Raw genomic sequence first — 115,343 nt, forward strand, 5'->3', positions numbered from 1 at the left:
TTTTCACATACTCGCTAACAAAGCGAGTATGTCGATTAACTATCGTAAATTCCTTGCTCATGTAATCTGGTATATTTAGCGAGTGTCTACGAGCGTAGTAGTGCAATCTGATGACAGTTTAGTCTACCCTGATTACTGCTTTTATTAATTTTTATAAAGAAATATTTATTGAAAAATATAAAAAAATGATTATTCTATTTATGTTATATCTAGCTAATATAACTGCAAATCATATAACTTGTATAATAGCTTAATTTTAAAAATTGCTTTTTAGATAAAGTATATGATTTGCCCTTTACACAATTTTAACTCTCAACGGTAGCCAAGTGCATTAGACACTGAATAAACAAGTATAGGCAGTGTGAATGGTGTAAAATGGAGTAAGTATGAATTATTTGGGTATTGATGTTTCAAAAACAAAAATTGATTGTTGTTTATTTATTAATGAAATTTCAGGTAAAAAGAAAACTAAAGTTTTTTCGAATAATGAGATTGGATTTAATAATTTAATAAATTGGTTTACTTTATTGAAAATATCGCATAATGATTTATTAATTACTCTTGAAGCAACTGGTATATATCATGAAAATTTGTGTTATTTTTTACATGATGCAGGTTGTACTTTAGCATTATCTAACCCTTTTAGGGCACGTCGTTTTGCTCAAAGTATGTCAATTTTAAATAAAACAGATAAAGCTGATAGTGAGGTATTAGCCAAATATGGTGCATTTGCTCATTTAAAAATATGGAAGCCTGATAGCGAGAATATTAAATTTTTAAAGCATCTTATTGCTCGACGTGATGCTGTTTATTCTGATTTATTACGTGAAAATAATCGTCTTGAAAAATCTACTTTTAATCATACTAGTATACAAGTTATTAATATGATTAAAAATAGTATAGATTCTTTACAATCTAGCTTGCTATCTATTGATGAGATGATTTCTGATTTAATAGAGCAAGATCGAGATTTAAAGTCTGATTTAGATTTGTTGCAAAGTATTCCAGCGATTGGAAAGCGTACTGGTTTGTTAATGCTGAATTTATTTCATAGTCATCAATTTGATACGGCAAGCCAAGCTGCTGCTTATGTTGGTCTTGTTCCTTTACAAAGACAATCTGGTACATCTGTTAGAGGTGCATCAAGATTATCTAAAACAGGGTCTACAAAAATTCGTTCGAGCTTATACATGGCGGCTGTTGTAGCAATTAGACATAATCCTCATGTTAAGGTTATGTATGATCGATTATTAAAAAATGGTAAAGCTAAAATGGCTGCATTATGTGCTGCTATGCGAAAATTGATACATATTTGTTATGGTGTATTAAAAAATAAGACACCATATCATGCAGATTTTTTGCAAGAAAACTCTTAAAAACTCTTTTTTTTATTTACAAGTAAGACGGTATCTAAAAAGCTGCAAGACCACTAGGGTATTTGCAGCTTTTTGTAGATTATTTCTAGTTTGGCTGTTTGAGGCGTTCTAGTAGATCGTCCGGTGTCATATAACCGCCAAGATATTGACCGTCCTGATTATAAATAGCAGGCGTACCATTCACACCCATATCTAGGCCTAGTTGATATTGAGCCATGACTGGATTAGTACATTGCGTAGCTTGTAATGGTTGACCTTTTACAGAGGCATCAAATGCAGCTTTACGGTCAGCACTACACCAAATGTTTTGCATGGTTGCAAAAAATTGCTCACCACGTGGCCATGCAATATAACGTACCTCGATACCTTTACTGGTCATGTCATTTAAATGCTCATGAAGTTTATGGCAGTACGGGCAACTGGAATCAGTAAACACATAAACAATATGTTTGGTTTTGCCTTGAGCCGGATAAACGATCAAATCTTCAAGTTTGAGTGCAGCAAGTTTGGTCTTGTTATCCAAAGCTTTTAGGCCTTCAGTAATCTGCTGCACTTTTTTATCACCTAAACGGATCACATCCCCCTGAAATATATATTTTGCATCGCTACTGGCCAAGACGGAAGGAAAGCCTTCTAGTGTTACCCAGTACATATTGGGAATTTCGGTTGTTCTAATGGTCTGAATTTTTGCTTTAATGCCTGACTGTTCAAAATTAGCTTGCAACGTTTGTTTTAAACGTTGAAGTGCGTTATTTTCTGTGAGTGTTGATGCTTCACCTGAAACGGGTGTCGTTGCGGTAATGGCTTGATCATCTTTATTGTTGGAATCATTTTTTGAGCATGCGGAAAGGAAGATGGTGCTGGCGATCATGAAGATGCTTGCAGCAAATTTTAAAAAGTGCATAACGAGCCTGTTTATCTAAAAGAGTCGAATGAAAGTGCAAGCATAACAAAAAAAATACAGCGCAATGATATAAAAAGTATCTGATCCGATGGATTGGTGGTTTATCTAGATCAAAAGCATTTTCTTGCAAGCAATGATTTGAAAAATTATAAAATATAAAACTGAAGATTAGCCTCGAGGATGAAATTGTTCATGAATTTGTTGCATACGTGCTTGTGCAACATGGGTATAGATTTGTGTTGTTGATAAATCTGCATGACCTAACAGCATTTGTACGACACGCAAATCAGCACCGTGATTCAGTAAATGTGTAGCAAAGGCATGACGTAATACATGTGGTGACAGCTCTTGTTCGATATTGGCGATTAAAGCGTAGCGTTTAATGGCATACCAGAAATTTTGTCGGGTCATGATGCCGCCATTTTGTGTTAAAAATAGTGCGTCAGTTGAGATTTTATAGAGTTCTGGTCGAGCTTCCAGTAGATATCGTTGGAGCCAGTCGATAGCTACTTCACCCAGTGGAACTAGTCGCTCTTTGTTGCCTTTTCCTTTGATTCTAACAAAGCCTTGTTCTAAGTTAAGCATTTGTGTTTGTAGACCGATAAGCTCACTCACCCGTAGTCCGCAGGCATATAGAACTTCTAACATGGCACGATCTCTTAAACCCAGTGCAGTAGAGGGATCTGGTGCATTGATTAATGCTTCAACATTTTGAGCAGATAAATCTTTGGGTAATGCCCGACCTTGTTTTGGAGTTTTGATTTCGGTTAGAGGATCGTCCTGTCTTAAATCAGTTTCTCTAAGGAATCTAAAAAATTGTCGTAATGCGGATAAATAGCGAGCGATTGATCGAGGGCTTTTTCCTTGTTCGGTAAGTTTCAATAAAGTGTCTTGAATGTGATGTTTTTGCCACTCTGTTAATGGAGTATTTGAACAGTGTGCACATTGTAACAAATCGGATAAATACGCATTGCGGGTATGAATGCTACTACTGTGACTAATTAAATAGTCACGAAAACCCTGTAAGTAAGTATATTGTTCAGGAATAGTAACAGGTGTGGGCTGACGTAGTTTTTTAGCAGCAAGCATAATTCAAAATAGCAATTCAACAAGTTATTCCACAATACAAATAAATGACAAAACCAGCAAAGGAAAAATGCAAATTGAATCGTTGCTGATTAGTAAATATTCTCATTTAAGGTTATAATGTTTCATAAATAAATTCATGAAATGTAGCCAGGGCAAAGATCGTGCGTCTATCGGATTTAAAAACTAAACAGCAAGCCACAATTTCACACGTTCATCAACTGCTAGATGGCTCTTCATCTACAGACAATATTGCCAAACGTTTAAGAAGTCTAGGTTTTGTTACAGGTGAACATGTTGAAGTCATTACAAAGGGTTTGTTTGGTGGAGAGCCCATTCTGGTTAAAGTTGGCTTGTCACGGTTCGCCTTGCGCCGTAATGAAGCTGAACGTATCGAAGTTGACATTTAAGGAATATTCACATGAGTAACGAAGTTTTGCGTATTGCACTTGTGGGTAATCCAAACTGTGGTAAAACCTCTTTATTTAACCATTTAACGGGAACCAAACAAAAAGTTGCCAACTATGCCGGTGTAACGGTTGAACGCAAAGAAGGTTTATTTAATTTACCTTCCGGCCAAACTGTTCGTGTACTGGATTTACCAGGGACATACAGTCTAGATGCGGCAAGTCCTGATGAAGCCATTACCCGTGATGTTTGTCAGGGCGTTGTTAAGGGCGAGGAATATCAGGATGCTTTCTTATGTATTGTGGATGCAACCAACCTAAAATTGCACTTAAATTTATTATTGGAAGTTGCAGCATTAAAACGCCCGATGCTGATTGTGTTGAACATGATGGATGAAGCACGTCGACGTGGTATTCAGCTTAATCCTGAGGCATTGTCACAGGCGTTAGGTGTACCTGTGGTTGAAACAGTTGCAGTAAAACAGGGAGGAGTAACCCATCTGTTAAAATCCCTTGAACAGCAACAATTCCGAATTTCAAGCTTCGAACCTAGTGCAGATTTACGTGAGGATATTAACCATATCTTTACTCAAACAGTGACTTCAGCTGTTAATGATGACAAACGCACCACTTTTCTGGACAGTATTTTCTTACATCCGGTTTTTGGTCTACTGACACTGGCAATTTTGATGTTTATTGTGTTTCAGGCTGTATTTGCTTGGGCTGCGCCCTTTATGGATGGTATTGAAACGTTTTTTAGCTGGCTTGGAGAGAGTGTTGGAGAGTACATTTCTCAGCCTTTATTACAAAGCTTAGTGGTTGATGGGATTATCGCTGGTGCTGGTGGTGTGGTAGTGTTTTTACCACAAATTCTGATTTTATTCTTTTTTATTCTGGTTCTGGAAGAGTCAGGATATTTACCACGTGCCGCATTCTTACTGGATAAATTGATGTTTAAAGCCGGATTGAGTGGTCGGGCATTTATTCCACTATTATCCAGTTTTGCTTGTGCGATCCCTGGGATTATGGCAACTCGAACCATTAGTGATCCACGTGATCGATTTACCACAATTCTAGTTGCGCCTTTAATGACTTGTTCGGCTAGGTTACCGGTGTATGCATTGTTAATTTCTGCTTTTATTCCTCAAAAAATGATTGCAGGTGTATTCAATTTACAAGGTTTGGTGTTATTTGCCCTTTATATGGCTGGGATTGTTAGTGCATTAATTATTTCCTATATCATCAAGCTATTTCGTAAAGACAAGTCAGAACATAGCTTATTGATGGAATTACCAAGTTATCGAATTCCTGATGCCAGAAATATTCTGCTTGGTGTGTATGAACGTGGCAAAATCTTTATGAAACGTGTTGGTGGAATTATTTTTGCACTATCAGTGTTATTATGGTTCCTATGCACATTCCCACAACCACCGGAAAATGCCACCTTACCTGATATTGATTACAGTTTTGCGGGAATGTTGGGACATTTGATGCAGCCTTTATTTGCACCTATTGGTTTTCCATGGCAAATCTGTGTGGCACTTATTCCTGCTATGGCCGCGCGTGAGGTTGTGGTGGCTGCATTGGGTACAGTATATGCGCTCTCTGGTGATGAAGATGCACAGGCCCAAAGTCTTGCAAGTCTGATTAGTTCGCCAGATTCTGGATGGTCGCTGGCAACGGGTCTGGCTTTGCTGGTCTGGTTTATTTACGCACCACACTGTTTGGCAACCTTGGCAACTGTTAGGCGTGAAACTGGCTCATGGAAAAGTGTCATCATCATGACCCTCTATTTATTCGGTTTGGCATACATTATGGCATTCTTTACTTATCAAATTGCATCACGCATGTTTGCTTAAGCTTTAGGAGATAAAGGCAATGATTCAATATCTAATTATTACGGCAATCGTGTTATGGAGTTGTGTGATTGTCTTCAATAAACTTTTGCCAAAAACTGCAAATAAAACTTATACAGCACTTGCTGACTCACTACACAAAATGGGTTGGGTGAGCTTGGCCGATAAACTTAGACCAAAAAAATCCACAGCAGGCGGGTGTGGGGCTGGTTGTGGCTGTGATTCAAATGATACGGCATCCATTAAACAGCATGCACAGGAAGTGAAAACAATTAAATGGAAATAGTGATTTTGAAGAATTAATAATTCTTCTCATCATGTAATTTTGGGCTCAAGATTGGTTGATCATCTTAATGAATTTGATATTGGGATGATTAACGCCTCAATTAATCCTCTATATTTTTTTAAAAAATATTATATGCTACAGTGATAACTGCTATTTATATTTTAACGGTATCAGCATTCTATATGATATGATGTTGCCAGAAGCCTAGGCAATAAACCAGGATGGAATATAACAAATCTATGAATATACTTATTGTTGATGATCATCCGCTATTTCGCCATGCCTTAATTCAGGCAGTACGTTATAGCCTACCCCAAGCTCAAATTAGTGAAACCGCTTCGGTAGCCGAGTTTTATCAACGTCTTGAATCTGGCCCTGAACCTGATTTGGTACTTTTGGATCTACATTTACCCGGTGCATCTGGTTTTTCGGCATTAGTACACGTTCGTGCCCAATATCCGGCAATTCCAATTATTGTAGTTTCAGCACATGAGGAAGCCAGTATTATTCATCGGGCGATTGCACATGGTGCTATGGGATATATCCCGAAATCAGCACCACCTATTCATATCGGTGAAGCCATAAAAACGGTACTGGAAGGGGATATATGGTTACCTCCAAGCTTACCACAAACTTTTCATGATCCTCGTGCCAGTATTGAAACAGAATTGGCAGAAAGAATTCAATCTTTAACACCACAGCAATTTAGAGTGCTGATGATGGTGGCAGAAGGTCTGTTAAATAAACAGATTGCTTATGAGTTGGATGTTTCTGAAGCAACAATTAAAGCGCACGTTACTGCAATTTTTAGAAAGTTAGGGGTGCAAAATCGTACACAAGCAGTCTTGGCCATCAATGCTTTAAATATTGAAGATCAAAAAATCTAAGATTTACTGCTGAAAATCTCTGGGTAATCTATTGCCCAGAGATTTTTCATGTAAATTATGACACTTTAATGCTGGATAAAAATGCCCGTAATGCAGCCGGTTTGAGCGGTTTTTTAAGTAATACGATTCCGAGTTCTTTTAAGCGTTCAGGTAGTTCAGGATCAGTATCTGCAGTAATCAGTGCTGTAGGTAAACTGTGTTGCTGATACTTTTGAATAAAATCCAGACCATATTGATCATTATTTAGATGTTGGTCAATTAGCCACACATGAATATCGTGTTCTTTCAATAATTGTAGTGCCTGTTCTGGTTCTGAAGCAAGGATTGCCTGATGCCCCCATTTTTGTAATAAGGTTTGCATTGCCTCCAGAATCGCAGAATCATTGTCCAAGCATAAAATATTCAGCGATTTTTGCTGTAATTTAATCGTGGTTGGTGCAATGACTTGTTGTGCAGGTTCTGCAACAATAGGGACTTCCAGCATAAAACATGAGCCTGAACCAAGTTGCGAGTAGACATTGACTTTATATTGTAGCTGATGAGTCATACGTTCTACGATTGCTAAGCCCAATCCTAGGCCTTGTTCACCCCATGGTGAAGTATGTCCACCACGCTCAAATTCATGAAAAAGTTTATTCTTTTGTGCTTCAGCAATACCCGGACCTGTATCCCATACACCAATCCGAATATGCTGTGCCTGTGTTGCACTGCGTAATACCCCTACGATAACCCGACCACTGGCAGTATAACGTAATGCATTACTGACAAAATTCTGAATGATGCGGCGCATCCATTGTGGATCAGTATCAACCCAGAATGTTGTATCATGCACTTTTAATATGATATTGCGTTGCTCAGCAATAGAACTAAATTGTAGGCGTAAATCACTTAAAAGATCCTGTAATTTATATGGTTTACGATTGGGTTTTAGTGAACCACCTTCCAGACGGGCAATATCCAATAGTGCAGACATCATACTTTCTGCACCAAATAAAGCACGATCCAGTTGCTCAAGTGTCCGTTGATCATCCATCGTCAGATGACTTTGTTCCAGTGCAGCACTAAATAAACGTGCGGCATGCATGGGTTGTAATAAGTCATGGCTTGCAGCGGCCAGAAATCGACTTTTTGACATATTGGCTTGATCGGCTTGTTGGCGTGCCAGTTGCTGCTCTACCAGTGCTTCTTCCAATTGATATGTTCGCTCACTAACTCGAGCTTCCAGTAAGGCTTCGTTTTGTCGGAAAGCCGTGATATCGGCAAAAGTAGTAACGAAACCACCACCAGCAATCGGTTTACCACGCATTTGAATGACACGCCCATCGGCACGAATACGTTCAAATTCATGTGCACTGCCTTTACGCATCCAATTGACCCGTTTACGGACATGCTCTTCTACAGAGCCAGGACCACATTCACCACGTTCTGCGTTATAACGAATTAAATCACCAATTGGGCAACCGACATAAACCAAATCTTTGGGGTAATCAAATAAATTCAGATATTGATTATTCCATGCCACTAGACACATATTTTCATCTACAACACTAACACCCTGTGTCATGTGATCAATCATGGTCATGATTAAATTTTGATTAAAACGCTGCCACTGCGAAGCCTGATCCAGAATATTGGCCACTTGTCCCAATGCTAATCCATTATTAATCAGGGCTGTAGTTAATAGGGTGCGTGCTGATGCCGTGCCAATGGCACCCGCAAGATATTGCTCGGTAAACCGCCACCACATGCCATTGGCCAGTACGTTAGGCGTTAAAATAAAATAGTTGTTATGTGCAAACTGTTGAAAGGCTTCCAAAGTATTTTGTTCACCGGTGATCCTTGAGCATAATGCCATCAGATCAGCAACTTTCAGACGAGAAATTTGTTCGGTTGGAATATGGTCATTGTGTACAGAATTTTGAGTAGGTAAAGGTTTTGTATCGTAGAAAAAGAAACTTTCCGCCTGAATTTGTTCTGCAACACTGGGACGATAGTGACGGGAAAAAAAATAAAAACATAAAATATTTAATCCCAGTGACCACATTACGCCATGTGTGAGTGGAGAAAGTGATGAGAAACCAAACAAAGCTTCAGGACGACACCAGTGCAAATAAAATGGACCATCAATTAGGATGTGCTGTGCCCAAGCATTGTATTGTTCCGGTAGACTGCGCAAAATCGTTGGAAATAACAGGGTGTAGATCCATAACCAGAACCCAACCACTAAACCAATATAAACGCCTTGTTTGCTACCACCACGCCAATACAATCCACCAATTAGTGCAGGTGCAAACTGTGCCACAGCACTAAATGCCAATAATCCAAAAATTGATAGCTGATCAATATCAGCAAAAAAATGATAAAACAGAAACCCCAGTAACATCACCACCAAGATTGAAATACGTCTGACCAGTTTTAATACTTGAGGCAATCGGTCATCGTGTCTGGACAGTAACTGTGTTCGCCACAATGCAGGCATGATCAAATCATTACTTAGCATAATGGAAAGTGCGACAGAAGAAACCAATAGCATTCCAGTTGAAGCAGAAAATCCACCTACAAATGCCAGTAATGTGAGCCATTCATTATTAAAGCTCATTGGTAGCTTTAATACAGCAATATCGGCAATTGGTAAAATATCTGCCGATGTATGTAATGCCCAGCTTGCTAAGGGAATAATCGCCAGAATCGTGAGAATCAAATAGCCCCCAAACCAGCGCTTGGCACCTTTGATGTGTGTTTCGTCATGTAACTCGACCACAGCAACATGAAACTGGCGAGGTAGACAAATCATGGCCAATCCGGCAAGTAAGGTTTGTGTCCAGAAAGTATCAGGAAAGCCTGTGTGTTGGACATTATGCATGGTATCCACTACATCAGTTTTAATCTGATCCAAATGTTCTGGAGCAGAAAAAATAAAAAATAGGGCAACAGTGATCAGGGCAAATAGCTTAACAAAAGATTCAAAGGCAACCGCTAGCATTAAGCCGCCATGTTGTTCAGTATTGGCAATCTGTCGAGTACCAAATAGCATTGCCAGAACAGCCATTAATCCAGTGAGTAGTAATACCGTATTGGTAACAGCATATTGATAATTGGCTTGATGCAGAATAACACTAGTACTCAGTGCAATCGCCCGTAACTGTAATGCCAGGTAAGGTAAAATGGCAATCACTGCCAAAATAGTGACCAGGGCGGCAAGTGACCCCGATTTTCCATAACGCGCAGAAATAAAGTCTGCAATCGAGGATACCGAGTGATGTTGTCTTACCCGACCCAACCTGCGCCAGATATCATAACCAAACCAGACAAATAATAGTGGCCCCAGATAAATGGGTAAAAAAATAATCCCGTCACGAACCGCTGCGCCAGTTGCGCCATAAAATGTCCACGATGAGCAGTAAACACCTAAAGTTAAACTGAATAGAATTAAACGACCCTTGGCGCTTAAACGATTCGCATGTTTTTCACCAAAAAATGCACAGGCAAAAAGAATAAAAATATAAATCGCCAGTGTACCAATGATTAAGCCAGCATTCATTTTGTGTGACTGTCCAGTTTCGTTTGAATTCTAAAATGCAACAATATGCCCAAAACGTTTGTCTGCCAAGTTTTAGCAAGAAATTGACTATTTTTCGATACCAAAGTCTAAGTTACCAAAACTCAACAACTTGTTAAGTTTATCACAACCATAAGATTGGCTGTGATGGCCTGACAAATACGACAAGGTTAGTCGTGGGTTATTTTAGGAGAATTGAGAATGGATGATGCTCAAGTCAAACGAATTTTAGAAAATCCAAAATTCAAACAAATGGTCAGCAAGAAGAGTACCCTAAGCTGGACGCTCACGGCTATCATGTTATTTGTGTACGTTGGATTTATGTTGTTGGTTGGATATAACAAAGAATTTTTAATGAGTTCTTTTAGTGGTGGTGTCACAACATGGGGCATTCCACTTGGATTGGGAATCATTGTTTTGTCATTTGTATTGTGTGCTGTGTATTCATATATTGCCAATAATACGCTGGATCAACTGAGTAAAGAGGCTTTACAGGAAGTTGAAGCGATTACACATGACAAAGGAACAAATTAAGATGATGAAATGGAATTCATTAAAAGCTAAGGCTTTACTCGCTGTAACAGCAGCATATTCAACCTCCACATTCGCAGGTCCGGATCTGGGGGCAGCAGAGCAACAGGCAACAAACTGGCATGCAATTATCATGTTTGTGATTTTTGTTGGTGCGACACTTTTCATCACGAAGTGGGCTGCAAAGCAAACCACCAATACCAAGGATTTTTATACGGCTGGTGGTGGGATCTCAGGATTTCAGAATGGTCTGGCAATTGCTGGGGATTACATGTCTGCGGCATCATTCCTGGGTATTTCTGCAATGGTGTTTAGCTCTGGGTTTGATGGTTTACTTTACTCTTTGGGCTTCATGGTGGGTTGGCCGATTGTATTATTTCTGATTGCAGAGCGTTTGCGTAATCTTGGAAAATATAATCTTTCTGATGTGGTATCTTTCCGCTTGGAAGAAAAACCAGTACGTACTTTGGCAGCGGTGAGTTCTCTTGTTGTGGTCGCCTTTTATTTGATTGCACAAATGGTAGGTGCAGGCCAGTTAATCAAATTATTGTTTGGCTTAAATTATAACATTGCAGTGGTAATCGTCGGATTACTTATGATGGCATACGTAATGTTTGGTGGCATGTTAGCAACCACATGGGTACAAATTATTAAAGCTGTACTTTTGCTTTCAGGTGCAACATTTATGGCATTTATGGTCATGAAAGCAGTTGGCTTCAGCTTTAGCACCATGTTTACCGATGCGATTACTGTATATGGTCAAGTACGTGACATCAGTTTTGAAGATGCTGCAAAAATCATGGGACCGGGTAGTCTTGCAGCCAATCCAATTGACGCAATTTCCCTTGGTTTAGCCCTGATGTTTGGTACAGCAGGATTGCCTCACATTTTGATGCGTTTCTTTACTGTAAAAGATGCCAAAGAAGCACGTAAATCGGTTGTTGTGGCAACAGGCTTTATTGGTTATTTCTATTTATTAACTTTTATTATTGGTTTCGGTGCAATTCTATTCGTTTCCAACAATCCACAATTCCTTGATGTTGCTAAGGCGGCAATGACTGGAAAACTGGAGTTGATTGGTGGTAATAACATGGCCGCAGTACATTTGTCTGATGCTGTAGGCGGTGACATGTTCATGGGCTTTATTTCAGCAGTTGCTTTTGCCACAATTCTTGCTGTAGTTGCAGGTTTAACATTATCTGGTGCATCTGCAATTTCACATGATTTATATGCAAATGTATTCAAAAAAGGACAAACAACACCTGAATCAGAATTGCGTATGTCTAAAATTGCAACACTGGGTTTAGCTATTTTTGCAATGATCTTAGGTATTTTATTTGAAAAGCAAAATGTTGCATTTATGGTTGGTTTGGCATTCTCTGTTGCCTGCTGTGCAAACTTCCCAGTTCTCGTGTTATCCATGTTCTGGAAAGGGTTGACTACACGTGGTGCAGTGATTGGCGGGGTAGTTGGGCTTGTAACAGCAGTTATTCTGATTATTTTATCCAAAGCAGTCTGGGTAGATACTTTAGGAATTTCGGACAAGGCGCCAAATCCATTTAATGGGCCAGCTATTTTTGCAATGCCACTATCATTTATCTGCTGCTGGTTATTCTCTATTACGGATCGTTCAGCTCGTGCACAAGCTGAACGTAAAGCCTTTGATGCACAATATGTTCGCTCAATGACAGGTATTGGTGCTTCAGGTGCGTCTGATCACTGATATGTAATGAGAATCAAAAACTCCTGTCATCTTTTGATGACGGGAGTTTTCTTATTCAAGATTTCAAAATAAAGATATAGTTCACTACGATTTTTAAAAGTTTATCTCGCAAATTTTTCTGATTACTGAATGAACAAATAAAGATATTTATTTTTCTAGTTATTGACCTTTAAATAAAATAAGTTAATATTGGCGCACTTCAAAATGCCGACATAGCTCAGTTGGTAGAGCAACTGACTTGTAATCAGTAGGTCCTCAGTTCGAATCCGAGTGTCGGCACCATTTTTCTGTCTAGTGTTTAAATTTAGGCACGAATCCAGTGTGCTGGAAATTCCTGATTTGCCATACGATTAATATGGCTAATCACAACATGCTCAAGTTGCTCCAGACGTTCATTTTCTGTCGTTTCAATCTTAGCCAATAGGTAATCTTGATGTGGGCTTAGAAAAACCCGGCTTTGTTCTGAAAATGGAATTGTAGTTATTTCATGTTGCTCAGTAATTTCAAATTTATGTTTCCAATGATTACTCAATCGCTTGATAATACGTGCAGCTTCCAAAGTATCAATGCGTAGTTCGCTTATATTTGTATCAGTCATCTGTTGTGCTTCCTGTTTCCAAGTTTAATTATTTATGTATAACAAATTTTGATGATGAACTGTAGCACTAAACCGTTTTAAATTGGCTGTACTAAAAATCCAGCGGCATTTTAAGTTCGCTGGATTTTTAGGTGAAAGACAGAAATGTTAATGGGTAAGCCTTAAATGTCCCACGCCACAAAGTTTTTAAGCAGTTGTAAACCAGCGATATGACTTTTCTCTGGATGGAACTGCGTGGCAAATAAATTATCCTTTAATAATGCCGTACAAAAATTTAGCCCGTAATCGCAGGTTGCTGTGGTAATTGTGGGATCTTGAGGCTCAACATAATAGCTATGTACAAAATAAAAACGGCTATCTTGGGTGATATTGTTCCATAAAGGGTGATCTGGTTGGACTTGATGAACCTGATTCCAACCCATATGTGGTACTTTTAAATGTTCAATATTGGGGAACCGTTTGACTACCCCGGCAAAAATACCTAATGCATCTGAACCATCATTTTCCTCAGAATGTTGCATTAATGCCTGCATGCCTACACAAATTGCCATTACGGGTTTATTAAATACAGCTTTGCGTATAACATCATCAATACCTGCTTGCTGCATACCATTGATGCAATCACGCATTGCACCTACGCCAGGGAAAACAATTTTATCTGCTTTTTTAACCAGTTTTGGATCATTGGTGACGTCAACTGTTGCACCTACATATTCCAGTGCCTTGGCTGCGGAATGTAGATTTCCCATTCCATAATCAAGTAATGCAATACGTGTCATTATAAGCTTCCTTTGGTTGAAGCAATGGTACCTGCTGCACGTGGATCATGTTCACAAGCCATTCTTAATGCCCGTGCAAAAGCTTTAAATACACTTTCAATCTGGTGATGGCTATTTTTGCCTTTAAGATTATCGATGTGTAAAGTCATTAGTGCATGGTTGACAAAACCTTGAAAAAATTCAGAGAATAAATCTACATCAAAGTTGCCAATACGGGCACGGGTAAAGGGAATATCCATAAATAAACCAGGACGTCCAGATAAATCAACCACAACACGACTCAAAGACTCATCCAATGGTGCATAAAAATGTCCATAGCGGCGAATACCTTTTTTATCCCCTAAGGCTTGTGCAAATGCTTGCCCAAGTGTAATACCACAATCTTCTACTGTATGGTGATCATCAATTTCCAGATCACCATCACAGTGAATATCAATATCAAACAAGCCATGGCGCTTGATTTGATCAATCATATGATCTAAAAAGGGAACTCCAGTATTAAGCGTGCCTTGACCAGTACCATCTAAGTTAATACGAACTGTGATTTTGGTCTCGTTGGTATTTCTGACCACTTCGCTGATACGTTGCGTCATAGACACATTCCTTTAAACTCTGAATGAAAAACGTTGGCTAGAGCCATATTATGCCTAAACTTTTATAAGTTTACTGCATCTATTTTGAGATATTTGGGAGCGCATAAAGATGCCAATACAAGTTCAAGCGGTAACTGATGTCAAGAATGCAGTGATTCGAAATCAGATTGAGCGATTATATGAAAATAGCCCTGAATTTGCAGATGGACAGCAAGCCATTGTACAACTTGAACAAGCACTAAAAGAAGATACTGTGCTATACGTTGCTATTTTTAATGATAAAATCATTGGTGCAGTCTGGTGTCAAAGGACGGACCAAAGCAGCTTGCTGGATTATGTGGTAGTCCATCCGGCTAATCGGGATCGTGGAGTGGCAGAACGCTTGGTAACTGAGCTATGTCATTTCGAAGAAATACAAGGCGTGACACAATTTCAGCCGGGTTGTGGGGTGATTCACCGTTGTTTACAGAATATTGGTAAATTATCGAATGAAAATCATTAAATTTCATTTTTAGTCAAAATAATGCTTGACCTTTGTTTGATAAATCTGTTTAATACGCACTCATTGGCGCGATAGCTCAGTCGGTAGAGCAACGGATTGAAAATCCGTGTGTCGGCAGTTCGATCCTGCCTCACGCCACCATATTACACTTTTGTGATTTTCAAGCCCTGATCCCATCAGGGCTCTTTTTTTACCTAAAAATTGTTTTTTAATGCTATTTGATTGATTATTAAGCATATTGTGTTGCTTTTTATTATGAAAAAAGGTTTAATACATGCATCGGCGCGATAGCTCAGTCGGTAGAGCAACGGATTGAAAATCCGTGTGTCGGCAGTTCGATCCTGCCTCACGCCACCATATATAAACCCCCAAATAAACAGTTATTTGGGGGTTTTTTAATATCGATGATCATCTTTTAAATATTAAAAAGATCATTTGGCTTAACTGTTGAGTGTTATTGAATTAAGGTAAATAATGTGGCTGTTGCTAGCAAGCGTTCACCATCATTACCAAACTTTTGTACGGGTAGTTTGCGTAAAAAACTTAATCGTGAACAGGCAATCTTTAAAGCATATTGGGTAGATTCGCTTTCTTGATTAAATGCCTGTTTAAGATAGTCTGCTGTGGCTTGCAATAAATCGTGTTTTTGCATGCGAATGGCAACAGAATACATGAAGTAAATCCAGTCACGTGCATAGCAGTGATCTTTATTTAGATAATCGTGCGGATCGGTTTCAAAATCAATAAATCCAATTTCATTGTGTTGATCAATGAGAATATTACGGATAAAAACTTCGCTGAGCCACATATTTTTTTTGTGGGTATCTAGAATAGCATCAACGGTTTTTTTGAAATAATACAGGGTTTCTTCATTGGTGCTATGGCGTAATAGTGTGCTGTCAAGTTGTCGAGCTGATTTCTCTCGATTACCCATATCAGAAATCATTAACCCATAATCATTATAGGCAAGAAGTTTGGGAACATTAATGCCATGTTCCGCAAGGGCTTTTAGTCGCTTAACTTCTGTCTGAATGGCTTCTTTTCCACCTGTGCTTGGGACTGGAGCAAGTGCGTCTACCCCCAATATTTTGGTTCCAAGACCGACGAGTCGATATAACCAGATTGAATTATGTTTTCCAGCTTTTTTTATCCAGACTTTTTCACCATTAAACATGTATTTTGCAATGGAAGCTTTTTGTTGTTGCAAAGTTTCTTGCAAAAAATGTTGAGCTGATGAGTCAGGCATTCGATATCTCAGGAGCGAAAATGAAAGCACAATAATAGCTGATTTATGAAGAAAGAATGAATGCAAAATCATAAAAAAACGATCTTAATTTTTTGAATTAAGATCGTTTTTGTCAGATTTTGTAATTTTTCAAATTAAGGTAACATTTTACCTGTTTCTTCAAAATTGGTATGCCATTGTACTGCTTCTTTAAGAAGGTGAGGAGTATGTCCTCCTTTGGCACAAGCGCGATCAAAATAATCGTTAAGTGCATTACGATAATCTGGATGTACACAGTTATCAATAATGACACGGGCACGTTCACGCGGCGCTAGACCACGAAGATCTGCCAGACCTTGTTCTGTAACCAGAATATCTGTGTCATGTTCAGTATGATCAACATGACTAACCATTGGTACAACAGAAGAGATTGTACCGCCTTTAGCAATTGATTTGGTCACAAAAATTGCAAGGTGAGCATTACGTGCAAAGTCACCAGAACCACCAATACCGTTCATCATTTTAGTGCCACTGACATGAGTGGAGTTGACATTCCCATAAATATCAAACTCTAATGCAGTATTAATGCCGATAATACCTAAACGACGAACCAATTCAGGATGATTGGAAATTTCTTGTGGGCGTAGAATAAATTTATCTTTGTAATGTGTAAGGTTGCCAAATACGCGCTCACCACATTTTTCGGAAAGCGTCATGGAGCAACCGGATGCAAATTTCATTTTGCCAGCATCAATTAATTCAAATGTACAGTCTTGTAAGACTTCAGAGTACATAACCAAATCTTCAAAACTGGAGTTCTTAAATCCGGTTAATACTGCATTGGCAATCGAACCAATACCTGCCTGTAATGGTGCAAGATTTTTGGGTAAATTACCTTGTTCAACTTCTTTTTCAAAAAAAGCAATGATGTGATCTGCAATGGCTTGTGTTTCATCATCTGGATCGGTCACTGTAGATGGTGAGTCAGGAATATCACTAAATACAATACCGACAACTTTTTCAGGATCAAATTTAATTCCTTTCGTGCCAATGCGATCATCAACATTAATTAATGGTACTGGGCCACGATTAGGGCGAGATTCGGGAATATAAATGTCGTGAACACCTTCGAATTCTGTGCTGACAGATGTATTAATTTCGATAATAATTTGATTTGCGAATTCAATAAAGCTTGCTGAATTACCTACTGAAGTAGTTGGAATAATATATCCATCTTCACTAACGGCAACAGCTTCTACAATTGCGATATCAGGACGTTTTAATGTGTTGTTACGCATCTGCTCAACAGTTTCGGATAAATGCTGGTCAATGAACATGACTTCGCCATTGTTGATTGCTTTGCGTAAGGTATTGTCTACCTGAAATGGCATACGACGTGCCAGTGCACCGACTTCAGTGAGCTGTTTATCCAGATCATTACCTAGACTTGCGCCAGTAATCAGTGAAATTTTTACTGGATTTGTTTTTGCACTGGCAATAAGCGCTAATGGTACAGCTTTTGCTTCACCTGCCCGGGTAAAACCGCTCATCCCTACGGTCATCCCATCTTTGATAAATTGTGCTGCTTGTTCAGCAGAAATAACTTTGTTATGAAGGTTTTGTAGACGAATACGTTCTAATGACATGGAATACTCTCAATCCTGACTGAATCCTTGTGATGGTCGATTTTAGCGTGAGAGTTTTATGAAAGGCAATTGCTTAATGCTAAGGTCTAATAACATTTAATTGCTTTGTCAGAATAACATAAAATGTGTTGAATGAAAATTAATGGGATTTAATTTAAATTTATGATTTTACTATTTATATTTTTTTAAAATAGAAAGCATTTATTTGTAAAATGGCACTGGGTTGACTATTGGATAATTTTGCATTGTTGTTTTTATGGTTAAGTGAGCGATTTTAGTTTTCTTCTGCTATTATTTTCCCTGAAATAGGTAGATAAATTTTGACTTCTAAACCACCTGCCTGATGATTGCAGATTTCAATTCTGCCTTGATGAATATCTACAATACGTTTAACGATAGCAAGTCCTAGACCACTGCCTTGAATGGTTCTTGCAGCTTCACCGCGTACAAAAGGTTGCATTAATGCGTCAACCTGACTTTCAGGAATACCTTCGCCATGATCTGCTACTCTGATGACAATTTCATGGTCATTTAATTGATGTGCAGAGAGTTCGATTGGTTCTGCGCCATAGCGTTTAGCATTATTGACCAAATTACCAACAAGACGTTTTAATGATAGGGTGCGAGCTTGGATTTTGGGTAATTCTTGTCGTTCAAATTGGATATCTAGGGGTTTAAACTGGATAATCACTTCCTGTAACAGGCTATTTAAGTCGGTATCCTGAAGTTCTTCATCTGATCCATCACGCATAAATGAGATAAATTGGTTCAGAATGGCATCCATATCATCAACGTCATAGATCAACCCTTCTTTTAAGAATTCATCTGGTAACATTTCTGCAGTTAGGCGGATACGAGTCAATGGTGTACGCAAATCGTGGGAAATGCCAGCCAGCATAATTCGGCGTTCCTGTTCGATTTGTTGCAAAGTGTGGATCATGTGATTAAAGGATAGATTAACTTGACGAATTTCCAATGGTCCATGTTTGGTTTCCAGAAAAGGCGCTTTACCAGTTTTGCTATAAGTATTGGCTGCATCTTGTAAGCGTTTTAATGGACGATTGAGTTGGCGTACTAAAGTGAGAATGCTGATCATGGTGAGTAAAGGAATGCCCAGAAGCCAGCCTAAAATTAATTCTGGGCTGTAATTGGCATAGGCATGTAAAGACTCTCTTAACCATGCATTTGGAAATTGTGGAATTTTAATCCATAATCGAGGTGAAGGTTTGAATTGAAAATAAACATGAACATCGTTTGGATCAATTTTAAGCTCAGTTGCTAAAGTTTGTTCAATACGATCCGTAAATAATTCGGCAATAAACTTGTCTCGAACAGTTGGAAACTCATCTGGATCAGTGACAACTTGTAATCCCAGACGATCATCTAGCCAAGAGTGTAAATTCAATGATTGGTTATTATAAAGAATATGTACATCTTTATAGCTAAGCATTTCAATTTCGACAGCCAGATAACGGGCATGTTGTTTCATTTCTGGCAGATAAAGTGTTCGCCAGAAAAACCATAACGACATCCAAAGGCTAAATAAAACAACTATAGAAACCAGTAACGTGGTTCGTAACGCGGCAGAACGTGGCTTGATTTTATCTAAAAACTTTTCCCAAGATGTGCGTTTTACTTCCTGATAAGCAAGTTGCTCATCAAGAAGATTTTGTGGTGAGATCGGGGGGAGATGGTCTTTAGGCATGATAGATGGCTGACTTATTCAGCGCCATCTGGAACGAATACATAACCTACGCCCCAGACAGTCTGGATATATCGGGCACGTGCCGGATTGTCTTCAATCAAACGGCGCAAGCGGGAAACTTGAACATCAATCGAACGCTCCATTGCACCCCATTCACGACCACGAGCCAAGTTCATAAGTTTGTCTCTGGTAAGTGGCTCACGTGGATGTTGTACCAATGCCTTAAGCACTGCAAACTCCCCAGTGGTGAGAGTAACAACTTGCCCCTCACGGGTTAATGTTCGAGTAGATAAATCTAGTGACCATGGGCCAAAGCTAACCACTTCCAGATTTTGACTTGGCGCTCCGGGTACTTCGCGTACCTGTCGGCGTAATACAGCACGAATACGTGCTAATAATTCATTTGGGTTAAATGGTTTTGGTAGATAGTCATCTGCGCCTGCTTCCAGTCCGGCAATTCGATCAGAGTCACTTCCACGAGCAGTTAACATAATAATCGGTATGTCAAGATTCGCAGCCCGTAAACGGCGACAAATACTCAAACCATCTTCTACAGGTAACATAAAATCCAGAACAATCAGGGAAAATAATTCACGCTGTAACAGGCGATCCATTTGTGTGGCATCGTGTGCAGTTTTGACTACAAAGCCTTTATCTTCAAGGAAGCGTTGTAATAATGTTCTTAAACGCACATCATCATCGACCACCAAAATCCGATCCACTCGATCTGAATCTGGACGAGGTGCTTCGGTTTCTGCTGGTACAACTAAGCTCATGATGAACTCCTTCTATTGTTATCCATTCTATATTGTGCTTAATGTGTTGAGTATAAAGCTAAAATCACAAAATATACTATGCTCGAATATATCAAAATTTACAAATTAATTTTTAACTTTGATACCAAATTGCAACAGCGTGTAAAGAAGACAGGGAATTCTTTAGCATACCTAGACAAAGCCATTAAAAATTTAGTGCATAATCAGTTCACGATTGGCCTGAGCAACATCTGTATAGTCGTGTAAGAGCTGCTCCACCTGTGTTTGGGAAAGTTGCTTGCCTTGTGATTCAAAAGCATATGGAACGGTAATGCGTACAGTTGGTTGCTTTTGATGACTAACCAAAATAATTGCACCAGCCAAATTGGCAGTCTTACTTTGTAATGCCAGATCCGACATGCTTTGATCCAGTGTCAGAATTAAAGCATCCTGATCATCATGAATATATTGAAAAGCAACAATGCTGCTTAAAGGAATTGAGCGATTCAGATTTTTTATGTTGACTTGTTGATGTGTAAACTCAATTAATTGAATATTGCCATCATTCCAGCGTTTTACAGTCAAAAATAGAAAAAATACTGCAATAATTGCAAAAATAATTGCTGTGGCTAAACTGGATTGCTGTTGTGCATAGCGATAGAAGAAAAATATACTGGCTACACATCCAAAAATGCCTAATCCCAGCATTTTAAAACGCGCTTTATGAGATCCGGTTAAGATTGTAGATTGGGGAATCTGGTCTATAAATTGGATGAGCTGTTGTTGGCGTTCTAAGTTTGTCATGTGATTGAGTCAAGAAATGGAATCTATGCTTGAAAACGTATAAAAAACTGTACGATTTTTCCAGTACTTCATGATAAAAAATAACAGTTTTGATACAGCTACACTCAAAAAATATCCTGAAAATAGGTTGGTGATGATGTATATCCCCCTCATTTTCTGACTACACTCATCGGATATCGTGACTTTTCGTAATGAAAAACCGCAATCAAGGCTTTATTTTCATGTTGTGGCACGTATAATCGTGAGCTGACAATTCAACTGCCGGAATAATGCTGAATGACCGAATTAGTGCAGCAAATCGCAACGGAACTCGCCGTACGTCCTAACCAAGTAGAAGCAGCAATTCGCTTGCTTGATGAAGGTTCAAGTGTGCCATTTATTGCACGCTACCGTAAAGAAGCCACACAAGGTTTGGATGATACGCAACTTCGCCAATTAGAAACGCGACTGCATTATTTAAGGGATTTATTTGAACGTCGTGAAAAAGTCATTGCGTCATTACAAGAACAAAATAGACTTACTGATGATCTTTTGGCACGTGTACAACAAGCTGAAACTAAAAATGCTTTGGAAGAAATTTACGCACCCTATCGTCCGAAACGTACCAGCAAGTCATTTAAAGCCAAAGAAGCTGGCTTAGGTGAATATGCAGAAAAAATTCTGAGCATTGAAGGTGAACCAAAACAGATATTGGAAGGCTTTAGTCATGATGATTATGCAGATGTCGATAGCCAATTAGATGCCATTCAACATATTATTATTGACGAATGGGCACAAAATATTGCGTTGACTTCAGAGTTAAAGCAGATTTTTTCCAAAACTGCGATTTTGAAAAGTACAGTTGCTTCTGATGAGAAAAAAGAAGTTGGTAAGAAATTCCGTGATTATTTTGAATTTTCTGAAAATTTAAATAAAGTACCCTCACATCGTTTATTGGCGATGTTACGTGGTCGTCAGGAAAATGTACTGGGTTTGAAAGTGGATGGAGAAGATCAGACACCTTTAACTCGTATTGAATCCGAGTATCAACTTGATCAAATTCAACCACAGGCGCGTCAGGACTTTTTGAAGCAGACAGCAAAATTATTTTGGTTAGGTAAAATTCGCCCTTCCATTGAACATTCATTATTGACTGAAAAACGTCTAGCTGCTGAAGCAGAAGCGATGCAGGTTTTTGCTGAAAATCTTCGTCATTTATTACTTTCTGCACCTGCAGGGGCTCGCACAACATTGGGCGTTGACCCTGGTATTCGTACTGGTGTTAAACTTGCCGTGGTGAGTAATGCGGGGGATGTATTGGCACATAGTACAATTTATCCGTTTGCTCCAAAAGAAGACAAGGAAGGTTCTATTGCGGAGCTGGCACGTTTATGTCGTGAGTATCAGGTTGATCTGATTGCAATTGGCAATGGTACAGCAAGTCGTGAAACCGAAGCCGTCATTTCAGAAATGATGACACAAAATACTGATCTAAAATTGACTCGTGTAACCGTCAGTGAAGCTGGTGCATCAGTATATTCTGCTAGTGAATTGGCCGCCACCGAATTGCCTGAACTGGATGTTTCTATCCGTGGTGCCGTATCTATTGCACGTCGTTTGCAAGATCCATTGGCTGAGTTAGTAAAAATAGATCCAAAATCAATTGGTGTGGGGCAATATCAGCATGATGTAAATCAGGTTGGTTTGGCACAAACGCTGGATGCAGTCGTAGAAGACTGTGTGAATGCGGTAGGTGTGGATGTGAATACCGCTTCACCAGCAATTTTGGGCTATATCGCTGGTTTAAACAAAGCAATTGCTCAACAGATTGTTGAATATCGTAAAGAGCATGGTCATTTCAGCAATCGTGATCAATTGAAAAAAGTACCACGTTTGGGTGAACGTACTTTTGAACAGGCAGCTGGTTTCCTGCGTATTCAAAATGGTGAGCAGCCATTGGATGCATCTGCAGTTCATCCGGAAAGTTATGCGTTGGTTGAAAATATTGTTAATAGTAAAGATGTAACTATTCAGGATATTATTGCCAATAGTGAGATTATTCGCTCAATTGATGCAGATGCCTTTGTGACTGAACAATATGGTTTACCAACGGTCAAAGATGTTCTGGCAGAACTTGAAAAACCAGGTCGTGATCCTCGTCCAGAATTCCGTACTGCCAAGTTCCGTGAAGACATTACCGAAGTTGCACATTTAAATGAGGGTATGCAACTTGAAGGTGTAATTACTAATGTTACTAACTTTGGTGCATTTGTAGATGTAGGTGTACATCAGGATGGTTTGGTTCACATTTCTGAACTATCCAATGGTTTTGTCAGTGATCCACATAAAGTTGTTAAACCGGGACAGATTGTTCAGGTTCGAGTTATTCAAGTTGATGCTGAACGTGGTCGTGTGAATTTAAGTATGAAAGCGGAAGGTGCTGCACCAGTAAAAGCTGCTCGTCCTGCCCGTTCACAACAAGAACGTCCTGAACGTAAGCCACAAGGACAACGTCCACCTCGTAAGGATACTGATACAAAACGCCATCAGCATCAAAAGCCTAAGGCAGATAAACCACAAGAACAAAAAATTGGTGGTTTTGGTGCCTTATTAATTCAGGCAGGTATTAAAGGTTCCAAATAACAGTGATTTTTTAAAGAAAAAACCTCCTTGATGCAAATCAATGGAGGTTTTTTAGTTTAAGTGTTTTTATCAATTTATAGACTCAGGATAAAAAAATTGGGTTTTGAATCGCAAAGCCCGATTTTTGAAGGGTACATGAATATGTTTTTACCAATGCTCACCTGGAAACAATTTGGCGTATAGGCGTTGAATTAGATTTAATTTTTCCTGTTTACCAATCGAAGCACTGGAGCTTGGAAAAAGATTAAACCCAATTGACATAAAAATATTATTAATATCCGGAGCGATTGCATAAGTGATTGAGGCAATACGACCCAAATGTGTTGCTACACGTTTTGGACGTTTAATAATGGCTTCAGCAACCAGTTCAGCCGCTTGTTCCGGCGATAATGTTGGTACGTAATTATAAATTTTGGTTGGAGCAATCATGGGGGTGCGTACTAATGGCATGTAAATTGAAGTAATGGCAATTTTATGTTTGCGTACTTCAGCAGACAGGCAACGACTAAAAGCATCCAAAGCAGCTTTTGATGCAACATAGGCTGAAAATCGAGTTGCATTCGCGAGTACACCAATTGAGCTAATATTGATAATTTGCCCATCTTTACGATTAATCATGTGTGGTAATAAATTTAATACCAATCGTACAGCACCAAAATAATTTAGTTGCATGGTTCGTTCAAAATCATGGAAACGATCAATTGATTCATGTACTGCACGACGAATTGAACGGCCAGCATTATTAATCAGAATATCGATATGTTCGAACTTTGCTAAAATTTTTTGTGATACCTGGTCGATATCATCCATTTCATTGAGGTCACAAGTGAAATAGCTGGCTTGTCCACCGGCTTGCTGAATCTCGTGTTGAACTTCCTGTAATTTGTCCTCGGTTCTGGCGACCAGAATAATATGCGCACCTTGTTCTGCCAACATCTTGGCAGTCGTTAAGCCGATACCACTGGATGCACCGGTGATTAAGATATTTTTTCCATGTACTTTTTTCTTTAAAAGCGATTGTAATTTTGCTTTCATAAAAAATTCCTGTTTACCTGAAATTATCGCCATGACTAAAAAATAGACATGTGATTGGGTGAAATAAAGTATGTCATATCCTTTGTTTTTTATCATCCTGAATTTGTTTGATAAAATCCTATTTATTGGTTTATGGTTCGCTATATTTCATCTGCTTGGAATGGATGATTTGCGCAGATCTTCAAATAATTTTATGGTAATTCGCTTTCAGGCTTTGTAAAGCTTTGCAAAAGAGTTTTTTAACTTATTGCGTATTTTTGCGTATAATGGTTGGCATTTATGTGTGTTGCCAATTTTGGCATTGAGCGATTTAATTTAGGAGTCCTACGTGGCCCAATATATTTACACGATGAACCGAGTGTCCAAGATGGTGCCGCCTAAGCGCAACATCTTAAAAGACATTTCTTTATCATTTTTTCCGGGTGCAAAAATAGGTGTGCTTGGTTTAAACGGTGCTGGTAAATCTACCTTATTACGCATCATGGCGGGTGTGGACAAAGATTTTTCGGGTGAAGCACGTGCGCAGCCGGGCATTAAAATTGGTTATTTAGAACAAGAACCACCATTAGATCCAAATAAAGATGTACGTGGTAATGTTGAAGATGGTTTGCGTGAGCCACTGGATGCATTGGCACGCCTGGATGAAGTATTTGCTGAATATGCTGCCGAAGATGCTGATTTTGATGCGTTGGCCAAAGAGCAGGAAAAACTGGAATCGATCATTCATGCATGGGATGCACATAACCTGAATAACCAGATGGAACAGGCAGCAGGTGCATTAAATCTTCCGGCTTGGGATGCAGATGTTACTTTGCTTTCCGGTGGTGAGCGTCGTCGTGTGGCATTATGTCGTTTGTTGTTGTCCAAGCCAGACATGCTGTTGCTGGACGAACCAACCAACCATCTGGATGCAGAATCAGTTTCATGGCTGGAACGTTTTCTAAAAGATTTCTCTGGGACGATTGTGGCGATTACCCACGACCGTTATTTCCTTGATAATGTCGCCGAGTGGATTTTGGAGCTTGACCGTGGGCATGGTATTCCTTATCAAGGTAATTATTCTTCTTGGCTGGAACAGAAAAATGCCCGCTTAGAGCAGGAAAACAAACAGGAAGAATCTTTTGCCAAGGCATTGAAAAAAGAACTGGAATGGGTTCGTTCCAATGCCAAAGGTCAGCAGAAGAAAAACAAAGCCCGTATGGAGCGTTTTGAAGAGCTGAACTCAAAAGAATTCCAGCAACGTAATGAAACTTCAGAAATCTATATTCCACCGGGTCCTCGTTTAGGAAATAAAGTCGTAGAAGTTGAAGGCATCAGTAAATCCTTTGATGGTCGTTTGTTATACGAAAATCTGACTTTTACCGTACCACCGACTGCGATCGTGGGTATTGTGGGACCTAATGGTGCGGGTAAAACGACATTATTCCGCATGATGACAGGTGAGCAACAACCTGATACCGGTACTGTGACTTTAGGTGATTCGGTTAAGGTCGCCTATGTTGGTCAGATTCGTGACACGCTGGATGATAACAAAACAGTCTGGGAAGAAGTTTCTGGTGGTCTGGATATCCTGAAAATTGGTGACTACGAGATTGCATCTCGTGCTTATATCGGTCGCTTTAATTTTAAAGGACAAGATCAACAAAAACGTGTTGGTGAGTTGTCCGGTGGTGAACGTAACCGTTTGCAACTGGCCAAAATTCTGCAAATGGGTGCAAACGTTATCTTACTCGATGAACCATCAAACGATTTGGACATTGAAACATTGCGTGCATTGGAAGATGCGATTTTGGTGTTCCCGGGTACAGTGATGGTGGTGTCGCATGACCGTTGGTTCCTTGACCGTATTGCAACGCATATCCTGTCTTTTGAAAATGAAACACCGGAATTCTACACAGGTAACTATGCAGAATATGAAGCTTATCGTACTTCTCGTTTAGGTGATGATGCGGTGACTAAACGAACAAAATATAAGAAAATTAGTGGTTAAGATTTAACTTTATAAATCGATAGGGTGTAGGGTTATTAGTATTATAACCGTACCCCCATTTTTTATTTGAGGCATTTATTTATCTGACTTTTCGTGCATGAAAAAGTCAGATATTGAATTAAAATTTAAAATTAAAGCCTGCAAAAATACTTCTACTCATTAAAATATGATCAATGGAGCGAGCAATATCATCACGCTTGGTATTTGTAAGATTCTTAATTCCAGCTTGAAGATTGATATCAGGAGTGAATTGATAATTACCACTTAGGTTAACCGTGTGATACGCTCCTGATTTTTGACTTTGTGAAAGTGCAGGTACATACAGCATTTGACTACCAGTATATTGATAAGCAAGCTCAAATCGAAGTGCAGAATTCGCTTTCCAGTCAAGAGCAATATTTCCGGTATGTCGAGGGCTATAATCTAGTTCCTGTCCTGTGGTTTTATTTTCACTATCAGAGAAAGTATAGTTTAACTTTATTCCCCATGCATTATTTAGTGTATAACGACCATCAAATTCGATTCCTTTAATCTTGGCAGAATGAATGTTGGTATAAGTCATAACAGTTGGTCGATAACCTGCACGCCAACTGTCACTGACAATCATGTTTTTAATATCATTTTGAAATAGCATTAAACTGGCAAAAATTTGCTCATTGTCATATACACCACCAAATTCATAACTGGTTGCAGTTTCAGGTTCTAGATCCGGATTACCGATTACACTACATAAACCACGACAGGCAAGTACGGCATAATCCGGGTCTGACTGGGAAATACTGGGTGCTTTAAAGGCCTTGCCAATGCCACCTTTTAAATTAAATTGATCGCTAACATTGAATACGGCATATATACGGGGGCTAAATTGGCCACCAAAAGATTCATAATGATCATAACGACCACCAAAAGTTAATTTCAGGCGGTTAAGTGACCATTCATCCTGTAGATATAATGCACTTTGATCAAGGGAAGTTGTGGAATTTAAATTTTGATTATGACTTAATTTTGTTTTACGGAATTCTGAGCCAGCTGTGAGTAAGTGATTGTCACCTAGATGATAGCTAAATTGACCATCCAGTGTATGATTGGTTTGCTCAATATCTCCGGTTTTTTGATACAAAGTACTGATGATTTCAGAATCATCCATTAATTCAACATTCTCATAATAATAGCGAAGGCGACTCTCTACACCAAACCAGTTACCGGTATAGCTTAAGCCAACACTGGTACGATCCATTTCCTGAATATTGGTTGGGAATGAAAGACCGTAATTACTCCATGTGGCTTTTCTGTCATCTGAACGATAAGTCACGTCTAGGTCAAGTGTTTGATCATTATTAATTAACCAACTGAAATTGGATAAAGCTGTAAACGCCTTGCGCTTTTCTGAAGCATCAGTATTTTTATAAATACTTTGATCGGATTGCCATGCTTTTTGATTTACGCCTTCAATCATCAAATTAGCTAATAATTTATTTTCAATCAATGAACCACTCAGATATGCACTGGTTTTATGAACGGCACCATGGTCACCTTCTGTTGGCACTTCATAACTGTAACCAATTTCGCCTTCAGTTTTATCGCTTGGTTTTTTTAGAATAATGTTGACAACACCACCTAGCGCATCTGCACCATATAATGATGACATTGGGCCTCGTACTACTTCGATTCGATCTATTGCTGCAATAGGAATTGCAGATAAATCAAAATCATTGGAATAGTTTGAGGTAAGAGCATCACGGGAATTAATACGCCGCCCATTGACTAATAATAGTGTGTAATCTGAATCCAGACCACGTATTTTAATTTCCTTACGTCCATAAGCAGAGGATGTATTAATATGAATTCCTGCACTATTTGCCAGAATATCTGCCAAATCATAGTTTGGTGACTTGGCTAAATCTTCTTGCGTGATGACGCTGATACTTGCTGGTGCATCTTTTTGACTGTGAGCTGTTTGTGATGCGGTAACAACTAAAGCAGGTAATGTTTGTAATTCAGAAGATGATTCTGCTGCGATCCCCAAAGTTGGTGATAAAAGCATAATACTAAAAGATAAATAATTAAATCGGGAAATAAAAGTTGATTTGCTATGATGTTTCATAAAATGCCATCGGTTATGTAAATGATATTTATTCTTAATACTATAGTGTTTGCTATAGTGTTGCAATATGTTACCTAAAGAAACAAAAAGTTTTATTAAATTAACAAAATATGACTTTTCTGTGAAAGTATAAGCGCTCATACAAAGAATGTTACATGAATATGAACATATATAAATATCATGATTTTACTAATTTATTTCTTATAGAGTTTTCATTCATAATCTGTGGATCATACAAAATGTATAATTGGGTATTGTTACTGATTTTAAGCTTTAGTGTCACGTCCGTTTCAGCCAAACAACTGGCTTTAAGCTTTGATGATGGTCTTAATCCAGAAGTCGAACCACAAGCGGCACAAATTAATCATGACATTTTAACAACCCTGCATCAAAATCAGATTAAAGCAATTTTATTCCCATCACTCAGTAAAATTGGTGATCAGCAAGGCTTAACTTTAGTGAGCGAGTGGGGAAAGCAAGGACATCGAATTGGTAATCATAGCGATCTACACCAGAATTTAAATCATGATGATGTCACCTTGGCGGCTTATTTAGCCAGTATGCAGCGTGGAGATAGTCAGTTTAAGTCGTTGCAGGGTTTTGTGCAGCGTTATCGCTTTCCTTTTTTAAAGGAAGGCAATACACAACAAAAACGGGATGGGGTAAGACAATGGCTAGACCAGCATCATTATCAATCAGGTGCAGTCAGTATTGATGCCAGTGACTGGTATTACAATCAACTTTTTGTTAAATATCAGAAAGAGCAGGATCAAGCTCGTTTAGAAAAATTAAAACAGGCTTATATTAACCATTTACTGGATCGTGCGAGTTATTATGATGATTTGGCATTAAAAACTTTGCAACGTTCACCCAAACATGTTTTGCTTCTGCATGTTCGTGCGATTAACGCTGCATGGTTAGGTGATGTCATCACAGCATTTCGGCAACACGGCTGGCAATTTATTGATAGTGATACGGCCTATCAGGATCCAATCTATAAAATTCAACTCAATATTTTACCTGCTGGTGAAAGTATTCTCTGGCAGATTGCCAAAGTGTATGGTATTGAAAATTTACGCTATCCGGCCGAAGATGTCCCTTATGAACAGGAAAACTTGCGTAGATTTAGCTTATCATCAACCAAATTGTAGGAGGATATATGTATCAATTTGATCATCAATCAGGAAAATTCATTCAAACAGAGTCTGCAAATTTCTATGTCGAGCAACATAGTTCATCTGATAAACGAACTATCGTGTTTTTACATGGTGGGCTAGGCAATATCGTAGATTTAAACCCGATTGTAAACAGTCTAAGTGCGGATTTTCATATTGTTGGAATTGATTTTGCAGGTCATGGGCGTTCAACATATCAAGATGATTACTCGTTTAGTTATGCACAACATCAGGCCGATGTTGAGTATATTTTGGCGAAACTCAATATTCATCAATATACGATTATTGGTTTTAGTGATGGTGGCATTGTTGCATATCGCCTTGCTGCACAACATTCTGATCAGGTTCAGCAAATCATTACGATTGGCGCCCAATGGCAATTAGAAGCACAATCTTTGAATATCTTGAAAAGCTTGACAGCCAAGCAATGGCTGACGATGTTTCCCGAATCTGTCACTTATTATCAACAGATCAATGCTGAACCAAATTTTGATAAGTTAGTTTACCGTGTTGTGAATCATCTTTGGACAGATCAGTCAGAAACAGGCTATCCCAATCGTATGCTAAACCTGATCAAATGCCCTGTATTGGCAATGCGGGGAGATCAGGATCACTTATTATCATTGGAAGAATTGACAGCGTTAAGTAAAGTTTTACCGAAAGCCGATATTGCCAATATTCCTTATGCAGGACATGCGTTATACGAAGATGATTTACAAACATGCATTACGCTAATTCAAAAGGCTTTATCACGAATATAAAATACTCAATAGACCAAGTAACATAACAATAGCTCTATTGAGTATGTGCTTGGTCATATAGGTGATGCAGATTTCTTGTATAAATAAGTTTGAAGATAAACCAGCACTAGCCCTAATCCGGCCAGTACTGCACCTGCAAAGGAAACTGCTATATAATTCCAGCCCAGACTTAATACGGCTGCTCCGGCTGCTGCACCAATGGCATTACCCAGATTAAATGCACCAATGTTGACGGAAGATGCTAATCCCGGTGCTTCATGAGCAACCGACATCACCCGCATCTGTAATGGCGGGACTACTGCAAAGGCAGCGGCACCCCAAATCACCAATGCAATGCCTGCACCGATCGCTGTTTTGGCCAAAAATGGGAAAAGTACCATCATCAATATCAGTAAGACTAAAAAGCCGATCAGGGTTTTATCAATTGAGCGGTCGGCAAATTTACCACCCAGATGATTACCGATGGAAAAGCCAATACCAATTAAAATCAGCATGACAGTGACCAGTTGTGGCGTGGCATTGCTGAAATACTTCAAACTTGGTGCAATATAGGTATATAGGGTAAACATTGCACCGGCACTCATTACGGTAGTGAGTAATGCCAAAATAACCGGTCCACGTGTCAAAACTTTAAGTTCTTGCTTAACATTGGGCGGATGACCAGCCTGACCTTGTGGTAAGGCTTTCCATAAGGACAAAATGGTCAGCATACCGAGAATGGCAATGGTTGCAAATGCCTCACGCCAGCCAATATTTTGTCCAAACCACGTTGCCAGTGGCACACCGCCAATATTGGCAATGGTTAAACCCATAAACATGGCAGCGACGGCACTGGCTTGTTTGTCCTTGGGAACAAGACTGGCAGCCACGACCGAACCAATACCAAAAAAAGCACCGTGATTTAAACTGGTGATCACTCGTGCAGCCATCAAACTCAGGTAATTGGGCGCAATGGCAGCCAATAAATTGCCAACAGTAAAGAGTACCATTAATAACATTAAGGCTTTACGTTGTGGAAAACGACTAAACCATAAGGTCATGAGTGGCGCACCAATCATCACGCCCAGCGCATAGGCAGTGATAAGCATACCGGCTTGCGGAATGGAAATCTGCATACCTTGTGCAATTTGTGGGAGGAAACCCATCGGTGAAAATTCGGTAGTCCCGATAGCAAATGCACCAATTGCCAGTGCAAGTAAGGGAAAATTAAGTTTCATGGCTAAAACCTTAATCCCATAGCGGTGCTAATTGTGCCGGATAGACTTCTCGACCATTACGTTCAAGTGCAGTAATGCGTTGTATGTCATCTGCACTTAATTGGATGTCCTGTGACTGTAAATTACTGATCAGATGTTGCCGTTTGGTTGAAGATGGAATGACCGCATAACCTTTTTGTAGAGCCCATGCCAAAGCAATTTGTGCTGTATTGGCTTGATGTTGGTGGGCAATCTCTTGTAATACAGGATCATTCAGGACTTTGCCATAAGCCAATGTCATATAGGACGTGACATCAATATTTTGACTGATGAGGAAGTTTGCCACTTTTTCATTTTGCAGATAGGGACTAAGCTCAATCTGATTGGTGATAATATTGTCTTTGCCGACAGCATCAATTGCTAGTTGTACTTCGGCAATATTAAAGTTTGACACACCAATATATTGTGTTAAACCTTGTTGTTGGGCTTCATAAAGATTTGTCACAATCTCGGCAATGTCAAAACCTTGTGCCGGTGCGGGCCAGTGAATTAAGGTAAGATTGACGGCATCTGTTCTTAATTTTTGCAGACTTTCTTTTAAGCTGGGAATTAATTTTTCACGGGAATAATTGTCTGTCCAGATTTTTGTGGTGATAAACAAATCTTGTCGTGCGACACCACTTTCGGCAATCGCCTGTCCAACTTCTGCTTCATTTTCATAAATCTGTGCAGTATCAATGGCACGATAACCGACCTCAAGTGCGGTTTTGACTGAGTCAATCACCACTTGGTCTTTTAATCGAAAGGTACCAACACCAAATTTTGGAATGCTCATCTTACTTGACCTCGGTTTAATCTCTGATATTAGACTGAATAACATATTCAGTCTGATTTTGATGGATATTTTGCTTGGATTTTTGTTGCAAAAAAACAGTATGTTTAGCAAAATATTATTGACTAAAAATCAACAATAGAATGTGGTGATCAAATGAAATCCTCAATTGAAGAATTACTTGCCTTTGTCACTATTGTTGATGCAGGTTCTATTGTCTATGCTGCACAACAATTGAATCAGACTACATCTGGATTAAGTCGGGCATTGCAGCGTCTGGAATCAAAACTTAATGTAACTTTACTTGAACGTACCACAAGAAAATTAAAATTGACGCAGGAAGGGCAGTTGTTTCTGGATAAGGCACGAAAAATTCTGAATGACCTTGGCGAAGCAGAAGATGCTTTATTGCGCTTTGATCATGAAATTTCGGGGTTGATCCGGATTGATTCGGCTACACCTTTTGTATTGCATGTTATTGCACCGTTGATACAGGAGTTTATGCAGCGTTATCCCTGTATCGAAATTGAATTAAATAGTAATGATCAGATCATTGATTTACTCGAACAAAAAACCGATGTGGCAATTCGTTTCGGACAGTTGAATGATTCAAGCCTACATGCAAAATTATTGTGTCAAAGTCGATTATATATTGTGGCCAGTCCGGAATATCTGGCACGGGCTGGTTATCCGGAAACAGTACAGGATTTAGTGCAACATCAATTAATTGGTTTAAGTAAAATGCCGAATACTAATAATATTTGGCCGTTAAAAATGGACGATCAATTCCTCACGGTTCAACCTAAAATTAAAGCATCCAATGGTGAAACTATTCGGCAACTGGCATTATTAGGAAATGGAATTGCCTGTTTATCACAGTTTTTAGTAGAAAAAGACATTCAGGAAGGTAAATTGGTCGAAATACTTAAAGATCAAAATATATCATATTATCAGCAAATTCATGCAGTTTATTATCAACAAGAACATTTGCCAAAACGGGTTCGTCTATTTATTGAGTTTTTGGCAGAGCGGTTAAAAAAGCATTGTATAGTAGATCGGCAATTCCCGCCAAAAATCAGTTAATGCAAAACAACTATCATGATTTTAAGCCTTTATTCAGCGTATAATATATTTTGACGAAAAGTATAGATTTAAAATTATATACAAAAAGTCGCTTGGTCATTGGGGCTAATCATTGAATAATGATCAGCTTAATCTTGAGTTATTTAACCATATTGTTGATTTTAGATGTCGCATATTTCTGTTCTATTAAATGAAACTGTAAATGCTGTACTGGCTGAGCGTCAAACAGGAATTTTTATCGATGCTACCTTTGGACGGGGTGGGCACACACGTGAATTACTTTCCCGTCTAGATGAACAGGCTCGGGTGATTGCGTTTGATAAGGATCCACAGGCACTTGCGACTGCGCAACAATTAGCACAGGAAGATGCACGTTTTCAGATTATTCATGCCAGTTTTGCTGAATTAAAGCAACAATTACAACAGCATGATATTCCAGTTGTGGATGGCATTATGGCGGATTTGGGCGTTTCATCTCCACAACTGGATCAGGCCGAGCGTGGTTTTAGCTTTATGCATGATGGTCCGCTTGACATGCGTATGGACAATTCACAGGGGCAGACGGCAGCACAATGGTTGTTGTCGATGGATGAAACTGATCTGGCCAATGTGATTTTTAAATATGGGGAAGAACGCTATAGTCGCAGAATTGCCAGAGCGATTAAACAGGCTGGGTTGATCGAGACAACAGCGCAGCTTGCGGAAATTGTAAAAGTTGCTCATCCAAAATGGGAAAAACATAAACATCCAGCAACTCGCACGTTTCAGGCCATTCGTATTGCGATTAATAAAGAACTTGATGATGTGGAAAACTTCTTGCCTCAGGCCGTAGAAATGCTGAAACCAAATGGACGTCTGGCAGTAATTAGCTTTCATTCACTTGAAGACCGTTTAATTAAGCAATTTATTCAAAAATCTTCAACCCTACCGGAACAGGACTGGGGAATGCCACAGCATATCGATAATCGTACACTGAAAAAAATTGCCCGTATTGCGCCTTCTGATGTAGAAGTCAAACAAAACCCACGATCACGTAGTGCATGGTTGCGTGTGGCAGAACGTTTGGGAGCATGATGTCATGGTGAAAAAAACAATGCTGCGTGAAAAATACTGGTTAAAACAGGTTGCAGTCATTGTCGTGATGATTCTTGTGATTATGGGGAGTGCTTTTATGGTGGTTAATCAGGTGTTTAATTATCGCCATGATTACCGAATCTATAACCAACTCGCCAAGGAGCGAGATGACCTAAATGCTGAATGGGGACGTTTATTGATTGAACAGCAAACGTTTGGCGCCACTGCACAGATTGGTACACGTGCAGTCACTCAACTGCGAATGTATTCTCCACCGGCATCACAAACAGTTGTGGTTTCTATTAAATAATTGGTAAGGTTTAAGGCACAGCAATGGTTGCGCAGAAAAAAGAAACGAAACAACGTAAAAAAGCCGTTAGTGCAAAACCCACGCTTGCTCAGGATTTATGGCGTTATCGGGTATTATGGACATTGGTTGCATTGGCTTTCTTATTGCTTGTTGGCCGTGCTTTTTATATTCAGATACTGGACAGTGATTTTTTACAGCAACGTGCTGACCGAAATATGACGGTGTTAGAAGATGTGCCTGCCATGCGTGGTGTGATTAGCGATCGTAACGGCATACCTTTGGCGATTAGCACGCCAATGATGACAGTGGTGATTGATCCTACAGATTATCTGGAAGCCAAGGCACGACATGAAAGCGCACTTGCCAAACTTAAAACTGATCCAGACAACCTCAAGCTCAAACGTGATTTAACCACAAAAAATCTGGATTTGAATGCACTGGCGAAAGAAGTTGGTCTTAGTCCGGCTTATCTCCAGCAAGAAGTGCAAAAACGTGCCAATTCGCGTTACTTTCCTTTGAAAAAACAAGTACCACCGCCAATTGCTGATGACATTATGGCGAAAAATTTTCAGGGGGTATATACCGAAAAAACTTACAAACGGTTTTATCCACAACCTCAGCCAAATGCCCAAATTATTGGGATTACCAATAGCAATGGTGATGGTGTCGAAGGTCTGGAAATGCAGCTAAACAAGCGTTTGGCTGGGGAAGCGGGTCAGCAAAAAATTCTGCGTGATCGTCGTGGTAATCGTTTAAAGGTTGAAGAAGTATTAAAACAGGGCAAACCGGGTGAAAATGTTACACTGAGTATCGATTCCCGACTACAGTATATTATGTATCGCGAATTAACTGCTGCGGGTGTTGCTAATAATGCTCGTTCGGCAACTGCAATAGCCGTAGATGTTAAAACCGGTGAAATTCTCGCCATGAATAGCTGGCCATCTTATAATCCGAATGATCCAAATGGTTTAAAAAATAAGGATGCCATGCGTAATCGTGGTGCAATTGATTCCTTTGAACCCGGCTCAACCATGAAACCGTTTACCATACTTATGGGATTAGAAAGCGGTAAATTTACTCCGGAAACATTAATCAATACCAGCCCGGGTAGTATGCGTCTTGGTAATCATACTATTCGAGATACCCATAATTATGGGACACTGACAGTTGGTGGCGTACTTATTAAATCTTCGAATATTGGTGCGTCTAAAATTGCATTGTCCATGCCATACGCTACTTTACCAACATTTTATAAAAAAATCGGTTTTGGTAAACGTTCGGCTGTAGGTTTTCCGGGTGAAAGTGCAGGTTTAATTCTGTCACAAAAACGCTGGAATATTTCGGAAGTTGCTACCATGTCGTATGGTTATGGTTTAAATGCCACAGTGCTGCAATTGGCACAAGGCTATGCCATGATTGCCAATCATGGTGTTGAAATTCCTTTAACTTTATTTAAACGTACAGAACCTGAGAAAGGGCAGCAAATGGTGCCGGTACAGATTGCAGATAGCGTGTTACACATGCTTGAAGCTGTGACACAACCGGGTGGTACCGCAAAAGAAGCTGTTATTCCGGGTTATCGGGTCGGCGGTAAAACCGGTACGGCGCATAAATTACGTCCTGATGGTAAGGGATATTCTCAAAGTGAATATCGGGCTTTATTTGCTGGTGTTGCACCCATCAGCAATCCGAGAATAGCCATGATTGTCGTGGTAGAAAATCCACAGGGTAAATATTATGGTGGTCTGGTTGCAGCACCTGTATTTGCAAGAATTATGCAAGAATCTTTACGCTTATTGAACGTACCATTGGATCGTCCATTAGAAACACCAAAAGGGGCATCATAACGAATGACGACACTCGCTCAAATATGGCCTGATCAATCGCTGGTTGTTGGTTGGAAGAATACAGAATTTAAAGGGTTTTGTCTGGATAGTCGAAAAGTGCAGCCTGGACAAATTTTTATAGCCTTACAAGGCATTAATAACGATTTAGAAAAAACACAAGTTTATATGCAACAGGCTTTGCAACTTGGAGCAATTGGTGTATTGACTGAAATAGAAGATGCACTGAATACCAAGGATAATATTTTATATGTGGCAAATTTACGACCTATTTTAGGCGCGCTTCAGCAACGGTTTTTACAGGCTCAGTCACCACAAATCTTAGCACGTACAGTTGCGGTCACAGGTACGAATGGTAAAACTACGGTTTCCCGTTTAATTGCAGAAATATTGACTTTGCTACAACAGCCGACGGCAGTGATGGGCACAACAGGAAATGGTATTTTGCCAAATCTTGAGGCATCTACACACACCACATTGGATGCCTTACAGTTTCAACAAATGCATTATCAATTTAGCCAACAAGGGGCAAAATTTTTATCGTTAGAAGCCAGCTCACATGGCATTGATCAAGGACGTATTGCCGGAACTGATATTGAAGTCGCAGCATATACAAATTTAAGCCGTGATCATCTGGATTATCATAAAACCCTCGATAATTATGCCAAAGCCAAAGCCAGATTATTTGATTTTACCAGTTTAAAACATGTCGTGATTAATGTTGATGATGCACATGCCGCATTAATGATTGAACATGCACAGCATAATCCTTCACAGCCGAAAATATGGCGTTATAGTATAGAAAATATGCATGCGGAATATGTAATTTCTGCATTGAATTTTAGTTTGCAGGGTGCACAATTCAGATTACATACACCTACAGGTGAATATTCAATTCATAGTCCACTATTGGGACGCTTTAACGTTGAAAATTTATTGGCAGCCATAATTAGCGTGGAAAAACTCGGCTTTGCCTTAAATGCTATTGCGCCATTGATTCCTCAATTACATGGCGCACCTGGACGCATGCAAACCATTACCGATCAAAATCGTTTATTTATTGTGGATTATGCCCATACGCCAGATGCCTTACAGCAAGTATTACAAGGTTTACGGCATCATGTTGAAGCAGAGCTTTGGGCTGTATTTGGTTGTGGTGGTGATCGTGATCGGGGTAAACGGCCACAAATGACACAAGCAGCACTCACTACGGCAGATCACATTATTTTAACTTCCGATAATCCTCGTAGCGAAAATCCTGAACAAATTTTTGCCGACATGAAAACCGGGCTAGATTTTGCTGGGCATCAGGTTCAGGAAATTCATGATCGGAGGGAAGCCATAAAAGCTGCTGTGACACAGGCAAAAGCAGGTGATATTGTGGTCATTGCTGGTAAAGGACATGAAAATTATCAGGAAATTGATGGTGTCCGACATTGGTTTGATGATGTGATTGAAGTTCAGGCTGCATTGAACGGACAACATCACCAACCTGATCAAGCCTATCTTGCCTAATTACCGCCAAAAAAAGGATAATCATGCATACTTCCACCACCAGTACAGGGCGTTTAGACCCTTGGTCCAGCACACAATTACAGCAAGCAACACAGGGTTATTGGTTGATGCCTGATAATGCTGCTTTAACTGGGGGAAAATCCTCCGTTGCTCATGAAGCGTTACAAATTCAACGTATATTGACAGATTCCAGACAGGCAAAAGTAGGTGATGCATTTTTAGCACTCAAAGGTGAACGCTTTGATGCGCATGATTTTGTTCGTCAAGTGGCTGAACAAGGTGCCAGTTGTGTTATTGTGCAACGTGCAATTGATGGATTAGATTTGCCGCAACTTATTGTTGCTGATACTCGTCTTGCATTAGGACATTTAGGTACCTATCGTAGGCAGCAATGTTCATCGCTTCAAGTGATTGCATTAACTGGCAGCAGTGGTAAAACTACGACCAAAGAGATGTTGGGGAGTATTTTTTCTCGTTTGGGGGAAACACTGGTTACCCGTGGTAATTTGAATAATGATCTGGGTGTACCAATGATGCTGCTGGAATTGAGGCAGGATCATCGTTATGCTGTGATGGAACTGGGTGCCAGTCATCAGGGAGAGATTGATTATACCTCTGGATTGGTTCAGCCTGATGTTGCTGGAATTATTAATATTGGCACAGCTCATCTGGGAGAGTTTGGTGGTCGTCAGGGGATCTGTAACGCAAAATCAGAAATCTATGCCCATATTAAATTAGGTGGTACGGCAATTATTCCCGTTGAAGATGATTTTGTGACTCAAATTCGTCAAGCGGCACAGCATGTTTCTCAGCTTGGTTTTGGAGAGCTGGGTGATGTATATGCAAAAAATGTTGAATTGTATGCTCAATCCTCAGAATTTGACCTGGTTACACCACAAGGTGTAATTCATATTCACTTACCCTTTGCCGGCGAACATAATGTGCATAATGCTGAAGCTGCAGCAAGTTTTGCGCTGGCACTTCATGTGACATTAACAGACATTGCTGAAGGTTTGGCACAGGCGAAAGGTGCTCAGGGTCGTTTAAATTTCTTGAATAAACATCAATATCTATTGATTGATGACACTTACAATGCCAATCCTAATTCCATGCGTGCAGCGGCAGATGTGTTATGTCAGCAGGTTGGAATTAAAGTCATGGTAATGGGCGATATTGGCGAACTAGGTGATGCCGTTGGAGCCGAACATTATGCCCTTGGTCATGATCTACTACAAAAACCGCTTGATTATCTGATTGCAGTAGGTGAATATGCGCCTGCTGTTGCGCATGGCGCAAATTCTAATAAATGTACCGCTTATGCAAATCAACAAGACGCACTGGACGCCTTGCTTGCCCTTGTTAATAAGCATCAACCCCAGCCAATAACATTTTTGTTCAAAGGGTCTCGTTATACCCATACCGAAAATTTATTGGCGGCATTGATGGAGAAACTTTAAATGCTGTTATGGCTGTTTGAACACCTTGCTGGCTATCATAGTTCATTTCAGGTGGTTCGTTATCTAAGCCTGCGTGCCTTACTCAGTGTTTTGACTGCTTTGGGAATTGGATTGCTGCTCGGGCCAGTCATGATTCGCAAGTTACGCGCGTTGAAATATGGTCAGGCTGTCAGTAGCTATGCGCCAGAAAATCATGCGGCAAAAATGGGAACACCGACAATGGGCGGTGTTTTGGTACTAATGTCAATTGGGATCAGTACCTTACTTTGGGCCGATTTAAGTAACCCTTATGTCTGGATTGTTCTGGGTGTAATGGTGATCTTTGGTGCAGTTGGCTGGGCAGATGATTGGATCAAAATCCGTTATAAAGATAATGCTGGATTACCTGCACGTAAAAAGTTCTTCTGGACATCAATTGCTTCATTAGGTGCCGGGATTGCATTATATATCATTGCCATACAGCAGAATAATCCTGTGTATACTGCCAATATGCTGGATCTACTGATTCCATTCTTTAAAAACCTTAGCATTCCATTTTCTGCGATTCCATTGGGTATTGCCTTTATTGTATTCACTTATTTGGTGATTAATGGCGCATCTAATGCAGTTAACTTAACCGATGGTCTGGATGGACTGGCGATTATGCCGATTGTGCTGGTTGCTGCCGGTTTGGGTGTGTTTGCCTATTTGTCAGGTGATATTCGTTTTGCCAATTATTTACATATTCCTTATGTGCGTTATACCTCAGAATTGGTGGTGATTTGTTCTGCCATGATTGGCGCAGGGCTGGCATTTCTATGGTTTAATGCTCACCCGGCACAAGTGTTTATGGGCGATGTTGGCGCATTAGCATTAGGTGCAATGCTGGGAACAATTGCAGTTATGGTTCGTCAGGAAATCGTTTTTGCAATTATGGGTGGCGTATTTGTGATGGAAGCTATTTCAGTATTTCTACAAATCGGCTCATTGCGTATGCGTAATAAACGAGTATTCTTAATGGCACCTTTGCATCATCATTATGAAAAACAAGGCTGGAAAGAAACTCAGGTGGTGATCCGTTTTTGGATTATTACCATCATGTTGGTTGTTTTAGGTTTGATGACGCTAAAATTACGTTAATGGTTTATGTCCTTGAAAGCCAGCGATCATGCTGGCTTTTATATTTTGCGGGAGATTAAGATGTCAAAAATTGATGGTTCTGATGCACTTGCCATGATTAACAGCAAAATTGTACAAGATGATCAAACTTTACCTCAGGTTAAACTTAAGGATGGAAGTCAGGTTCAAACGGGTACAGTTGCGACAATGTTGTATAACATACAACGATATAATAAGGGTGAACGTGGAGCCGTAGAAACTGAGCTTAGCACTGCAATTCCAACATTAGTTAAGGTTGGTTTATTTGATTTATTCACTGCTGAAGAATGGATTCAGGGTAATAATCCGGGACGGCGTTTCGTTGGTTTGAAGGCACAAGCATTTCTGCAAAAAAATGGATAATCCTTATGAATTTAATGTGTCCTGTCTGTAGAGAGCAATTGATTTTACAAGAGAAAACATGGCGTTGTATTCATCAGCATAGCTATGATCAAGCCAAACAGGGTTATGTTAATCTGCATGTAGTACAACATAAACATAGTAAAACACCAGGGGATACGCCTGAAGCAGTTGCTGCACGCCGCCGTTTCTTGAGTGCAGGCTTTTATCAAAAACTTCAGCAAAAAATTGTAGATGTGATTCAACCATTAGATCTTTTGTCCGCTATTGACATCGGTTGTGGCGAAGGTTATTACACACAAGCAATCGCACAGCAAATTCCACATTTGATCGCAGTTGATATTGCCAAAAGTGCAGTACAAATTGCTGCAAAACAAGATCGGCAGCGACAAGTTACATGGGTCGTTGGCACAGGTGCTATCTTGCCAGTACAAGATCAGAGTTTACAGTTGTGTAGTAGCTTTTTTAGTCCACTACCCAAAGCAGAAATGTTAAGAGTGTTACAACCTCAAGGATATCTATTGGTGGCAACCCCTGCACCACAGCATTTGCTTGCAATGCGTCACGCATTGTTTGATGAGGTTAAACCACATGAACCTGAAAAATTTGTGCAACAACTTGCCCCTGAATTTCAGCTTCTTGAACAATTTCTGATTTGTGATCAGTTACAACTCAATCAGCAGCAACTTCAGGACTTGATTGCCATGACTCCTTATGCATGGAAAGCCAAAGCTGAGCTGCGTACAGTACTGGAACAGCAGGCACAATTTAGCGTCGAAGCGCAATTCTGCTTATATCTTTTCCAAAAATCATCAGGCCCGATACGATAGAATGACAAATTATCTTGTCATTCAGCATTTTTGCAAAAAGCCATATATGCATATTCCAAATCGCTTAGATAATCTAACTTTTCTTGGTTATACTGCAAATATTGAAAATAAATGAGTTAAAAATCATGCGTGTATTAGTAGTCATGGATCCGATTGAAAATGTGAATCTAAAAAAAGACACGACAATGGCCATGTTATGGGCAGCCAGTCGTCGGGGACACGAGCTAGGTTATGTTCAGCAACAGGATTTATATATCGATCAAGGTAAAGCATTTGGATTAATTGCGTCATTACAGGTGTTTGAAAATAATAAAAATTACTATCAGTTAGGCGAAAAGAACAAAGAATCCATTGCCGCTTATGATGTGGTATTGATGCGCAAAGATCCACCATTTGACATGAATTTTGTTTACACGACTTATATTTTGGAACAGGCTGAACGAGAAGGTGCATGGATTATCAACAATCCTCGATCATTACGTGATTGCAATGAAAAATTGTTTGCAACACAATTTCCTGAATTACAAGTACCAACATTGGTCAGTTCACAGGACAGTTTAATTCGTGAATTTATCACCCAGCATCAGGATGTGATTGTGAAACCGTTGGATGGTATGGGGGGAATGGGGATTTTTCGTTTGAGCGCAAATGGCGTCAATATTGGATCAACGCTCGAGATTTTAACTCAAAATGGTCAGCAACCGATCATGGCACAACGCTATATTCCGGAAATTGTAGATGGAGATAAACGAATCCTGATGGTTAATGGTGAACCAATTCCTTATTGTCTGGCACGTATTCCTCAAAATGGAGAAACTCGGGGTAATCTGGCTGCGGGTGGTCGTGGAGAAGCAAGACCACTCACAGAAAATGATTTAAAAATTGCTAGAAGAATTGCACCATTTCTGCGAGAAAAAGGACTGATTTTTGTTGGCTTGGATGTGATTGGTGATTATGTCACAGAAATTAATGTGACTAGTCCAACTTGCGTACGTGAAATTGATGCACAATTTGGTACATCTATTGCTGATACTTTATTTGATGTGTTGGAAGCTGGACGCTAAAATCTTCCTATATTATGACCAAAGCTGATCGCTTTGGTCAATTTTTAAATCTCACCACCAATAAACCGGATATGTTCTCTTACTGATAAAGCAATGAGAAATCCATGCAATTAAAACAATACAAATGCTTCCTGCCAAAACTGGCTGAATTAAGAATGACCAAGGTGTATTCGTCATTAATATGACCAATGGATTTGCACCAGCAGGAGGATGAGTAACACGTAATATTTGCATGGCAATAATTCCGGTAGCAACAGCAAATGCAATTTGCCATAAACCATTGCCAAAAAATTGCAAGACCATTAAGGCAATAAATGCAGTGATGAAATGTCCGCCAATAATGTGACGTGGTTGTGCCAAAGGCGACTCAGGTAATGCAAATGCCAATACACAGGTTGCTCCAAAAGGGGCCATAATCCATAACTGATGTTGCATTAGCGTTAACCATTCCAAGCAGGAAATACATAAAAAACTTCCAATAAATGTTGTCATGATAAACTGCCATTTTGGCCGGGCAGGGGCAGCACTTGAACGAAATTGCATGAGATTCATGCTCAATAATTGGTGTAACTTTGAGTATACCGATCGGTATACTTTGGTCAAGTGCTGATTGGAATTTTGACCAAAGTTGCTGAATTTCTTCTCTCAATCTAAACATGATGAGATGGGCATTCTTGTACGGGGTTTATTTTTTAAGCGAGAAATTTATGGATAAAAAAAGGCAATATCTTCCACAAGCTTGGCAACTTTTTAATCAAAATGGTTTTCATGCGACAGGTGTGGAAGAAATACGTCAGCAACTCAACATCACTAAAAAAACTTTATATCGTTATTTTTCGAGTAAAGAACAATTAATCATTGAAGTATTGCAATATCGGAATCAAGTTTTCTTGCAAAAATTAAGTGAATTTATGCAAAATCATAACGGTCATGCAGCAATGTTACGGTATTTGGATTTTTTACAAGACTGGGTTCAACAAGCAGATTTTTATGGCTGTAATTTTATTAATGCTTGTGCTGAATATAGTCATGTGAACAGCGCACCACATCAAATTGCACAGCAGCATAAAAAGAATATCGAACAAATTTTGGCATCTCATCAAATTGAGCAACCTTATCTTGATCAAATATTTACCGTAGGAGAAGGGTTAATTGTCAGCAGTCAGGTCATGGGCTATAACGAGCAAGTCTTTCTCAACTTAAAAAAATTATTTCTATAAAATTGGGGGGTGTAGATTGCTAATAAACTTTACATAATACAGGGAAGGATGATGATAATCTTGCGCTGCTTTAAAAGGAGATATACATGAAATATATGATGATCTTGGGGATTTTAGGCAGCTTAGTATTTTCAGGGTGTCAAAGTTCTTTATCCAGCCAACAATCTGTTGTTACCCAACAACAGACTCAGACAATTTTGGCTGATTTTCAACAAGCAAAAGTGCAAGGTGTTGTGACGATTTATGATGGTCACCATTATCAAAATTATGGTAGTGATCTTGAGCGAGCCAAACAATATTTTATTCCTGCATCAACCTTTAAAATGCTAAATGCTTTGATTGCACTACAGCATGGTAAGGTAACCAGCACAGAAACTTTTAAATGGGATGGTAAAAAACAGCCGTTTCCTGCATGGGAAAAAGATATGACACTAGCGCAGGCGATGCAGGCATCTGCTGTACCGGTATATCAGCAACTTGCCAGACGTATTGGTTTAGAGTTAATGCAAAGTGAAATCAAACGGGTGGGTTATGGCAATCAGAATATTGGTTCAACCGTAGATAATTTTTGGTTAGTTGGACCATTAAAAATTACGCCTGAACAGGAGGCAAAGTTTGCTTATCAATTGGCAAATGAGCAACTGGCATTTTCCAAAACTGTACAGCAACAGGTTAAAAATATGGTGCTGATTGAGGAAAAACAGGGGTATAAATTGTATGCCAAGAGTGGCTGGGGAATGGATGTTACACCGATGGTTGGCTGGTTTACAGGTTGGGTACAACAACCAGATGGTCAGATTAAAGCATTTTCATTGAATATTTTAATGCAAAAAGATACAGCACCAGCAATTCGTCAACAACTTCTGGTAAGAACCTTGCAAAATTTACAACTTTATCCCTAGTACTGTTGTATAAAATATAAAAATAATTTTTAGTGAGGTGATGATGCGATTTTTTCAGGAATTCTGGCATCATTTTAAATTATTGCCTTCAGCATGGTTGCTGCTGATTCAGTTATTAATGTTGGTCATTGTGCCATTTATTAATCATAATCAAGCCAGTAGTGCTGTTGCCTGGATTTTTAGTGCCATCGCCTTACTACTTGTGGCAAATATTATTCGAATTACAGTTGCCTCAACTATTGTCGGACTCATGTGTGTCTTGCCTGCATTATGTTTGTCTATTATTGTCTTTCTGGGATATGGCAATTCTACTTTGGTGATTGCTGCAAATTTATTTGAGGCCACAGCGTATTTTGTGGCAGCTTATCGTTTAACTCTATATATGTTTGCAGATCGCTATCTTACTCGGGATGAGTTATTTGCCGCTGCAAGTGTATTTACCCTGATCGTCTGGGGTTTTGCTTTCTTATATAGTGCCTGTCAGGCTTGGGATATCCATAGTTTCACTTTACAAGATGAAAATTCACGTTCCTGGCTCAGTCTAATTTTTCTAAGTTTTAGTGTGCAATCCGGTACAGGATTGAGTGAAATCTATCCGGAAAACGATATCGCACGAGTATTGGTAGCATTGCAGATGTTTTGTGGTGTTATGTACCTAGCATTAATTGTGTCACGTTTAGTCGCACTTCAATATATTAAACACCAGCCCAAAAAGCCATCAGATGATGAAAAATCGTAATATCTATTGATTTTGTTGGGTGGCCAAAATGATTTCAATTTCTTCACGTGCAGCAGCCTGTAATTTCTCCCGTAAGTGTAGTAATGTCTGCTCGATGTAATATTCTGCTTCAAGTTCAAGGCGGATTTTCAGGTCGTCATTTAGGCTACTTGTGGATGGTGATAGATCTGTTGCTGCAATTGCTGTTGCAATCTGACTATTGTTACAATCATGGATTGTTGTAGCTAAATATTTTCCAGTACTTTGTTCTGATACAACATTAAATTGTTTGACCTGATTGACATCAAATTTTGCAATAGGTTGTTGATTGATGGCTAAAGACTGCTGTTGTAATTCCTGTGCCAGTTGCTTGAGATAAGCATCCTGTTCTTTGAGCTTAAGTTGTTCTTGTTGTTCAAGTTTGAGTAACTCAGCTTGCTGTTCGGCACGTTTTTCTGCCAGTATTTGTTCAAGTTCTGCCTGACGTTGCCGTTTACGTTCTTCTGCAAGACGCGCCTGTTCAGCCAGAATTTGTTTTTTCAGTTGTTGATAGGCTTGTTCGGTAATTTGCCGTTGACGTTGTTGCAATACCGCTTCTTGATATTGCCATTTTTGTAATTGGGTTTCCGGTTCCAATAAGGCGCAAATATGACGTAATTCATCACAATAGCTATGACGAATGGCTTCCGGCGTTGCTAACCAACGCTGTTTAAAATTGTCGCCAATGTTAAGCGCCACAATTGAACTCCTTGATGTTGCCCCAAATTACAGTTTATGCACGGTAGGTGTATAGCCTAACTCACGATAATATTTATAATTTTCTCGTGCAGATTGTTTGTCTTGCTCATTATCACCGATGATCTCGATAATATGAAGCGCTGTATGCGACAATTCTGTTACATTTAATGGCGAACCTGAAAAATTCATACATACATCAAAGGCTGGATTGGGTAATTGGGTTGATATGCAAATGGGTGCAAATTGCTGATCAATTCCATGCGGAATAAATTGCTCAGGTGCAGAATTCCAGAGTTGTAAATCGAATTTTTCGCTGTTTTGCTGATCAGCACACAAAATCCAGATTCGATGTTTCTGATAAATTTGCTGACACAAACGGCAAGCGAGATCTGCTTGCCGTAGTGGTTTTTTTTCAATGAGATAAAAACTGATTTTGAACATGAAGTAGGATTAATCTTGCACACGGTTTGCAAGGAATTGCATTAATAATGGTACAGGGCGACCAGTTGCACCTTTTTGTGCACCTTGTAACCATGCAGTACCTGCAATATCAAGATGTGCCCAACGATACTCCTGAGTAAATCGGTGTAGGAAACAAGCTGCTGTAATCGCACCGCCAAAACGTCCACCAATATTGCCCATATCTGCCACTGGAGAATCCAGTAATTCCTGATAATCTTCCATGACAGGTAAACGCCATACCCGATCAAAACTTTGCTCACCGGCTTCAATAAGGTCATTGGCCAGTGTATTGTCTGCCGAAAACAAACCACTCACTACCTGTCCCAATGCCACGACACAAGCACCGGTCAATGTTGCAATATCAATTACCAATTCAGGATCATAACGTTGAATGTAAGTCAGCGTATCACACAGTACCAGACGACCTTCGGCATCAGTATTCAGAATTTCTACGGTCTGACCACTCAAGGTAGTAACAATATCGCCTGGGCGGGTGGCTTTTCCTGAAGGCATATTTTCGGCACAAGCCAAGGCACCCACGACTTTAATGGCTAAGCGACTTTCACATAAGGCACGGATTACCCCTAAAACTGTTGCTGCACCACACATATCAAATTTCATTTCATCCATGCCAGCAGCAGGTTTGATGGAAATACCCCCTGTATCAAAAGTAACACCCTTGCCCACAAGTACTACAGGTTTTTGTTCGAGCTGAGCAGAATATTCCAGAATGACGACCCGGCCCGGACGCTCTGATCCTTGACTGACCGCAAGAAACGCATTCATGCCCAATTCAGCCATATCTTTTTCATCAAGAATGGTTACTTTAAGTAAATCTGGAAATTCTTGTGCCAAAACCAGCGCTTGTTCCGCTAAATATTCAGGGAAGCAAATGTTGCCGGGTTGATTGCCTAAATCACGTGTAAAGTTTTGCCCTTTATGAATAGCAGCAATAAATGCCAGTTGTGTTGTGCTCAAATGACTGGCAAAGAAACTGATTTCTTGTAGTATTGTTTCAGTTTTTTTGGATTTGTATTGGTTAAAACTGTAGCTGGCCTGAGTGAGTGCCAAAGCGAAATGATAATGAAATTGCTGTGGAAGTGCAGACAGATCCAGAATAATTTTTTCTGCTTTATTTTGTAATGATTTGATAATGCTGTGTGCAAGTTTAATCAGTTTGTGACCTGCAATGGCACGAGCTTTACCCAAGCCAACCAGAAATAGTGCAGGAGCATGATTGCTTTGTTGAATTAATAGCTGTGTTTCATCAAATTTTGCCTTGTACTGACTGAGTTCAAGCCATTGATCAGGCTGTGTGATCGCCAAAGTTTGCAGTTGTTGTTGTAATTGTTCTTCATCTACAAGTGAAACATGAAAAGTACCGTTTTGCTTTTCAAAAGCATGTGAAGTGATGTTAAGTTTCATAAATGATCTCGATATCTGGTATATAAGTGTAAATGCTTTTAGATAAATATAACGCTTTATTGGTATTCTGCAAAATAACCCTGGTTTTATATTTTTAACAATCAGGTAAACTATCGCAATTCGTATCTGGCTTTTGAGGACATTATCCTTGATTATTACCCGTTATCTCGTCAAGCAAGTGGTTACAACGTCGACAGTGGTGGTTGCATTGCTCACATTAATCATGATGGGAGGACGGCTAATCAAATATTTTGGTGTTGCAGCGCAAGGACGTCTGGATGTCGGTATTCTGTTTAGTATTATGGGCTATCGTTTGCCTGAGTTTTTGACTCTAATTTTGCCACTTGGATTTTTTATTGGTCTGATGCTGGTGTTTGGTCGATTATATGTTGATCATGAAATGGCAGTATTAAACGGCAGTGGCATTAGTCGGGCGCAACTTGCCGGAAAATTAATTCCTTTAACCTTAGTAATTTTGATTGTGCAAGCTGTATTGATGATGTTTGTTTCGCCGTGGGGGAATTACAAATTTGATCAGTTGACGACAGCACAGGCAGTACGCAGCGGTTTTGATCTGGTACGACCTAAAGAGTTTATTTCCAGTGGTCCATATACAATTTATGCTGGAGATTTATCTGAAGATCGTCGTAGTCTGAAGGATATTTTCTTTTATCAAAAAGCCAAGCAGGCAGGTAAACCCGACGTAATTATTGTAGCGCAAGAAGCGCATCGGGTCGTGTCGGAAAATGATCATGCCAATGTGGTGGATTTGTATAAAGGTCGCCGTTATAGCTTTATCCCTGGGCAACCAAAGTATTTACAGGCAGAATTTGAAACTTATCGATTAAGGCTGGAATCATCTGATCAGCAGGATATGGCAGCGCAGCGTCTGGAATCCATGACAATGCTGCAATTATGGCAAAAACATGATCATAATCCTGTAATTAGTAGTGAATTAGGCTGGCGAATTTTTGGGCCATTTGTGATTGTACTTGCATTGTTATTGGCATCGCCCTTATCTGAAGTCAGTCCACGACAGGGGCGCTACTATCGTTTATTTCCGGCTGTGATGATTTTTGCCAGCTTGATTGTGGCCATGATGGCAGTCAAAACTCGAATGAGTAAAGGAGAACTGGGATTGTGGGCGTATCCTGCGATATTGATTGGCTATAGTATCGTTGCGTGGTTCCTATCCCGTAAACAGGATCTTGCACCAAAAATTAAACAACGTCTAACCAAAGGAAAAGCTTAATCATGGTTTCTCGTCGAATCTTAGCGCATCATGTGATGAAGGCGACAGGGCTTGCCATGCTGGGTGCCGTATTGTTGCTGACTTTGTTACAAATGTTGTTTGGCTATCTTGCCGAGTTGGGTGAACTGAACGATCATTACAATGCATGGCAGGCTTTACAATATATTTTCTGGGATGCTCCTCATAAAATGCTGGATTTGTTGCCTATTTCTGCATTAATGGGTGCGGTGCTGGGTTTGGGGACTTTGGCCTCAAATAGTGAATTGGTGGTGATGCGATCTGTGGGTGTCAGCTTGTGGCGTATTGTCGGTTGGGTCATTCGTCCCGCATTACTATTGATCGTTTTATCTTTCGTATTGAGCCAGTGGGTTATTCCATATACCAACGAGCAGGCTAAAGCAGTACAAAAACAAGGTTATGCTGCAACATTAGGTGAAGTAAGAGGATATTGGACACGTGAAGGTCAACGGTTTATTTACATTGATTATGCCAATTCAAAAGGGCAGTTAAACGATATTCAGGTATTGGATTTTGACCAAAATTATCGTTTGGTTTCCATGATTAATGCTGCACATGGCCAGTTTGAACAAGCCAAACAATGGCAACTTTCCAATGCTTCTCAAATCGATATTTTTACCGATGGTCGTGCGCAAAAAATTGACAGCGCTATTCAAGGATTACCTTTGGCTTTGCAACCTAGATATGTCCACATGGTTACAGTGGATCCGGAAGATCTGGCCCCAAGTCAGTTACTGAGCTTTATGGGCTATTTGCATGAGTACAGCCAAATTCCAAAAAAATATGAGCTGGCTTTCTGGAAAAAAGTCGCTTCACCCTTTAGTTTGATTGCATTGGTTATTGTTGCTTGCTCATTTATTTTTGGGCCATTACGGCAACAGTCCATGGGTTTTCGTTTGGTGATTGCCTTATTTACTGGCCTAGGCTTCTATTATTTACAGGATTTTCTGGGGTATGCCAGTTTGGTGTATAGCCCATCTGCTGCATGGTTTGTTCTTGTTCCAATTGTTATTTTGATGGGCATAGGTGCTTATTTATTACATCGGATGCGTTAAAGAAAAAGCTGAGAATGGTTATTAATTTATATAACTTGTTAATTTAGATGATTTAGGGATAATTTTTGAGTAAAATTATCCCACTTTTCATTCTGAGATGAGTTAACAATAATGACGGATGCAACTACACAAAAGATTCCCCATGTATTGGTGATTATGGATGGTGTTGGACATCGCGAAGCCATAGAAGACAACGCTTTTCTCGCTGCCAAAACTCCGAATCTTACAGCAATGCAACAAAAACATCCGCATGGTTTAATCTCAGGTTCTGGTGAAGATGTCGGTTTGCCTGACGGGCAAATGGGAAATTCTGAAGTTGGTCACATGAATTTAGGCGCTGGACGAGTGCTTTATCAGGATTTCACTAGAATTACCAAAGATATTCGTACCGGTGAATTTTTCCAACACAAGGTTTTGGTTGATGCAGTAGAACAAGCCAAAGCCACAGGTGGTGTTGTACATATCATCGGATTATTGTCACAAGGCGGTGTGCATTCGCATGAAGATCATATTGAAGCAATGTGCGAGCTAGCTTTGAAGCGTGGGGCAAAAGTTTATTTACATGCTTTTCTGGATGGGCGGGATACACCACCCAAAAGTGCTGAGCAGACTTTAAGACGTTTTGATACATTATTTGCCCAATATCCTGATCAAGGTCGTATTGCGACATTGATTGGCCGTTATTTTGCCATGGATCGTGATAATCGCTGGGATCGTGTTGAACAAGCCTATCGGTTATTAACAGAAGGTGAGGCTGTTCGAAGTGCTGAAAATGCATTGGATGGTTTGGAACAAGCTTATGCTGCGCAAGAAACCGATGAATTTGTTAAAGCAACACGCATTGGCGAAGTTGCTAAAATTCAGGATGGTGACAGCGTTGTATTCATGAATTTCCGTGCCGACCGTGCACGTGAATTGACGAAAGCGTTTGTGGAACAAGATTTTAACGGTTTTGAACGTAAAGTTGTTCCAAATTTGGCCAAATTTGTCATGTTGACCCGTTATCAGGCTACTATCAATGCACCAGTTGCCTATATGCCAGAAGCATTAAAAAACTCTTTGGGCGAATACTTGTCTAATTTGGGAAAAACCCAGTTACGGATTGCAGAAACCGAAAAATATGCGCATGTGACCTTTTTCTTTAGTGGTGGACGTGAAGATGAATATGATGGTGAAACACGTATTCTTATTCCATCACCAAATGTTGCAACTTATGATTTAAAACCGGAAATGAGTGCCTATGAAGTCACTGACCGATTGGTTGAAGCCATTTATTCCGGTCAATATGATCTGTTGGTCGTAAACTACGCCAATGGCGATATGGTTGGTCATACAGGTGTGTTTGATGCCGCAGTTAAAGCAGTAGAGGCGGTAGATAGTAGTTTGGGACGAGTATATGAAGCAGTTATGGCAAAGCATGGGCACATGATTGTGACTGCGGACCATGGTAACGTCGAACAAATGCAGGATTATGACAGTGGTCAGGTACATACCCAACATACTACTGAACTGGTGCCATTTATTTATGTTGGGCCAACTTCAGCAGTGATTGATGAAGGTGGGGTATTGGCAGATGTTGCACCAACCTTACTACATTTGATGAATATTCCCGTACCTGAGGAAATGCAGGGACGTAATCTTATTCATTTGCAAGCAGAATAAGACGATTGTTCATTGCTTAATTTATTGGGGAAAAATCATGCTGAATAAGCAACGTTTAGGTTTATTTGTAATACTTGGCGTTAGCTTATTGATGGCTGAGGTGCGGGCAGAAATATCTGCACCTCAGAGTTTGTCTTCCATACAAAACAAAGCCAATACATCTACAGAACAACATATCATTATGGATGCGGATGATGATTCTGAATCACAAACAGCCATTGAAGATGTCCCGATTGAACAGATCCAGAACTTTATTGAAGCATTTCAGTTGATCAAGCAAAACTATGTTGCGCCACTAGATAATAGTGAACTTTTTGAAAATGCTATGCATGGTCTGGTAGAGCAACTTGATCCATATTCCCGTTATCTGGATGCAGAGCATTATAAGCAGTTGGTAGAATTTACCGAAGGGCAAATGGCTGAGCCGCAGTTTTCCCTTAGATTTAATGCTAGCCAAAATAATTGGAAAATCAATGGCGTGGCTCGTAATACGGAAAACTATCGATTGGGTTTACGCGATGGTCAAACAGTTGAACGCATTAATGGAGTCAATATACAGACGCTGGATCAACGTACAGTAAAAAATTTATTAACAGGTGCATTGGGTTCAGTATTAAGTGTTCGGATTAAAATAGAGGATAAAACACAGGTTTTTGATGTTATTCGTGATCAAAAACTGAATTATGATGTGCAGGCCACTTTTACTGACAATCATATTCTAATTATAAAAATTAAAGCATTTCAGCAGGAAACAACCCAACAAGTTGAAAAGCTGTTAAATACTTATCAAAAGCGTAATATCCGTGGTCTACTCATTGATATTCGTGATAATCCTGGGGGCTTATTATCCGCAGCCGTTGATTTGGCCGATGTATTTCTGGAACAAGGGCTGATTGTTTCTACCAAAAGCCGTATAGAACCCGCGCAGCGTTTTCAGGCTTTGCCCGGGACTTATCCCATTACTTATCCAATGGCTATTTTACAGAATCGTTTTTCTGCTTCTGCTGCCGAGGTGTTTTCTGCTGCTTTAAAGCAACATCAGCGGGCAATCGTACTGGGTGAAACCAGTTATGGTAAAGGTGCAGTACAAAAATTATTTCCTTTAAAACAGGGTGCTTTACAACTCACAGTTTCACATTATTACACCCCAAATGGTCAAATGATTGAAGGTAAGGGCATTGAAGCAGATGAAAGTCTAAATATGAATACGAATATGAATGATCAACAAATTTTATCTCAGGCATTAACTGCTTTTGATCGTTATATTGCTTTGCATCCTGTAATTAAACCCTGATAACTATTGAGATTGACTAAAAACTTTTATTGATCAGTTATTATTATATTTTATTATAAATTGAGTTAGGCCAATTTAATTTATTATTGTGGAAATGCAAATTTATGTTGCTCAAATAGACGAAAAACTGCCTGACAAACTTCAGTGTCATAACTTGTCCCACATCCACGATGAATTTCTTTCAAAGCAGCATCAAGACCTAACCCTTTACGATAAGATCGAGGTAAAGTCATTGCTTCCACAACGTCAGCTACGATTAATATTTTAGACTCGGGAAGAATTTGTTGTGCTGTTAAGCCTTTAGGATAGCCACTACCATCCATGCGTTCATGATGTTGTGATGCAATATCTGCTAATGGAAAAGAAAACGGAATATCTTTGAGGATTTCATTTGTCATTACGGCATGACCACGAATCAGATTTTTTTCAGCATGATTTAATCGAACAGTTGTATGCAAAATTTCCGGTGGAATCGCAATTTTACCAATATCGTGTGCCAGGCCACAATAATACAATCGCTGGCATGCTTGTTGATCCCAGCCTAGTTCTTCACCAATCGCTTGACAAAGTAGGCCAACACGATGCTCATGTGTTACTGTGTAAGGATCATTAACTTTTTGAAATTTAATTAAGTTATTGATGATATGGAAACTTTCTTCATCATTAAATTGTTTTTTTTCAGCATTTTCCTGAAATTGTTGTATTGGTAAGGAAATAAATGTGGGTAATTTTTGCCAGATGATCACTAAATGTTGTTCAAGAAGAAATATAAAAGCATAAGCTGAATAATCCTGTTGATCTTTGCTACGTATTGATAACTCGATAAAATTAATTTGAGGCGGATGATAAAAAATATAATGTAAGGGATGATTTGATGTTTGAGGTAATTCTAGTGGGATTAACTTTTCTAAAAAATAATCAGGTTTTTCAATTTCTTTTAGAGAATAACCTAACCACTGCTCAAAAGCTTGATTGATATAAATGGTTTTACGGCATGTATAAGAATAGATCTGCAATGCTGTTGATGCAGACATAAACTGTTGACTGAATAGAGGATGATCCTCTAAATGATGAGCATGCCGCAAACTATTCCGCCCTGATAATGACATAGTAAAATTATGGGTATATTAACATACTCATTTTAAAAGAATATCTATATGAATCTTAAAAAACGTTAATAGTAATAAGACTAATTTTCAAGTTCATTTTTCATGATATAAATTTTTCACTAATAACATATAACTATATAATATTTAATAATAAAAAATATTCATATCTTCTCCATTATAATTTTTTTTAAGGTTTAGTCTATATATTAATCCTATACAAAAAATTTTTTTGTTTAAATAGTGCGCAATTTAAATGTTTCAAAATGTTGCATGAAATAAATTAGGGTTTACATAGGAAAATATAAATTTTCCTATGTAGATTCTGGATTATTTATTGCAACATAGGCTTTAAGAAACGTCCTGTATGAGAAGCTGATACTTCAGCAACTTGTTCAGGCGTACCTTCTGCAATAATTTCTCCACCACCTGAGCCACCCTCTGGTCCTAAATCAATAATCCAGTCTGCTGTTTTAATAACATCCAGATTATGTTCAATGACCACAATGGTATTTCCTTTATCACGTAAGGTATGCAGGATATCCAGTAGTTTGGCGATGTCATGAAAATGTAGTCCTGTAGTGGGTTCATCCAATACATACAGGGTTTTGCCAGTATCGCGTTTGGCCAGTTCACGAGCCAGTTTTACTCGCTGTGCTTCCCCTCCTGACAATGTAGTTGCAGCTTGCCCAAGTCGGATATAACCCAGACCGACATCCATTAAGGTTTCTAGACGGCGATGAATGACTGGAATTGCATCAAAAAATTGTGCAGCATCTTCTACTGTCATAGCTAGAACATCAGAGATATTTTTACCTTTGTAATTCACTTCCAGTGTTTCTCGATTATAACGTTTGCCTTGGCAAGCATCACATGGCACATACATATCCGGTAAAAAGTGCATGGCAACTTTAATCATGCCATCTCCTTCACAAGCTTCACAGCGTCCACCTTTAACATTAAAGGAGAATCGTCCTGCATTATAGCCACGGGCTCTAGCTTCAGGGGTCTGTGCAAATAATTCACGGATAGGTGTGAATAAACCTGTATAAGTTGCTGGGTTGGAGCGAGGGGTCCGTCCAATTGGGCTTTGATCGATGTCTACTACTTTATCCAGATATTGTAAGCCATCAATTTCGTCATATTTTTCTGCTGTGAGCGTCGTTGCTCCATTCAGTTGAGTGAGTGCAAGAGGTAATAAGGTACGATTGATCAGTGTAGATTTTCCTGATCCGGATACGCCCGTCACACAGGTCATGATACCGATTGGAATGCTCAAATTAACCTGCTTCAGATTATGGCCGGCTGCACCTTTTAAGAGAATTTTTTCTTCAGGGTTTATTGAGGTTCTGCGTTGCTCCGGTACAGCAATTTTTAGTTTCCCTGATAGGTATTGTCCAGTGAGTGAATTTTTATTTTTTGCCAATGCTTTCGCTGTACCTTCGGCGATGACTTCACCACCATGTACACCTGCACCAGGACCAATATCAATAATATGATCTGCTGCACGAATGGCATCTTCATCATGTTCTACGACCAGAACAGTGTTACCCAGATCACGTAATCGAATTAAGGTTTCCAGCAAGCGATCATTATCACGTTGATGTAATCCAATGGATGGCTCATCCAGAACATACATTACTCCCATTAAGCCTGCACCAATTTGTGATGCCAATCGAATCCGCTGTGCCTCACCACCCGATAAAGTTTCCGCAGAACGAGCCAAACTGAGATAATTTAAACCAACACTGACCAAAAAATGTAAACGTTCACGAATCTCCTTAAAGATTTTATCGGCAATTTCACCTTTTGCACCGTCTAGTTTAATCTGTTGATAATATTGTTCAGCATCACCGATAGACATACGCGTGATATCGGCAATGGTTTTATCCATCACGCGTACATGGCGTGCAATTTCATTTAAGCGTGAGCCATCACATGTGCTACAGGCTGCATTAGATAAATATTGTGCGAGATCATCACGGACATAATTACTTTCAGTTTCCCGATAGCGACGTTCCAAATAAGGTAAAACACCTTCAAATGCCATAATACGATTATGCTTACGACCACGCTCATCAACATAGGAAAGGTCGATTTTTTCTTTGCCTGAGCCTTGCAAAATAGTTTTTTGTTGGGCTTTACTTAGTTTTTGCCAAGGTTGATCCATTGCAATGTTAAAATGCTCAGTCACTTTTTGCAGCATGGCATAATAATAAGGGCGTTGACGATCCCAGCCACGAATTGCACCTTGACTAATAGAAAGCTCAGGATTGGGAATAAGTTTCTCAGCGCTGAAATGACTACGTGTACCTAAACCATCGCATATTGGACAGGCGCCGTAGGGATTGTTAAATGAGAATAAACGAGGTTCGAGTTCCGCAACTGCACGATCACATTCAGGGCAACTGTGTTTGGCAGAAAAAATGCGATCGGGATGTTCGCCTTTTATCCATGATAAAATTGCCAGATCACTTCCCAAACGTAGTGCTGTTTCAAACGATTCAGCAATACGATTGCCTAAATCATCTCTTACCTTGAAGCGATCGACAACAACTTCAATGGTGTGTTTTTTATTTTTATCTAATTCTGGCGGTTGTTCTATTTCAATAATTTCACCATCAACTCTGGCACGAACAAAGCCTTGTCCCTGTAATTTGTCAAATAATGCACTATATTCACCCTTACGCTCCCGAACTACTGGTGCAAGTAACATAATCGCCGTGCCTTCAGGTAATGATTTGACTTCATCTACCATGTCAGAAACAGTTTGTGCCACCATCGGTAAATCATGTTCAGGGCAATATGGTGTGCCAACACGAGCATAGAGCAGTCGTAAATAGTCGTAAATTTCGGTAATTGTACCAACCGTAGAACGTGGATTGTGAGAAGTTGATTTTTGCTCAATGGCAATTGCAGGGCTTAATCCTTCGATGGAATCTACTTCGGGCTTTTCCATTTGTGATAGAAATTGCCGGGCATAGGCAGACAGTGATTCGACATAGCGGCGCTGTCCTTCTGCATATAATGTATCAAAAGCGAGTGAAGATTTTCCGGAACCTGAGAGTCCGGTAATCACTACAAACTTATCACGGGGAATGTCCAAAGAAATATTTTTAAGATTATGGGTGCGTGCCCCACGAATACGGATCTGGCTTTGGCTCATTCAGGCAATCCTATTTTTATATGCAGAAAATTAGTTGTGTATATGGGGATGGATTGTTTTTGTTCAAGCGGGATGGATTTATGTGAGATCAATAGGGCGGACCAGCAAATTTAATCTGATAATTGAAGTTTACTGATCCGCTATTTCTTAAATATTAATGGAATTTAAATTATTATTATTTTTTGCCATAAAAGCTAAATGCTAACATTTGCTAGCAAGCAATCGAGTATGTTCGTTCAAAAATTGAATCAACTTGTTCAAAAGACATGTTGCAATTATCTTGGTGCTGACGTGCGTATTCGTTGATATTGCTTTCCAATAGTTCAAGGAAATGTTCATAGTCACGTTCAAAATATTCCAGATCAAGCAAATCATTCTTTTTGGAATTATGACAATTATATTTGGCAATAAAATTTAGCATTAAATTCTGAATATTACGATTGGTGTAATAAATCAGATAGGTTGCTGCTGAGCCGCAATGTAAACAACCTTGCTCAAGGTAGATTTCCTCACTATTCATCCAGCAACATTGTAGCGTGTAGAATGCCCGGATAGCTTCTGTGCCTAGAGTATGTTTTTCCATATCGGAAGCCTCATGGTAACAAGATAATGTATTCTGTATGGTTATTTAACCACTATATGTTGAGATAATAATGATTATCATTAACTAAATAATGAGTTAATTTTAACGTAAAAGCAAGTCAGATTCAGGTATTTTTACAATTTAAATCCATATTTTTTGTAAGCATTTTGTTTTGGCACAACACATTAAAAGAATCTGGTGTACTGAAAAAGTTTTGTATTTTTAAAATATTTAAGAGTGCGGCAGGAGTTTTGTTTTATAATGTTCATGATGTCATAAGCCAGATTTACCTTATATGAATAGCCTTGAACGTCGTTCTACTTTTGCGCTTAGCAGTATCTTTGCACTTCGCATGCTAGGTTTGTTTATGATCATTCCTGTTTTTGCGGTAGCAGGACAGACTTATCAAGGGGCGACACCGGCTTTGCTGGGATTGGCTGTGGGTATTTATGGTTTATCTCAGGCTTGCCTGCAAATTCCATTTAGCCTTTGGGCGGATCGTTTTAGTCGTAAACCATTAATTATTATTGGTTTGGCTTTGTTTGCCATTGGTGGAGCAATTGCAGCACTATCAAGTTCTATTTATGGGGTAATTATTGGTCGAGCCATTGCAGGTAGTGGTGCGGTTTCGGCAGTAGTAATGGCTCTATTGTCTGATGTTACTCGGGAAGAACAACGTTCCAAAGCAATGGCTTTTATGGGCATGAGTATTGGTTTATCTTTTGTTGTGGCATTTAGTCTGGGGCCTTGGCTAACGTCCAAAGTGGGCATTAGTGGCTTGTTTTGGGTTACTACCTTAATGGGAACATTGGCTATGTTGATGTTATTGTTGGTTCCCAAAGTTAAGCGACATTATCGAGTTGCGCCGCAGGGTTATTTGGCACAACTTAAACAAGTGCTTGCGATGGCGGATTTAAACCGTCTGCATCTTTCCATTTTTATGCTGCATTTATTATTGACAGCAATGTTTATTTTCATTCCGTCACAATTAATCAAATATGCCGGTATTCCTCTGGCACATCATAGTTGGGTATATTTGCCATTATTGCTGATCAGTTTATTTGTTGCATTTCCGAGCATTATCATTGCCGAAAAATATCGAAAAATGCGTGGAATTTTTATTACGGCTGTGATCGCCATTGTCTTTGGTCTGGCAATTATGGCTTTGGGCTTTAGTCATAAATACATTTTATTATTAGGATTGGGGCTGTTTTTTGTGGCTTTTAATGTTATGGAAGCATTATTGCCGTCATGGTTATCCAAAGCCGCACCGATTCAGTCTAAATCAACTGCAATGGGTGTAAATTCAAGCGCTCAATTTTTAGGGGCTTTTTGTGGTGGGATGATTGGTGGTCAGTTACTTAGTTGGCAACACATTGCATGGGGTTGGGGATTCTTGGCTATTCTGGCATTGATCTGGTTGCTCATAACTTTTACTTTGCAGCAACCACGTTATTTATCATCATTGGTTGTGTCACTTCCTGATACAAAAGAAATTACTGAATGGACTTCTGTTTTACTGGCAATTCATGGTATTGAAGAGGTGGTTGTCATGCCAGAAAAACAGGTTGCTTATTTAAAACTTGATAAACAGCAACTCAATGAACAAACAAGACAACAGTTGTCGCAATTAATTAATCAACAACTGGCGATATAAGTTAAATTCTTATAAAGTTGTGATCTATGAAATAGGAATATTGAGGATAAACAAATGCGTGGAGTGAATAAGGTTATATTAGTTGGTACCTTAGGACGTGACCCTGAAACAAAAACTTTTCCAAATGGTGGATCAGTAACACAATTTTCAATTGCTACAAGTGAATCATGGGTAGATAAAAATACTGGAGAGCGTAAAGAACAAACAGAATGGCACCGTATTGTGTTGAACAACCGTTTAGGTGAAATTGCACAACAATATCTACGCAAAGGTTCTAAAGTTTATATTGAAGGTTCATTACGTACTCGTCAATGGACAGATCAAAATGGTCAAGAACGTTATATGACAGAAGTTCGTGGTGACCAAATGCAAATGTTGGATTCTCGTTCACAAAACGATGGACAAAATAGCAATAATTTTGATGCGCCTCGCTTTAATAATGCACCACAAGGTGGTGGAAATTATGGGCAAAATCCAAATTTTGCTCAGAGTGGGGGGTATAATCAGCAACCACAAAATCAGGGTGGTTATGCCAATCAAGGTTTTCAGCAACCTAAACCTGCGGCACAGCCACAATCAGGTACGCCTGCTTTAAATGAACCAGATGATGATTTACCGTTCTAACGTGTACAATATTTGATTTTTATGATCTAAAAAAGTCTGATATTAATCAGGCTTTTTTTATGGAAGACAGGTAATCACAATAATATTTTGACTATCATTTATGTAGTGGCTTCTCTTAAAGTTGAAATTAATAAATCATGTAGATAACTGACAGCTTTGGAATTTAACGAGCTTTTACTTCGGTAAACTGCAACATGCATGGGTTGTAATGGTCCTAGTCCATGTTCAGAACCTAGGATTTTTAGATGTGATGGAACGCTGCAACGTGTAAATACTGCAACAGCCAAACCACTTTCAACTGCGGCAATTTGTCCAGCCAAGCTGGAACTATTATAGACCACTCGATAAGACTTGCCTTGTAATGCTAATGATTGTATCGCACTACGTTTTGCCAGACTGGTAGCTTCATATACTGCAATTTGTAGTGGATTATTTTTCCATACATCAAATTGCTGAGAACCTACCCAAACCATTGGTTCATAGAACAATAGAGTGCCTTGACGGGAATGTTCCCTTGATATTAGTGCCAAGTCTAAATCGCCTGACTCAATGCGAGGAATGAGAGATGTAGATTGCTCGCAATTCAGTTCAATGTCTACTTTATGGTGTAAAGAGGCAAATTTTTTTAATACAGGGGTCAAATATTTCGCAGCGTAATCATCAGGAACACCTAGTCGTATACGTCCACTCAATTCTTCATTGTGGATAGCCATTCGCACTTCTTCGTGCAAATTAAGTATTCTTCTCGCATAACCCAAAAGTAATTCACCTTCTGGCGTCAGTTGAAGTTGTCTATTTGATCTTTGAATTAATTCACATTGCAACGCTTGCTCTAACTTTTTGAGCTGCATACTGACAGCCGATTGTGAGCGATTTAGATCAGGTGCTGCTCCTGAAAGAGAGCCCTTATCAACCACAGCTAAAAAACATTTTAACCAATCAATTTGAAGGTCTCTCATAAGGATTACTCTAATTAAAATTCGATTATCGAATGGTAGTATGCAATTTTATTCGCTTTTTTAAATAAAATTAATGGGTAAAATGTGTTTTTTATCATCATCACTTCAAAAATTTTTTAGATTAAGGATGTGCTGTGTCAAAAAATCATCAGGAACTCAGTCAACTGAACTCTGCTTTGGTATGGCAAGGGTTTAAGCGTTTTTTGCCTATTTCTTTTTTTGTGGCTATTTTTGGTGCAGCATTTGGATTGGCTGCCATTCAGACAGGTTTGGATCCATTGTCTATTGTCTCAATGAGCAGTTTTGTATTTGCCGGTGCTGCACAATTTGCAGTATTAGAATTATGGGGAACCAGTATTCCCATCATTCCTTTGATTGTGACGACCTTTTTTATCAATGCAAGACATATTCTCATGGGGGCTTCTTTATATCCTTGGTTGAAATATTTACCTGCTCCAAAACGATATGGCATTCTTTTGGTGTTATCGGATGCAAATTGGGCATTTTCTCAACAAGAATTTCAGCAACAAAAACCGGGGTTTGGAATATTATTTGGTGGAGGCGTTGCGTTATGGATATTTTGGGTCATTGGCACAAGTTTAGGGGTGTTATTTGGTAATGTAATTAAAAATCCGGCTCAATTTGGTTTGGATATGGTGATGGCTTGCTTTCTACTTTCTATGGTAATTGGAGGGGAGAAAAACTTAAGAATATTTTTTATATGGTCGGTAGCAGCCATCAGTTCATTACTTGCTTATAAGTATTTACCCGAAAACTCTCATGTTGTCGTTGGTGCCTTAGCCGGCGGCATCATAGGAATGGTTTTAAAGGAAAAGCGGATATGAGTTTAGAAATAAGTACAGAATCCGTAGGTTTGATCATTTTGATTATGGCTGTAGTGACTTTGCTGACACGTTGGGGCGGTGTTTTCATTATGTCTTTTGTCCCGATTAATGATCATATACAACGTTTCATTACTGCAATGTCAGGTTCAGTTCTTGTTGCTATTCTCGCACCGATTGCAGTGCAGGGAGATTTTGGTGCACGATGTGCCATGCTATCTACCGCTATAGCAGCATTGGTTTTCAAAAAGCCTTTACTTGCGATTACAATCGGTATCATTACTGCTGCTTTTTTCCGACAATTATATGGATAATTTCTACCGATCACTAAAGCTTGTTGAGATTCGATGTGTAAATTAAAGATATGGTTAATTCTAGACAGGCCCAGTATTCAAAGGTGCAAAATATGAATAAGCAATCGCCACATCTCGTTTTTATTCCGGGGTTTATGTTAAATGAATCACTTTGGGATGATATGCTTGAATACTTTCCAGAGCATTGGAATATTCATAAGGCGAGTCTAGAACAAGGTCATAGTATTGAAGAAATAGTCGAAAATATTGTCAAAAATGCACCCAAAAAATTTATATTAATCGGATTTTCATTAGGTGGGTATATTGCAAGATTTTTGATTAACCAATATCCGGAAAGAGTATCTGCTCTCATATTAATTGCATCATCAATTAGACATGATACTGAAGAACAGAAAAATCAAAAAATACAAGCAATAAATGCAATGTCCAAGAAAAATTTTAAAGGCCTAAGTGGTGTAGCCATTTCACAAACATTACACCCGTCTAACTCACAAAATCATTATCTTATTCAACGCATTCAGAAGATGGGAGATAAAATGGGTTATGAAACATTCGTTACACTATCATTGTTAGAGCGAACTTTTGAACAACATCATGTAATTAAATGCCCAACATTAATTATTTATGGTGCACAAGACCGTTTACGCTGTAAAGAACAGGCGATTGAATTAATGAATATGATTCCTCAGAGTGATTTGGAGCGAATAGAGAGTACGGGGCATATTATTCCACTAGAGCAGCCTGAAAAGTTAGCAATTACCATTAACGATTGGCTGAACAAACATGGCATCGTAGAATGATTGTCGTGAGGTTTAGACTTATTATTAGAAGAAAGAGAGAAGCTTTAACTGTTGAATAATTTTCAGCAGTTGCAATATTTTATAAAATTAGTTGTTCAGTTTATATTGATTTTTACTGATATTAAGCCTGAAGATTTCGGGGTTTTTATGGCGTATATTTTATCAGAAATTGAATTACACAAAATCATTACAATTGCTTTTTGTAATTTTATACACTGAATGGTTAGCACACATTCTTGTTCGAATAATGCTGTATTCTTTTTCCGGAAGAAATAACCATGCGATCTAATTTAGAGCAATTCGTAGACTGTCCACGTTATGTGATTGGCATGAGTATGAAAGTATTTGTTTTGCTCAATATACTGATGTTTGCATTAATGTACGGCATTTTTTTTGAATTACATGGGTATGTGATTACAATGCTATTGGTGGCACTGTGGTTATTTTGGTGGTTTGGGCTTACCAAAAAGTGGATTGCTTTTCGAAAAATTAAGCAACTGGTTCTTGATCCGGTGATTTGGCGGCAATTTTCTCAGGACTATCCTCGTACAAGTACACAGGATCAAAAAATTATTTTGGAAGGTTTTAAGGATTTTTTAGCTTTGCATGTCAAGTTAAAAGCAAATTTTGCCATGCCTTCTTATGCTGTAGATGCGCTATGGCACACTTTATTGAAATTTCCCCAACAATATGTTTTGCTTTGTCACAATATTTTAGGTTATGAGCTAAAACATAAGGTACATGCTGTAGGTGCTGATCAACAGGATTTACAGGAACAACAAAAACGGCTGGTGTGGACATGGGTAGCAAGTTGTCGTTTACAGCATCTTAATCCATCATTTACCTCACAATTACCAAGATTGTTTTATATTGATCGTGTTGTACACTGGCATAAGATCAATGTTTTTAGTCCAGTTATGATGCATGAGTTATACCGTAATTTGTATAAGCTTAGTGCAAGAGAAACGGCTACATCAGATTTAACGGTACAGAATACATTATATAACAATAGTTTAAATGATGACTCTTTCCACAATAGTCATCACTCTACCACTTCACATCAGGACACTCATCATGCAGATTCGGCATCCAGTGATGTTTCAAGCAGTTGTAGTAGCGCAAGTTCAGATTGAAAGACATACTGAAAACTGATTTATTCCATAAAGTTTTTTAATTTATAAAAATCATAAATTAGTTTTATGTTTTAAAACCTCGTATACTTGTCATAATCTTAAATAAATATACCCAGTCCCTGGAGATTTCCGACATGGCAGGCAAAGCTCAAAGTTCGAAAACATTATACGATAAGTTATGGGATGATCATTTGGTTAAACAACGTGATGATGGTTCCAGCTTAATTTATATTGATCGTCATTTATTGCATGAAGTGACTTCACCACAGGCTTTTGAAGGTCTTGAACTTGCTGGGCGTCAGCCATGGCGTTTGAGTGCCAATGTGGCAACACCGGATCATAACGTGCCAACATCTACCAAAGAGCGTGAACAAGGTATTGCCGGAATTGAAGATAATACCTCTCGTATTCAAGTGCAAACATTGGATGACAACTGTAAGACATTCAACATTGTCGAATTTGGTATTAATGATATTCGTCAGGGTATTGCTCATGTGGTTGGGCCAGAACAAGGCTTAACTTTGCCGGGAATGACTGTTGTTTGTGGAGATTCACATACCGCAACTCATGGCGCATTCGGTTGTTTGGCACACGGAATTGGTACATCTGAAGTTGAACATGTCTTGGCAACACAATGTTTAGTGCAAAAGAAAATGAAAAATATGCTGGTGCGTGTAGACGGTACGCTTGGCAATGGGGTAACACCTAAAGATGTAGTCTTGGCAATCATTGGAAAAATCGGTACTGCTGGCGGTACAGGTCATGCTATTGAATTTGGTGGTCAGGTTTTCCGTGATATGTCGATTGAAGGTCGCATGACAGTTTGTAATATGGCAATTGAAGCAGGTGCTCGTGTAGGAATGGTTGCTGTCGATGAAAAAACTATTGAGTACGTGAAAAATCGTCCTTATGCACCTACGGGTGAAAATTGGGATAAAGCAGTTGCCTACTGGAATACCTTGCATTCAGATGATGATGCAGTCTTTGATACTGTGGTCGTATTGCAAGGAGCGGAAATTGAGCCACAAGTTTCCTGGGGAACTTCACCTGAAATGGTTATTCCAGTTTCTCAGGCTGTACCAAGTTTGGAACAGGCCAAGGATGATGTACAGCGTAATGACTGGACGCGCGCTTATCAATACATGGGCTTGAATGCAGGGCAAGCATTGGTAGATATTCAACTTGATCGTGTATTTATTGGTTCATGTACAAACTCTCGTATTGAAGACATTCGTGCTGCAGCAGAAGTGATTAAAGGGCGTAAAGTCGCGAATAGCATTAAACAGGCTATGGTTGTTCCTGGATCTGGTTTGGTTAAGCAACAGGCAGAGCAGGAAGGTTTGGATAAAGTATTTGTAGAAGCTGGTTTTGAATGGCGTGAACCAGGTTGCTCAATGTGTTTGGCGATGAATGCCGATAAATTACAACCAGGTGAGCATTGCGCATCAACCTCAAACCGTAACTTTGAGGGACGTCAGGGCAATGGCGGACGTACCCATTTGGTCAGTCCTGCAATGGCTGCCGCAGCGGCAATCGCAGGTCATTTTGTTGACGTACGAACATTCTAAGAGGGCAAAACCATGAAAGCATATACAGTAGAACAAGGTATTGTTGCACCATTAGATCGTGCGAATGTCGATACTGATTTAATCATTCCAAAGCAGTTTTTAAAATCGATTAAACGTACTGGTTTTGGTGATAATTTATTTGATGAGTTACGTTATCTGGATGAAGGATATTTAGGGCAGGATATTGCACAACGTCCTAAGAATCCTGATTTTGTCCTTAATCAGGCACGTTATCAAGGTTCTACAATTTTATTGGCACGTAGCAATTTTGGTTGTGGTTCCAGCCGTGAACATGCACCGTGGGCATTAAGTGAATATGGTTTCCGTACAGTGATTGCACCAAGTTATGCAGATATTTTCTTTAACAACAGTTTTAAAAATGGCATGCTGCCAGTAATTTTAACTGAAGCAGAAGTTGATCAGTTATTTAAAGAGTGTGTGGCAAATGAAGGCTATCAATTGACTGTTGACTTGGCAGCACAGGAAGTACGTACACCATCCGGACAAACCTTTAGTTTTGAAGTTGATCCATTTAGAAAGCATTGTTTGCTGAATGGATTAGATGATATTGGCTTAACCTTACAGGATGCTGATGCGATCCGTACTTTTGAGACACAGGCAAAACAGGATCGTCCATGGGTATTTAAGGAACTTTCTGGCGAATAATTTGTAATTGCCCAGCGACAGGCATAGCTATCCGTTAGGCATCTTGTTAAGATGAGCTTTATTTTCTTTTCATGATCATACTACATAAGAGTAGGATACAAATGATGCGTGTCGCATACTTCACTGCATTCATGCTGGGCTTGATGAGCTTGATGGCGGGTTGTCAAAGTACTCAACAGGTAGTGAATAGTTATAAGCTTCTACAACCTCGTTCAGCTACAAATCTGGAAACAACTTATTTATCCTGTGCATCCTCAATTGCATGTGAGTTTGCACGTGTTGATGATGTACTGGTGATCAATGAAAATACCCATTGGCCAACTAAAGATGCCATTGAACGTGGTTTATTGCGATTAGAAGGCTCATTATTTTCCAGACACCATCAATATGGATTATCTCTTATACCAGGTGAGCATGAAGTAGTTGTACGTTTTTATCCTGTGACCAATGAGCGTATGGAATCCTTTCATTTAATCCATAAGTTTATGGCAGGACAAACCTATAAGTTGGCAATGTATCGACAAAAAATTCAAGGTAATCGATCTTTACTGAATGTGGCTATTCCCGGCCCACTTTGTGTAGATTTACTACAAAATGATGTGGTCTTACGTCGTTTTTGCCGACCATTTGATGCAATGACTGGCATGGGCGAATTTGTAGAACAAAAAGTTTAATGTGTGTAATAAATTGCGATAATGGACGAAATAAATGTCAAAACATATTTTAATTTTAGACGGTGATGGGATTGGCCCAGAGATCGTAGCAGCAGCAGAAAAAGTATTACGTGTTGTGAATGACCAATATCAATTGGGATTGACATGGGAACATGGATTACTTGGTGGTGCAGCAATAGATGCTCATGGCGAACCGTATCCACAGATCACCAGTGAACAGGCGCAAAAAGCCGATGCAATTCTACTGGGTGCTGTTGGTGGGCCCAAATGGGACAGTATCGAACGTTCAATTCGTCCAGAACGTGGATTACTAAAAATTCGTAGTGAATTGAACCTATTTGCAAACTTGCGCCCCGCAATTCTTTATCCTCAATTGGCTGATGCTTCCAGCTTAAAACCTGAAATAGTGTCTGGTCTTGATATTTTGATTGTGCGTGAGTTGACTGGTGGAATTTATTTTGGTCAGCCACGAGGTATCCGTGAGCTGGAAAATGGCGAAAAACAAGGTTATAACACTGACGTCTATGCAGAGTCAGAAATTAAGCGCATTGCCAAAGTTGCCTTTGAATTGGCAGGATTGCGTGGTGGTAAAGTATGTTCGGTTGATAAAGCCAATGTATTGGAAGTGACGGAACTTTGGAAACAAACCGTAACAGCCTTAAAAGATGCCGAGTATCCAGAAATTCAATTGTCGCATTTATATGTGGATAATGCTGCAATGCAGCTTGTACGTGCGCCAAAGCAGTTTGATGTTATTGTCACTGGTAACTTATTCGGTGATATTCTATCTGATGAAGCAGCAATGTTAACTGGCTCAATTGGCATGTTGCCTTCTGCATCACTGGACGAAAATGGCAAGGGAATGTATGAACCATGTCATGGGTCGGCGCCTGATATTGCAGGACAAAATATTGCCAATCCATTAGCAACCATTCTATCTGTTGCCATGATGTTGCGTTATACCTTCCGTGAGGAAACTGCTGCAAAAGCGATTGAAGATGCAGTAGGTAAAGTGCTGGATCAAGGCATTCGTACTGCTGATATCCTTTCTGATGGTATGACCAAAGTAGGTACAGTTGAAATGGGTAAAGCAGTTGTAGCTGCTCTTGGTTGATATTTCTGCAAATAAAAAAACGCAGCTTATCATTAGCTGCGTTTTTTGTTTTTTAAATAATTGATTTAAATCAATAAAAAAATTATATCTGTTTTATACATAATAAATCCATAAAATCAGAATTATTCTCATATTCAGCTTTTGAGTATACTTAGCCAATTTTATTGTGTTTAGAGATATGCTGTTATGATAAAAATTCTGGATGGCGGTGTTGGCCGTGAACTTGCTCGACGTGGTGCGCCATTTAAACAACCTGAATGGTCAGCATTGGCATTATGGGAAGCGCCGGAAATTGTTAAAGAAGTCCATCTGGATTTTATCCGTTCAGGCTCAGAAGTCATTACTACCAATAACTATGCAGTCGTACCTTTTCATATTGGTCAGGAACGTTTTGCCACGCAGGCTCGTGAATTGGTACAGGTTGCTATTGATCAAGCCAAGCTGGCTGTACAGGAAAGCGGTAAAGACGTAAAAATTGCCGGATGCTTACCTCCATTATTTGGTTCTTATCGTGCTGATTTATTTGAACCTGAACATGTCGCAGAAATTGCGCAACCTATTATTGATACATTAAATGGACAAGTTGATTTCTGGTTAGCAGAAACGCAATCATGTTTGAAAGAAGTGGAAATGGTGCATCAATTATTGCCCAAGGATGATAAAGATTATTGGGTATCCTTTACATTACAAGATGATATTCAACAAGAACGTGCCCATTTACGTTCTGGTGAAAATCTTGAGCAAGTTGCAGACGTTTTAAAACGTCTACATGCTAAAGCGGTGTTATTTAACTGCTGTCAACCGGAAGTGATTTTAAAAGCTGTTCAGGAAATTCGACAATTATTACCTGAAATTATTATTGGTGCCTATGCCAATGCCTTTCCTCCTCAGGATGAAAATGCGACAGCCAATGATGGGCTTGATGAAGTTCGTCAGGATCTTGATCCTCAAGCTTACCTATATTTTGCCCAACAATGGCAACAGGCCGGTGCCACATTGATTGGCGGATGTTGCGGTATTACACCTGCTCATATTGGCGAATTATCAAAATTTTTTAAAGAATAAAATTTATGTCAACCAGTAAAATTGGATTATTTTCCCTGACCGCTCTGGTGTTTAGCTCCATGGTGGGTTCGGGTGTGTTTAGTTTGCCACAAAATATGGCGGCTGTAGCTAATGGTTCTGCACTGTTAATTGCATGGTTAATTACCGGTGTAGGTATTTTGTTTTTGGCTTTCTCATTATTATATTTATCCCGACAATATCCAGAACTTGATGGTGGGATTTATAACTATGCCAGAGAAGGCTTTGGCGAAATGATTGGCTTTTGTTCTGCATGGGGATATTGGTTATGTACCACCATCGGGATCGTTGGCTATGTTGTGATTGTCTTTTCTGGATTGGGGATGTTTGTGGATCGCCCAGATCGGGTGATCTTTGGTGAAGGAAATACCATCTATGCTTTAATTGGCTCCTCAATTTTTGTCTGGCTAATTCATATTCTGGTTAGTCGTGGTATTCGGGAAGCTGCGATTGTGAACTTATTGGCAACCATTGCCAAAATTGTTCCAATTGTTATTTTTATTGTATGTACACTGCTGGCGTTTAAGCTGGAAGTTTTTCAGCGTAATTTATTTGATTTTTCATTACAGGTACCTTTATGGCAGCAAGTAAAAGACCTGATGCTGATTACTTTATGGGTATTTACAGGGATTGAAGGGGCAGTGGTTTTATCCTCAAGAGCTAAAGATCGTTATGACATTGGTAAAGCAACAGTATTGGGAGTATTACTGGCATTGACATTTTATGTGCTGGTGACGGTTTTATCTTATGGTGTTAGTAGTCGTGCGGATATCGCAGCAATGCATAATCCATCGATGGCAACGATTTTAACGCAGTTAATTGGTTTACCCGGAACCATCATTATTACTGTTGGTCTGATTATTTCAGTGGCTTCTTCATATCTAAGCTGGACATTATATGCAACTGAAATTCCTTTTCTTGCTGCAAAAAATGCTGCTTTTCCAGAAATTTTTTCAAGAACTAATCAAAACAATGTTCCGATTTCTTCATTATGGCTGACATCAATTGTGGTACAAGGTTCTCTGATTGCAGTTTATTTTTTCAATAAAAACTACACGCAATTATTATTGATCTCATCTGTCATGATTTTACTGCCTTATTTTCTAGTTTCTGCTTTTTATTTGAAAGAATCGACTAAAAAACGCCATTATCGTCATGTATTCATTGCACTTGTTGCAACAATATATGCAACATGGTTACTTTATGCGGCAGGATTATCGTTATTAATTCTTTCTGTAATTTTATATGCAGTAGGTTTGTGTATTTTCTTCTACAGTTATTTTTCATCTAAGAAACGTTTTCAATCTTAGTTTGTGTGTTTATAAAATCCATTATATTTCATTATCTTAAAATTGAAATAAAAGGTAATTAATCTTACTTAAAAATTTATCCAAATCATAAAGGTTTATATATTCCACATAGAAATCCATATTTTAAATAAGGGTTTTTGTGTGGAAATATAATTTAATTTTTTACTACTATTAAAAAAATAAATAATCAAAAAAATAGTGATTTGTTATATTTCAATGATTTAATTAATTGTTGCTGTGATTTTCTTCAAATTATTTCTTCTATATATTTTCTTGGGAAATTGTTATACTAAAGTAGCATGTATGTATATGTTGAGTATTATCGAATTAATCCAAATTCTGAACATATACAAATCAACTTTTCTATGGATTTCCCTCTTTCTCTTTCTCAGAGGGCATTTAATTTAAGGTAAATTGAATGAAAAAGTTTTTAAAGTACATTTTAGTACTGATCGTGCTATTGCTGATCGCATTGATTGTGTTTCTGTTTCGACCAGTAGCTTCAAAACAAGTACAAACGCAAGATAACGAACCCGTTGTGGATGTGGTTCTAGTCGGTGGCGGTATCATGAGTGCAACTTTAGGTACCTATCTCAATGAATTAGAGCCAAACTGGCAAATCCGGATGTATGAACGTCTGGATAAAGTTGCACAGGAAAGTTCCAATGGCTTTAATAATGCCGGAACAGGTCACTCTGGATTTATGGAAATGAATTATACCGAAGAAAAAAACGGTAAAATGGATGTTTCCAAAGCTGAGAATATTGCAAAACAGTTTGAAGTTGCAAAACAATTCTGGGCCTATCAGGTAAACCAGGGTGTTTTAGGTGATCCAAAAACCTTTATTAATCCTGTACCACATATTGCCTTTGTTTGGGGCGATAATGTGCAATTTCTTGAAAAACGTTATGCAGCCATGACACAAAGCCCATTATTTAAGGGCATGATCATGTCTGAAGATCCAAATGTGATTAAGCAGTGGGCGCCACTAGTGATGCAGAATCGTGATCCACAACAAAAAGTTGCTGCGACACGTATGGATGTTGGTTCTGATGTGAACTACGGTTCAATTACAACACAGCTTGTGAACCATTTGCAAAAAGATAAAAACTTTAAACTTGAAGTATCCAGTGAAGTTACAGAGATTAGCCAGAATCAGGATAAAACTTGGACAGTCAGCTATAAAAATCTGAAGACTGGTGCAACCAGCCACGTGAAAACACGTTTTGTCTTCATTGGTGCAGGCGGTGCAGTGATTAAATTATTGCAATTAACTGGCCTTCCTGAAGCGCAACAATATGCAGGGTTCCCTGTAGGTGGTGAGTTCCTGATTACAGATAATCCAAAAATTGCTGCGGCACATACAGCCAAAGTTTATGGTCGTGCTGATTTGGGTGCGCCACCGATGTCTGTGCCTCATATTGATACCCGTTATATTGACGGTAAAAAATATGTATTGTTCGGTCCATTTGCAACGTATTCAAATAAATTCCTGAAATTTGGTTCTCAACTGGATTTATTAAAATCAACCACCAATACCAACATCTTACCAATGGCAACCATTGGTCTGGAAAATCTTGATCTGGTTAAATATTTGATTGGTCAGGTGATGCAATCGGATGAAGATCGCTTTGCTGAGTTGAAAAAATATTATCCAGATGCAGATCCGAAAGACTGGCGTTTAAGTCAGGGTGGTCAACGTGTACAGATCATCAAAAAAGTTCCAGATCAACCAGCAAAATTACAATTTGGTACAGAAATTTTTGCGTCAAAAGATAAGACAGTTACTGCTTTGTTAGGTGCTTCGCCAGGTGCATCAACTTCGCCGTATATTATGTTGTCATTGATGGAAAAAGCGTTCCCAGAACAAACCAAAGGTGTATGGAATGCCAAATTACATGAAATCATTCATTCTTATGATCAGGATTTAGCAAAAGATCCAGCATTGCTTGATCAAGTCCGTCAATACACCAGTACAACTTTAGGCTTGCATTACACTACCCCGGCAGGTTTATTGGGTAATGTGCCAGCAGCTTCTGCACCGGTAGCGGCAGCGCAATAAGCTCGGAACAGACTGTTGTATATGGTAAAAGGATAAACTTCGGTTTGTCCTTTTTTATCGATTAAATTTGCCTGGTAATACTACATATTTAACCAATACGTGATGATGAATTATGATATTAGCAGCATTAACAAAGATAAATCTCTCTCCAAAATGGCAAAAAAGTCTGAATTTTATATTAATATTTGCCACGTTTATGCTATGTCTGCATGCCGCTTATTTTGCTATGATTGGTGGTAGTGGTTTTTTCTTTTTTTATGATTTGGGAATATTGATCTTTGTGATTGCCCATATTCAGCATGCTACATCAAAAATACCAAAAATTCTGGCATTGATTTTATTTATCGTATTGTTAATCATTTTAATACTGGGTTATGGCATAAATTTCTGGACGATTGCTGTCGCTGGATATGCCTGTTTGGGGATTGTTGCTTTTCGGCAATATTCCTTTGCCTTTAAAAATATGTTAATCATTATGATATTGATTATTCTTGCTTATCATCAACATCATAATTTAATCATGCTAAAGCAACACTATGCACAGTATCATACAGGGGAAAGCTGGCAACAGTTTGGGGCACTATAATGAATGTTGGTCATGATCAAAAATAAATATTTGATTTTCATTACATCGAATACAGTAAAGTCTGATCTAACCTTTGCCAGCTTAGGGCAAAATCCTTATACTTAAGCACAATTTTTTCTTAAATTTAATGGATGCCACATGAGTCGCGCCATATCACATATTGATACTTTTCAGGGCTTAATTCTTGCCTTACAAAACTACTGGGCTGAACAAGGTTGTGTAGTGTTGCAACCCTATGATCTGGAAATGGGAGCAGGAACCTTTCATACTGCAACGTTCTTACGTGCATTAGGGCCTGAAACATGGAATGCAGCTTATGTACAGCCCTCACGCCGTCCTAAAGATGGTCGTTATGGTGAAAACCCGAATCGATTGCAGCATTATTATCAGTTTCAGGTGGTATTAAAACCAAATCCAAGTAATATCCAGCAGCTTTATTTAGATTCATTAAAGGCCATTGGAATAGACACCTTGGTTCATGATATTCGATTTGTTGAAGATAACTGGGAATCACCAACACTAGGTGCATGGGGATTGGGTTGGGAAGTCTGGCTTAATGGTATGGAAGTGACACAATTCACATATTTCCAGCAAGTCGGCGGTATTGAATGTTATCCGGTAACGGGAGAAATTACCTACGGTCTAGAACGTCTAGCCATGTATTTACAAGGCGTTGATTCGGTTTATGACTTGGTCTGGACCAAAGGTCAGTTTGGTACAGTGACTTATGGTGATGTATTCCATCAAAATGAAGTTGAACAATCAACGTATAATTTTGAACAGGCGCCTGTTGCTAAATTATTTGAGTTTTTTGATTTCCATGAATCTGAAGCCAATCGTTTAATTTCAGCAGAATTGCCTTTGCCTGCTTATGAGCAAGTGGTAAAAGCGTCACATACATTTAACTTACTGGATGCACGTGGTGCAATTTCCGTGACTGAACGTCAGCGTTATATTCTACGAGTACGGACTTTGGCACGCGCCATTGCACAAAGTTATGTGAATGCCCGTGCCAAACTGGGTTTTCCAATGGCAGAACCACAATTACGGGATGAAGTATTGGCGCAGCTGGAAGCACAGGCAGAACATGATGCTGCTAAAGCTCACAATGCAGTGGAGAAATAATCATGGCATTACATACAGTTTTATTTGAACTCGGCTGTGAAGAACTTCCACCGAAAAGTTTGAAAACGTTACGGGATGCGCTGAAACGTGAAGTGGAAAAAGGTCTGAATACAGCAGGTTTAAACTTTGAAGCCATTGAGGCCTACGCTGCGCCACGCCGTTTAGCACTGGAAATTATTAACGTTGAAGGTCAACAGGCAGATACTCAAAAACGTTTTGATGGTCCTGCATTACAAGCAGCTTATGATGCTGAAGGAAATCCAACCAAAGCATTGCAAGGCTTCTTGCGAGGACAGGGTATTCGCGTTGAGCAAGTTTCAACATTTAATGCAGGTAAAGTCGAAAAAATTTGCTATTTTAAGGACATTAAAGGGCAAAGCATTGATGCTTTGTTGCCAGAAATTCTACAGAATGCCTTGGATCATTTACCTATCGCAAAACGAATGCGTTCTGCGATAAGTCGCACCGAATTTGTACGCCCTGTACAATGGGTGGTGTTACTTAAAGATGATCAGGTGATTGATGCGACCATTCAAGATTTTAAAACGGGTAATCAAACCTTTGGTCATCGTTTTCATGCACCAGAAGCGATTACACTTAAACATGCAGATGATTATTTGGATGCTTTACAAGCTGCGTATGTAATCGTAGATTTTGACTTACGTCAGCAACTGATTCAGGAGCAAGTGCAACAACTTGCTGATGAGGTGAATGCACAAGCTATTGTTCCAACAGATTTACTGGATGAGGTTACAGCATTAGTAGAATGGCCGGTGGCATTACGTGCTGGTTTTGAAGAGCGTTATCTGGCAGTTCCTCAGGAAGCTTTGATTACCACCATGCAGGACAATCAAAAATATTTTTGTCTGGTTAATGGCGAAGGTAAATTACAGCCTTATTTTATTACCATTTCTAATATTGACTCTAAAGATCCGACACAAATTATTGAAGGGAATGAGAAAGTTGTACGTCCGCGTTTATCTGATGCAGAGTTCTTCTTTCTACAGGATCAAAAGCAACCGTTGGCAAGCCGTTCCGAAAAATTAAAGAATATGGTCTTTCAGGCACAATTGGGTACATTATGGGAAAAAACTGAACGGGTTGCTCAGCTTGCTGTTGCGTTAAGTCAATATACAGATGCTAAAGCTGAAGATGCAGAAAAAGCAGCATTATTGTCCAAATGTGACCTCACGTCTGAATTAGTTGGTGAGTTTCCTGAACTTCAAGGAATTGCGGGAACCTATTATGCCCGTCTTGAAGGAGAAAATGATGAAGTTGCGGAGGCATTGGGTGAACAGTATTTACCTAAATTTGCCGGAGATGATCTGCCAAAAACCAAAACGGGAACCACTTTGGCATTGGCTGACCGTTTGGTGACTTTGGTTGGGATTTTTGGAATTGGTCAGGCGCCAACAGGATCTAAAGATCCATTTGCATTGCGGCGCTCGGCAATTGGCATTTTACGTCTAATCATTGAAAATAAACTGGATATCAGCATAGAAGCGCTGGTAAATCTGACTTTAGCTGGTTATGGTGATGTCGTGAAAGATCATGATAAAACCCGTAATGATGCTGTGACCTTCCTTGAAGGACGTTATCGAGCCAAATATGAAGATCAGGGGGTTGATGTAGATGTGATTCAAGCTGTACAGGCTTTATCACCAAAATCACCACTTGATTTTGATCAGCGAGTTAACGCAGTTAATTATTTCCGTACTTTACCTGAAGCAGCAGCACTGGCTGCGGCAAATAAACGTGTTGCCAACATTCTTGCCAAAGAAGCTGTTGTGGAAGGTGATGTCATTGAAAGTCAATTACTGGAAAATGCTGAAAAAGCGTTATATCAACAATTACAGATAATCACACCGCAAGTTCAGCCATTGCTGAGTACACGTAATTATACTGAAGCCTTATCAAAACTTGCAGCATTACGTGCGCCCATTGATGCATTCTTTGAAAATGTTATGGTGATGGTTGATGATACTGAATTAAAAGCCAATCGTTTACGCCTTTTGGCACAACTTCGTGCTTTATTTTTAAGCGTTGCTGATATTTCTGTATTACAACACTAATGGTGTGCTTGCCAAAATCTTTGCAAGTAAATTAGCGATAGTAACCGCTCAGATTCTTTGATTTGAGCGGTTTTTTACATCATACCAAAGCTTTAATTTCATCCGCACATTTAGAGGCTTCAAACCACATAAAGTCATAATCTGCAAGGTCATGAATATAAAAAGGATCATTCTTTATAATTTGTTGTGCTTCTTCGATAGATGAGCTAAGTACTAAAATGACACCTCCTACACGATTTTCACGGCGTCCTGAAGCCAAAAATTTCTTTTGTACATAATAATTTTGCAAAAATGCAATGTGATCTTCTAATAAAGCATCAACATCTAGCAGTGGTTTTTTGTAGGTAAGAGTCACAATAATCATCTTTTATCTCTTTGGGAATAAGTTTAGTTAATATTAGGTTAAAAGTGAAAGCATAAACATAAACTCTGTTTTGCTCATAAATACTACGCCTTTAGAATATTAAATGCATCAATAGAATAAATTTTAATTTTTAAATATTGGAAATGATTCTTATTAAATCTATAGATATTGTACATAAAAATTTTTATTATTATTGAGAATAAATAACCTGATTGTAAAAAGTTGTATTTTATATAGTTAAATTTATTGTTTGATATAAATTAAGAAGATTATAAAATAATCATGATATTGTGCAGACAATAAACCTAATATTTTATATAATGAATGCTTTGAAAAATATCTAAATTGCATCAATAAACCTAAATTATACTGTTCGTGAAATATACAATATGTTTTCTTATTTACTATTCTCACTTTTTCCAATCCTGTTTGCATTAAGCTTGGGGTGGGGAATTGGAAAATTCACAACTTCCGGTTTCAAACAAAGTTTGGTCAGCTACATTACAATTTTAGTTTGGCTACTTTTGATTTCTATCGGTTTTCAGTTTGGCGCCGTACTTTTTGATCCTCAATTAGGAACAAAAATAATATTTCAAGCAATTATTTATTCAACTATTCTAGTGATAGTGACATATTTGATTCTATTTAAAAAAGATATTCAGCAGCAAAAAGATAAGAAGGCTTTTTCTGATATCATTAAGCCAATTTTGGAGTGTTTGGTTGCCATTGCAATGGTTGTTATTGGCATGATCCTGTATATGGTTTTATCAAAAAGTATAAATGGTGAATGGCTAAGTACAATTTTATTATATATTTTGATTTTATTGGTTGGTGTAGATTTTTCTTCAATAAAACTACAATCATTAACCTTCAATCATTTTCGGGTTCCATTTTTGACAATAACTGCTTTATTTATTTCAGCATATTTAACAACATTTATTTTGGATAAATCATTTGTTGAATTAATGGTATTAGGTAGTGGATTTGGTTGGTTTTCATTATCTGGACCATTGGTTGCAAAAGTCATGGGTACAGAATCTGGAACATTTGCATTGATTTGTGATTTGATTCGAGAATTCTATGCGATTGCCTTGTTATATCTATTGGGAAGAAAGTACCCTGCACCTATTATCGGGATTTGTGGTGCAACCGCGATGGATTCAACTTTACCTTTTATTAAAAATAATTGTACGCAGTTGGATGTGCAAATTGCCATTTTTAGTGGTTTTATCCTGACGCTCCTAGCACCATGCTTTATTATTTTGTTTAGTCAGTTATTTTATTCGTTCGGGTGAAACATTAAAAACAAAATTACCTGTGGGCAGTTATCGTTTAAAATATGCATACGGTGAACATTGGTATGGATAACGGAAATTATTTGGTAAAAAACCAGATATGCAGAAGTGGATACTATTTTGAATTTTAGTTCTGATGGTCAGCAGCATCAGGGAAATATTGTTGAATTGGTTAAAACGGTGGATGGCAATTTGCATACATCGAGGATTGCCGCAGATCATTTTTAATTTAAATCAATATATCTTTTAAAAACCTAATATTTTTTTAATAAATATTCAGAATAAACAAAATGAATTAAATATAGCTAAAAAATAACCAATTTTTATGTATAATTCATCTACTACTAAAGTCTAATGAGTGCAGCTATGTCGATCAATGTTTCAAATCAGAATGTGGATTATTTTTATTCTGACTGGTATGACTTGAATATGGATCGTTATAAACAGCTTTCTACAATGGTTGCAACGACTTTAACTTATGCGCTGGATGCCGAACATATCCAGTATGTAGCAGTTCCACATCGTTTTAAGCAGAAGAACAGTTTTTTGAAGAAATTGCTTCAAGACAATGTTCAACCACAGCAGATGACAGATTTAGCTGCCTTACGTGTAGTGACTTTGCTTGATCAGGACATTGAACAGGTTTGTCAATTAATCAGAAAAATGTTTACGGTAATTGATGAAAAGCAAATTGAATATCATATTCCACAACAAGATGATGAACAGGCTGTACAGGCGAATTATCCGTCCATTCATTTTATTTGCGAACTTGGTGAAACTCGGACAATTTTACCAGAATATGCCATGTATAAAGGATTGCGCTTCGAGATTCAGGTTAAAACTTCGCTGGAGCATACTTATGCTGAAATTGAACATGGATTGGTAGCACATTTGGGAAAACGTTTACCTTCTCATCTGAAATATCGCATGAAAAGACTGGCACAAACTCTGGCACAGGCAGATCTTGAATTAAATGATATTTATCAACAAATTAATAATTATCAAAAAATGATGAAAAATGTTCGCCCAACCAATGAATTGACTGTACAAAAAGTCGTGAAATTAGTAAAACAATAGAGATAAGTGAGTATTGATTAGCGAAATACGTCTATCACTTACTATCTGCTTAATACAGCCCTATTTTAGAATAGGGCTTTTTTGTGGAAAAAATAAACAATAAATCAAATTTGTATTCATGGATAGTTGCGCCAGTCTGTAAATTACGGAATGATCAAAAGAATAGGATGCCGGATGTATGAATACATGAATCAACAACATGAGGAAAGCTCTTCCGCGAGACGAGTGCAATTTTGTAGTTTATACGCTGGTCAGGTGATGCAAAATCAGGATGGAATTTGGCAACAGGACTATGCACAAGATCAATTTTTAACATGTCTTAGCACTCAACAAATATTCCAGAAAGTAGATCAAAGCCTACAGGGTATTCAAGATGAAGCTATCTGGATGCAGGCTTTGCGTAAGCTTCGTGCCAGATTGATGCTACGCTGGATCTGGCAAGATTGTAATGCATTAACTGATGTACCACAGCTTACCCGCGAACTTTCTGATTTTGCTGATGCATGTGTGATTGCTGCTAAGGATTTTGCACGTCCTGCATTGGTTAAAAAACATGGCGAACCTATTGGAGAAAATGGTCAGGTTCAGGATTTAATTGTGCTTGCCATGGGAAAACATGGCGCTCAGGAACTCAATCTTTCAAGCGATATTGATTTGATTTTTAGCTTTGATGAAAATGGGGAAAGTAATGGACGTAAATGTATTGATGTCCAGCAATTCTGCATTTTGTGGGGGCAAAAGATTATTTATTTACTTGATCATATCACTGCAGATGGTTTTGTATTTCGAGTGGATATGCGTTTGCGGCCATGGGGGAATGGTAGTGCATTAGCGATGAGTCATGCTGCATTGGAAAAATACCTGATACAGCATGGGCGAGAATGGGAACGTTATGCATGGATTAAGGCACGGGCGATTACTGGTGGTGAGGTGGGGCAGGATTTGATTCGTATGTCTCGGCCATTTGTATTTCGTAAATATGTTGACTACACCGCATTTGCTGCCATGCGTGAAATGAAATCTATGATCGAAAAAGAAGTGGCACGCCGACAAATTGATGATGATGTCAAACTTGGTGCTGGTGGGATTCGGGAAATTGAATTTATTGTACAGGTTTTTCAACTTTTGTACGGTGGATCCAAACTGGAATTACAGGATCGTCAATGTCTGGTTGCCATGCAGCATTTGATGAATGATCAGTTGATTAGTATGCAAGCTTATGAGGAGCTTAAAGATGCTTATTTGTTTTTACGCAGGGTAGAGCATGCGATTCAGGCTTTACAGGATCAACAAACCCAGAATTTACCTATAGACGAACAATTAAGACAACGGCTGATTTATGCATTGAATTTTGCCAGTTGGGATGAATTTATTACACAATTAAATCAGAGGCGAGAAAAAGTTAGTTTTTATTTTAGTCATTTGATTCAGGAACGAATTCAGGAGGTTGATCAACCTGATGATTCTCTTGATAACGAAGATTTAAAAAATTATCTAGATGCACAAGCTTATCAGCATGTTGAGCAATTTTGGCAAAGTAATGCAGTTCAACGTTTACCTAGTACCGCATTAAAACGGTTAAAACAATTCTGGCCACATTTAATTAAAGCAATATTAAATGCACAACAACCACAAACAGCATTGATGCGCTTATTGCCACTTATTGAATCTATCCTGCGTCGTAGTGTTTATATCGTGATGTTGATGGAAAGTCGTGGTGCTTTACAACGATTGGTGAAAATGGCTGAAGTGAGTCCCTGGATTTGTGAGGAACTGGCACATTATCCTGTATTACTGGATGAATTTTTGTCTATGGATTTTGAATTGCCCCATCGTTCAGATCTGGAAAATGCATTAAGACAACAATTACTTAGATTAACATCAGATGATGTAGAAGACATTATGCGTGTACTAAGATTATTTAAAAAATCCAATGTGCTTGCAGTTGCTGCCAGTGATGTACTGGCGGAAAGTCCATTAATGCGTGTATCGGATGTTTTGACGGATATTGCCGAAATCACAGTAAAAGCTGCACTACATTTGTCGTATCAAATGGTTGCTCAGCGTCATGGTTATCCAGTCAATATGCAGGGCGAACGTTGTAGTCTGGATCAACTGGATTTTACCGTGATTGGTTATGGTAAAGTCGGTGGTATAGAGCTAGGGTATGGTTCAGATTTGGATCTGGTATTTATTCATCAATATCAGGAACAAACAGAAACTGATGGTAAAAAATCCATTTCTGGTCTTGAATTTGCCATGCGAGTGGCACAGAAATTTATGTCCCTGATGACCACACAAACCCTTGATGGCAGGGTTTATGACGTGGATACACGCTTGCGTCCGAATGGAGATGCGGGATTATTGGTCTGCAGTCTGAGGGCTTTTGAACATTATCAACTACAAAACGCATGGTTATGGGAACATCAGGCTTTAGTCCGTGCGAGATCAATTGCAGGTGATACAGCACTCTGTCAAGCATTTGAACAATTGCGCTGTCGTATTTTGACGCAAAAACGAAATGAAAATGAAGTTCGTGCAGAAGTATTAAACATGCGTCAAAAAATGAAAGATCATCTTGGCTCGTCTGCTGAGCAAAAAAAACATGGGGTTTTTCATCTAAAACATGATACAGGTGGTATCGTTGATATTGAATTTATGGCACAGTATGCAGTACTTGCATGGAGTGGGACGAATCCTGATCTCGCCCACTACTCTGATAATGTGCGAATACTGGAGGATGCTGCGAAAGCAGGTTGCTTACCAAGCAATGATGCCACAGCATTAACGCAAGCTTATCTACGTGAACGAGCTGAAAGTCACCGTTTGGCACTTGCAAATCAATCTTTGCAAGTCAATGCTGCGGACTGGCAAGATACCCGTGAAGTCGTTTACAAGTTATGGCAAAGACTGATTGATCCTAATGCGAATGTTGTATTGGGTGGTAAATAATTTTTTTGTAATTTTATTGAGAGCTGCTTTATTTCCCTCATTTCATAAAGGGATTTAAACAGAATTACAGAAAATAGTAATTGTAAAAATTTTGGAGTATGTGCCATGAATTTGGCTGATCGTGATGGTTTTATTTGGCAAGATGGAAAGTTAATTGATTGGCGTGATGCAAAAATCCACGTCTTGACCCATACACTACATTATAGTATGGGCGTCTTTGAAGGCGTTCGTGCGTACGAAACACCGAAAGGCACAGCAATTTTCCGGTTGCAGGATCATACAAAACGTTTGTTGAATTCTGCCAAAATTTATCAAATGAAAGTCCCTTTTGATCAAGCAACCTTGGAACAGGCACAAATTGATGTCGTGCGTGAAAATAAACTAGCATCATGCTACTTGCGTCCATTGATCTGGATTGGTTCCGAAAAATTAGGGATTGCAGCAACAGATAATACCATTCATGCCGCAGTTGCCGCATGGGCTTGGGGTGCTTATTTGGGTGAAGAAGCAATGGCCGCAGGTATTCGTGTCAAAACATCATCATTTACCCATCATCATCCAAATGTGACCATGTGTAAAGCAAAAGCTTGTGGTAACTATACTGTATCTATTCTTGCACATCAGGAAGTTGTTACTTCTGGCTATGATGAAGCAATGCTGATGGATCCACAGGGGTTTGTTTGTCAGGGTTCCGGCGAAAACGTATTTCTGGTTAAAGATGGCAAGCTACATACGCCAGATCTTGCTGGTGGTGCGCTGGATGGGATTACCCGTCAAACTATTATTACTATTGCTAATGACTTGGGTATTGAAGTTATTGAACGCCGTATTACTCGTGATGAATTCTATATCGCAGATGAAGCATTCTTCACTGGAACAGCAGCAGAAGTTACCCCAATTCGTGAATATGATGATCGCCAAATTGGTGAAGGTTGCCGTGGTCCAATCACCACACAGATCCAAAAAACATTCTTTGATGCAGTACAAGGCAAAAATGACAAGTATGCGCATTGGTTGACTTATGTAAAATAAATTGTTTTTCTGCTTTTAAATTAAAGTGAAACTGTAAAGTTTCACTTTTTTTATACCTATTCATTTTGCTTATTTATATTTACCTGATCATCTGTATGCTAATATAATCAATACACAGCATACATTTTTCATATTCGTATTATTCCAGGATTGGACATGCAAAATCAGCACACCCAGACACAACAAGCACAGACAGAACAAAATATTATTCTGTGTATGAAGTGGGGTACCAAATATAGTCCGGAATATGTCAATCGCCTATATAACATGGCGAGTCGTCATTTGACTTTGCCTTTTAAAATGGTCTGTCTCACAGATCGTACAGAAGGTATTGATGCAAATGTACAATGTCTTCCTATTCCACCATTGGATTTACCAGAAGGTGCACCAGAACGTGGCTGGAATAAATTATCCACTTTTGAACCTGATTTATATGGTTTAACAGGTAATGCATTATTTTTAGATTTGGATGTAGTAATCGTAGATAATATTGATTGCTTTTTTCAGCAACCTGGCGAATTTCTAATTATTCATGATTGGAAGCGGCCTTGGAGAATTACTGGTAATAGTTCAGTTTATCGCTTTAAACTAGGTGCATTCCCAGAAATTTTGCCGTATTTCCGTGAACATTTTGATGAAATCCGTAATAAATTTAGACATGAGCAAGCTTATTTATCTTGGTTCATTAATCAAAAACAAAAACTTAATTATTGGCCAGATTCATGGTGTAAAAGCTATAAATATCATTGCTTGCATAAAATTCCATTAGCATATATTAAGCCACCTAAAAAACCTAAAGATGCCAAAATTATCATTTTTCATGGTGAGATTAATCCACCCGATGCAATTCATGGTGGTGGCGGAAAATGGTATCGTTATGTTCTGCCATCAGATTGGATTAAAGAGGCTTGGCAGTAAAATATGCAACAAAATCAGCAATTAGTAGATATTGTCATTGCCTGGGTTGATGGCAATGACCCTATATTAATCAAAAAACGCCAAAATTACATGGAAAAACAGATTGCTGAAGATCCAAAGCAATCAACCAGATTTGCATCTGATTATGAAATTTATTATGCCATTGCCTCAATTTTGAAGTATGTACCATATTGCAGGACAATATATATCATTACAGATCAACAAAAGCCTCAATATCTTCAGCAATTGATAGAACAGCGCATCTGTACACCAGAAAAAATAAAAATAATTGACCATATTGATTTATTTAGAGGATATGAATGTGTTTTACCAACATTTAATTCATTAACTATCGAAACGATGTTATGGAATATTAATGAATTAAGTGATCAATTTATTTATTTGAATGATGATTTTTTCTTTAATGCACCTTCATTGTATCAAGATTTTATTCAGGATAATAAAATAATTATCTATGGACATTGGGTTAAAAATACAAGTAAAAAATTAAAATATAAATATCGTCAATGGTTAGAAAAAAAATTTAATAAAAAAGCAGAAGCAAGATATACAACTGCACAAATGTTAAGTGCAGATAGACTAAATCTGAACAGTTATTTTGAAATACATCATCGACCTCATATTTTAAACAGAATAATATTACAAGAATACTTTCAGGATAACCCATTATGCCTTGATCAACAAATACAATATAAATTTAGAAACATTCAGCAATTTTTACCTGTAGGATTAATGAATCATTTGGCGATAAAGAATGAACAGGCAATTCTAAAAAATGATATTAAAATTGCATATTTAAAACCTACAGAAGATATAAATATTTTTATTAAAAATATTCAGACAGAACAAATAAAATATGGTTGTATTCAAAGTCTGGATTTATTTGATATTCAGCAAAGACAGCAATTACAACAGGTATTGGTAAAAAAGTTTGCTGATTTTTTGCCTAAATCTATCGTACAAGAAGCAGAAAAAGGGCAATCGTTATGAAATTACAAACTTATTTAATTAATCTTGATGGTAGTGAAAAACGTTTTAATAGTGCTAAAGCACAATTGGATCGACAAAATATCTCTTTTGAGCGATTTTCTGCTTATGATGGTCGAGGTAAGATGCTTTCTGAATTTGAACATTATAATGATCAGCAAGCACAATTATTATTAGGGCGTAGTTTATTAAATTCTGAAATTGGCTGTTATCTTAGCCATTATGGATGTGTGGAAAAATTCCTAAAATCAGATGCAGATTATCTCATTGTTTTAGAAGATGATATGAAGATTGGTGATAATTTTAAACAGACAATTGATCAAATATTTGATTATTTGGATCAGCATCCTAAAATAGACTGGTATTTGATGAATATTGCTGCAAAAAAGAAAAAATTTGCTAAAGACATTATCCAGTTTGATCAATATTCACTATGGCATGCCTATTATTTTCCAATTAGAGGCTTAGGGTTGATTTGGTCGAGAAAAGGTGCTGAACAATTCATTAAAGCAGCATATAGTATTTATTTACCTGTAGATATATTCTTTCAGACATGGTTAAGTAAAAATGGTAAAGGATTGGGCGTGTGGCCAGCTTTAGTACGACCAGCAGGCTTGGATAGTGATATTCTGGGAACAGTTGCATCACAGGGAATTACTCGTAAGCAAAAGGAAAATCGTCAGTTATCTTATGAGTTTAAAAAACAAAAACGCATGTGGCGAGATCGTTTATTTGCACTTAAACATTTAATTTCATTATCTTAATCGGAGAGAGATGAATGAAAATATTTAAGAAAGTGTTTTTTGCATTACAATATCAACTAAAATTTCGCTTAAATCAACGTCAGAAAAACTTAGATATTGATAATCAAGCAGGTTTATTAGTTTTAAATCCTGTTCAAACTGAAATTATTGTCCCTAAAATTATTTGGATGTATTGGGAAGGTAAACAATCTAGGTTAGTACAAAATTGTATTGCCAACATTAAATATTTACATCCTACCTATGACGTCAATATTATCAACAGTCATAATTTAAATCAATTTTGTGACTTGGATTTATCAGAATTAACACATATCTTGCCGCAGCATCGTGCGGATTTAATACGTTTAAAGTTACTTTACCAACATGGTGGTATTTGGCTAGATGCAAGTATTATCTTATATGAAAGTCTAGATTGGATAATTACGCTAATGAAGCAAGAAGCAACACAAACTTTTGCTTATTATCGTAAAAAAAATACCAACAACTTAAAATTTCCAGTGGTCGAAAACTGGTTAATGGCTAGTGCTTCGGGTAATTTATTTTTTAAACATTGGTTTGATGAGTTTCTAATAGCAATTCAGCAACAACCCAAAAACTATATTAATGAAATTAAAAAGAATAATCGAAATTCTGCTGATATTTTTCAAAATATTGGTAATCTGGAATATTTAATTGCATACATTGCTTGTCAAAAAATGATGCGTTGCTATGATGCTAGTTTATGTTTAATTAATTGTGATCAAAATGCATTCTATTATCAAGTTAAAAATAAATGGACAAAAGAAAAGATTTTGATTGATTTAGCTATTAATTATAAACCGAGCATGCCAGCAAAATTGATTAAGCTAGCACGTAAAGAACGTAAATATTTAGAAAAGTATTATGATAAGCAAGGTTATTTTAGCCAGTCACTACTTGATTTTTATCCCAAACAATTGATGGATTGAATGTGATTTTAGGGAAAGATTCAATTGCACTTGTCAAAGATAAATTAAAGACACGGATATGCTGCTTTTCAAAACAAGTATTAGCAACATCAAATGCTTGTAGAATTGTTCCAGTATGAATATTAAGTAAGGTTGGTTGTTGATTATCTTGATTTTCATAAAATCTAGGTTGAGAGAAATTATTCATATCAATACCTGCCAGATAAATTGTAGAATAATTTAGCGTATATATGATTTGTAATGCAGTATAAGCAACTGTTAAATAGTCAAAAACTCCATCATAAATATTTTTAGAGAAACCTAGTTGATTTATGAAAGTATAGCTAGGATGTTGTCGATTAACGGATCGTCGTTCTTGCATAAATACGTCAATATGATCATGTGTTACGGTTTCAATTACTTGAATTTTGCGCTGAATATTTGTAAATTCTATTTTTCTTAAAATACTATCTAGACATCGTGGTGTTGTAAAGAAAATACCATCAGTTTTAAGTACTTTTTCAACCAGATCAAATCGGTTTGCGATAAAATTGTGGTCAATAATTACATAATATTTGAAATTTATATTCTCTAAACTAATTGCACCATTTACCCCCAGATAATCTAAATTTTCTTGTATAAAAATATCAGCATTAAGTTGTGCAATGGAAGGTCCGGTAGCCACCAACATAATGTTATTTGATATATCTAAATTTTGTATTAAATGATTTTCACAAACTAAGATATTATTAAAATAGATTTTCTCAATTTGCTGCTTTGAATTGCGTATTACACGATAATATGGCCAATATCTACGATTATGTTTATAGCTCTTAGGATGGCTAAATTTATAAATAAATTTAAAGAAATCGCGCTTTAGTGGATGAATACGTGTAGATGGGGACATATGTTATCTCAAAACGTGCAAAGAAAATGCTTAAAATAATTTAAGCATTTTCTATCTTAACTTAATTATCTAGAGAAAATTTGGATTTTTTGCCAGTAATTTTTTCTTTCAATTTATGAAATGTTGAGACGATCCAAGATGCTTGTTGATCTGGACGTGTTACTTTATTGCCATGATAGTTGATTTGTGTTGCTTTGGAAAAGACACCAAATGGTTCCACCATATAATTTTCTGGGCGGTAACCTGAAGCTAAAGCTTCTTCGTAATATTGATCAAATAAATCGGTTAGATCTTGACGTGGATGAGGCATAATTTTTCCATCAAACCAGTGTTTTTGCCCCGCAGCTTCTAAACGAGGAATTGAGTATTTGTGAGTAAATTGAGTTCCCATATCTGAATAATGCAGTATTTTAATTTGATCAATTTCTAAGCCTTCACCATCAATATTATTATATGAATCTTGATATGGTTGAACTAGATCAGGTTTTTCTTTAAGTCGTTGCATCATTTTTTTGTGACCATCCGGATCAGCCTGTAACTGTACTAATGGCGGTAAATATTTCTGAGCCTTTTCACAATCCCAGACACATGTGCAAAGACGGGCAGAATTTTTATGACCTTTAGCAATAACAATGGCTTCATTTTGTATTGGATGTGTCCAAAGTTCTGCAATGTCACATAAAATGAGCACATCGGCATCCATATAAATAGCACGACCTTTAAAATTACAATATTCAGGAATTGCCCAGCGAAAACCAGAAAAAGGCGTTGCCCATTTTTCAGTATGCCAACCTTGATGTTGTTTTTGATTGCTATACCATGGACTTTGCGGGTCGTGACTTAGTTGCATCCATACAATTTCAATGGGATGTTGAGTGTGTTTATGGATACTGTAATCAAGTACCATCATTTGTTCTAGGTCACAGTTATTGGGATCACAGCCGACAAATATTTTAATTGTTTCGTTCATGATGAGTTCGCCGATAAATTAAAGTTAGTTATATGCTAGCAAACATTCGGAATGAATGGGTGCTCTGGAAGATAGATAATTTAGTCAAAGCATGCTTTGGAAAATAGTATAACAATCATAGAAACAAGTTTCGGGAATATCAATATTTGATTGGTTAATGTGGGCTTTTTATTAGATAAAAGGAAAGCGCATTGGTAGCCATAATCTAGAAAATTAAATTTCAAATGATTACAATATATTAAGTATTAAGAATGCTATTACTATTTTTATAAATAGTTTTCTTTTTATCATGTCATTGCCAACTTAGGGGAGCATAATAGATGGGTCAGGAAGAGTAATGATACTATCAGTTTGTAAACTAAGAATATTTTTAATCCAGTTGTCAAAGCTATATTTTTGTATAATTTTAGCATCAATAGCAATCCAAGGCTTAGCTAAAAAATCAGACAATTCAGATAAATCTAATCCATCCCAAACTAAAATATTATTAGGATGATAGAAATCATAGTGACGTACAAGTAAATTATTTGTTATTAATTTTTTTTGATAATAGAGTGCTTCAAAAGTACGAAATGATAAACCATGATGAATAGGATTAACAACATCTATAAGAATATCAGCTTGATTAATATGTTGAATATTTTCATCAAAATTTATATTTTTTTCTAAAAAGTTGATTTGCTTGTTAGGATATTTGTATTTGCAATCTTTATTAGATTTTCGAAACTTTATATTAAAATCCAAGTTAATATTTTTTTTAATTAGTGCATCAATACATATATTAATTGTATTGACTCTTTCATCAAAATGTAGACCAACAAAATAAGCAATTATACCATTATGTTTCACAGGTTGTGGTTGATACATATCAAAATAGAAATTAGTAATTCCTTTTAAACAATATTTTTTATACTCTGGATCATGTAAATCATGATGATCAAAAACAAAAAAATTATCGAATAATGGAATGAGTTCAAGCGTATCTGGAAACCGATTTAGACCATTCCATTGATATCCAATACTTTTATTCTTAGTGTTTTGTTTTAGTAATGTTAAAACTTCAGATGGAAACAAATCTGGCCTGATGCTAAGCATATAATCATAACCTTCGTTAGATAGTTTTCGTTTTGTGTGTTCTAATATTTTTTGATTTTTTAACTTTGTTTTTAATGTATTTTTATATGAAGAGTTCCATAAAAAAAATTTGTAAATAAGATGTTGACAATAATTTTTGAAACTAATATTAATTTTAGTAGTATCATGATAAGAACTATCAATAAAAACTACATCAAAATTATGATAATTAAGATTTTTTATGATTGCCTCGGCAAAGTTACTATGACTTGGCATCGCTAAAATAATTTTAGGTTTGTCCAAAAAAATCTCCAATTATCTAAAATAAAAAACTTTTATATTCATTATTTATCCAAAAATCAATGTTATTTTACATCATATAAGGTTTAAAATTTGTATTTTATCCTTATGTTTTTAGTTGGGTTAGTAAGTAGAGTAATACTTTTTACAATTTATTGGTCTACATAAAATAGGTAAAATTTGTTATCCTTAGCACATTGCTTGTATTTTGATTTAGTAGTAAAAAATATGTTAACAATTTTTGGTTTTAATACGAATGATAAGCTCTATCGTAAACATGCAAATATTTTAGCATTGTCTGCAAAACGTTTTGATATAGATGTATTTTTTGAAGAAATTTCTAAAGATGATTGGCAAAAAATTATTGCATTCAAACCAACATTTATTGCTAAAATGCGTAAAAAATTAACCGGAAAAATTTTATTTATTGATGCAGATGCTATTATTTTAGAGGATATTCGACCGTACTTTGATACTATTACTGAAGATATTGCTGTACATTATATTAATGGTAATCGTTTAATTAGTGCGACTATTTTTATTAACGATACAGAAAATGCAAAATTATTGTTAGCCGAATGGGAAAAACGGCAATTACAACAGCCTGATCGCTGGGATCAAATTGTTTTACAAGAAGTTTTAGATGAGTGGGAAAGTGAAGGGAAAATTCAACTTAAAAAATTACCTCCAAACTTTACATTCATTTTTGATACATCTAAGAATACTTATGGAAACAATATTAAACCAATGATTAAACATTTTCAGGCTAGTCGTGATATGCGTTGGATTGAAAAATATAAACTAAGAAAGGGTATTTATAAGTGGTTAATGAAGAATAGTTCTTTATTACGTAGTACTAGAAAGATTATCGCAAGGCATAATGCTGTAAATCAGTGTACAAAACAATTGGGAATTGATGTTCAATTTAGCTTGGATGATCTGATTTAGAGGCAATAAAAATTTTGGAGCTGTAGTAGATTACAACTGTGATAATCTACTTTTATGAAGATAATTAGATGTAAATTAAATAAAAAACCCAAAGAAAACTACTTGAATTTTTTATAGCAGAAGTAACCGCTAGAACAGCAGCAGATTTACTCGGTATTTAACCTAATTCTGCTGCTTTATTTTATAGAAAAATACATCAAGTCATTTGTATCATCTTGATCAAGATGTCATAGAAGTTTTTGAGGGGAAAATTGAGCTAGATGAAAGTTATTTTGGTGGTGTTCGTAAGGGGAAGCGTGGGCGTGGTGCAGCTGGAAAAGTAACTATAATGCTCTTGATGTAAGTAATTTTAGTCACCATAGAATCAATCATTCAGAAAAATTTGTTGAGGATAAAAATCATATCAATGGTCTGGAAAACTTCTGGAATCAAGCAAAAAGATTACTAAGAAAATACAGTAGTATTGACCGAAATGCCTTTATATTGTTTATTAAAGATGAGAAGCACTACTTCGCAAGGTTTCGATTCAACTATGGTGGCTCAAAAGAGCTGCTAAAAACACTACTCATTTGGATAGATATTTAGGCTTATCTATTACAGCCCCAAAATTGTACTTAAATCTAATGTTGTATTTAAGAATATGGAACATAATTATTAAAATGATTTTTTTGTTTTAATATTTTTATTACTCAAAGCTTGTCATCAGATGAGAGTTGAAATCAAGTGAAAATTAATAAATGAAAGGTAGACAATGAAAGTTATCGTAACAGGCGGTGCAGGCTTTATCGGTTCAGCTGTAGTTCGTCATATGATTAATAATACGACGCATAAGGTTTTGAATATTGATAAATTAACTTATGCTGGCAATCTTGAATCATTAGGTTCAATAGAAAATAGTACACGTTATCATTTTTCACACACTGATATTTGTGATAGATCTGCACTTGATAAAATTTTTTTTGAATTTCAACCAGATGCAATCATGCATCTGGCAGCAGAGTCTCATGTCGATCGTTCAATTACTGGTTCAGCTACGTTTATTGAAACCAATATTATTGGAACCTATCAATTACTGGAAGTCACCAGACATTACTGGAATCAACTCGATATAGATAAAAAGCAAGTATTTCGTTTTCATCATATTTCAACAGATGAAGTCTATGGTGATTTAGATGATACAAATGATTTGTTTTTGGAAACCACTCCTTACGCACCGAGTTCTCCTTATTCAGCAAGTAAAGCAAGTTCGGATCATTTGGTACGGGCATGGCATCGTACTTATGGTTTACCAATTGTGCTGACTAACTGTTCCAATAACTATGGACCTTTCCATTTTCCCGAAAAATTGATTCCACTAGTGATTTTAAATGCATTAGCAGGCAAAGCATTGCCTGTGTATGGCAATGGTGCACAAATCCGTGATTGGTTATATGTTGAAGATCATGCCCGTGCATTATATCAAGTACTTACCGAAGCCAAAGTAGGCGAAACCTATAATATTGGCGGTCATAACGAACAAAAAAATATTGATGTGGTTAAAGCTATTTGTCGTTTGCTGGAAGAATTGGCACCGAATAAACCACAAGGTGTCAAAAATTATGAGGATTTAATTTGCTATGTAGCAGATAGGCCTGGGCATGATTTACGTTATGCAATTGATGCCAGTAAAATTAAACAGGATTTAGGGTGGATTCCACAGGAAAGTTTTGAAACAGGATTACGGAAAACTGTGGCATGGTATTTAGCTAATCAGGAATGGGTGCAACATATCCAGAGTGGAGAGTATCAGAACTGGATTCAACAACAATATGATAGTACAACTGATTAACTAATAAGGAAGTTTTGAGTGAAAATTTTATTATTAGGTAAAAATGGACAAGTTGGCTGGGAATTACAACGTGCACTACAGCCATTGGGTGAAGTTCTGGCATTGGATCGCCATGTCGATAGTAATAGTCATTTAAGTGGTGATGTAGCTGATTTTGCAGCGATGAGTAAAACCTTACAGCAATTTCGCCCAGATATTGTAGTGAATGCCACTGCTTATACAGCAGTAGATCAAGCGGAGTCTGAATCACAACAAGCTGATTTAATTAATCATCTGGCAGTAAAACATCTAGCTGAGCAAAGTCAAGCGATTGATGCTTTACTGATTCATTATTCGACAGATTATGTTTTTGCTGGGCATGGCGTTAATGCATGGACAGAGCAAGATATTACCGCACCACAAAATCATTATGGTCGAAGTAAATTACAGGGTGAAATTGCGTTAGCAGAATCAGGTTGTCGCTTTATTAACTTTCGGACTAGTTGGGTATATGGTACACATGGCCATAATTTTATCAAAACTATGCTTAAATTGGCACAAATCAAAGATGAATTAAATATTATTGATGATCAGGTGGGTACACCAACAGGTGCAGCGTTAATTGCCGATGTTACTGCGCAAATTATTCGCTATTATCAACTTTGTCCACAGCAGCAAAGTCACTTACATGGGCATTATCATCTAACCTCTCAGGGTGAAACAACATGGTATGATTATGCCTGTTATATTTTCGCCGAGGCTGAAAAGAAGAAACTGAAGTTAAAAGTAAAAAAAGTTAGCGCAATTCCAACAAGTGCTTATTCAACTCCAGCGATACGTCCATTGAATTCCAGATTAAACACACAGAAATTACAACAGACATTTAGGATACATCTGCCACACTGGCAACAGGGTGTTGTACAGGTGATTGGAGAGTTGCTAGCATGAGTCAAAGTAAAAATCGTAAGGGTATTATTCTCGCAGGTGGCTCGGGCACACGCTTGTATCCCATCACAATGGGAATTTCCAAACAATTATTACCTATTTATGATAAGCCAATGATTTATTATCCCTTATCAGTCCTTATGCTGGCCGGAATTCGTGAAATACTGATTATATCTACTTTGGAAGATTTGCCTAATTTTGAAAAACTATTAGGTACAGGTGAGCAATTAGGCATTCAGCTCAGCTATAAAGTGCAACCTTCACCGGATGGTTTGGCACAAGCCTTTATATTGGGCGAAGAATTTATTGGTCAGGATAATGTTACCCTGATTTTAGGTGACAATATTTTTTATGGGCAAAGCTTTGGTCAGCAACTGAAACGTGCAGCTACACAGGAAAAGGGCGCTACAGTATTTGGTTATTATGTCAGTGATCCGGAACGCTTTGGTGTAGTGGATTTTGATGATACTGGTAAGGTTTTAAGTATTGAGGAGAAACCAGCGCAACCTAAATCCAGTTATGCTGTTACGGGTTTATATTTCTATGATAATAGTGTGGTTGAAATTGCTAAACAAATTAAACCTTCGCATCGTGGTGAGTTGGAAATTACTGATGTAAATAACATTTATCTTCAACAAAATCAATTGAATGTAGAATTGTTAGGGCGTGGATTTGCTTGGCTTGATACTGGTACTCATGATTCACTACTGGATGCCAGTCAATTTGTGCAAACCATTGAACATCGCCAGGGCTTAAAAGTTGCCAGTCTGGAAGAAATTACCTTTAATAATGGTTGGATAGATGCATCACAATTATTGGCGCGTGCTGAGTTCTTTAAAAAAACCGGATATGGTCAATATTTGTTAAAAGTGTATCAGGAACAGCTGAAAAAACAGCAAAACTAAATAATTTTTAAATTTAAAAGCATAAGAGAGTATTGTGAACGTCATTGAAACCAGAATTAAAGATTTATTGATATTTGAACCTCAGGTATTTGTGGATGATCGTGGTTGGTTTATGGAAAGTTTTAATCAACAGAGTTTTGAAAAGGCTTTGTTACAACGTGGACTAGATGTACCGGTATTTGTACAGGATAATCATTCTGTATCAAAAAAAGGTGTCTTACGTGGTTTACATTATCAATTACCTCCCCATGCACAGGGTAAACTGGTTCGAGTGGTTCAGGGGCGGGCATGGGATGTCGCCGTAGATATCCGTAAAAACTCGGATACTTTTGGACAGTGGGTAGGCGTAGAATTAAGTACGGACAATCACAGGCAATTCTGGATTCCTGCTGGTTTTGCGCATGGTTTTATTGCATTGGAAGATAACACCCAGTTTTTATATAAAACCACGGATTATTATGCAAAAGAGTGTGAAGGTAGTATTGTGTGGAATGATGATACTTTAAGTATTGCATGGCCAGTGCATGAAGATATTAGTATATTACTCACTGAAAAAGATAAAAATGCGGTAAATTTTTCTGAAATTTAATTGTGGTGAAGTTAGCTTAATTTATTGTTTTATAGATTATAAATTTAATACTACTATATAGAAATAATAAGATGATTTTGTCTTATCTTATTATTTCAATTGCTTTCTCTATATCATTTAAACTTTTGGCATTACCACCACTTAAAGCCTGTCGCCATTTACGTGCGCCAGGTAAATTCTGAAATAAACCAAGAATATGTCTGGAAAGGATAGATAGTGGTGCACCTTCTGCTAATCGTTTTTCTATATAAGGTAACATTTGTTCCATAATTTCAAAACGATTTGGCAAATCTAGATGCCATAGTTCGCCAAGTTCTGCCAATAGAAATGGATTGTGGTAGGCTTCTCGTCCAATCATAACGCCATCGACATGATTTAGATGATTTCTTGTTTCAGCAACTGTTTTAATTCCACCATTAATTTCAATATATAAATTTGGTCTTTCTTGTTTGAGACGATAAACATCTTCATAGCGTAGAGGTGGAATATCACGATTTTCTTTAGGAGAAAGGCCTTTTAAGAGCGCAATTCGAGCATGTACCACAAAATGTTTACAGCCTGTTTTTGCCACTGTATCTACAAAATGCAGCATTTCTTCATAAGATTGCATATCATCGATACCGATACGATGTTTAACATGTACTGGAATATTAACGACATGTTGCATCTCGGATATGCATTCAGCGACTAAATCTGGTTCTGCCATTAGGCAGGCGCCAATTTTATTATTTTGTACACGGTCACTTGGACAACCAACATTGAGATTGACTTCATCATAGCCCCAGTCTTCCGCCATTTTGGTACAAATTGCTAAGTCTTTGGGATTGGAGCCACCAAGCTGTAAAATAATAGGATGTTCTTGCTGATTAAAATCTAGATGACGTTTAGCATCACCATAAATAATTGCACCTGTAGTCACCATTTCGGTATATAAAACAATATGTGGATTAAATAAACGAGCAAAAAATCGATAATCTTTAGTTGTCCAATCCATCATGGGTGCAACGCTGATTCTGAAATCTTTAGTATTTTCAAGGTTGTCTGATTTATTCATTAAAAATCATCCATTTATGTTGATATTGATACTAAATTATTTGCAACCATTCACGCCTAATTCGCACCGTTTCGATTAGAATTTACGCCATTTTTACGCCATAATGGCGTAAATCTTTCTATGGCGTAAATTTTGTGGGTACTATAGCACAACGAAAACTCAAGGATGGAACAATCCGTTATCGTGCGGAGATCAGAATCAATAAAAAAGGATTTCCTGCATTTAAAGAAAGTCAGACATTTTCTACAAAGCGATTGGCTAACTTGTGGATTGGTAAACGTGAAGCAGAAATTGATGAAAATCCAGAGATTTTGTTTGGGCAAGAAAATTTGGTGGATTTAACCTTGGATGATGCGATTACCAAGTATCTAGCAGAAGTTGGCGACCAATATGGGCGTACTAAAACATACTCGCTTAAACTAATTCAGAAGTTACCTATTGCCCAGAATATGGTTACAGAAATAGGTTCAACCCATATTTCTAGTCACGTGTCTATGCGGAAAAAGGGTGTGAATAAACTGAATCTCCAACCAATTGCTACCAGTACATTACAACATGAGTTATTGCACATAAGGGGAGTATTAAGCCATGCTGCAATTATGTGGAATTTAAAAGTAGATTTACCATCATTTGATAAGACTACTGCCCAATTGAGAAAGACTCGTCAAATATCATCTAGTCAAAAAAGAGATAGGCTACCTACTTTTGATGAACTGGAAAGGCTTACAAAGTATTTTGTCAGGAAGTGGAATCACTCATCTTACAGTTATCCTATGCACTTAATCATGTGGTTTGCAATTTTCTCTTGCAGACGGGAAGCTGAGATTACACGGATGCAACTGGATGACTATGATGAAACGAATAAACTATGGAAGATTCGGGATTTAAAAAATCCGAATGGCTCTAAAGGCAATCACAAAGAGTTTAGTGTCCATGCTGATTGTCAGCAAATGATTGATTTATTGCTTAATGGAGATGTTCGTCATCGGATGCTTAAACGAGGTTATGATGAGAAGCTATTAGTGCCCTTAAGTCCAAAGACAATAGGGAGTGAATTTAGAAAGGCTTGTAAGTTATTGGGAATAGAGGACTTACATTTTCATGATTTACGCCATGAGGGCTGTACACGGTTGGCAGAGAAAGGTATGACTATTCCACAAATCCAGCAAGTAAGCCTGCATGATTCGTGGAGTAGTCTTGAACGATATGTATCTGTAAAGGTAAGAAAAAATGCTATTTGTGTTGATCAGATTTTAAAACTGATTGCATAAAATTTTTAAATTCCTCAAGTTGAGTTTTATATCTTTCTTCAAGCACAAAAGCCAAGTCAATAATATCAACAAAGTAAGGTGCTTTCTGACTTGTATCAAGTCTATAACAAATGAAAGGGAACTCCATATTACGGGCTTTCTCAAGTCGTTTGGCTCTATTGAGATGCGGATAGTACATATCACACACTTGGTCAAGAGTGGGTGTAAGTGTTTTAAACATCATAAATAGATAATCAGAGACTTTGATGGTCATAGTTAATTTGTTCATGGCGTACTCCATTATTTGAGATTAAGTAATTAATTTTTATCAAATTAATGATGTGTGCAGTTGGGTAACACATCAATCGACTTGATGTGGGGATTGTAAAAAAAAGGGGGAATAGTTAATATAGTCGTTCAAAACGGTTTTGAAATTGTATTGACAATGAGTAAAATTCATGAAACTAGAAAATGTGCATTAAGCATTTTGGACTACGTTTATTTTCATGAAATTGCTTTTGAAATGAGTGCTAGACATCAGAAAGATTCAATATATTTCGATCTTTTGCAGAAAATTGCTAAAATAAACTTGGCAAGAGGTTATGAGAAAGAAAAAGCAGAATTATACAAACATTTCCTTTTATGTGGTGTGGAAATAAAAGCAGCTATTCCAATCATTCCAACGGTTATAGGTGATTGTGCATTTGATAATGATGTTCAAATGTTTAAACATCTTTTAAAACAGATAATAATTCAATTTAAAAAATTTGATTTTTCAATAGATGATTTTCTACAGGATTTGAATTTATTAACAATAAGGTGGAATGTCGAAAATATAAAAAGTTCATTGTTACATAAATTAGTAGGGCAATGTTTATATTATGAATATAATGGATTTGTTACACTAGAAATTTTGAGAATTTTTCTAAAAAATAACACCTTAAATATTAAAAAGTATAGAGGTGAAATAAATATTAATGATATAAATTTAGAATCCAATATTCTTTTTAGAGTTATGTTGTTTATTGAATTTGAAATTATAAAAAAACAATTTTATATTAAAAATGTCTACCATAAAGTTAGTGTTGGATTAAAATCATTGGAGAGTGTAGATAAAGCAGATGATTTTTTATTATTTGTTAAGGCTCTTATTAGAATTAAATCATTAATAGATACACCATATAGTGGTATAGCTTGTAGTGAATTTAAAGGTTTTTCAAAACAATATTTTTCTGATATTTATGAAAGGTTAGGTCATGTTAATTTATTTTTTAATGATCTGAATGAGTGTATTGAAACAGTATGTGGTTTTTATACAAATTATTTTTATGAGAGTTCTAGAGCGCATTTAGATGATAGCATGTTGGAAAGTAAAAAATATGCTATGAAAAAAAATAAATGTATTGATGCTGCAAGATTATTAATGAAAGAATATGATTTTGATTGTGCTATTCCATCTACTTCTGCTACCTATGCTACAAAGGTAAGTCATAATTATGACTTCGCAAGTGAATGGTTGGAAGAGTGCTATAATAGTGAAAATATTTTAATGGCACCTGATCATGTGATTTATTCTTTTTTGATAAAGAAAGAAGATAAATCCTCTTTCTTTTTTGGGGATATTGTAAATTAATAATTTTTAATATAATGAATTCCCTAAATTATCTACACAATTATTAACATAGTATTCATTAACTAATTTTTCAATGACTTTATCTTCGGTTGTATTAAGTTTAAAGGCTAAGATATGAAGAGCCTCTTGGGTTCTTTTTGTTAAAGTATAATGACAAGGTTTTTTACCTTTATTTTTTTCACGGTATTTTTTTTGATACCATGCATTTGATAGTTTCTCTTTTAATGATGAGTAAATATCTTCATTGTCATCAAATATTTTGTCAAAAATAATATTAACAGTCATTTTATATTCCTCATCTGTTGTGGGTGAATATTTTCTACTTCTATATTTTTCTTGGTCATCCATATATTTTTTTGCCCATCTGTAAAAATCATAATTATCATTTTTTTCAAAATGAATGGAATGCTGATTTATAAGTTGACTATAGTTTTCTTCTATTCGGTCTAGTGTGGTTTTGCTTTGACTATAATCTGGATGGCAGAATATAATAAATAAAAGCCTATAAAAATTATTATCTATATAATTAATGGTTTTTTCTCTTCGATTAAATTTATTATCATAATAGTTTAATGCAAAAGCCAAAAGTCTTTTGTCTGTTTTATATTTTGATAAATCACGACCACGATTTTTTAAATCAAATCTAAAATTTTCAATTTCTCTGAGATAATCATCTATACACTCCCAATATTTATCAGAATAATAATCTAATATAGCTTTGCGAATCTCACTTAATTCTTTAATGGTATTCAATCTTTGAATGAATTTCTGCATAAAGTCCCTATCGAGTTCTTTATGAAAATCTCTAAAGCTATCAAATTCAATATACATTTCCATGAGGAAAAATGCAGGTATAAGATCCTCATCTTTTAACTGCTTCAATTCTGAGTTTAGTTCGTTAATGTATTCACGGTTGTTCATTTCTTCATCTCTTTACGAAAAACTTACTCCAAAATTTTAGGCTTATTCGGTAGAGCTTCAAGTAACTTTTCCGTCCTGTTTTGAGTTTTTTCTGCTTATTTTTCCGAAAGTTTTTGTAGATGATGAAGTTACGGTAGGGGGAGTAAATTTCCTCAAATTGTAGTAGGTTCATCATGATTGATCTGAATTACATTCTACTGATTACACTGTGATGTAATAGTACTTTAACAATCATTGCTCTTTATGAGTGGTCTATGTAAGTTCAACATGTAATTAATTTATCATCACTGACATAAAACAGATATTGTAAGGATTTTATTGGATATTTAATTTAAATACATTATTTATAAATTCTGTACCTAAAACGACAGATAATTCAATCTTAAAAATAATCAGTAATTTGTATTAACTATAGTTTGATAAATTTGATTTTATCTAGGTGTAATAAGGGTTTGAATATTAAGTATGTTATTTTTTTATAATTATTTTTGCTTTTTTGTTGTGGGTTATTAATGTTATTAATATATTTTATTACTCCAAATTAATAACTAAATATTAAATTTACATAAATACTCCTTTATATGGTATTAATCAATATGAAAGGAACTTTTGTGAATATTAATGAATCTGCTTTGCTAATAGAAATTGAAAATTGTATTGTTGGTGTTTGTAATAAAAAAATAGAATCTAAAGATTTTTATAGTTACTTATCCAGATTTTTGATTGAGTTTAATGAAATTTACAATCCTGATTATAGTTACTTTGGTTGTATTGATGCATTTGTTGAATTACTTTACGAATTTCATGATTGGATTGATAATCCAAGTGAATTAATACGGCAATTGAAAAATCTGTCCTTTGAATATATCCAGCGTAGATTTAAATTTTATGTAAGTAGACATAAGCGCAAATTAAGAGATCATCGCTATAGTGAAAATGAAAATACTGAACAATTGCTTGAGCGTATGCGATCAGTATCAAAACGTTATGCACGGATTCTTGTAGTTAGGTTAGACCTTGCCTATAAGAAAAAATATCATCATTTGATTAGCATTACAGATTTTGATAATGATATGAAGATATTGAGACAACGAATGAATAATCAGGATAGAACCTTTAAAGGATTGATTGAATATGCATGGGCACTAGAGCAAGGGACAGAAAAAGGCTATCACTGTCATCTTCTATTGGTGTATCGGGGACATGAACATCAAAATGGCTATGGTATTGCAAAACGTGTAGGTGAGATTTGGGGGGAAATTACAGAAGGACAAGGCTATTATTTTAATTGCCATGACCCAGATTATTTAAGTCAGTTTAAGGATATGGGTAGATTGGGTATAGGCATGATTCGCACAGACGATGCGGATCAAGTCGATAATATGCTTACTACGATTCAATACCTTGTACGACCTGAAAAAGAACAACAGCATTTAAGGGTTAAGGTCTGTAAGAGAATGAGGACGTTTGGCTGATCCCAAAAAATCATAGATACACATCATTTAAGTGAACATGAATCTGTATTGATGACAGATTTTAATTTTTACAGGGCTTATCTACAGGGTAAGTCCTTTTTCATTTAATGAGGTCTATCTTATGAATATTACATGTCCCTATTGCTACTCTGAACATGTGAGCCGAGTGATGCCACAGCCATCAAGTTCCAACAGTAATCTGTCTTCCATGACCTGTGCTGGCATTGGTGCAACTTTATCTAAATCCTTGCCATTACCGAAAGCGATATCACCGTTATTAGGTGGACTTGCTGGTGTGGTAGTCGGTGGTTTAATTGATGGCTTGATGCAACCCAATAAAACCATACAGCAGCCTATTCCATATTTTCATTGTCATAGTTGCCAATGCGATTTTCAGTAACAGGATTAAATCAGAATAAGGAGTAATAAGATGGCACATCAATTAGAACAAATGGCCTATGTCGGTGAAACCCCATGGCATGGTTTAGGCAATCAACTGACCCAGCATCAACCGATTGAAGTATGGGCACAGCAGGCTGGTATGGATTGGCGGATTGAATCCTCGGATGTCAGTTATATGGCTCAGAATGCACGGGGACAAAGCATTATCATGCCGTTTGAAGAACAACGGGTATTGTATCGCTCTGATACCCATGCGCCGTTATCCGTGGTCAGTCAGCGTTATCAGGAAGTTCAGCCTCGTGAGATATTGGAATTTTATCGAGATTTAACTGAGCAATCAGGCTTTGAACTGGAAACTGCTGGAGTACTCAAAGGCGGTAAAAAGTTCTGGGCATTGGCACGTACAGGACAGAGTACTGCACTTAAAGGCAAGGATGTCAGCAATGGCTATATGCTACTGGCAACGGCTTGTGATGGTACGCTTGCCACCACAGCACAATTCACCTCAATCCGTGTGGTATGTAATAACACCTTGGCGATTGCCTTACAGGGACAGACAAACAATGCAGGTACGGTTAAAGTGCCACACAGTACCAAATTCGATGCCGAAGCGGTGAAACAACAACTGGGTATTTCGGTACAGGCATGGGATGAACACATGTACCAGATGAAACAACTGAGCCAGCGTAAAGTGTCACAAGGCGAAGCAGCCGCCTATTTCGATGCAGTATTTAACAATACCAACATGAGCATCCTTGATCAGGAGGAAAATATTATTCAGTTCTATCGGGATGTTGCTGCCAAAGCTGATAACCCTACGACTAAATCTGAACCCAATGGCAAAGCCATGTCCAAAGTGATGCAGATGTTTAATGGTCAGGGACGTGGTGCGGAATTGTCCTCAGCTAAGAATACCGCCTATGGCTTACTCTGTTCCATGACTGAATATATTGACCATGAACGCAGAGCCATGAGTCGGGATCATCGACTGGATTCTGCATGGTTTGGTGCTGGAGCGAATCTCAAACAGCGTAGCGTACAACAGGCACTCCAGTTTATTGTCTAAACTAAACTTGTCATCAGTTTAAATTGTATGCATTCCTTCATTTGCCACATCTCCCCCAGATGTGGTTTTTTTATGCCGACATTTTAATTTTTTACCGAAATGGAGTATTTCATGAATAGCACACCTACTACTTTAGCATCCAACAATCATTTATCATCAGTGATTCCTGCACATTCTGTTTCTGCTTTAAATCCACCATCTATTAAGCAATATCCATCTCGTCAATCTTTATCCAACAGAGCCAAACGGTTGATTAGTACCAAGAACATGAACCGTCAGGACTGGTTAAAGGTACGTCAACAAGGGATTGGTAGTAGTGATGCTGCCGCAGCCTGTGGACTTAATCCACATCAATCCATGCTGGAGCTGTGGATGCTGAAAACAGGACGCATGCCAAGTCCAGCCCAGCAACCCACAGAGCATCGTTATTCCCCTTTATATTGGGGACAACAATTGGAACCGTTGATTGCCAAATACTACCAGCACAAAACAGGGCATAAAGTTCGAAAAGTCAATGCAGTGTTACAACATGCTGATACAGACAAAGCCTTTATGTTGGCGAATCTAGATTATGCCGTGGTTGGATGTGATGATGTGCAGATACTGGAATGTAAATCCATCGGTGAATGGGGTGTCAAACACTGGAAAGAAGGTGTGCCGTTATATGTCTTGATACAGGTACAACATCAATTGGCGGTGACAGGCAAACAGGCAGCGCATATTTGTGCCTTGTTCTGTGGACATGAAGCCAGAATCTTTAAGGTAGAGCGCAATGAAATTGTGATTCAGCGATTAATTGCCAGTGAACGTATTTTCTGGGATTGTGTGGAACGGGATATTCCACCGAGTGTCGATGCCAGCGAATCTGCGGCCAAAGCCTTACAACTTTTATATCCTGAACATACCCCCTTAGAAACCGTTGATTTTAGTACGCTAGTCGGAGTAGACCAGTTATTTAATGATTTACTGCTGGAAGAACAGCAATTGGCACAGCACCAGACTAAATATGATTATCTCAAGCATCGTATTCAATCCTTGATGAAAGATGCTGAACGAGCCGTCTTTAGCAAAGGCAGTGTGACATGGAAAAAATCCAAAGACAGTATCGTATTGGATCATAAGCAGTTACTGAAACAACAGCCTGAACTACTGCAACAGTATCCACAAACCCGACACGGCAGTCGACGTTTTAATGTCTATCCTGCAAAAGCGTAAATCTTCTATCTGCATCAATGAAATATTAAACAGATTTTTATCACAGCAAACGTTTACTTATTTATTTCCCAAATTTAAAAAATCTGCAAAGCCACCCCATTTGCCCTTTCTTCAAATATGAAGAAAGGGCGTTGGCGCAGCTTTGCATTCTTGCATATCGCACAATAATTTCTCTCATGACCTGTGATTGGAAATCATTTTTTTAGACCGTTTAAAAATAGGGCGTGGGAGTAGTGCATTCAATAGATTTGGGGAATCCGTAAATAAGTGCAATCGAGGACAATCATCATGATTAAAGGTTTAGCCATTACCCCACCTGTGTTGGGGCGTATTAGTATCGGTAAAATTGTAGAAAAGAACGGTAAACGACTGCCTGAAAAGGATGACCAGTTTACCATCACCAGCCAGATTCAAAATAAGGATGGCTGGGTCAAGCATCCACTGGATGAGCAGCTTAGAGCCAAAGCACAAAATGGCAAACTCAGAACCATTCCAGTGCGTATGATTTTTAATGATCCTGAACTGAATTTAAGAGCGGAATATACTTTATTTGACCGTCAAACAGGACGACCTGTCTGTGTCGGTAATGGCGAAAGCTGTCAACGCCTTACGCAACAGGGTGTAGAACAATTGTCCTGTCCATCGCCTGACTTATGCCCACTGGCACAAGGTGGACAATGCAAACCCTATGGTCGTTTACATGTCAATCTGGATGACAGTGATGAATTGGGGACATTTATCTTTAGAACCACAGGCTACAACAGTATTCGCACACTGGCAGCACGTTTAAGTTATTACCATGCGGCATCTTGCGGACTATTGTCATGTTTACCGTTACAACTGACCTTAAGGGGTAAGTCCACCACACAGAGTTATCGTACCCCAGTATATTACGTGGATTTAACGTTGAGAGATGGCGTGTGTTTAAAAGATGCCATTCAAATGGCGAAAGAAGTCGATCAACACAGTAAGGATGCGGGCTTTTATCAGGAGGCTTTGGATTTTATTGCTAAAGCAGGCTTTAACAATGCGGTATTTGAATTACAGGAGGATGACGGCATGCAGATTGCGGAGGAGTTTTATCCTGAAATCAGTGAACAGGCAGAACATTCACATATAGAGGCACAACAGCTACAAAAAGCAAAAACACAGCATAACAGCGAGCATACCGAGCTTAATCCTGTGATGCAATTAACACAGGGATTACGGCAAAGTGTCAAGGCAGTGAACTAAACCTGAATCATGGCTCAAGGTTAAAAAATACAGAACACCGACTTGTATCGAGAGAAACCGCTCTCGATCACATTTCGGAGAAATTACATGAACGCATCTACTGAGTATCAATATCGTATCTTTAACATTAAAGCTGTGATTGAAGTCACTGCCTTAAGTCGTTCGACCATCTATGAACTGATTAAACCAACATCACCGTATTACGATGCAAGTTTCCCCAAACCAGTACGTTTAACAGAAATCCGTATTGGCTGGGTGTCGCAGGAAATCTACGACTGGCTAGAGTCGAAGATTGCACAACGGGAGGATAAATAGAGGGAGGTGACTCCCTTTATTTTTTTATTGGCTGGACTGAGATCCAAAGAAAGATTGTTTTGAAAAAATTGCTCTGTTATTATTTGTATAAACACTATTTGATTTAAACCCATCGAGTGGATTTAAATTGATTAAGAAAATAATGAGTCATGTTGACACATAACAACATTAAACAAACAGCTAGTGTTATAGAAATAGCTCTATACATACTTTCACCAATTTGATTGTTCATTGGTGTTAAAGAACCATAGAGAATAGCAATTGTTGTGGTACCAGGAAACCCTTTACCAGGTATCCCTTCACGTGCATGCTCAGTACAGAAAATTAGCATGCCAATAATATAAAAAATTAATGTAATCAGCCATATATGACTTAAATTATTAACGATAAGTTGAATAAGCATTACAAAACAACAGCTAGTAAATACACCTAGTAATCTTTTTTGCGCAGATATCCAAATCATATCTCGTCGCAGACTCATTAATACAAGAATAGTTGCAATTTGTGCTCCAAAAGAATCACTTAACGATAATGACTGAAATACAATAAATTGCATGCAACAGCATATCGTTCCAAGCCAAACACGATGATTTAGTTGTATTCTGGTTAAATGTGGTGGTGAAGGCGGTGGTAGTTTCTTTCCTTTGTCTGGGAATAGTAAAAATGCTAAATAACTGACGATTACAGAAATAATAGAGGCAGTAATTTGTGCATAAAATAGAGAATTCCAGCTTGTTGCATCATAGCTTGCTAAATGAACAATACTGGTAAGGATACAGACAGATGAGGCACCAAAAATAAATAACCCTTGAACCATACACTTAAAACATAGCCATGAAAAAAATGTAAAACATAAAAGCATTATTATTGGATGTGGAGAAAGTTTAGCCACCAAAAAACCAGATGCCATCAGTCCAAATACCGTACTTGCTAAGAATTCAATGGTAATCTTCGCATTGGTTCTTGTTGGAATGAATCCCAACAAAACAAGTGGGTAAACACCGTAGAATGCTCCATAAGGCAAATCAAACATACTCGCAATACACCATCCAAGTGTCGCCCCTAAGGTCATACGCTTAGCCTGTTGCCAAGCATTTTCATCAATTGATGCTTTCCAAAGATGTTTAATATACATACTTAAAGATAGCTCCTAGATGAATTTGAAGTCGACCTATCAGTCGCGTCAATATATTATTGTTTGGGATTAACTGAACAGTACAACGTGACCCACTTGCAATATCAACATCATCAGGCATATCATCAATTAAAATATCTACACGTAAGCGTTCTGCACGACGTAACCAACGATCAGTTTGAGTTGTTGCTGCAAGGCTTGCATTCGCATTGAGTTGTCCTTGTTCAATACCAGATTCAATGGCTTGCACCTTACCACTAAAAACTTTACCAGGTATTTTATCAAAACTTATATATGCAATATCCCCAGCCTCAACATGACTTAATGTTTTTTCCCTAAAATCTGCTGTAATAATGGGCTTGTTTTGAACCACTGCGAGAACAGGAACGCCTTTGGTGGCATAATCTCCAACATGAAGTTGAAGATTAGTCACTTTACCATCAGTTGCAGCGATCACAACTGTACGTTTAAGGTCACGATTTGCAATAGATAAATTTTGCTGTGCGATTTGGATATCAACGTTATTATTTTCTTTTTTGCTATATTCAACTTCTAACTCTTTGAGTTTTGCTATTTTATACTCTAGTTCAGCAAGTGCCTGATCACGCATGGTAAATGCATCATTCCTTTCATCTTTAGACATTGCATTAATATCTAATTCTGAAATTCGCTTAGCATGATCATTTGCTTTAGAGACCTGTGCCTTTGCACTCTTTACGTCTGATTGAGCCGCTATGATTTGGGCATATAACTTTTGATTATTCTGTTTCGCTTTATTTAATTGCAATTGGGCAGCATAAACATCTTGTTGATATGATGTTGCATCAAGTGAAAAAAGTGGTTCTCCTTTTTTAACGTATTGATTGTTCTCAATATGCAAACTAACAACTTGCCCTGACACATCTGGTGCAACCTGAGTAATAGGTAAATAGACACGAGAATGCGGTGTTAGTGGAAAAAAGAAATCAGCGAAGATTAGATAAACAATCAGTAAGAGTCCAGCAATTGTAAACCTTAATACTGTTTTTCTAAAAATATCATCAGCATTTGCCATATAGATGACTCCAAAAAGAACTATTGAAGCGGTTTTACTGCAAATGGGAAATAGATATAATGCAAGTTATCCTTGCAAAAAATGCAATTATGAACAATGAAAAATAGTATCAATGACATGGCGTTATTTATTAAAATTGTAGAAAATGGATCGCTAACACGTACCGCTATAGCATTGGATATGTCACTTTCAGCAGTGAGTCGTCATTTAAAAGAACTAGAACAACGATTGGATGTTTGTTTAATTATTCGACATGCTCAGCAATTTAAAATGACGAATGAAGGTACCATCTACTACCAAAATGCCAAAGCCATTATGAAAAGTATTGATGAACTTGAAGAAGAAGTAAGAGGGAAAGGGGTACTTCGGGGAAATTTAAAAATAAGTACTACACATGGATTTGGAAAAAAGCATATGGCTCCTCTTTTAGCAAAATTTTCAAAAATGCACCCAGAGCTTAGAATTTCATTAAGTCTTTTAAATAACCTAAGTTTTATGGGAGATAGCATAGACATTGCTCTTATGGTTAATCCACCTAAAAATGATAATTATGTGATGGATGTCGTTCTAAAAGACAATTATGTAATTGTTGCCTCACCAGATTACTTACAGCGAACACCAGAAATTAACACTCCTTCAGATTTGTTAAAACATCATTGCTTATGCCTTAATAATGATAGAATTATAATGAATAAATGGTCATTTTATCTTGATGGATATGAGAATAATGTTCAAGTTCAACCTTACTTATTAACAGATAGTGGCGAAACACTAAGAGATTGGGCATTAGCTGGCGAAGGGGTTGCCTATAAACTGAGTTGGGATCTTGTCGATGATATAAATACTGGGAGATTGATTCAATGTTTACCCCATTTGAAAACTGAACAATTGGAATTATGTATTGTCTATCGGAAGCAACGAAACCAACCTGCACGTATACGTGAAATGATTAAATTTTTAAAGGCAAATATATTAAATTCTTTAAGCTAGCTTAAATTAGTATAAGGTGATAAAAATCATAAACATTAGGGAGCGAACTCCCTAATAGCCTTGAACCTTGATTACCACGCACAAATTTTAAAATCATTCCCGATCTGATCTGACCCCAATAAGTTGGACAGTTGATTAAAAAGCTTTTAAGGACTGAGTTCTATACTGTACAGGGCTTAGTCCTTTTAATTTCACTTTGATTCTTTCATGATTGTAATAGTGAATATATTTTTTCACGGTTTGTTCCAATTCATCAACTGAATTAAATTCCTCACCATAGAAACATTCGGATTTTAGTATTCCAAAGAAGGACTGGCTGAAATTCTATAATACTGAACGGACTCATCAAGGAAAAATGTCTTGTGGTCGTACACCATTTGAAACTTTACTTGATGGAAAACGAATTTGGGTTGAGAAAAATTTAGCTCAAATTTAACCTGACAGACACAATAAAAAATGGGTAGCTGTCAGATCAGGTTTGAGCTAGTACACTTATTGAGTGCCGTATTTGATTTCTAAGGTATTTTTCTCAGCCTAAAATCAATTAATATTCATTACGATGTTGTCATAAATTGGTAAGTTGTTTTATTTTAATCTAAAGATTTACCTTGAAAAAACAATTAGCGAAGAGTTTCCCTAATTGTTTTTAAATTTAAATATTTACTACCAAGCACAAACTTTAAAATCATTACCGACCCAGCAAGCTTTCTGCTTTTGTGAACGTACAGCTTCACCCCACATGGAACCGCCACCACCGATTTTAGTCGCCTGTACTACAGCTTGGTCTTTGCCTTCAATAATAATCATTAAACCTTCAACCCCAACTTTTTTCACAAAGCTGGGATGACTGATATAAAAACTACCACCGCCTTGAGACTCAAAATTGCATTTACCTTTGTAACGGGTTTGACCGCCCTCATCAATCTGGCAAGTAGCTTCCTTGGCTTTGGCTTGTACCAGTGTTGGATAAGTTGCAACCAATCCAGCAGAAAGCATTAAACCCAGTGTAAATTTTTTCATAACATTTTTCCTATAAATAGACATTAAAATTATTTAGAACGTAAAACTAGTGCACCGATAATGAGTAAAATCAATACCCCACCAATAAACTTACCGACAGAGGGAAACATTACCGCAGGCCAGACAATGCCTTGACCAATGTTGTAGGCAAAAGATTTATAGTTATACTGTCCCCAAAAATGCTGATACACCGCAAAGAAGAACCCGATAATCAAATATCCACCAATCACCCATGCCTTAATGCTGTCTTTCATTTTGTATCCCCACCTACAGCAAAATTAACCAATAACATAAACAGCCCCACCAGAATCATAAAACCAATAAAAGGCAGACCCAGAAATGCCACAATAATGATGACCACGATCACACCTGCAAGAAAACGCATTGGTTTACTCCCGCATACACTGCATTGTGCTTTGCATCATATCGTTCTGGAATTGTTCGGTTTGGCTCATGGTGTAAAGTTGATTTTTAAACCCATCCTCTCCATATTTATCTTCAAGCCTTTTATAAATACATTTACAGGTAGAACCTTCAATGCCACCTGTTTTACAACCACTGATAAACTGACGTTCTTCCTTACTCGCACAACCAACAGCAGACACCCCGATCAATACTAATGACAGGGCAGATAAATACATTCTCATTGTTACTCCGTTCATTATTCTTTTTTTAGATATGATTAAACGTAGTCAGCGTATGACGAAATACAGCCTGAGACAGCAACAGAAAAATTCAGGTCAAAACAGTCAGAAAGCTGACACAACCATAACTAAAATAGTCAAAGTACACATGCACAAACTGAACTGTTATTTACAGGTCACTTTTTTGGCATTCTGAAATTCCATGATGGTGGTAATGCCTTCATAGTTTTCAAACTTTTGGTCTTTGGCAGTGATTTGAATGCAATCACCTTTTTTAACGGATTTCAGGTTTTGATATTGTTTAGGGGTAAGATCAACCGTGTAAACAGAAATATTGCCTTTATTGGTTGCAAAGAAAGCCGCTTCTTCGCTCCATTGAATATTATTTTTAACTTTAACGGTCATGCTGGCAGCATACAGACTTGAGGTGGAAAATAGTGCTGTAACAGCCAATATCTGGACTGATTTTTTGATGAGGGATGGTGCAAAGATTTGCATGGTGATGACTCCTTAGCTAAAAAGAAGTTCTACCAAATCACTGCTAAATGATGGTGGCAGAACGAGAGCGGGTTAGCAGACTGATAGCTAAGAATCAGCACGCACGAAGGCGTCCCCCTCCCGTTCCACCGTAGAGGGGGCACGAGAAAACACGCACAAAAAACACAGTTAAACTGTATTGTTGTGCGCTTAGCTAAAACGGTCTGCTAAAACCGACTGGCGATGTAGGCCAGCAGGGGAATGATAAATTTATGAGGGGAGTTAGTCAATTCTTATCAGAACGGTTTAATGATTATAAATACTGGATTTGGATTATTATGTTGAATTTGATATGAACAAAGAGGTTGTAAATTATTTTGCGTAAGTCTGATATTTTAATCGAACATCTAAACGAATTGTAAACTAATGCAATGCTATTTTTACCTGTCTATTTTACGAAGTAATTAAGTCAATTTAATTTTTTTCCTCTATTCTCAACCAATTCCCCTTATTTCACCGCCTTGCTTGAGATTAATAATTTGCCTTGATATGGTGTTTTTGATGATTGAAAAAACAGAGTTTTACAATGGCTAAAAGTACAGTCTATGTATGCAGTGATTGTGGTAAGGAGGAGGATAAGTGGACAGGACAATGTATCCAATGTGGTGAATATAACAGTTTCAGCAAAACAACAGTTGAACGAAAGGCTCAACATCGGGCTACGGCAGGTTTAAGCCATTCTGGCTATGCAGGACAACAACATCATATTACGAAATTAAATGCCGTTCAGCTTAGTCAGGAAATTCGGTGTTCAACAGGTATAGGAGAGTTTGATCGTGTATTAGGTGGTGGTTTGGTTACTGGATCAGTAGTTTTAATTGGTGGCGATCCTGGCATTGGCAAATCAACATTGCTTTTACAGACAGCGACTCATATTGCAGAAAATCAATCAGTTTTATATATTACAGGAGAGGAGTCACTATCCCAAGTTGCCATGCGAGCTAAACGATTGGGGTTGCCACTGGACAGGTTAGATGTCATGGCAGAAACGAATGTAGAGCGTATTTGTGAAACGCTTATGGAACAAAAATCTGCCGTTGTGATTTTAGATTCTATTCAAACACTTTATACAGAATCTATTGAGTCGGCATCTGGAAGTGTAGCTCAAATTAAGGAGTCTGCTTCCATTCTGACTAAATTAGCAAAGCACTCAGATATTTCTTTAATTGTAGTTTGCCATGTTACTAAAGAAGGTGCATTAGCTGGACCAAAGGTACTAGAACATATGGTGGATTGTGTATTGTATTTTGAAGGTCAAACGGATCTACAGTATCGCATGATACGAGCAGTCAAAAATCGTTTTGGTGTGGTCAATGAATTAAGTGTTTTTGATATGACAAATCAGGGATTAAAGGAAGTGATAAAACCAGCAATGATTTTTCTGGATCGTTATGGTGAGGCAGTTGCTGGATCTATTGTCATGGTTGGTCGAAATGGTGTACGTCCATTTTTAGTTGAAGTGCAGGCATTGGTGAGTAAAACCCCCAATGCACCCAGACAGCTCATTTCAGGTCTGGAGCATAATCGCTTGTCACTGATGCTAACTATTTTGAAAGAACATGCCAAAGTGGATATTCTTGAACATGGCGTCTATTTGAATATTATTGGAGGTCTAAAGATTACCGAAACAGCGTCAGATTTGGCAGTTCTATTGGCTTGTGTATCTAGCTTGAAGAATCAACCCTTGCCTCACGATATGGCTGTGTTTGGTGAAGTCGGTCTGTCTGGCGAGATTCGTTCTGTACCCCATGCGCAGGAACGCATAAAGGAAGCACAAAAGAATGGATTTAAAACTATAGTTGTGCCTAAAGTGAATCAGCCAAAACAATCTATTGACTCTATCAAAGTGATTGCTGTGGAATATTTGTATCAGGCTTTGCAGGCTGTGTTTGAACAAAATAGTGAGGAACTTAGGCAAGTGGGATAAAGCAAATTGATTTTACCTAACATTATTTAGAGTGTTTGCTGTGAATAATGAGTTTCATCTAGTAAAGTAGCGATTATGGTACAGGTAAATTTTGTTGTGGTATCTACTGAATTTATTGCTAGTACACCGTATTGAAACCCTATACAGAAGAGAGATCAACGATAGTTAATGAATGCTGAACATCCACTATTGCTAGAGATTCAAAAAGGCGAAAGCAAGACGCTAGAATTTAAACAGCAGTTACCCAAAGGGCAACAAATAGCCAAGACTTTAATCGCCTTTGCAAATAGTAGTGGCGGTAAGTTAATTGTTGGGGTTTCGGATGATCGGCAGTTAGTTGGGATTCAGGAAGATATCTTTGACTTACAAGATAAAATTACCTCAATGATTTATGAGTTGTGCAGCCCGCAATTGGCAGCACAAATCTATATTGAAAATATTGCAGGCGTAGAGTTATTGGTTGTGGAGGTGGCTCGTGGAAGTTTATTTCCATACTATCTTAAATCTGTGGGGCGTGAGCAAGGTACATATATCCGTTTAGGTGCAAGTAACCGTGTTGCATCGCCTGAAAATATTCAACAACTAGAATTGCAACGGTTCAATGTCAGTTTCGATTCGTTGGCAAATTATCAATATCCTTTAGACAAACTAGATTTAACTGTATTGGAAATTGCGTTCAAGGCTACCGATAAAGCATTAACTTTAGAAAAAATGCTGAACCTAAAACTGGTTATAGAGGAACAAGGACAGCAGTATGCCAGTCATGGCTTATTGATTTTATTGGGTAAATATGAGCATGTCATGACCCAGTGTGCCAGATTTAAAGGCACGAACATGAGTGTATTTTTAGACCGTAAAGAATATACAGGAGATTTGTTTTCTCAAATTGA

106 protein-coding genes, 3 tRNA genes and 3 pseudogenes (1 of these 112 running past the window's edge) are annotated in these 115,343 nt (G+C 37.8%); 74 read left to right on the top strand and 38 right to left on the bottom strand.

Going from position 1 to position 115,343, the window contains the following annotated elements; all coding sequences use genetic code 11:
• Positions 1 to 386: 386 nt before the first annotated feature.
• The gene (locus F4V57_RS07730) at positions 387 to 1,376 is read left to right on the top strand and encodes an IS110 family RNA-guided transposase (protein ID WP_070070860.1); all 990 of its coding nucleotides are present in this window, start codon (positions 387 to 389) and stop codon (positions 1,374 to 1,376) included.
• 85 nt (positions 1,377 to 1,461) lie between these two features.
• Here the strand turns inward: F4V57_RS07730 and F4V57_RS07735 are convergent, their stop codons facing one another.
• On the bottom strand, positions 1,462 to 2,280 hold the full coding sequence (locus F4V57_RS07735) for a DsbC family protein (RefSeq protein WP_070070861.1): 819 nt from the start codon (positions 2,278 to 2,280) through the stop codon (positions 1,462 to 1,464).
• Between the two features lie 168 nt (positions 2,281 to 2,448).
• Positions 2,449 to 3,369 (bottom strand): site-specific tyrosine recombinase XerD, encoded by a 921-nt coding sequence (gene xerD / locus F4V57_RS07740; RefSeq protein WP_070070862.1) that lies wholly within the window; start codon positions 3,367 to 3,369, stop codon positions 2,449 to 2,451.
• Positions 3,370 to 3,530: 161 nt separating this feature from the next.
• On the opposite strand from xerD, the gene F4V57_RS07745 reads away from it, so the two are divergent.
• From F4V57_RS07745 to F4V57_RS07760, 4 genes are all read left to right on the top strand, one after another.
• Positions 3,531 to 3,776 carry a FeoA family protein gene (locus F4V57_RS07745; protein ID WP_070070863.1) on the top strand — a complete coding sequence of 82 codons (246 nt, stop codon included), beginning with the start codon at positions 3,531 to 3,533 and terminating at the stop codon, positions 3,774 to 3,776.
• Between the two features lie 11 nt (positions 3,777 to 3,787).
• Positions 3,788 to 5,632: a ferrous iron transport protein B gene (feoB, locus tag F4V57_RS07750; RefSeq protein WP_070070864.1), complete on the top strand. Its 1,845-nt coding sequence runs from the start codon at positions 3,788 to 3,790 to the stop codon at positions 5,630 to 5,632.
• A 19-nt stretch (positions 5,633 to 5,651) separates the two neighbouring features.
• Positions 5,652 to 5,915, top strand: a complete 264-nt coding sequence (locus tag F4V57_RS07755; protein WP_070070865.1) for a DUF6587 family protein — start codon at positions 5,652 to 5,654, stop codon at positions 5,913 to 5,915.
• A gap of 239 nt (positions 5,916 to 6,154) precedes the next feature.
• A complete protein-coding gene (locus tag F4V57_RS07760) occupies positions 6,155 to 6,802 on the top strand; it encodes a response regulator (protein WP_070070866.1) in 648 nt (215 codons plus the stop codon).
• A 55-nt stretch (positions 6,803 to 6,857) separates the two neighbouring features.
• Here the strand turns inward: F4V57_RS07760 and F4V57_RS07765 are convergent, their stop codons facing one another.
• Positions 6,858 to 10,343, bottom strand: a complete 3,486-nt coding sequence (locus F4V57_RS07765; protein WP_070070867.1) for a PAS domain-containing hybrid sensor histidine kinase/response regulator — start codon at positions 10,341 to 10,343, stop codon at positions 6,858 to 6,860.
• A gap of 219 nt (positions 10,344 to 10,562) precedes the next feature.
• Between F4V57_RS07765 and F4V57_RS07770 the strand changes: the two genes are divergently transcribed.
• From F4V57_RS07770 to F4V57_RS07780, 3 genes are all read left to right on the top strand, one after another.
• Complete coding sequence (locus tag F4V57_RS07770; protein WP_070070868.1) at positions 10,563 to 10,895, top strand: DUF485 domain-containing protein; 333 nt, start codon at positions 10,563 to 10,565, stop codon at positions 10,893 to 10,895.
• Positions 10,896 to 10,899: 4 nt separating this feature from the next.
• Positions 10,900 to 12,615 carry a cation acetate symporter gene (locus F4V57_RS07775; RefSeq protein ID WP_070070913.1) on the top strand — a complete coding sequence of 572 codons (1,716 nt, stop codon included), beginning with the start codon at positions 10,900 to 10,902 and terminating at the stop codon, positions 12,613 to 12,615.
• A 206-nt stretch (positions 12,616 to 12,821) separates the two neighbouring features.
• A tRNA-Thr gene (locus F4V57_RS07780) sits at positions 12,822 to 12,897 on the top strand.
• A 22-nt stretch (positions 12,898 to 12,919) separates the two neighbouring features.
• On the opposite strand, the gene F4V57_RS07785 is transcribed toward F4V57_RS07780, so the two are convergent.
• The 3 genes from F4V57_RS07785 to hisB all read right to left on the bottom strand — a co-directional run bounded on the left by F4V57_RS07785 (position 12,920) and on the right by hisB (position 14,585).
• Entirely contained in the window at positions 12,920 to 13,213 is a 294-nt protein-coding gene (locus tag F4V57_RS07785) for a DUF2218 domain-containing protein (protein WP_070070869.1), read from the bottom strand.
• A 161-nt stretch (positions 13,214 to 13,374) separates the two neighbouring features.
• Positions 13,375 to 13,992: an imidazole glycerol phosphate synthase subunit HisH gene (gene hisH, locus F4V57_RS07790; protein WP_070070870.1), complete on the bottom strand. Its 618-nt coding sequence runs from the start codon at positions 13,990 to 13,992 to the stop codon at positions 13,375 to 13,377.
• Positions 13,992 to 14,585 carry an imidazoleglycerol-phosphate dehydratase HisB gene (gene hisB, locus F4V57_RS07795; RefSeq protein WP_070070871.1) on the bottom strand — a complete coding sequence of 198 codons (594 nt, stop codon included), beginning with the start codon at positions 14,583 to 14,585 and terminating at the stop codon, positions 13,992 to 13,994. Before hisB ends, hisH begins: the two co-directional genes overlap by 1 nt.
• A gap of 109 nt (positions 14,586 to 14,694) precedes the next feature.
• On the opposite strand from hisB, the gene F4V57_RS07800 reads away from it, so the two are divergent.
• The 3 genes from F4V57_RS07800 to F4V57_RS07810 all read left to right on the top strand — a co-directional run bounded on the left by F4V57_RS07800 (position 14,695) and on the right by F4V57_RS07810 (position 15,444).
• Positions 14,695 to 15,087, top strand: coding sequence for an acetyl-CoA sensor PanZ family protein (locus F4V57_RS07800; protein WP_070070872.1), 393 nt, complete (start codon positions 14,695 to 14,697; stop codon positions 15,085 to 15,087).
• 65 nt (positions 15,088 to 15,152) lie between these two features.
• Positions 15,153 to 15,228 (top strand) — tRNA-Phe (locus tag F4V57_RS07805).
• A gap of 140 nt (positions 15,229 to 15,368) precedes the next feature.
• Positions 15,369 to 15,444: transfer RNA gene (locus tag F4V57_RS07810), tRNA-Phe, on the top strand.
• A gap of 97 nt (positions 15,445 to 15,541) precedes the next feature.
• Here the strand turns inward: F4V57_RS07810 and F4V57_RS07815 are convergent.
• The 5 genes from F4V57_RS07815 to F4V57_RS07835 form a co-directional block, all read right to left on the bottom strand.
• Positions 15,542 to 16,333 carry a BUD32 family EKC/KEOPS complex subunit gene (locus tag F4V57_RS07815; RefSeq protein WP_070070873.1) on the bottom strand — a complete coding sequence of 264 codons (792 nt, stop codon included), beginning with the start codon at positions 16,331 to 16,333 and terminating at the stop codon, positions 15,542 to 15,544.
• Positions 16,334 to 16,467: 134 nt separating this feature from the next.
• Positions 16,468 to 17,958 (bottom strand): acetyl-CoA hydrolase/transferase family protein, encoded by a 1,491-nt coding sequence (locus F4V57_RS07820; RefSeq protein ID WP_070070874.1) that lies wholly within the window; start codon positions 17,956 to 17,958, stop codon positions 16,468 to 16,470.
• Between the two features lie 274 nt (positions 17,959 to 18,232).
• Positions 18,233 to 19,663 (bottom strand): ATP-binding protein, encoded by a 1,431-nt coding sequence (locus tag F4V57_RS07825; protein WP_070070875.1) that lies wholly within the window; start codon positions 19,661 to 19,663, stop codon positions 18,233 to 18,235.
• 14 nt (positions 19,664 to 19,677) lie between these two features.
• Positions 19,678 to 20,439: an osmolarity response regulator transcription factor OmpR gene (gene ompR / locus F4V57_RS07830; protein WP_070070876.1), complete on the bottom strand. Its 762-nt coding sequence runs from the start codon at positions 20,437 to 20,439 to the stop codon at positions 19,678 to 19,680.
• A 192-nt stretch (positions 20,440 to 20,631) separates the two neighbouring features.
• The gene (locus F4V57_RS07835; RefSeq protein ID WP_070070877.1) at positions 20,632 to 21,222 is read right to left on the bottom strand and encodes a hypothetical protein; all 591 of its coding nucleotides are present in this window, start codon (positions 21,220 to 21,222) and stop codon (positions 20,632 to 20,634) included.
• 276 nt (positions 21,223 to 21,498) lie between these two features.
• Between F4V57_RS07835 and F4V57_RS07840 the strand changes: the two genes are divergently transcribed.
• Complete coding sequence (locus F4V57_RS07840) at positions 21,499 to 23,844, top strand: Tex family protein (protein ID WP_070070878.1); 2,346 nt, start codon at positions 21,499 to 21,501, stop codon at positions 23,842 to 23,844.
• Positions 23,845 to 23,991: 147 nt separating this feature from the next.
• Here the strand turns inward: F4V57_RS07840 and F4V57_RS07845 are convergent, their stop codons facing one another.
• Positions 23,992 to 24,879 carry an SDR family NAD(P)-dependent oxidoreductase gene (locus F4V57_RS07845; RefSeq protein WP_070070879.1) on the bottom strand — a complete coding sequence of 296 codons (888 nt, stop codon included), beginning with the start codon at positions 24,877 to 24,879 and terminating at the stop codon, positions 23,992 to 23,994.
• A gap of 328 nt (positions 24,880 to 25,207) precedes the next feature.
• Here F4V57_RS07845 and ettA point away from each other — a divergent pair, with 328 nt between their 5' ends.
• Entirely contained in the window at positions 25,208 to 26,869 is a 1,662-nt protein-coding gene (gene ettA / locus F4V57_RS07850) for an energy-dependent translational throttle protein EttA (protein WP_070070880.1), read from the top strand.
• Between the two features lie 118 nt (positions 26,870 to 26,987).
• Here ettA and F4V57_RS07855 read toward each other — a convergent pair whose 3' ends face one another.
• Complete coding sequence (locus tag F4V57_RS07855; protein ID WP_070070881.1) at positions 26,988 to 28,973, bottom strand: TonB-dependent receptor domain-containing protein; 1,986 nt, start codon at positions 28,971 to 28,973, stop codon at positions 26,988 to 26,990.
• Positions 28,974 to 29,212: 239 nt separating this feature from the next.
• Here F4V57_RS07855 and F4V57_RS07860 point away from each other — a divergent pair, with 239 nt between their 5' ends.
• Both F4V57_RS07860 and F4V57_RS07865 read left to right on the top strand, forming a co-directional pair.
• Positions 29,213 to 30,124, top strand: coding sequence for a polysaccharide deacetylase family protein (locus F4V57_RS07860; protein ID WP_070070882.1), 912 nt, complete (start codon positions 29,213 to 29,215; stop codon positions 30,122 to 30,124).
• 8 nt (positions 30,125 to 30,132) lie between these two features.
• A complete protein-coding gene (locus tag F4V57_RS07865; protein WP_070070883.1) occupies positions 30,133 to 30,909 on the top strand; it encodes an alpha/beta fold hydrolase in 777 nt (258 codons plus the stop codon).
• A gap of 53 nt (positions 30,910 to 30,962) precedes the next feature.
• On the opposite strand, the gene F4V57_RS07870 is transcribed toward F4V57_RS07865, so the two are convergent.
• Entirely contained in the window at positions 30,963 to 32,126 is a 1,164-nt protein-coding gene (locus F4V57_RS07870) for an MFS transporter (protein ID WP_070070884.1), read from the bottom strand.
• Between the two features lie 10 nt (positions 32,127 to 32,136).
• Positions 32,137 to 32,940 carry a 2,5-didehydrogluconate reductase DkgB gene (dkgB, locus tag F4V57_RS07875; protein ID WP_070070885.1) on the bottom strand — a complete coding sequence of 268 codons (804 nt, stop codon included), beginning with the start codon at positions 32,938 to 32,940 and terminating at the stop codon, positions 32,137 to 32,139.
• 153 nt (positions 32,941 to 33,093) lie between these two features.
• Here dkgB and F4V57_RS07880 point away from each other — a divergent pair, with 153 nt between their 5' ends.
• From F4V57_RS07880 to gshB, 10 genes are all read left to right on the top strand, one after another.
• Complete coding sequence (locus F4V57_RS07880; protein WP_070070886.1) at positions 33,094 to 34,020, top strand: LysR family transcriptional regulator; 927 nt, start codon at positions 33,094 to 33,096, stop codon at positions 34,018 to 34,020.
• Between the two features lie 165 nt (positions 34,021 to 34,185).
• Entirely contained in the window at positions 34,186 to 35,094 is a 909-nt protein-coding gene (rsmH, locus tag F4V57_RS07885) for a 16S rRNA (cytosine(1402)-N(4))-methyltransferase RsmH (protein ID WP_070070887.1), read from the top strand.
• Positions 35,095 to 35,098: 4 nt separating this feature from the next.
• Complete coding sequence (gene ftsL / locus F4V57_RS07890) at positions 35,099 to 35,404, top strand: cell division protein FtsL (RefSeq protein WP_070070888.1); 306 nt, start codon at positions 35,099 to 35,101, stop codon at positions 35,402 to 35,404.
• Between the two features lie 23 nt (positions 35,405 to 35,427).
• On the top strand, positions 35,428 to 37,251 hold the full coding sequence (locus F4V57_RS07895) for a peptidoglycan D,D-transpeptidase FtsI family protein (protein ID WP_070070889.1): 1,824 nt from the start codon (positions 35,428 to 35,430) through the stop codon (positions 37,249 to 37,251).
• A gap of 3 nt (positions 37,252 to 37,254) precedes the next feature.
• A complete protein-coding gene (locus tag F4V57_RS07900; RefSeq protein WP_070070890.1) occupies positions 37,255 to 38,763 on the top strand; it encodes a UDP-N-acetylmuramoyl-L-alanyl-D-glutamate--2,6-diaminopimelate ligase in 1,509 nt (502 codons plus the stop codon).
• Positions 38,764 to 38,786: 23 nt separating this feature from the next.
• On the top strand, positions 38,787 to 40,220 hold the full coding sequence (locus F4V57_RS07905; protein WP_070070891.1) for a UDP-N-acetylmuramoyl-tripeptide--D-alanyl-D-alanine ligase: 1,434 nt from the start codon (positions 38,787 to 38,789) through the stop codon (positions 40,218 to 40,220).
• Positions 40,221 to 41,339 (top strand): phospho-N-acetylmuramoyl-pentapeptide-transferase, encoded by a 1,119-nt coding sequence (gene mraY / locus F4V57_RS07910; protein WP_070070892.1) that lies wholly within the window; start codon positions 40,221 to 40,223, stop codon positions 41,337 to 41,339.
• Positions 41,340 to 41,399: 60 nt separating this feature from the next.
• A complete protein-coding gene (locus tag F4V57_RS07915) occupies positions 41,400 to 41,720 on the top strand; it encodes a DUF7709 family protein (protein WP_070070914.1) in 321 nt (106 codons plus the stop codon).
• Between the two features lie 5 nt (positions 41,721 to 41,725).
• Complete coding sequence (locus F4V57_RS07920; RefSeq protein WP_070070893.1) at positions 41,726 to 42,547, top strand: putative RNA methyltransferase; 822 nt, start codon at positions 41,726 to 41,728, stop codon at positions 42,545 to 42,547.
• A 125-nt stretch (positions 42,548 to 42,672) separates the two neighbouring features.
• A complete protein-coding gene (gene gshB, locus F4V57_RS07925) occupies positions 42,673 to 43,611 on the top strand; it encodes a glutathione synthase (RefSeq protein ID WP_070070894.1) in 939 nt (312 codons plus the stop codon).
• Positions 43,612 to 43,662: 51 nt separating this feature from the next.
• Here the strand turns inward: gshB and F4V57_RS07930 are convergent, their stop codons facing one another.
• The gene (locus F4V57_RS07930; RefSeq protein ID WP_070070895.1) at positions 43,663 to 44,163 is read right to left on the bottom strand and encodes an HPP family protein; all 501 of its coding nucleotides are present in this window, start codon (positions 44,161 to 44,163) and stop codon (positions 43,663 to 43,665) included.
• 155 nt (positions 44,164 to 44,318) lie between these two features.
• Here F4V57_RS07930 and F4V57_RS07935 point away from each other — a divergent pair, with 155 nt between their 5' ends.
• The 3 genes from F4V57_RS07935 to F4V57_RS07945 all read left to right on the top strand — a co-directional run bounded on the left by F4V57_RS07935 (position 44,319) and on the right by F4V57_RS07945 (position 46,472).
• On the top strand, positions 44,319 to 44,831 hold the full coding sequence (locus tag F4V57_RS07935) for a TetR/AcrR family transcriptional regulator (protein WP_070070896.1): 513 nt from the start codon (positions 44,319 to 44,321) through the stop codon (positions 44,829 to 44,831).
• An 86-nt stretch (positions 44,832 to 44,917) separates the two neighbouring features.
• A complete protein-coding gene (gene blaOXA / locus F4V57_RS07940; protein ID WP_070070897.1) occupies positions 44,918 to 45,733 on the top strand; it encodes a class D beta-lactamase in 816 nt (271 codons plus the stop codon).
• A 43-nt stretch (positions 45,734 to 45,776) separates the two neighbouring features.
• Positions 45,777 to 46,472 carry an ion channel gene (locus tag F4V57_RS07945; protein WP_070070898.1) on the top strand — a complete coding sequence of 232 codons (696 nt, stop codon included), beginning with the start codon at positions 45,777 to 45,779 and terminating at the stop codon, positions 46,470 to 46,472.
• A 3-nt stretch (positions 46,473 to 46,475) separates the two neighbouring features.
• Here F4V57_RS07945 and F4V57_RS07950 read toward each other — a convergent pair whose 3' ends face one another.
• From F4V57_RS07950 to F4V57_RS07960, 3 genes are read right to left on the bottom strand one after another with little or no spacing between them, the layout of a single operon-like run.
• Positions 46,476 to 47,189: a hypothetical protein gene (locus tag F4V57_RS07950; protein WP_070070899.1), complete on the bottom strand. Its 714-nt coding sequence runs from the start codon at positions 47,187 to 47,189 to the stop codon at positions 46,476 to 46,478.
• A 27-nt stretch (positions 47,190 to 47,216) separates the two neighbouring features.
• Positions 47,217 to 47,630, bottom strand: a complete 414-nt coding sequence (locus tag F4V57_RS07955) for a DNA polymerase III subunit chi (protein ID WP_070070900.1) — start codon at positions 47,628 to 47,630, stop codon at positions 47,217 to 47,219.
• 9 nt (positions 47,631 to 47,639) lie between these two features.
• On the bottom strand, positions 47,640 to 49,076 hold the full coding sequence (locus tag F4V57_RS07960) for a leucyl aminopeptidase (protein WP_070070901.1): 1,437 nt from the start codon (positions 49,074 to 49,076) through the stop codon (positions 47,640 to 47,642).
• Positions 49,077 to 49,275: 199 nt separating this feature from the next.
• On the opposite strand from F4V57_RS07960, the gene lptF reads away from it, so the two are divergent.
• The 4 genes from lptF to F4V57_RS07980 all read left to right on the top strand — a co-directional run bounded on the left by lptF (position 49,276) and on the right by F4V57_RS07980 (position 54,357).
• Entirely contained in the window at positions 49,276 to 50,328 is a 1,053-nt protein-coding gene (gene lptF / locus F4V57_RS07965; protein ID WP_406564535.1) for an LPS export ABC transporter permease LptF, read from the top strand.
• Positions 50,329 to 50,330: 2 nt separating this feature from the next.
• Entirely contained in the window at positions 50,331 to 51,401 is a 1,071-nt protein-coding gene (lptG, locus tag F4V57_RS07970; protein WP_070070903.1) for an LPS export ABC transporter permease LptG, read from the top strand.
• A 111-nt stretch (positions 51,402 to 51,512) separates the two neighbouring features.
• Positions 51,513 to 53,063, top strand: a complete 1,551-nt coding sequence (gene gpmI, locus F4V57_RS07975; protein ID WP_070070904.1) for a 2,3-bisphosphoglycerate-independent phosphoglycerate mutase — start codon at positions 51,513 to 51,515, stop codon at positions 53,061 to 53,063.
• 37 nt (positions 53,064 to 53,100) lie between these two features.
• The gene (locus F4V57_RS07980) at positions 53,101 to 54,357 is read left to right on the top strand and encodes a S41 family peptidase (protein WP_070070905.1); all 1,257 of its coding nucleotides are present in this window, start codon (positions 53,101 to 53,103) and stop codon (positions 54,355 to 54,357) included.
• 83 nt (positions 54,358 to 54,440) lie between these two features.
• On the opposite strand, the gene F4V57_RS07985 is transcribed toward F4V57_RS07980, so the two are convergent.
• From F4V57_RS07985 to F4V57_RS07995, 3 genes are all read right to left on the bottom strand, one after another.
• On the bottom strand, positions 54,441 to 55,391 hold the full coding sequence (locus tag F4V57_RS07985) for an HD-GYP domain-containing protein (protein ID WP_171257569.1): 951 nt from the start codon (positions 55,389 to 55,391) through the stop codon (positions 54,441 to 54,443).
• Positions 55,392 to 55,797: 406 nt separating this feature from the next.
• On the bottom strand, positions 55,798 to 58,629 hold the full coding sequence (gene uvrA, locus F4V57_RS07990; protein ID WP_070070166.1) for an excinuclease ABC subunit UvrA: 2,832 nt from the start codon (positions 58,627 to 58,629) through the stop codon (positions 55,798 to 55,800).
• Positions 58,630 to 58,840: 211 nt separating this feature from the next.
• Complete coding sequence (locus F4V57_RS07995; RefSeq protein ID WP_070070165.1) at positions 58,841 to 59,212, bottom strand: hypothetical protein; 372 nt, start codon at positions 59,210 to 59,212, stop codon at positions 58,841 to 58,843.
• 295 nt (positions 59,213 to 59,507) lie between these two features.
• On the opposite strand from F4V57_RS07995, the gene F4V57_RS08000 reads away from it, so the two are divergent.
• Both F4V57_RS08000 and ssb read left to right on the top strand, forming a co-directional pair.
• Positions 59,508 to 60,869 carry an MFS transporter gene (locus F4V57_RS08000; protein WP_070070164.1) on the top strand — a complete coding sequence of 454 codons (1,362 nt, stop codon included), beginning with the start codon at positions 59,508 to 59,510 and terminating at the stop codon, positions 60,867 to 60,869.
• 54 nt (positions 60,870 to 60,923) lie between these two features.
• Positions 60,924 to 61,493: a single-stranded DNA-binding protein gene (gene ssb, locus F4V57_RS08005; protein WP_070070163.1), complete on the top strand. Its 570-nt coding sequence runs from the start codon at positions 60,924 to 60,926 to the stop codon at positions 61,491 to 61,493.
• 98 nt (positions 61,494 to 61,591) lie between these two features.
• Here ssb and F4V57_RS08010 read toward each other — a convergent pair whose 3' ends face one another.
• The gene (locus F4V57_RS08010; protein WP_081409229.1) at positions 61,592 to 62,452 is read right to left on the bottom strand and encodes a LysR family transcriptional regulator; all 861 of its coding nucleotides are present in this window, start codon (positions 62,450 to 62,452) and stop codon (positions 61,592 to 61,594) included.
• Between the two features lie 134 nt (positions 62,453 to 62,586).
• Between F4V57_RS08010 and F4V57_RS08015 the strand changes: the two genes are divergently transcribed.
• The 14 genes from F4V57_RS08015 (at position 62,587) to glyS (ending at position 77,801) form a co-directional block, all read left to right on the top strand.
• Positions 62,587 to 63,297, top strand: a complete 711-nt coding sequence (locus F4V57_RS08015; protein ID WP_070070161.1) for an AzlC family ABC transporter permease — start codon at positions 62,587 to 62,589, stop codon at positions 63,295 to 63,297.
• A complete protein-coding gene (locus F4V57_RS08020) occupies positions 63,294 to 63,608 on the top strand; it encodes an AzlD family protein (RefSeq protein ID WP_070070160.1) in 315 nt (104 codons plus the stop codon). Before F4V57_RS08015 ends, F4V57_RS08020 begins: the two co-directional genes overlap by 4 nt.
• A 92-nt stretch (positions 63,609 to 63,700) precedes the next feature.
• Positions 63,701 to 64,408, top strand: a complete 708-nt coding sequence (locus tag F4V57_RS08025; protein ID WP_070070159.1) for an alpha/beta fold hydrolase — start codon at positions 63,701 to 63,703, stop codon at positions 64,406 to 64,408.
• 278 nt (positions 64,409 to 64,686) lie between these two features.
• On the top strand, positions 64,687 to 65,541 hold the full coding sequence (locus tag F4V57_RS08030) for a glycine-rich domain-containing protein (RefSeq protein ID WP_141729249.1): 855 nt from the start codon (positions 64,687 to 64,689) through the stop codon (positions 65,539 to 65,541).
• 134 nt (positions 65,542 to 65,675) lie between these two features.
• Positions 65,676 to 67,109, top strand: a complete 1,434-nt coding sequence (leuC, locus tag F4V57_RS08035; protein ID WP_070070157.1) for a 3-isopropylmalate dehydratase large subunit — start codon at positions 65,676 to 65,678, stop codon at positions 67,107 to 67,109.
• 12 nt (positions 67,110 to 67,121) lie between these two features.
• Positions 67,122 to 67,775, top strand: coding sequence for a 3-isopropylmalate dehydratase small subunit (leuD, locus tag F4V57_RS08040; RefSeq protein WP_070070156.1), 654 nt, complete (start codon positions 67,122 to 67,124; stop codon positions 67,773 to 67,775).
• 101 nt (positions 67,776 to 67,876) lie between these two features.
• Complete coding sequence (locus F4V57_RS08045) at positions 67,877 to 68,449, top strand: hypothetical protein (protein ID WP_070070155.1); 573 nt, start codon at positions 67,877 to 67,879, stop codon at positions 68,447 to 68,449.
• 34 nt (positions 68,450 to 68,483) lie between these two features.
• A complete protein-coding gene (gene leuB / locus F4V57_RS08050) occupies positions 68,484 to 69,563 on the top strand; it encodes a 3-isopropylmalate dehydrogenase (protein ID WP_070070154.1) in 1,080 nt (359 codons plus the stop codon).
• Between the two features lie 189 nt (positions 69,564 to 69,752).
• The gene (locus F4V57_RS08055) at positions 69,753 to 70,628 is read left to right on the top strand and encodes a homocysteine S-methyltransferase family protein (protein WP_070070167.1); all 876 of its coding nucleotides are present in this window, start codon (positions 69,753 to 69,755) and stop codon (positions 70,626 to 70,628) included.
• A gap of 5 nt (positions 70,629 to 70,633) precedes the next feature.
• The gene (locus F4V57_RS08060) at positions 70,634 to 71,956 is read left to right on the top strand and encodes a basic amino acid/polyamine antiporter (protein WP_070070153.1); all 1,323 of its coding nucleotides are present in this window, start codon (positions 70,634 to 70,636) and stop codon (positions 71,954 to 71,956) included.
• 418 nt (positions 71,957 to 72,374) lie between these two features.
• Positions 72,375 to 74,018: a malate dehydrogenase (quinone) gene (gene mqo / locus F4V57_RS08065; RefSeq protein WP_070070614.1), complete on the top strand. Its 1,644-nt coding sequence runs from the start codon at positions 72,375 to 72,377 to the stop codon at positions 74,016 to 74,018.
• A gap of 112 nt (positions 74,019 to 74,130) precedes the next feature.
• Positions 74,131 to 74,604: a hypothetical protein gene (locus F4V57_RS08070; RefSeq protein WP_070070613.1), complete on the top strand. Its 474-nt coding sequence runs from the start codon at positions 74,131 to 74,133 to the stop codon at positions 74,602 to 74,604.
• Between the two features lie 138 nt (positions 74,605 to 74,742).
• Positions 74,743 to 75,729 carry a glycine--tRNA ligase subunit alpha gene (gene glyQ / locus F4V57_RS08075; protein ID WP_070070612.1) on the top strand — a complete coding sequence of 329 codons (987 nt, stop codon included), beginning with the start codon at positions 74,743 to 74,745 and terminating at the stop codon, positions 75,727 to 75,729.
• Between the two features lie 2 nt (positions 75,730 to 75,731).
• Entirely contained in the window at positions 75,732 to 77,801 is a 2,070-nt protein-coding gene (gene glyS / locus F4V57_RS08080; RefSeq protein ID WP_070070611.1) for a glycine--tRNA ligase subunit beta, read from the top strand.
• 79 nt (positions 77,802 to 77,880) lie between these two features.
• Here glyS and F4V57_RS08085 read toward each other — a convergent pair whose 3' ends face one another.
• Positions 77,881 to 78,165 (bottom strand): YciI family protein, encoded by a 285-nt coding sequence (locus F4V57_RS08085; protein ID WP_070070610.1) that lies wholly within the window; start codon positions 78,163 to 78,165, stop codon positions 77,881 to 77,883.
• 389 nt (positions 78,166 to 78,554) lie between these two features.
• On the opposite strand from F4V57_RS08085, the gene F4V57_RS08090 reads away from it, so the two are divergent.
• The 8 genes from F4V57_RS08090 to F4V57_RS08125 all read left to right on the top strand — a co-directional run bounded on the left by F4V57_RS08090 (position 78,555) and on the right by F4V57_RS08125 (position 88,158).
• Complete coding sequence (locus F4V57_RS08090; RefSeq protein ID WP_070070379.1) at positions 78,555 to 79,460, top strand: lysine exporter LysO family protein; 906 nt, start codon at positions 78,555 to 78,557, stop codon at positions 79,458 to 79,460.
• Positions 79,461 to 79,826: 366 nt separating this feature from the next.
• Positions 79,827 to 80,537, top strand: a complete 711-nt coding sequence (locus tag F4V57_RS08095; RefSeq protein ID WP_070070378.1) for a GTP pyrophosphokinase — start codon at positions 79,827 to 79,829, stop codon at positions 80,535 to 80,537.
• Between the two features lie 186 nt (positions 80,538 to 80,723).
• Complete coding sequence (glnE, locus tag F4V57_RS08100; RefSeq protein WP_070070380.1) at positions 80,724 to 83,489, top strand: bifunctional [glutamate--ammonia ligase]-adenylyl-L-tyrosine phosphorylase/[glutamate--ammonia-ligase] adenylyltransferase; 2,766 nt, start codon at positions 80,724 to 80,726, stop codon at positions 83,487 to 83,489.
• Between the two features lie 105 nt (positions 83,490 to 83,594).
• Positions 83,595 to 84,521 carry a branched-chain amino acid transaminase gene (locus F4V57_RS08105; RefSeq protein WP_070070377.1) on the top strand — a complete coding sequence of 309 codons (927 nt, stop codon included), beginning with the start codon at positions 83,595 to 83,597 and terminating at the stop codon, positions 84,519 to 84,521.
• Positions 84,522 to 84,677: 156 nt separating this feature from the next.
• Complete coding sequence (locus F4V57_RS08110; RefSeq protein ID WP_070070376.1) at positions 84,678 to 85,439, top strand: glycosyltransferase; 762 nt, start codon at positions 84,678 to 84,680, stop codon at positions 85,437 to 85,439.
• 3 nt (positions 85,440 to 85,442) lie between these two features.
• The gene (locus F4V57_RS08115; RefSeq protein ID WP_070070375.1) at positions 85,443 to 86,450 is read left to right on the top strand and encodes a Stealth CR1 domain-containing protein; all 1,008 of its coding nucleotides are present in this window, start codon (positions 85,443 to 85,445) and stop codon (positions 86,448 to 86,450) included.
• On the top strand, positions 86,447 to 87,211 hold the full coding sequence (locus F4V57_RS08120; RefSeq protein WP_070070374.1) for a glycosyltransferase family 25 protein: 765 nt from the start codon (positions 86,447 to 86,449) through the stop codon (positions 87,209 to 87,211). The genes F4V57_RS08115 and F4V57_RS08120 overlap by 4 nt, the downstream gene beginning before the upstream one ends.
• A 14-nt stretch (positions 87,212 to 87,225) precedes the next feature.
• Complete coding sequence (locus F4V57_RS08125) at positions 87,226 to 88,158, top strand: glycosyltransferase family 32 protein (RefSeq protein ID WP_070070373.1); 933 nt, start codon at positions 87,226 to 87,228, stop codon at positions 88,156 to 88,158.
• Here the strand turns inward: F4V57_RS08125 and F4V57_RS08130 are convergent.
• The 3 genes from F4V57_RS08130 to F4V57_RS08140 form a co-directional block, all read right to left on the bottom strand.
• Complete coding sequence (locus F4V57_RS08130; protein WP_070070372.1) at positions 88,112 to 89,044, bottom strand: lipopolysaccharide biosynthesis protein; 933 nt, start codon at positions 89,042 to 89,044, stop codon at positions 88,112 to 88,114. The genes F4V57_RS08125 and F4V57_RS08130 overlap by 47 nt on opposite strands.
• Before the next feature lie 61 nt (positions 89,045 to 89,105).
• Positions 89,106 to 90,017 carry a glycosyltransferase family protein gene (locus F4V57_RS08135; protein ID WP_171257555.1) on the bottom strand — a complete coding sequence of 304 codons (912 nt, stop codon included), beginning with the start codon at positions 90,015 to 90,017 and terminating at the stop codon, positions 89,106 to 89,108.
• Positions 90,018 to 90,317: 300 nt separating this feature from the next.
• Complete coding sequence (locus F4V57_RS08140) at positions 90,318 to 91,391, bottom strand: hypothetical protein (protein ID WP_150330546.1); 1,074 nt, start codon at positions 91,389 to 91,391, stop codon at positions 90,318 to 90,320.
• A gap of 225 nt (positions 91,392 to 91,616) precedes the next feature.
• On the opposite strand from F4V57_RS08140, the gene F4V57_RS08145 reads away from it, so the two are divergent.
• The 6 genes and pseudogenes from F4V57_RS08145 to rfbC all read left to right on the top strand — a co-directional run bounded on the left by F4V57_RS08145 (position 91,617) and on the right by rfbC (position 96,582).
• Positions 91,617 to 92,336, top strand: coding sequence for a putative nucleotide-diphospho-sugar transferase (locus F4V57_RS08145; RefSeq protein WP_070070580.1), 720 nt, complete (start codon positions 91,617 to 91,619; stop codon positions 92,334 to 92,336).
• Positions 92,337 to 92,390: 54 nt separating this feature from the next.
• Positions 92,391 to 92,921 (top strand): annotated as a pseudogene (locus tag F4V57_RS08150) (transposase).
• 166 nt (positions 92,922 to 93,087) lie between these two features.
• Complete coding sequence (gene rfbB / locus F4V57_RS08155; protein WP_070070581.1) at positions 93,088 to 94,164, top strand: dTDP-glucose 4,6-dehydratase; 1,077 nt, start codon at positions 93,088 to 93,090, stop codon at positions 94,162 to 94,164.
• A gap of 18 nt (positions 94,165 to 94,182) precedes the next feature.
• Positions 94,183 to 95,091 carry a dTDP-4-dehydrorhamnose reductase gene (gene rfbD, locus F4V57_RS08160; RefSeq protein ID WP_070070582.1) on the top strand — a complete coding sequence of 303 codons (909 nt, stop codon included), beginning with the start codon at positions 94,183 to 94,185 and terminating at the stop codon, positions 95,089 to 95,091.
• Positions 95,088 to 95,993: a glucose-1-phosphate thymidylyltransferase RfbA gene (rfbA, locus tag F4V57_RS08165; protein ID WP_070070583.1), complete on the top strand. Its 906-nt coding sequence runs from the start codon at positions 95,088 to 95,090 to the stop codon at positions 95,991 to 95,993. The genes rfbD and rfbA overlap by 4 nt, the downstream gene beginning before the upstream one ends.
• A gap of 34 nt (positions 95,994 to 96,027) precedes the next feature.
• A complete protein-coding gene (gene rfbC, locus F4V57_RS08170) occupies positions 96,028 to 96,582 on the top strand; it encodes a dTDP-4-dehydrorhamnose 3,5-epimerase (protein WP_070070584.1) in 555 nt (184 codons plus the stop codon).
• An 82-nt stretch (positions 96,583 to 96,664) separates the two neighbouring features.
• On the opposite strand, the gene dusA is transcribed toward rfbC, so the two are convergent.
• Entirely contained in the window at positions 96,665 to 97,636 is a 972-nt protein-coding gene (gene dusA, locus F4V57_RS08175; protein WP_070070585.1) for a tRNA dihydrouridine(20/20a) synthase DusA, read from the bottom strand.
• Positions 97,637 to 97,770: 134 nt separating this feature from the next.
• Here dusA and F4V57_RS08180 point away from each other — a divergent pair, with 134 nt between their 5' ends.
• A complete protein-coding gene (locus F4V57_RS08180) occupies positions 97,771 to 98,907 on the top strand; it encodes a site-specific integrase (RefSeq protein WP_070070586.1) in 1,137 nt (378 codons plus the stop codon).
• On the opposite strand, the gene F4V57_RS08185 is transcribed toward F4V57_RS08180, so the two are convergent.
• On the bottom strand, positions 98,870 to 99,175 hold the full coding sequence (locus F4V57_RS08185; protein WP_070070587.1) for a pyocin activator PrtN family protein: 306 nt from the start codon (positions 99,173 to 99,175) through the stop codon (positions 98,870 to 98,872). The genes F4V57_RS08180 and F4V57_RS08185 overlap by 38 nt on opposite strands.
• Positions 99,176 to 99,331: 156 nt before the next feature.
• Between F4V57_RS08185 and F4V57_RS08190 the strand changes: the two genes are divergently transcribed.
• Complete coding sequence (locus F4V57_RS08190) at positions 99,332 to 100,519, top strand: hypothetical protein (RefSeq protein ID WP_150330547.1); 1,188 nt, start codon at positions 99,332 to 99,334, stop codon at positions 100,517 to 100,519.
• Between the two features lie 6 nt (positions 100,520 to 100,525).
• On the opposite strand, the gene F4V57_RS08195 is transcribed toward F4V57_RS08190, so the two are convergent.
• On the bottom strand, positions 100,526 to 101,440 hold the full coding sequence (locus F4V57_RS08195; protein WP_070070919.1) for a hypothetical protein: 915 nt from the start codon (positions 101,438 to 101,440) through the stop codon (positions 100,526 to 100,528).
• 611 nt (positions 101,441 to 102,051) lie between these two features.
• On the opposite strand from F4V57_RS08195, the gene F4V57_RS08200 reads away from it, so the two are divergent.
• From F4V57_RS08200 to F4V57_RS08225, 6 genes are all read left to right on the top strand, one after another.
• A complete protein-coding gene (locus tag F4V57_RS08200; RefSeq protein WP_070070745.1) occupies positions 102,052 to 102,915 on the top strand; it encodes a YagK/YfjJ domain-containing protein in 864 nt (287 codons plus the stop codon).
• A 121-nt stretch (positions 102,916 to 103,036) separates the two neighbouring features.
• The gene (locus F4V57_RS08205; protein ID WP_070070732.1) at positions 103,037 to 103,315 is read left to right on the top strand and encodes a hypothetical protein; all 279 of its coding nucleotides are present in this window, start codon (positions 103,037 to 103,039) and stop codon (positions 103,313 to 103,315) included.
• 30 nt (positions 103,316 to 103,345) lie between these two features.
• Entirely contained in the window at positions 103,346 to 104,383 is a 1,038-nt protein-coding gene (locus F4V57_RS08210) for a DUF932 domain-containing protein (protein ID WP_070070731.1), read from the top strand.
• 111 nt (positions 104,384 to 104,494) lie between these two features.
• A complete protein-coding gene (locus F4V57_RS08215; RefSeq protein ID WP_150330548.1) occupies positions 104,495 to 105,598 on the top strand; it encodes a YqaJ viral recombinase family nuclease in 1,104 nt (367 codons plus the stop codon).
• Between the two features lie 288 nt (positions 105,599 to 105,886).
• Positions 105,887 to 106,831 (top strand): recombination directionality factor, encoded by a 945-nt coding sequence (locus F4V57_RS08220; RefSeq protein WP_070070730.1) that lies wholly within the window; start codon positions 105,887 to 105,889, stop codon positions 106,829 to 106,831.
• 87 nt (positions 106,832 to 106,918) lie between these two features.
• Positions 106,919 to 107,146 carry a helix-turn-helix transcriptional regulator gene (locus F4V57_RS08225; protein ID WP_070070729.1) on the top strand — a complete coding sequence of 76 codons (228 nt, stop codon included), beginning with the start codon at positions 106,919 to 106,921 and terminating at the stop codon, positions 107,144 to 107,146.
• A gap of 103 nt (positions 107,147 to 107,249) precedes the next feature.
• Here F4V57_RS08225 and F4V57_RS08230 read toward each other — a convergent pair whose 3' ends face one another.
• Together F4V57_RS08230 and F4V57_RS08235 are read right to left on the bottom strand one after the other, a co-directional pair.
• On the bottom strand, positions 107,250 to 108,281 hold the full coding sequence (locus F4V57_RS08230) for a DUF2955 domain-containing protein (protein ID WP_070070728.1): 1,032 nt from the start codon (positions 108,279 to 108,281) through the stop codon (positions 107,250 to 107,252).
• Positions 108,271 to 109,335, bottom strand: coding sequence for an HlyD family secretion protein (locus F4V57_RS08235; protein ID WP_070070727.1), 1,065 nt, complete (start codon positions 109,333 to 109,335; stop codon positions 108,271 to 108,273). Before F4V57_RS08235 ends, F4V57_RS08230 begins: the two co-directional genes overlap by 11 nt.
• Before the next feature lie 96 nt (positions 109,336 to 109,431).
• Here F4V57_RS08235 and F4V57_RS08240 point away from each other — a divergent pair, with 96 nt between their 5' ends.
• Positions 109,432 to 110,325: a LysR family transcriptional regulator gene (locus F4V57_RS08240; protein WP_070070726.1), complete on the top strand. Its 894-nt coding sequence runs from the start codon at positions 109,432 to 109,434 to the stop codon at positions 110,323 to 110,325.
• Positions 110,326 to 110,460: 135 nt separating this feature from the next.
• Here F4V57_RS08240 and F4V57_RS08245 read toward each other — a convergent pair.
• Positions 110,461 to 110,640, bottom strand: a pseudogene (locus F4V57_RS08245) (IS3 family transposase); the annotation flags it as partial.
• On the opposite strand from F4V57_RS08245, the pseudogene F4V57_RS08250 reads away from it, so the two are divergent.
• Positions 110,636 to 110,761: pseudogene (locus F4V57_RS08250) on the top strand (IS481 family transposase); the annotation flags it as partial. The pseudogenes F4V57_RS08245 and F4V57_RS08250 overlap by 5 nt on opposite strands.
• 227 nt (positions 110,762 to 110,988) lie before the next feature.
• Here the strand turns inward: F4V57_RS08250 and F4V57_RS08255 are convergent.
• From F4V57_RS08255 to F4V57_RS08270, 5 genes are all read right to left on the bottom strand, one after another.
• Entirely contained in the window at positions 110,989 to 111,345 is a 357-nt protein-coding gene (locus F4V57_RS08255) for a hypothetical protein (RefSeq protein WP_070070725.1), read from the bottom strand.
• A 29-nt stretch (positions 111,346 to 111,374) separates the two neighbouring features.
• Positions 111,375 to 111,599: a hypothetical protein gene (locus F4V57_RS08260; RefSeq protein WP_070070724.1), complete on the bottom strand. Its 225-nt coding sequence runs from the start codon at positions 111,597 to 111,599 to the stop codon at positions 111,375 to 111,377.
• On the bottom strand, positions 111,596 to 111,730 hold the full coding sequence (locus F4V57_RS15015; protein WP_264754224.1) for a hypothetical protein: 135 nt from the start codon (positions 111,728 to 111,730) through the stop codon (positions 111,596 to 111,598). Before F4V57_RS15015 ends, F4V57_RS08260 begins: the two co-directional genes overlap by 4 nt.
• Positions 111,731 to 111,734: 4 nt before the next feature.
• On the bottom strand, positions 111,735 to 111,992 hold the full coding sequence (locus F4V57_RS08265) for a hypothetical protein (protein WP_070070723.1): 258 nt from the start codon (positions 111,990 to 111,992) through the stop codon (positions 111,735 to 111,737).
• A gap of 162 nt (positions 111,993 to 112,154) precedes the next feature.
• Positions 112,155 to 112,487 (bottom strand): hypothetical protein, encoded by a 333-nt coding sequence (locus tag F4V57_RS08270; RefSeq protein WP_070070722.1) that lies wholly within the window; start codon positions 112,485 to 112,487, stop codon positions 112,155 to 112,157.
• Between the two features lie 565 nt (positions 112,488 to 113,052).
• On the opposite strand from F4V57_RS08270, the gene radA reads away from it, so the two are divergent.
• Together radA and F4V57_RS08280 are read left to right on the top strand one after the other, a co-directional pair.
• Complete coding sequence (gene radA / locus F4V57_RS08275; protein WP_070070721.1) at positions 113,053 to 114,453, top strand: DNA repair protein RadA; 1,401 nt, start codon at positions 113,053 to 113,055, stop codon at positions 114,451 to 114,453.
• Between the two features lie 168 nt (positions 114,454 to 114,621).
• A protein-coding gene (locus F4V57_RS08280; protein WP_070070720.1) for an AlbA family DNA-binding domain-containing protein crosses the window boundary here: on the top strand, positions 114,622 to 115,343 show its 5' portion. The gene runs 742 nt beyond the window's last position; the window shows 722 of its 1,464 coding nt (coding positions 1–722); its start codon is at positions 114,622 to 114,624; the stop codon falls past the right edge of the window.

This window comes from Acinetobacter qingfengensis, assembly GCF_008693185.1.
GTDB classification, from domain to species: Bacteria; Pseudomonadota; Gammaproteobacteria; order Pseudomonadales; family Moraxellaceae; genus Acinetobacter; species Acinetobacter qingfengensis.

Excerpts from the sequence above, each read along its gene's own strand:
- F4V57_RS07730 (WP_070070860.1), top strand. The coding sequence starts at position 387 with ATGAATTATTTGGGTATTGATGTTTCAAAAACAAAAATTGATTGTTGT.
- F4V57_RS07735 (WP_070070861.1), bottom strand. The coding sequence starts at position 2,280 with ATGCACTTTTTAAAATTTGCTGCAAGCATCTTCATGATCGCCAGCACC.
- xerD (WP_070070862.1), bottom strand. The coding sequence starts at position 3,369 with ATGCTTGCTGCTAAAAAACTACGTCAGCCCACACCTGTTACTATTCCT.
- feoB (WP_070070864.1), top strand. The coding sequence starts at position 3,788 with ATGAGTAACGAAGTTTTGCGTATTGCACTTGTGGGTAATCCAAACTGT.
- F4V57_RS07755 (WP_070070865.1), top strand. The coding sequence starts at position 5,652 with ATGATTCAATATCTAATTATTACGGCAATCGTGTTATGGAGTTGTGTG.
- F4V57_RS07760 (WP_070070866.1), top strand. The coding sequence starts at position 6,155 with ATGAATATACTTATTGTTGATGATCATCCGCTATTTCGCCATGCCTTA.
- F4V57_RS07765 (WP_070070867.1), bottom strand. The coding sequence starts at position 10,343 with ATGAATGCTGGCTTAATCATTGGTACACTGGCGATTTATATTTTTATT.
- F4V57_RS07770 (WP_070070868.1), top strand. The coding sequence starts at position 10,563 with ATGGATGATGCTCAAGTCAAACGAATTTTAGAAAATCCAAAATTCAAA.
- F4V57_RS07775 (WP_070070913.1), top strand. The coding sequence starts at position 10,900 with ATGAAATGGAATTCATTAAAAGCTAAGGCTTTACTCGCTGTAACAGCA.
- F4V57_RS07785 (WP_070070869.1), bottom strand. The coding sequence starts at position 13,213 with ATGACTGATACAAATATAAGCGAACTACGCATTGATACTTTGGAAGCT.
- hisH (WP_070070870.1), bottom strand. The coding sequence starts at position 13,992 with ATGACACGTATTGCATTACTTGATTATGGAATGGGAAATCTACATTCC.
- hisB (WP_070070871.1), bottom strand. The coding sequence starts at position 14,585 with ATGACGCAACGTATCAGCGAAGTGGTCAGAAATACCAACGAGACCAAA.
- F4V57_RS07800 (WP_070070872.1), top strand. The coding sequence starts at position 14,695 with ATGCCAATACAAGTTCAAGCGGTAACTGATGTCAAGAATGCAGTGATT.
- F4V57_RS07815 (WP_070070873.1), bottom strand. The coding sequence starts at position 16,333 with ATGCCTGACTCATCAGCTCAACATTTTTTGCAAGAAACTTTGCAACAA.
- F4V57_RS07820 (WP_070070874.1), bottom strand. The coding sequence starts at position 17,958 with ATGTCATTAGAACGTATTCGTCTACAAAACCTTCATAACAAAGTTATT.
- F4V57_RS07825 (WP_070070875.1), bottom strand. The coding sequence starts at position 19,663 with ATGCCTAAAGACCATCTCCCCCCGATCTCACCACAAAATCTTCTTGAT.
- ompR (WP_070070876.1), bottom strand. The coding sequence starts at position 20,439 with ATGAGCTTAGTTGTACCAGCAGAAACCGAAGCACCTCGTCCAGATTCA.
- F4V57_RS07835 (WP_070070877.1), bottom strand. The coding sequence starts at position 21,222 with ATGACAAACTTAGAACGCCAACAACAGCTCATCCAATTTATAGACCAG.
- F4V57_RS07840 (WP_070070878.1), top strand. The coding sequence starts at position 21,499 with ATGACCGAATTAGTGCAGCAAATCGCAACGGAACTCGCCGTACGTCCT.
- F4V57_RS07845 (WP_070070879.1), bottom strand. The coding sequence starts at position 24,879 with ATGAAAGCAAAATTACAATCGCTTTTAAAGAAAAAAGTACATGGAAAA.
- F4V57_RS07855 (WP_070070881.1), bottom strand. The coding sequence starts at position 28,973 with ATGAAACATCATAGCAAATCAACTTTTATTTCCCGATTTAATTATTTA.
- F4V57_RS07860 (WP_070070882.1), top strand. The coding sequence starts at position 29,213 with ATGTATAATTGGGTATTGTTACTGATTTTAAGCTTTAGTGTCACGTCC.
- F4V57_RS07865 (WP_070070883.1), top strand. The coding sequence starts at position 30,133 with ATGTATCAATTTGATCATCAATCAGGAAAATTCATTCAAACAGAGTCT.
- F4V57_RS07870 (WP_070070884.1), bottom strand. The coding sequence starts at position 32,126 with ATGAAACTTAATTTTCCCTTACTTGCACTGGCAATTGGTGCATTTGCT.
- dkgB (WP_070070885.1), bottom strand. The coding sequence starts at position 32,940 with ATGAGCATTCCAAAATTTGGTGTTGGTACCTTTCGATTAAAAGACCAA.
- F4V57_RS07880 (WP_070070886.1), top strand. The coding sequence starts at position 33,094 with ATGAAATCCTCAATTGAAGAATTACTTGCCTTTGTCACTATTGTTGAT.
- rsmH (WP_070070887.1), top strand. The coding sequence starts at position 34,186 with ATGTCGCATATTTCTGTTCTATTAAATGAAACTGTAAATGCTGTACTG.
- ftsL (WP_070070888.1), top strand. The coding sequence starts at position 35,099 with ATGGTGAAAAAAACAATGCTGCGTGAAAAATACTGGTTAAAACAGGTT.
- F4V57_RS07895 (WP_070070889.1), top strand. The coding sequence starts at position 35,428 with ATGGTTGCGCAGAAAAAAGAAACGAAACAACGTAAAAAAGCCGTTAGT.
- F4V57_RS07900 (WP_070070890.1), top strand. The coding sequence starts at position 37,255 with ATGACGACACTCGCTCAAATATGGCCTGATCAATCGCTGGTTGTTGGT.
- F4V57_RS07905 (WP_070070891.1), top strand. The coding sequence starts at position 38,787 with ATGCATACTTCCACCACCAGTACAGGGCGTTTAGACCCTTGGTCCAGC.
- mraY (WP_070070892.1), top strand. The coding sequence starts at position 40,221 with ATGCTGTTATGGCTGTTTGAACACCTTGCTGGCTATCATAGTTCATTT.
- F4V57_RS07915 (WP_070070914.1), top strand. The coding sequence starts at position 41,400 with ATGTCAAAAATTGATGGTTCTGATGCACTTGCCATGATTAACAGCAAA.
- F4V57_RS07920 (WP_070070893.1), top strand. The coding sequence starts at position 41,726 with ATGAATTTAATGTGTCCTGTCTGTAGAGAGCAATTGATTTTACAAGAG.
- gshB (WP_070070894.1), top strand. The coding sequence starts at position 42,673 with ATGCGTGTATTAGTAGTCATGGATCCGATTGAAAATGTGAATCTAAAA.
- F4V57_RS07930 (WP_070070895.1), bottom strand. The coding sequence starts at position 44,163 with ATGAATCTCATGCAATTTCGTTCAAGTGCTGCCCCTGCCCGGCCAAAA.
- F4V57_RS07935 (WP_070070896.1), top strand. The coding sequence starts at position 44,319 with ATGGATAAAAAAAGGCAATATCTTCCACAAGCTTGGCAACTTTTTAAT.
- blaOXA (WP_070070897.1), top strand. The coding sequence starts at position 44,918 with ATGAAATATATGATGATCTTGGGGATTTTAGGCAGCTTAGTATTTTCA.
- F4V57_RS07945 (WP_070070898.1), top strand. The coding sequence starts at position 45,777 with ATGCGATTTTTTCAGGAATTCTGGCATCATTTTAAATTATTGCCTTCA.
- F4V57_RS07955 (WP_070070900.1), bottom strand. The coding sequence starts at position 47,630 with ATGTTCAAAATCAGTTTTTATCTCATTGAAAAAAAACCACTACGGCAA.
- F4V57_RS07960 (WP_070070901.1), bottom strand. The coding sequence starts at position 49,076 with ATGAAACTTAACATCACTTCACATGCTTTTGAAAAGCAAAACGGTACT.
- lptG (WP_070070903.1), top strand. The coding sequence starts at position 50,331 with ATGGTTTCTCGTCGAATCTTAGCGCATCATGTGATGAAGGCGACAGGG.
- gpmI (WP_070070904.1), top strand. The coding sequence starts at position 51,513 with ATGACGGATGCAACTACACAAAAGATTCCCCATGTATTGGTGATTATG.
- F4V57_RS07980 (WP_070070905.1), top strand. The coding sequence starts at position 53,101 with ATGCTGAATAAGCAACGTTTAGGTTTATTTGTAATACTTGGCGTTAGC.
- F4V57_RS07985 (WP_171257569.1), bottom strand. The coding sequence starts at position 55,391 with ATGTCTGCATCAACAGCATTGCAGATCTATTCTTATACATGCCGTAAA.
- uvrA (WP_070070166.1), bottom strand. The coding sequence starts at position 58,629 with ATGAGCCAAAGCCAGATCCGTATTCGTGGGGCACGCACCCATAATCTT.
- F4V57_RS07995 (WP_070070165.1), bottom strand. The coding sequence starts at position 59,212 with ATGGAAAAACATACTCTAGGCACAGAAGCTATCCGGGCATTCTACACG.
- F4V57_RS08000 (WP_070070164.1), top strand. The coding sequence starts at position 59,508 with ATGAATAGCCTTGAACGTCGTTCTACTTTTGCGCTTAGCAGTATCTTT.
- ssb (WP_070070163.1), top strand. The coding sequence starts at position 60,924 with ATGCGTGGAGTGAATAAGGTTATATTAGTTGGTACCTTAGGACGTGAC.
- F4V57_RS08010 (WP_081409229.1), bottom strand. The coding sequence starts at position 62,452 with ATGAGAGACCTTCAAATTGATTGGTTAAAATGTTTTTTAGCTGTGGTT.
- F4V57_RS08020 (WP_070070160.1), top strand. The coding sequence starts at position 63,294 with ATGAGTTTAGAAATAAGTACAGAATCCGTAGGTTTGATCATTTTGATT.
- F4V57_RS08025 (WP_070070159.1), top strand. The coding sequence starts at position 63,701 with ATGAATAAGCAATCGCCACATCTCGTTTTTATTCCGGGGTTTATGTTA.
- F4V57_RS08030 (WP_141729249.1), top strand. The coding sequence starts at position 64,687 with ATGCGATCTAATTTAGAGCAATTCGTAGACTGTCCACGTTATGTGATT.
- leuC (WP_070070157.1), top strand. The coding sequence starts at position 65,676 with ATGGCAGGCAAAGCTCAAAGTTCGAAAACATTATACGATAAGTTATGG.
- leuD (WP_070070156.1), top strand. The coding sequence starts at position 67,122 with ATGAAAGCATATACAGTAGAACAAGGTATTGTTGCACCATTAGATCGT.
- F4V57_RS08045 (WP_070070155.1), top strand. The coding sequence starts at position 67,877 with ATGATGCGTGTCGCATACTTCACTGCATTCATGCTGGGCTTGATGAGC.
- leuB (WP_070070154.1), top strand. The coding sequence starts at position 68,484 with ATGTCAAAACATATTTTAATTTTAGACGGTGATGGGATTGGCCCAGAG.
- F4V57_RS08060 (WP_070070153.1), top strand. The coding sequence starts at position 70,634 with ATGTCAACCAGTAAAATTGGATTATTTTCCCTGACCGCTCTGGTGTTT.
- mqo (WP_070070614.1), top strand. The coding sequence starts at position 72,375 with ATGAAAAAGTTTTTAAAGTACATTTTAGTACTGATCGTGCTATTGCTG.
- F4V57_RS08070 (WP_070070613.1), top strand. The coding sequence starts at position 74,131 with ATGATATTAGCAGCATTAACAAAGATAAATCTCTCTCCAAAATGGCAA.
- glyQ (WP_070070612.1), top strand. The coding sequence starts at position 74,743 with ATGAGTCGCGCCATATCACATATTGATACTTTTCAGGGCTTAATTCTT.
- glyS (WP_070070611.1), top strand. The coding sequence starts at position 75,732 with ATGGCATTACATACAGTTTTATTTGAACTCGGCTGTGAAGAACTTCCA.
- F4V57_RS08085 (WP_070070610.1), bottom strand. The coding sequence starts at position 78,165 with ATGATTATTGTGACTCTTACCTACAAAAAACCACTGCTAGATGTTGAT.
- F4V57_RS08090 (WP_070070379.1), top strand. The coding sequence starts at position 78,555 with ATGTTTTCTTATTTACTATTCTCACTTTTTCCAATCCTGTTTGCATTA.
- F4V57_RS08095 (WP_070070378.1), top strand. The coding sequence starts at position 79,827 with ATGTCGATCAATGTTTCAAATCAGAATGTGGATTATTTTTATTCTGAC.
- glnE (WP_070070380.1), top strand. The coding sequence starts at position 80,724 with ATGAATCAACAACATGAGGAAAGCTCTTCCGCGAGACGAGTGCAATTT.
- F4V57_RS08105 (WP_070070377.1), top strand. The coding sequence starts at position 83,595 with ATGAATTTGGCTGATCGTGATGGTTTTATTTGGCAAGATGGAAAGTTA.
- F4V57_RS08110 (WP_070070376.1), top strand. The coding sequence starts at position 84,678 with ATGCAAAATCAGCACACCCAGACACAACAAGCACAGACAGAACAAAAT.
- F4V57_RS08115 (WP_070070375.1), top strand. The coding sequence starts at position 85,443 with ATGCAACAAAATCAGCAATTAGTAGATATTGTCATTGCCTGGGTTGAT.
- F4V57_RS08120 (WP_070070374.1), top strand. The coding sequence starts at position 86,447 with ATGAAATTACAAACTTATTTAATTAATCTTGATGGTAGTGAAAAACGT.
- F4V57_RS08125 (WP_070070373.1), top strand. The coding sequence starts at position 87,226 with ATGAAAATATTTAAGAAAGTGTTTTTTGCATTACAATATCAACTAAAA.
- F4V57_RS08130 (WP_070070372.1), bottom strand. The coding sequence starts at position 89,044 with ATGTCCCCATCTACACGTATTCATCCACTAAAGCGCGATTTCTTTAAA.
- F4V57_RS08145 (WP_070070580.1), top strand. The coding sequence starts at position 91,617 with ATGTTAACAATTTTTGGTTTTAATACGAATGATAAGCTCTATCGTAAA.
- rfbB (WP_070070581.1), top strand. The coding sequence starts at position 93,088 with ATGAAAGTTATCGTAACAGGCGGTGCAGGCTTTATCGGTTCAGCTGTA.
- rfbA (WP_070070583.1), top strand. The coding sequence starts at position 95,088 with ATGAGTCAAAGTAAAAATCGTAAGGGTATTATTCTCGCAGGTGGCTCG.
- dusA (WP_070070585.1), bottom strand. The coding sequence starts at position 97,636 with ATGAATAAATCAGACAACCTTGAAAATACTAAAGATTTCAGAATCAGC.
- F4V57_RS08185 (WP_070070587.1), bottom strand. The coding sequence starts at position 99,175 with ATGAACAAATTAACTATGACCATCAAAGTCTCTGATTATCTATTTATG.
- F4V57_RS08190 (WP_150330547.1), top strand. The coding sequence starts at position 99,332 with ATGAGTAAAATTCATGAAACTAGAAAATGTGCATTAAGCATTTTGGAC.
- F4V57_RS08195 (WP_070070919.1), bottom strand. The coding sequence starts at position 101,440 with ATGAACAACCGTGAATACATTAACGAACTAAACTCAGAATTGAAGCAG.
- F4V57_RS08205 (WP_070070732.1), top strand. The coding sequence starts at position 103,037 with ATGAATATTACATGTCCCTATTGCTACTCTGAACATGTGAGCCGAGTG.
- F4V57_RS08210 (WP_070070731.1), top strand. The coding sequence starts at position 103,346 with ATGGCACATCAATTAGAACAAATGGCCTATGTCGGTGAAACCCCATGG.
- F4V57_RS08215 (WP_150330548.1), top strand. The coding sequence starts at position 104,495 with ATGAATAGCACACCTACTACTTTAGCATCCAACAATCATTTATCATCA.
- F4V57_RS08220 (WP_070070730.1), top strand. The coding sequence starts at position 105,887 with ATGATTAAAGGTTTAGCCATTACCCCACCTGTGTTGGGGCGTATTAGT.
- F4V57_RS08225 (WP_070070729.1), top strand. The coding sequence starts at position 106,919 with ATGAACGCATCTACTGAGTATCAATATCGTATCTTTAACATTAAAGCT.
- F4V57_RS08230 (WP_070070728.1), bottom strand. The coding sequence starts at position 108,281 with ATGTATATTAAACATCTTTGGAAAGCATCAATTGATGAAAATGCTTGG.
- F4V57_RS08235 (WP_070070727.1), bottom strand. The coding sequence starts at position 109,335 with ATGGCAAATGCTGATGATATTTTTAGAAAAACAGTATTAAGGTTTACA.
- F4V57_RS08240 (WP_070070726.1), top strand. The coding sequence starts at position 109,432 with ATGAAAAATAGTATCAATGACATGGCGTTATTTATTAAAATTGTAGAA.
- F4V57_RS08255 (WP_070070725.1), bottom strand. The coding sequence starts at position 111,345 with ATGAAAAAATTTACACTGGGTTTAATGCTTTCTGCTGGATTGGTTGCA.
- F4V57_RS08260 (WP_070070724.1), bottom strand. The coding sequence starts at position 111,599 with ATGAAAGACAGCATTAAGGCATGGGTGATTGGTGGATATTTGATTATC.
- F4V57_RS15015 (WP_264754224.1), bottom strand. The coding sequence starts at position 111,730 with ATGCGTTTTCTTGCAGGTGTGATCGTGGTCATCATTATTGTGGCATTT.
- F4V57_RS08265 (WP_070070723.1), bottom strand. The coding sequence starts at position 111,992 with ATGAGAATGTATTTATCTGCCCTGTCATTAGTATTGATCGGGGTGTCT.
- F4V57_RS08270 (WP_070070722.1), bottom strand. The coding sequence starts at position 112,487 with ATGCAAATCTTTGCACCATCCCTCATCAAAAAATCAGTCCAGATATTG.
- radA (WP_070070721.1), top strand. The coding sequence starts at position 113,053 with ATGGCTAAAAGTACAGTCTATGTATGCAGTGATTGTGGTAAGGAGGAG.